Here is a 115,343-nt window from a genome sequence, read left to right as displayed (position 1 = left end):
GCGCGGCTGGCGCAGATCAGCGTCGACAAGGCAGACACGGCTGCCCGACTGGGCGAAAGCCAGGGCCAGATTCACGGCGAAGGCGCTCTTGCCCTCCTCTGCGTCCGCGCTGGTCACCAGGATGGTGCAAGCCGGGCGGTCGACCTGCGTGAACTGAAGCGCTGCCCGCACCAGCCGTACGGCCTCGGCGCGTTCACCGTGTGCGTCGCTGACCATCGCGAGCGGATGTCTCTGGGCCCTGCGGTCATAAGGAACGGTGCCAAGCACCGGTGCGCCTCCGGCTGCCTTCGCGAGTTGCTGAGTGTCGCTGACCGTTGTGTCTGAGCCGTCCCGTACGACGGCGAGCAGAGCTCCGCAGAAGAGCCCAATGGCAAGCGCGCAGAGGGCGTTGAGCAGCGGTCGAGGGGAAGCCGGTTCATCCGGTACCTGCGCGGCGCTGATGACCTCCAACCGCGTCAGCGGATCAGGCTGCGGGCCCTCGAGCGGCGGCTTCTCGCCACGTGCTCGTGCCGCCTCTGCCTGCTTTTCCCGCTCCTCCTCGGTGAGCCGCGAGACGGGGGTCTCCAGCAGTGTCATCTGCCTACGGAACTCAGTGGCGACGGCGTTGGCGATCCGTGCCGCACCAGCGGCGGTGCCGTCCCGCGCCGTGATGTCCAGCAGAACCGATTGCGGGGGAGCCTCGGCGCTGATCCGCTCGGCGAGCTGAACCGGTGTCTCCTTCAATTTGAGTTTCTTCACCACCGGTTCAGTGAACCTGGGACTTGCAACGATCTCTGCATACGACCGCACGCGTTGGGTCGCGAAAGACGAGTATTGTGCGCGTTCGCCCATTGTTTCCGCTCCCTGCGGGGCGGCGAACAAACGATTGGTGGCTTCGTACTCGGGTTCAGCGGCCCATGTCAGTGTCACGCCGACGGTGAGGCCGAGCAACGCAACTGCCGTCACCGTGCACCAGCGGCGGCGCAGGACCTGGAGGAATTCATACAGTTTCACGGAGTTTTGCCCTTCCCTTGCTCGCCGTGCGTGGATTGGCATTACCGGGCTCGGTGTGCCGGGTCTTCCGCTTCCACTGCCAGAGCCCATTCTGAACCTGCTGTCAGAATCGGGAAATTCGGATCAATGCTGCATGCCGGGGCCATAGAGGCCAGCATTCGAAAATTCGGCCGTCTTCACGATTCGCGGCGAACGAGAGGAACCCTGAGACACCGATGCGGTGGCCGCGATCTTGGAAGGCTGACGGCGGCGGGTCTACGGGATGGGCGATCCCGCTTCCCTTCACGTGGTGCCTGTGCATTTTCCGTCCCGTCGCGTCCCGTTCAATGTAAAGTCATGAAGTCAGTTATGCGATGTCTTCCGCATTTAGCGCTGACGGCCTGATCCGAACCCGCGCGGCCCAGAACCCGGCGCTTCGCGATGTAGCTTCGGTGGGTTCGAGACGGAAGGGTTCAGTCATGTCCGTGTGCACAGAGCTCACCAATCCGGTCCGCGCGGGCGATTTTCCGGCCGCGTCCAGATTCTGCCGGGTATGCCAACGACATTGGTGCAGATCAAGTCCGGCCGTTGCGAAGTTTGGCCCCGACTTGGATCCCCAACGCGCGATCCGGCTCCCAGCGTCCAGGGCAATGTGGTGCATAATTCGGCATTTGATCGCACGGATTGCGGAGTCTGTGAATTCCCTGGCGTGCACAGGAGGGACCGTAGAGCAGCGGGGCCGGTGCCTTTTTTTACCACGCCCCGGAAACTTCCGGCTTCACCCCCATGGACGCTGCCCGGCCAGGACCGCAGAACAAGGCCCGATCGGCGAACCACTCGATGGTGCGCGCGATGCCCTCGTCGAGCCGAACGCGCAGACCCATCCCAGCACCTTGTTACTCATGGGGGCGCCGACTTGCAGGGCACCCGGCGCATTGTGTGGCGGCCGGTGCTCCCCTGGGACACACGTCGAAGCCAGCTGCCGGGAGTGGCTCGCGCACCCCGGGCAGTTCGTCCCCGCAGAGATCGGCAGCCGTCCGCTGCCTACCGCCGGCACCGCGGACGGTGAAGCCGAGCCGAGTATCCAGCAGGTCGCAGCCCGCCTCGGCATCCTGCCCGCCGCCATCATCTACCAGATCCGAGCCGGTCGCCTTGCCGCCCGGCACCGCAGCAACGGCCGCGTCGCGATCCCCTGAAACAACATGGTCGGCCGGTGGCTGCGAGAACCCGCCAAGGAGGCCGCGCCGGTACTGCAGCGCGTTCAGTCGCTGGCGGAGCAAAATCGCCAGCTAGGTGAGGGTACGGGGCGGCCAGGTTGGCCAGGCTCCGTTTGATGTTAGCCGGTCACACCCGCTTCGTCGCCGAGTAGGCCCGGGGCGCGGTGTCAGGCGGACCGCTACCCGGACATCGAGGCGCTCGCGCGGTTGGGAGAAGGACATCAGGCCGCACGCCGAGCTGACCGGCCTGCAGTGGGAGCGCGGCACGCTGCTCCTCGGCTTCACCGGCGAGATGCGTCGCAAGCAGCCGATGACCTTCCTCCGCAAAGAGAGGTAGAGCTGCTCGACCTTCCGCTCGGAAAGACGGCTGGGGAGGTCTCGATCCCTGCCCGTGTCCCGGGCAGGGGATCAGGTCGAGCGGCGGATACCTGGGAACGCGGCGCTGAGTGCCACCCGCCAGTCACGCAGCGCCCCCAGCCCCACCTCTCCCCAGCGCCCATGGTGCAGCACGCTGAAGGCTGGGCGGGGTGCCGGGCGGATGTACGCCGTGCTGTCCGTGGGGCGGACGCGCGACTGGGCGGCGCCGGTAAGGCGGAAGACCTCGCGTGCGAGGTCGTACCAGGTGGCCTGTCCTGAGTTGGTGCCGTGGAAGACGCCGGCCGCTTCGGGGTGCGTGCCCAGCCAGACGAGCCGTTCGGCGACATCGCGCGTCCATGTGGGCTGGCCGACCTGGTCGTTGACGACATCGACCGTGTCGCGCTCGCGCTCCAGACGGAGCATCGTGCGGACGAAGCTCGGTCCGTGGGCGCCGTACAGCCAGGCCGTGCGGACCACCGCCGCGCGGTCGGGCAGCACGCTGAGCACGGCCTCCTCGCCCGCCAGCTTGGTGCGGCCGTAGGCGGTGCGCGGGCCAGTCGGGGCATCCTCGGCATACGGAACGGTCGCGTCGCCGGGGAAGACGTAGTCCGTCGAGACGTGAAGGAGGCGGGCGCCGTACGCACGGCACGTCTCGGCAAGCAGCTGCGGGCCGTCGGCGTTGACCCGGAGCGCCTCCGCCTCCCGGGACTCGGCGTCGTCGACCGCCGTCCAGGCCGCGCAGTTGACGACGACGTCCGGGGCGACGGTCTTGATCGCGAGCCGGACCTGAGCGGGGTCTGTGATGTCCAGTTCGCGGCGAGTGCGGGCGCCCACCTTCGCGCCCTGCGCGGCCAGCAGATCGACGACCTCTCGGCCGAGCATGCCGCCGGCGCCCGTGACCAGCCACTTCATCGCTGAGCCCCGACATGTGCGCGCGCCTTGAGGGGCTCCCACCAGGCGCGGTTGTCGCGGTACCAGGCCACCGTCTCGGCCAGACCCTCCGCGAAGGCCTTCCGGGGCCGGTACCCGAGCTCCGTACGGATCTTGGTGCAGTCCACCGAGTAGCGGCGGTCGTGGCCCTTGCGGTCCTCGACGTACTCGACCATGTCCCAGTCGGCGCCGCACGCGTCGAGCAGGCGCTCGGTCAGCTCCCGGTTGGAGAGTTCGGTGCCGCCGCCGATGTTGTAGACCTCTCCGGGCCGGCCGCCGGTACGGACGAGTTCGATGCCCTGGACGTGGTCGTCGATGTGCAGCCAGTCGCGGACGTTGAGACCGTCCCCGTAGAGCGGGACCTTCCGCCCGTCGAGCAGGTTGGTGATGAAGAGCGGGATGACCTTCTCGGGGAACTGGTGGTGCCCGTAGTTGTTCGAGCAGCGGGTCACGCGGACGTCGAGCCTGTGCGTGCGGTGGTAGGCCAGGGCCAGCAGGTCGCTGGACGCCTTGGAGGCGGAGTACGGGGAGTTCGGCGCGAGCGGCTCATACTCCGTCCAGGAACCGGACTCCAGGGATCCGTACACCTCGTCCGTGGAGACGTGCACGAAGAGCCGCGGCGCGTTGTGCAAGGCGGCGTCCAGGAGGGTATGGGTGCCGAGGACGTTCGTACGGACGAATTCGCCGCCACTGAGGATCGACCGGTCGACATGGGATTCGGCGGCGAAATGCACGATCTCGTCGTGCTCGCCGACGAGCTTGCGCACGAGGTCGGTGTCGCAGATGTCCCCGTGCACGAAGGCGAAGCCGGGGTGGGCGCGCACCGGGTCCAGGTTGGCCGGGTTGCCCGCGTAGGTGAGGGCGTCCAGGACCGTGACCTGCACGTCTCCGGGGCCGCCGGGGCCGAGGAGCGCCCGGACGTAGTGTGAGCCGATGAAGCCGGCACCACCCGTCACCAGGATCTTCGTGGTCGTCATGAGCAGATCTGAACCTTGCTGTGATCACCGAGTACGAATCGGTGGGCGGCGGGCACGCGCGGGGCGGGGGTCACGTCCACCTGGCGGCCGATGAGCGACGCCTCGATACGGCGGACGCCGCGCACGGAGGCTCCGGTGAGGACGATGGAGTACTCGATCTCGCTGTCGTCGACGGCGCATTCGGCGGCGATGGAGGTGAAAGGGCCGATGTACGAGTCCGTGACGGTGGCGCCCGCGCCCACCACGGCGGGGCCGACAATGCGGGAGCGCCGCACCCGGGCGCCTTTCTCGATACGCACCCGGCCGATGATCTCACTTTCGGAGTCGACGTCCCCGGCCTGTACCGGCTCGAGGACTTCCAGTACCGAGCGGTTCACCTCGAGCATGTCCGTGACATTGCCCGTGTCTTTCCAGTAACCGGTGATGGTGGTCGAGCGGACGTTTTTCCCGTTCCCGATGAGCCACTGAATGGCATCTGTGATCTCCATCTCGCCGCGGGCCGACGGCTCGATGGAGCGTACGGCCTCGTGGACCAGCGGCGTGAAAAGGTAGACGCCGACGAGAGCGAGGTCGCTCTTGGGATGCTGCGGCTTCTCCTCCAGCGCGATGACGTTCCCGGAGAGATCGAGCTCGGCGACGCCGAAGGCCGACGGGTCGCTGACGGGGGTCAGCATGATGTGGGCATCGGGACGCTCTTCACGGAAGGCGTCGACGACCGATGTGATGCCGCCCACGATGAAATTGTCACCGAGGTACATGACGAAGTCGTCGTCGCCGAGGAAATCCCGGGAGATCAGCACGGCGTGGGCCAGACCGAGCGGACGTACCTGGTGGATGTAGGTCACCCGGATACCGAACCGCGAGCCGTCACCGACCGCCTCGCGAATCTCGCCGGACGTCTCACCGACGACGATGCCGACATCGCGGATACCGGCCTCGGCGAGGGATTCGAGCCCGTAGAACAGCACGGGTTTGTTCGCTACCGGCACCAACTGCTTGGCGGAGGTATGGGTGATCGGGCGAAGCCGGGTTCCCGAACCGCCGGCGAGTACAAGGGCTTTCATGGGGCGCATGACTGGTCAACGACTTCCTGAGGTCTGAGTTGCGTTGGACGTGGCTTTTGAGGGTTTCTCAACCGGTGGTTGTTGCGGGACGACGGGGATGGCCAGCGCGGTGATGGATTCCGCTGCGTGGGCGAGACGTTGGACCGCCCTGTTGAATCGCGTCATCGCATCCGGCTCGTCGGGACCGAGCAGATAGTGCTTCACGTCATCGCGGGTCTCGCGCATCGTGTCGGGTTCCTTTCCGGCAGCGACCAGCAGCGCGTCATGGAGGCCCGCCGCGTCCGGTGTGAGGACGAACGCGCCCAGGGCCGCGGTATAGCGGCGGCGGAATTCCTCCTCGCCCAGCTCGGCGCCATCGACGATGGCGTACGGCTTTCCGCTCGCGACGAAATCGGAGACGACGCTGGAGATGTCGGAGACGAGCAGGTCGCACTCGTTGAAGCAGGAGTACAGATGCGGGCCGTCCGCATCGATCACGATGTGCTGTTCCGGGGCGTGGTCGGCCCAGAACAGCGCGTCCCGGCGCTCCGTGAGACCTTCCAGGACGCCGGCGTCCTCCGCGGTCAGCAGGGAGTCACGGGCGCGCTCGGCCTCGTCCGCACCCGCTCGGCCCGGGGTCTGGGCCGAGCGCCACTGTGCCTCGACGCGCATGCGTTCGGCCGTGAGCAGGGGGTCCGCGGGGGAGGCGGGGCGGGCGGCGTTGGCTGCCTGCAGCAGGGCCACGATGCGCTCGTGCGCCTGCTTCGCTCTCGGGTCCCGTACACCCGTGTAGGGATGCGGCTTGTAGAGGATCCGCACCTCCACCGGGGCGGAGAGCAGCGCCCTGATGATCAGCTCGCCCGAATCGATGAGCGAGGTGACGCCCGGCTCCGGCTCCCAGCTCTCCCAGGTCGGCGCGTACAGAACGGTCAGCGGCGTGCGGGGCTCCTCCACCGCCCGCCGGACCGGGGCGAGTTGCGGCCTGCCCACCTCGACGATGTCCTCGTCCCGTACGCCCACGTCCGCACCCGCCCAGCGGTCGCGCCCGGCCCGGCCTGCCGTCCACACCTCGTCGTAGACCTTGGCGTACGGGTTGACCGACGCCTGCTTGTCGCTGTCGCCGTGGCCGATGAAGACGTGCCTGGCGGTGGGGATGCGGAGCATGTGGATGTTCGGCCCGACGTTGGACGCGTAGAACACCACGCGTGCGGAGCCGAAGTCGAGGCTCATCACATGGTTCGCGTTCGACACGCACATCACCGGCAGCGTTGTGGGGGCCAGATCGGTGAGGATGTGGCGCTCACGCAGGAGAACCACCGCGCGGGCGTCCAGCGCCTCCAGCGTCCTGAGCCACATGTTGATCTGGTAGGCGGAGGACTTCATGCCGCTGAAGTACAGGACCACCGTGGGCCGGTTCTCCCGCAGCCAGCGGTCGGCGAAGGCGAGGACCCGTTTGTCGTCGGGCGTGGTCCGGGCCTCCAGGAAGACCGGCAGCAGCGCCACGTCATAGGCGATGACCAGGGTGACGGTGGCGGCACAGCCCACCGTCCCGGCTGCCGTGCTTCCCGTCGCGACCCACACGAGGAGTCCCGCGACAGCGGGCACGTCGGCGTGCATGACCTTCTCGAATCCCCGGAGCGTGAGCAGCGGCGAAGGGGTGTCCGGGATACGCAGCGGCCCCAGGTCGATGTTCCGGGTCACCACAGGGAGCCTGCGGGCCCGCTTGATGAGCGTCAGGAGCAGGCTCTGCGGCGCCTGGAGCACGTAGAAGAGGACGAAGGTGGTGGCCGCGAGCAGGACGGGGGCGTCCATGCGCGCGAGCAGCACCACGAGGAGCAGCTGGCGGACGACGAAGCGCAGGGTCAGGCCGACACGGGCCGTGCGCACCGCCGAGAAGAGCCAGGTGCCGGCCTCACTCAGGCGCCAGTCGGCGGCGTACGTCACGGCAGCGGCACATCCGAAGAGCCATGGGTCGCCCAGTGCGGCTGCCAGGGCCAGCGTCGGATAGGCGAGCAGGAAGCCGATCGAGGAGAAGGGGCGCTCGGAGAGCAGTTTCGCGATCACCGGGCAGCGCTCCCCACGGACGACTCGAGGCGGACGTCGATGACCTGGCCGGTGCGGCCGGACAGCAGCACGTCGATCGATGTCCGGGCGACCGCATCCGACGTCAGCAGGGAGTCCGCGGGCTCGTCGCCGAAGGCCCGCACCCGCATCGGGGTGCGGGTCCGCTCCGGGTTCACGCAGTTGACGCGGATGCCGTCGGCCGCCCACTCGTCGGCCAGCGCCTGCGTGAGGTTGACCATGGCCGCCTTGGAGGACGAGTACAGGCTGTACTCGGCGCGCCCGCGCGTGTAGCTGCTGGAGGTGTACAGCAGCAGATGGCCGCGGCTGGCGGCGAGGTACCTGTGTGCTGCCTTGGCGATCTGCACAGGAGCCAGGTAGTTGACCTCGAGGGCCTCGCGGATGGCCGCGTCGGAGCACTCGTTGAGGCGGCCGATGCGCAGGACAGCGGCCGTGTTGATGACGTAGTCGATCCGGCCGGCCACCGCATGCGCCTCGGCGAGCGCCTTCTCGATCTGCTCGGCGTTCTCGACGTGCACACCGGTGGTGCTGCGCCCGTGTGCGAAGACCGTGGCCCCGTAACTCCGCGCCAGCTTCGCGACGTCGGCGCCGATGCCGTACGAACCTCCGAAGACGACCAGCGACTTGCCCGCGAGCAGGCGGCGATAGGCGTCCTCGCCGCTCTGGGGCGGCACGGTGTGCGAGGAGAGCTGGAAGAGCTTGTCGGCGATGTGGATGTCGACCGGCTCGGTCACCTTCATGTTGTGCGCCTCGCCCCGGACGACATGGATCGGCACGTCCGGCAGGTAGTTAAGGACGACGGAGCAGTCGTCGGTCGCACGGAAGGCCGGGTCCGAGGAGGCGATCTCGTACGCCCTGCGGATCGTCGACAGGCTGAAGGCCTGAGGCGTCTGGCCCCGGCGCAGCCGGCTGCGGTCCGGGATGTCGGTGATGTACTCGCCGTCCGCGCCGTGCGTGCGCGTGACGATGATGGTGTCCGCGGTCGGAATGGCCACGTCGACGGCGTCGTGGGTGTCGAGGGCGGCGATGCAGTCGGCGACGATCCGCTGCGAGAGCAGAGGGCGTACGGCGTCGTGGAAGAGGACCTTCTGGTCCTGCCCCTCGGGGGTCCGGGCCGTCAGGAAGCCGATGGCGCGCTCGGTGGTCTCGTTGCGTGTGGCCCCGCCCTCCAACACGCGCACGATCTTGGTGAATCCTTTCTTCGCGACGATCTCCTCGGCCCGCCCCACGTATCCGGGCGTCATCATCAGCAGGACCTCGTCCACGCCCGGGGCTTCCTCGAAGATCCCGAGGGTGTGCTCGAGGACGCTCCTCCCCGCGATCTTGACGAACTGTTTGGGGAGGGCGAGGCCCACGCGCTGTCCGGTGCCTCCGGCGAGGACGACAGCAGTGGTACGCATCGATGCCATGGGGAGGTACGTGATCCTTCCGTGCTGAGTGGCGGCTCGGGCTGACGCTCACGGTTCGACGAGCGGGGAGCAACGGGCGGCGGCCGGGGGTTGTTCGGTGGGCAGATCGGAGACGGACGACTCGGCGGCCGGGGCGGCGATCGCGGCGGGGGCTGGGCGGCGGTCCTGCAGCGGCACGAACGATGGGAGGCCTTCGGTCTCGCCGAGGAAGACATGTCGTACGACGCGTTCGGCAGCGCGTCCGTCGTCGTAGGGGCAGAAGCGTTGGCGGAAGGCGGCGCGGTGCTGGGTGGAGCGGGGGCTGCGCCAGGTGCCGGTGGCGAAGACGTCGATGAGTTCGTCCTCGGTCTGTGCGACGGGTCCGGGTGGGAAGGACCTGAGGTCGAAGTAGGTGCCGCGGGCCGCCTCGTAGGCCTGCCAGTCGTCGGCGTAGATGACGATGGGGCGGTCGAGATTGGCGTAGTCGAACATGAGCGAGGAGAAGTCGGTGACCAGCACGTCGCTCGCCAAGCAGAGGGATTCGATGTGCGGGTACTTCGAGACGTCGATCAGCTGTGACGTTTCTGCGCGGCCGTCCATCGGCAGTGACGTTTCTGCACCCGCGACGGGTGTGTCGTAGAAGTAGTGCGCGCGGGTCAGCACCGTGAAGCCGGCGCCGAGGGCGCGGAGCATCCGCTCCAGGTCGAGCGAGTGGCGTGGGGTGCGGCGGTAGTCGCGGTGGGTGGGGGCGTAGAGGATCGCGACGGTGTCGCGGGGGATACCGAAGGACTGACGCAGGCGGGCGACGTCCTCGGCGGTGGCGTGCTGGTAGATGTCGTTGCGGGGGTAGCCGTATTCGAGCGTCTTGTAAGCGGCTGGAAAAACGTTTCTCCAAACGCGCGACGAATGGGGATTGGAAGAAAGCAGGTAATCCCACTTATCGGCATTGGCCATGAGCTGCGCGAAGTCCATGCCTCGTGCTGCGGCAGGCCGCTCCATCAAATCGAGACCCATGTGTTTGAGGGGAGTGCCGTGCTGGGTCTGGAGGAAGATCTGGCCGCGGCGCTTGACGAGTTGGCGGTCGAAGTTGACGTTGTTGACCAGGTACTTGGAGCGGGCGAGGGCGGTCCAGTAGGCGGCTGTGCCGGGGGAGAGGCGTCGCGCGGCCGCGGGAATGGTCGTGTGGTGCCCGGAGTGGGCGATCCAGGCGGTGCGGATGCCGGGCACCATTTCCCGCGCTTTCTCTTCGATGGCCGCTGGGTTGCAACGGTAGCCGCGGCCCCAGTACGCGGAGAACACGGCGTGGTTCTCGCGCAGGGGCAGGCGCAGCTGGATGCGGTAGTGGAGCCGGAGCACCCCGACCCAGAGCGCGTGGCGCAGGGCACGGGCCAGGCGGCGGGCGCCGCTCTGGAGGGCGGTGAGGGCCGTCAGCGCGCGGTAGGTGCGGTGCGCACCCAGGCGTACCAGTGTGTGCCGGATCCTGGAGCGCCACCTGGCAGGAGCCGCACTGAGGACGTGGTGGCGGCAGCAGTGGGTGCGGGCCCGGCGTAGGAACGCGGCGCGGCTGCCGCGGGGGAGCCGGCTGCGGGCCAGGAACACAGTGCTGAAGTGGTCGAGCATGCGCGCGAAGACGACAGGACGCAGGCCCGCGGGCTCTGGATGTGCGTCCAGATAGGCGAAGACCCGGTCGTACTGCTCGAAGATCTCGAAGTGCCGAGAGCTGGAGGTGCGGGTGATGGCTCCGTGCCTGCGCTGCCGGTAGTGCACGCAGACCCGGTCGAGCACCGCGATCGACTCGGCGGTCAGCAGCACGGGATAGGTCCAGGAGACGTCCTCGTAGTAGCCGGGTGCGAAGGTGAAGCCCTCACGCTGGAGGAAGTCACGGCGGTATGCCTTGTTCCAGACCACGTGGAGCAGTTGCAGTAGGCCGGGCCGCTCCGTGAGTTGGAAGACGGCGGGGCCTTCTTGGACGAGCTCGGCCGCGAAACGGTCGCGAGCCGTCCTGCCGTTCCAGTACGCCCTCACGTAGTCGTAGACCAGGAGATCGGGGTGGTCCGTGTCCTTGATCCGGTCAGAGATCGCCTGCAGCGCGTGCGGGGTCAGCGTGTCGTCGCTGTCCAGGAAGATGACGTACTCGCCGATGGCGCGGTCGAGACCGGCGTTCCGGGCCGGGCCGAGCCCGGCGTTCTCCGGCAGATGGATAGCGGTGACGCGCGGGTCGCGGGCCGCGAACTCGTCGACGATGGCACCGCTGCCGTCGGGTGAGCAGTCGTCGACGGCGATCAGCTCGAAGTCCGTGAACGACTGGCCCAGTACGGATTCGAGGCATGCGTGCAGATAGGCCTCCACCTCATACACGGGGACGATCACACTGAACCGAGGCAAGGTGCATCCATAGGTCGTTAACGGCATATAGCGCTGAAACGACCAATAGGGTACGTGAGTTACGCCGGGTTGTGCCGTCCGGGGGAAGCCGGGAGGGAAGCTGCCAGGGGGACCTTGGCGTCGGCCGTGTCACCGCATAGGCACCGAGTCCCTGTACCCGAGACAGAACCTCCGCCCTCTGCCGCTGTCGCACAGGTGGGTTGCGGGTCGTCGCTCACAGCGTCATCGCCAGGCCTTCGGTCCGAACCGCCGTCACGCCCGCACCGGTGCGTACAAGGAGTGATGGTGAATCGTTTCTGTCTAGGCCACCGGAGTGGAACAGGGCCCAATCACCCGAACTCGATCCAGAGATCGGAGGTTGTAGGAAGGCCGACGCTCTCGTTCCCGAATGGAGACTGCCCATGAGCGGGTCCACCTTGTCGATCCCGGCCGCGGATGAAGAACTGCCCGATTGCGTCGAAGTCGCGGTCATCGGGCTCGGTTATGTCGGGCTGCCGCTCGCTCGGGAGGCGGCGTCGGTCGGCCTGAGAGTCGCGGGTCTCGACCGGGACCCGCGTGTTGTCGAGGGCCTCAACGCCGGCCGCTCCCACGTCGACGACGTGTCAGACGACGACGTCCGCCAGATGCGGATGGCGGGATTCACGGCGTACACGGACGACGCCTGTCTTGCCCGGGCGCAGACCGTCGTGATCTGCGTGCCGACCCCGCTCAGTGAGGACGGCGGACCCGATCTGAGCGCGGTGACCTCCGCCGTCCGTGCGGTCGCGGGCAGGCTGCGGCCCGGACAGCTCGTCGTCCTGGAGTCGACCACCTATCCGGGCACCACCGAGGAGGTCGTACGGCCGCTGCTCGAGGAGTCCAGGCTGCGGGTCGGCGAGGACTTCGCGCTGGCCTTCTCGCCGGAGCGCATCGACCCTGGCAACACCACTCATGGGTTGCGCGATACACCCAAGGTGGTCGGCGGCTGCACCCCGTCGTGCGCCGCCCATGCGGTCGCCTTCTACGGCAAGTTCATCGACACGGTCGTCCAGGCGAAGGGCACCCGTGAGGCCGAGATGGCCAAGCTGCTGGAGAACACCTACCGGCATGTGAACATCGCCCTCATCAACGAACTAGCCATCATCAGCCGAGAGTTGCATGTCGACGTGTGGGACGCGATCCGCTGCGCGGGCACCAAACCGTTCGGCTTCCAGGCGTTCCGGCCGGGCGCCGGCGTGGGCGGACACTGCATCCCCATCGACCCGAGCTACCTGTCGTACAAGGTGCGGTCCTCGCTCGGCTACGAGTTCCGCTTCGTCGAGCTCGCCCAGGACATCAACCGGCGGATGCCCGAGTACGTCGTGCGCCGCGCCCAGGACCTCCTCAACACCGCCGGTCGGCCGCTGCGCGGCTCCCGGGTGCTGCTGCTCGGAGTCACCTACAAGCCCGACGTCGCCGACCAGCGCGAGACCCCGGCCGTGCCGGTTTCCCGGCTGCTGCGGAAGCGGGAGGCCGAGGTGTCCTTCCACGACCCGCATGTGCAGCTGTGGACCGTTGATGGGGTGGCCGTCCCGCGCGTCGGCGATCTGATGGCGGCGGTGCGCGATCACGACCTGACGATCCTGCTGCAGGACCACTCGGCCTACGATCTGCCCGCTCTCGCCGACGAGGCACGCCTGCTGTTCGACACCCGGGGGCGGATCTTCCAACCGGGGGTCGAGGTCCTGTAGGCCGCCCGCGAGTCCGCACGTCCCTGGCCTGCCGGGAGTTATGAGGTTCTCTAATGCTTGTACTCGTCGTCACCATCGTGCATCACCCCGAGGATGCGCGGATCCTGCACCGGGAGATCGCCGCTCTGCGGGAGCGCGGTCACCGGATCGTGTACGCCGCGCCGTTCGAGGCGCTCGCGGTGACGCCGCGGCCGGATGTCGAGGGGGTGACCCTGCCCCGGGCCGCCGGCCGCGACCGCCGCGCGGCGCTGCGCGCGGCTCGCACGCTGCTGGCCGAGCGAGGGCCGGAGGCGGACGTGGTGCTGCTGCACGATCCCGAACTGCTGCTGGCTCTGCCCGGCGTGATGCGCCGCTGGCGGCGTGCCGGTCAGCGCCCGGTGACGGTGTGGGACGTACACGAGGACACGGCAGCGGCGCTCGTCATGAAGCGCTGGGTGCCGAGGGTGATGCGGCCACCGCTGCGGCTGGGCGTGCGGGCCGCGGAACGGCTGGCGGAGCGGCATCTGCGGCTCCTGCTCGCCGAGGACGCTTACCAGTCCCGCTTTCGCCACACCCACCCGGTGGTACCGAACTTTGCGACCACCCCGCCCGCGCCGCCCGAGCCGCCCGGCGCCGACCGCGTCGTGTATCTGGGCCACCTGTCGCGGGCGCGCGGCGTACTGGACCTCATCGAGACGGCGCGTCTGCTGGGACCTGCCGTGCGGGTCGAGGTGATCGGCGAGGCGAATCCCGACGTACGAGGTGCGCTCGAGCAGGCCGACGGGGAGGGCGTGCTGCGTTGGCACGGCTTCCTACCCAACGATCTCGCCCTCGCACGGCTTTCGGGGGCCCTGGCGGGCCTCTCCCTCCTGCACGACCAGCCCAACTACCGCCACTCGCGCCCGACCAAGGTCGTCGAGTACATGGCTCACGGCGTGCCGGTCGTCACCACGCCCACCCCGCTCGCGGCCGAGCTGGTCGAGCGACACGGCTGCGGACTGGTTGTCCCGTACGAGGATCCGTCGGCCGCGGCGGAGGCCGTACGACGCCTGAGCGCTGACCCGGAACTGCGGCTGCGGGCGGCTCGACAGGGCCGCGCGGCGGCACTTTCCGCTCTGAACTGGCAGGAGAGGGCGACCGAGTTCGCTCTCCAGCTGGAGGGATGGGTCAAGGAGGCAGAGGTACCCGGGGGACGACGATTCCGGCTCTACGGTCGCACGGGTGACGCGGCTCGTACAGGCTGAACTCGCCGCTGGCCCGACCGCCGGAAGCCGATCGCCCGTCCGCATGGCAGGTGCAGGAGAGGCCTGGTGAACTCGAAGCCCTCAAGGGCGAGTTCGGCGGTCCACGTCGTTCGCACATCAGCATCAGTTCCTGAGAGGCCTGCGGGCGGTCGGCGCACTCCGCGGACGGCACACCGGTGTGCCCAACCACGTGCCCCAAGCCAAGCTGGCGATATCTGCTGGTCCGCCCGCTGCATCTGCCACAGGAACCTTATAAGCACGTCGTGGGCATGGGACCAAACATCGATTGGCGACGCGTTCGCGGACGGGCTTGATGACAGGCCGCATCCGCCCGGGACGACTTCGTTCGCCCGCGTACTACCGTGCACCTCGGGTCGTCCGGCACCCATCCACGCCGCGGGTGGGTTGCTCACGCCCTCGGCGACCCAACTCCCCTGCGTGAGGATGGACGTGCGGCAGGCCAGGGGGCCGGGGCGGTCTGAGCCGGTTAATCGGCGTCGGGTGGTACAACACGCTGCTGATGCCACGCTGCCGCAGGTCTGCCTGCGCCCCATTCCCGACGGCCGTCGGGAATGGGGCCGTGTACTGGTCTTCAGGCGCACCCAAGACTGCGATACGCCTCACGGGTCGTGGCGGCGACGCGTTTCCAGGTGCGTTCACGCACGACCAGGTTGCGGGCGGATGCTCCCCATTCCGTCCGCCGTTTTTGACTGTACAGAAGCATTTCGAGGGCATCTCTCCAGGCGTGGGGTGAATCAGGCGGAATTAGCTGGCCATTGACGTCCGATTCGACCAGTTCTCTCATGGCGGTGAGATCACTACTGGCCACGGGAAGACCGCTCGCCATTGCTTCGACCGGCTTGAGAGGGGTCACCAGGTGGCAGACTCGTTCGTCGGTGCGTGGCACCGCGAATACATCCAATACTGCGTGATAATCCCGCACTTGGGCATGCGGCACCCGGCCTGTGAAGAGGGCTACGCCGTCGCCGAGACCCAATCGGGCGGCCAGCTGTTGCAGTGCCGCGCGTTCCGGGCCGTCGCCCACGATCAGTAGCCGCAGGGGCACGCCCCGACGTCGCAACTCGGCACCCGCATGCAGCAATGTGCCGATTCCCTCGTGTGGCGTCAGGCTACTGACGGTGCCGACGACGAGGTCGTCCGGTGCGATGCCGAGCCGGGCGCGCAGCGGCGCGCCGTCCGGCAGAGGGGCCAGGAACACCTCATCCACCGCGTTCGGGGAGATCAGAACCCGTTCCTCGGGCACCCCGCGTGCCACGATTTCGGCCTTCATCGCTGCGCCGAGTGTCAGAACCAGATCGGCCTCGCGCATGCAGTACGTCTCCAGCTCGCGCCGGGCGAGGTAGGTCCCATCGTCCCGGGACCGACCTGGGGCCTGCGTCAGCCAGGTCTCCTCCAGGAAGCCCCGTACCTCGTAGACCACGGGCAGGCCGTAGGCCTCGCGCAGGGCCAGCGCCACGCGCCCGTTGCCGTGGTCGGTGGCCGCGTGCAGGACGCCGGGCCTCAGTTGCTCCACCAGACGGCCGGCCAACTCGGCGTTGCGGGACAGCGCCGCGCCCTGCCCGTATGGCAACCGGAGGGGCAGCAGCCGGTGTTGCGGCACGCCATTCACTATTTGCAGTGGGCGGGCGTCCAGCACACCCTGCGCCACCGGAAACCCGACGCGCGTCACGACGTGCGGATCGAGTCCGGCAGCCAGCTGCGCCTCGGCGAGCGCCTGGGTGCGCACGGTGTAGCCGGCGTGCTTGAACGGCAGTCCGTTCGTTACCAGATGGAGTACCCGGCCCGGAACGGGCCGGACGGTTCGCCTGGCGGGGGCGGGCACCCGTGCCGCGGACGGTGTCGCGATCGGCCCGGCCGCTTGGGCGTGGGCGGCGAGCCGCCGCTCGAGTTGCCGCAGTCGGCATCGGACGCGCACCGGCGTCAGCCGTACACCCAGCAGCATCGCCCGATAGGGGTCGTGGCGCAGCTCGGCCCAGGCCGCCGATACCGCCAGGATGAGGGCATGAGGGATACGACGAGACATGCCGCAACAGTAGGACGGACAGAGCGGAGAACAACGGAAATGAACGGCCGCGTACTTCATGTCGTCGGCGCCCGGCCGAACTTCGTCAAGGCGGCACCGGTCATCGCCGCCCTGAGCTCTGCTGGCTGCGACCAGGTTCTCGTCCACACGGGGCAGCACTACGACGTACGCCTGTCGGACATCTTCTTCCGCCAACTCGGCCTGCCCGAACCGGACATCGACCTCGGCGTCGGCTCCGGTAGCCAAGCGCGGCAGACCGCCGACCTGCTGGTGGCGCTGGAGGCCGAGCTGACCGCCCGAGTGCCCACCGTCGTCGTGGTGTACGGGGACGTCAACTCCACGCTCGCCGCCGCCCTCGTCGCCGCCAAGCTGTCTATCCCGGTGGCCCATGTCGAGGCAGGCCTGCGCAGCTTCGACATGACGATGCCGGAGGAGGTCAACAGGCGCCTCGTCGACCAACTCTCCGAGTTGCTGTTCGCCACCAGCCCCGAGGCCGTCGCCCATCTCGCCCGTGAAGGGGTCGACCCCGCTCGCGTCCACTTCGTCGGCAACCCCATGATCGACACTCTGCTCGGCCACCTGGACCGCTTCGACACGGCGGCTGCCCGCGCCGCGCACGGACTGCCGGAGCGCTACGGCGTGGTCACGCTGCACCGGCCAGTCAATGTCGACGACCCCGAGGCAGCGCGGGCCGCTGCCCGCGCCTTGACCGAGGCCGCCGCCCACCTCGACCTCGCCGTACCGCTGCATCCGCGCGGCGGAGCGGCGCTGCGTGCGGCGGGCCTCGTGGACGCGCCCGGCATCCATCTCCTCGAACCGCTCGGCTACGTGGAGTTCATGAGTCTGGTCCGGGGCGCCGCAGCCGTGATCACCGACTCGGGAGGAGTCCAGGAGGAGACCACCGTGCTGGGCGTTCCGTGCCTGACCCTGCGCACCACCACCGAACGCCCGGTGACCGTCACCCATGGCACCAATCGCCTGGTGCGACACGAGGAGTTGGCACCCGCGCTGGACAAGGTGCTGGCCGGCGCGGCGACGGCCCCGGCCGAGGGCCCGCCATTGTGGGACGGAAAGGCCGGCCCCCGCATCGCCCGGGTGCTCACCCAGTGGATGGAGAGCCATGGCTGACCCGATCACGACGGACGACCGCACCACGACGAGCGCCCCCACCGCGGCTGACGACCGAACCCGCGCCTACTGGAACACCCGCCACCGCGAGCAGGACGACCTCACCGCAGGCGGGCACATCGGCCTCGACCGTCCCGGCCACGAGATCTTCTACGCGTTGCGGCTCGGTACCCTGCTCACCCTGATCGGCGACCTTTCGAACCCGCCGTCCCCGCTGTTCGTACTCGACGCGGGCTGCGGCGAAGGGCGCTTGGCCCGGGCACTCTCGCGCTGCGGTCACCGCGTAGACGCCATCGACACCAGCTCCGAGGCCATCGCGCACGCCCGCGCCAAAGGCGGCGGCCCCCGCTACGCCGAAGCTTCGCTCACCGGCTGGCGCAGCCCCTGGCTGTACGACGTGGTGCTGTGCGTGGACGTCCTCCTCCACGTTAGGGACGACGCTCAGTGGGCGGCCAGCCTGCGGAATCTCGCGTCCCTCGTGCGGGTCACCGGTCGGCTGATCGTGTCCGACGAGGACGGACACGCGCGAACCGCGCTCGGCGATTCCATCGTGCACCGCACAACGGCTGCCTACCGCAGCGCGCTCCAACCCCTCGGCCTGCACCACACCCTGTCCAAGCCATACGGATTCCGCGAGAACCCGGTCGGCTTCCACGTTTTCACGAGGATCCGCTGATGCGCATCATCGATCTGCTCCACCCTCATCTGGACGGCATCACCACGGTCGTGGACGCCACGGCGCGCCGCGGTCCGCGCCTGGAGCGGTATCTCCATCTGCCGCCGGGCGTCGAGTTGAGCCACCACGAAGAGGACATCGATGCGGGCCAGTTGGTGGTGATGTCCTACGGCCCTAATCCCAATCTGCACGGTGACGAGGCGGCCTGCCTCGCCGTACTGGAACGGATGCGCCCCGGTGGCCGGGGCGTGATTCTCTTCGGCCACCGCGGAACCGAACTCACTTATCACCGGCTGCTCGACCACCTGGTGACGCACCGCTGCCAGGTGCTGCGCGTTTCTGTTCTCGGTTACACGCACCTGCAAGCGGGCGCGGTGTTCGCCTGCACTGAGGAACTCCTGCCGCTCCACGATTGGTTCGGCATCCCCGCACCGTCGGACGGTTTCGCCACGGCGCTGCGGATGGCCGGCGAGTGCGTCTTCTCCGACTTCGTCTCCCGTTCCCTGCGCGCCCGCACGCTCGACCAGGAGTGTACGGCCGAGGAGACCGCCCGCGCCCTTGATGGGGCCCGCTCCGACGGTACGGCCGAGCAACTGGCCGCCATGACGCGCGAGAGGGCGCAACTCGCCTCTAGGTTGCGCGGCGCCCGTGACCGAGTCGCGCTGCTGGAGGCGCGCGTGGCCATGCTGGAGGCCTCGACATCGCTGAAGGTCGGCCGGGCGCTAGTCGCGACGGCTCGGTCTCCCAGGCGTGAGATGGTGCGGCTGCCGGGGGAGTTGTACAGGATGTGGCGCGGCCGCGGTCCCGGAATGACGGACCGCCCGGTGCCACCGGCGCGGGAACCCGATGCAGTCGTTTCCGACAGCCGGCTCTACCTCGCTCATCGCGCCCTCTCCTCGGCGCCGCGCGAGCGACTGGTGATCGGGGGTGTGCTCAGCGACGGCACCGCCGAGGACTTCGCGGCCGAAGCCGTCGTCAACCGGCTGCTGCCGCACGATGGACTGCTGCTCTTGGAGCGCACCAACCCGGACGCGCTCGTCGTCCAGCTGAGCGCCTGTTCGGATGCCACCGGCCCGTGGTCGTTGACGGGTACAGGACTGGTCCCCGACCTCGACAGCAACCTGGCCCAACTCATCACCCAGGCTCGTGCCCTGGGGCGCAAGGCCGTGCTGTGGCGTGACGCCCCGGCGACCGGCGCCCCAGGGCTCGCTCATTTCGATTGGGACGCCGTCGTCGATACGGACACTGGCGTACGGCTGTCCCGGCTGGACCCTGTGGAGGAGGGCAGAACGGGGCTGTGGGAGGCGTTCCAGCACAACAGCATCCGGGTACGGCTGGCGCAGCTTGCCAGGCTGACCGGATCCCCCAATCCCCTGGACGGCCGTCGCATCGCCGTCCTGGCCGCACCCCGGACCGAGACCGACGTCGCCCGCCTCACCGACCAGGTGCTCGGCCAGATGCACCGGCCGGCCGAGGTGGTCGTACCCGACCAGGCGGTACCCGCGCTCGACGAACTCACCGCCGCGGGCGTCGCCGTCCACGCCGGTGAGCCCACCGCCCCGTGGGTCGCCGACTGGACCGACCTGTCCGTGGACCGCCCCGACACCCTGCTGCTCGACCTGATGTGCGCCCAGGAGTACTCGGGCGCGGACGCGGTGGGCCACACGCCCGCGGACGACGACTACGCCTTCGTACCGGAGCTGCGCCCGGCCCTGGTACGTCGGTCCCTGCATCTGGCCGACGCCCCTGCGGACACCTGGTCACGCGAGGGGTACCGGCTATTCGCTGTACGCTGGAAGGAGATGGCATGACCCGCACGCTCAACGCGCTTGTCTACGGGGTCGACCTCAACATCATCGATGGCTCGGCCGTGTGGGCCCAATCGACCGTACGTGCGCTGTCGCTGGCGGGCTGCCGGACCCGGCTGGTCCTCAAGGCACCTGTGCACACTGAACGGTTGATCGAACCGCTGGGCGGGCTGCCGGGCGTCACCGTGGTGCGCCCCTTCGAGGAGGGGCTAGTGCCGGGCAAGGGGCCGAACCGCGCCCTTTCGCCTGAGCAGGCCTCGCAACTGCTCGCCCGGCTGGACGCGGACGAGCCCTGCGACCTGCTGGTGGTGCGCGGCCGGGCAGTGGTCACTCAGGTGGTCGCGGACGGCGCTTTCGACGGTCGGATCTGGGCCTATCTCACCGACATTCCGCAGTCCGGTGCCGAGATGACCGAGTCAGCCCGTAGTGACCTTACCCGCATCGCCACAGCCTGCCGCCGCTTCCTCTGCCAGACCGAGGAGTTGCGCTGCTTCCTGGAGACATGGGTGCCGGAGGCGTGCGGCAAGAGCGTACTCAGCCCGCCCGCCGTGCCCGAGCCAGGCTTCCCCCTGCCGGAACGCGACAGGCCGCACGACCCGCTGCGCCTCGTCTACACCGGAAAGTTCGCGCCACGCTGGAATACCCTGCCTATGACGCGACTGCCGTCCCTGCTTGACGATCGAGGCGTGCGCGCCGAACTCCACACGGTCGGCGATAAGATCCACAACGACCGCGCCCACCCTGAATTCAAGGCGGAGATGGCCCAGGCGCTGCGCGCCGCACCCGGCGTCCACCACCACGGCGGACAGTCCCGCGAGGAGGCCATGCGTATCGCCGCCGACTGCGACCTGGGCCTCGGCTGGCGGGACTCGTCCCTGGACGCGAGCCTCGAACTCTCCACAAAACTATTGGAGTTCGGGGTACTCGGTCTGCCCATTGTCCTCAACCGCACGCCCGCGCACGAGGCGCTGCTCGGCACCGACTACCCGCTGTACGTGCCGGGAGCCGCCACGCTCGCCGACGCCGCCGACGCCATCGCGGTCGCGGCGCGCGATCCCGAGGCCCGGCGGCTGGCGGCCAAACGCTGCGGGGAGGCCGCCGGGCGGTACACCCTGGAGGCTGCGGCGGACCGATGGCGGTCGCACCTCGACCGCGCTTTCCCCCCGGCGCCACCTGCCGTGGCCGCTCGCCAACAGCCGCTGCGGCTCGGTGTCGCGGGCCACGACCTGAAGTTCATGACCCGCCTGATCGACCACTTCCGTGCGCTGCCCGGCCTGGACGTACGTGTCGATGCCTGGTCTTCGATCGCCCGCCACGACCCGGCCGTAAGCCAGGATCTCGCCGACTGGGCCGACGTTGTGTTCGTGGAGTGGTGCGGACCGGCCGCCGTTTGGTACAGCCACCACAAGCGGCGCGGCAGCCGACTCGTCGTACGGCTGCATCGCTTCGAGGTGACCCGGCCTTGGCCGAAGCAGGTCAACATCGAGGCAGTCGACCAGGTGGTGTGCATCTGCCCGCAATATGCCCGCCGCACCCGGGAGTACACCGGCTGGCCCGAGTCTAAGATCACGGTCGTCCCAAACTGGATCGACACCGCCCAACTCGACCGCCCCAAGCTGCCCGGCGCTCGTTTTCGCCTCGGCATGATCGGCATGGTGCCCCGTCTCAAGCGCCTCGACCTCGGCCTCGACGTCCTGGAGAAGCTACGCGCCCGCGACCGGCGCTGGCACCTGTCGGTCAAGTCCAAACCGCCGTGGCAGTTTTCGTGGGTCTGGAGCGAGCCCGAGGAGCGTGCCCACTACGACGCGGTACTGCGCCGCGTGCAGACCTCGCCGCTGCTGGAGGGGGCCGTCGTCTTCGACTCCTTCGGTCCGGACGTGCCCAGTTGGTTGAGGCGCATCGGGCATGTCCTGTCCACCAGCGACCTCGAGGGTTCCCACGTCGCCGTGGCCGAGAGCATGGCTTCCCGCGCCGTGCCGGCGCTGCTGCCCTGGCCGGGCGCAGACGAGGTCTACGGCCGAAAGTGGATCCACGACAGCCCGGAGGCTATGGCGGATGCCATCGCCGATCTGGGGCCGGACGAATGGCGGTCGGCCGGGGAGGCGGCCCGCACTCAGGCAGTTGAGTCCTTCTCGCTGGAACGGGTGGCCGGGGACTTGATGGAGCTTCTCATGCCCGGGTGATGCCCCCAGCATGGCGCCGCGAGAGTACTGACTTTGCCGCACGGGGACGGCCAATCAGCGGCGCACCCGAATCCTCGCCGGAAGAAGCATCGCGGAATCAACAGAAATCGCTCTGACCGTTCATGCAGTAATGACCTGGATGAAACGCCCGTGACAATCAAGAGGGATACCCACCGGATGTTGCCTCGGCCACTGGTGTGGGGTGCCGTCGGTGTCGTCTTGGCCAATCTCGCGATCCGCGGGACATGGGTGGCGCTGGTCCACCCTCCTCCGTACAGCGACTACGCCTGGTACTTCGATGCTGCCACACGCCTTGCAGAGGGCAGCGGTTACGGGTTGTGGGACGGTGCGCCCACCGCGTACTGGCCGGTGGGCTGGCCGTTCATTTTGTCCGTGCTGTTCCGCCTGACTGGACCCTCGGTGATCACCGGCCTGATTCTGCAGGTCCTGTTGTCGACGGCTACGGCGGTCGTCGTCCTGATGCTGGCTCACCGCCTCACGCACAACGTGCGTGTGGCGGTAGCCGGCGGCTTCGGGTACACCCTGCTTCCCTCGGGCTGGGCATGGGACTCCCAACTCGGTTCCGAGCAGGCTTTCACGTTGCTCACGGTCACCATGCTGTTTCTGTTGGCCGGTGCTGACCGCTGGCCACGCTATGCGGGGGCCGGCGCCATCGCGGGCGCGGCGTCACTGGTACGTCCGACGCTCCTGGTCTTTCCGGCGGCACTGCTTGCCATCGAATTGCTGCGCAGTCGTGGCCCACGTCGCGCCGTAGCGCATACTGCGGCTTTCTCTGTGGCGCTGCTGGCTGTCATCGCGCCCTGGACGGCGCGGAACACCGCCGTGCTTGACTCGCCAGTCCCTGTCTCCACCAATGGTGGCGTCAACCTCTACATGGGCACCCGCACCGATACCGGCTACTGGTGGTCCGACAACCCGGCCGACAATCCGCTCATCACGGCCCGCGACGAAGTCACACGCAATCGGCTCGGAACCCGGCTCGCGTTGTCGTACTGGTCGGGTCACCCAGGCAGGCTGGTTGCCCTGGCTCCGAAGCGCCTCAAAGCGCTCTACAGCAGCAATAAGTCCCCCTTCTCGGCCCTGCGTGCGTATGGCGATTGGCCCGCGGACACCGCTCGCCGCTGGCAGCGAGCCGCGGATCTCGTGTACTGGCTGCTCATGACGGCGGCTATCGCCGGGTCCGTCGTCATGTGGCGGTACTTGAGTAAGGAACTGTGGCTTATCGGCGGATTCATCATCTTCCACACGGCGTTGTGGCTGGTGTTCTCGCCGTGGGACCGCTTCCGTTTCCCGCTCACGCCTCTCTTCGCGGTGCTGGCGGGCACAGTCCTGTTCCTGCATGGCCGCCGGAGAATGCCGTACAGCCTGCCGTCTGCACGTCGTTCAGGCCTACGACGGATTTCCGGCGCGCGGAATGCTGTAACACTGATGGCCGCCCACGCGCGCCTGCCTGTCCTGCGCGCCCAGGTGCTGGAGGCTGGCCAAGCAGAGACGGATGCCTTCCACGCATCGCGTCCCCTCCCTGTCAGTCTGCGATGAGACACCCGCTATGGCGGGCTAGAGGTGGCGAGTGGAAGAGACCTTCCAGTCCGAGAACGGCCCGGCCGGACTCGATGAAACACCAGGTCCGACGGTTCACGTCCTGGACCCGCTGGGCCACCCCTGGCAATACTCGCCCATGCCTTCCTCGCCGTCGTCCGGGCCGAGGAACACGCCCGCAACCCCGGCCCCACCGGCCTGGTCCCGCTGACATGCAACGAAATCCAGCGGTTGTTCATCACCCTCGTCGTCCGGCCCGTCCACGATACGGCTCACCGAAACCACTAGTCCGACTGGCGACGCCGCCATCAGACCAGATCTCAAACCGGCCACTACCAGCAACAAGCCGCAACCCAGACATGAAGATCACGATCTGCAGCTGGAGTATTAGGCGACCATGAACCATCGAATTCTCTCGCACGTCGACGACTTGGGAAGAGCCAGAATCGTCGTCGTCGCTGCGGCGACCTTGGCGTTCGCCTCAAAGGTGATCCTCGCGGCGAGTACCTTCGGACCTCCCGATGTGGTGTACTTCGAGGCATTCTCGCAGGCCATCGCCAAAAGTGGGCCCATTCGCATCTACGAGCAGCCACTCGGGCACCTGCCCGTCTACAATCATCCGCCGCTGGCCGGCTGGATGCTTCTCGGGCTCCACGAAATCAGCGGATGGGGGCTCCCGTTCAGCACGCTGATCAGATTTCCGGCCTGCTTCGCTGATTTCGTTACGTGCATTCTCGTATTCGAAATCGTGCAGCACCGTGCCCGGACACGTACGGCCGCATTCTGTGCCCTGGGCGCAGCGCTTTGCCCGGTTCTTGCACTCACTTCCGGATGGCACGGGAACACGGATTCGGTCGCTGTGATGTTCGCGTTCGCCGCAGCATACCTGCTCGTCGACCGTCCGAACCCGGTCCTGGCGGGTTGCGCCGCCGCCATGTCCATCAGCATCAAGCTCCCCCCGATCGTGGCCGTACCGCTGTTTTTCCTGGCAGCGTGGCGTCTGGGCGGACGAACGATGCTGCTCCGGTTCGGTGCCGCATTCGCCACGCTGTTCCTCGCAATCTGGGGGCCGGTCATCGCGACCGCACCGGGTCCGCTCAGGGAGAAGGTCCTGGAGTTCCCGGGAGGCGGCCAGAGGTACTGGGGTCTGACCGCGTTCGCCCAAGCAGCCGGGCTGCCAGAATCCGTGATCACCTTCGTGCGCGGGGACACCCACTTTCTTTTCGTCCTCTTCTGTACCGCCGTCGGACTATGGCTGGTGTGGCGGCGTCCCGCTGCCCTATCCGTCGCGCTCGCCACCACGCTGGGGCTCCTGCTACTACTCAGCACTGCGTCGGGCGCGCAGTACCTGGCCTGGCCCGCCGCCGGACTGTTCGTCATCGGCCTGCGAGAAGGCATCGCCTACGCCCTCGTCGTCGGGTCCTTCGCCGCGGGCATCTACGCAATGTTCGCGGACCTTGTCGGCCCCGACTCCTGGTACTCCAGCGTGGTTGAAGGGGCCAACGTCATCGGATGGCTGGTCCTCGCCTTCGGTGTCGCCTCGGGCATCCGAGCCACGCTCGGGCCTGGACCCGAGCCACCAGCCGATGGTGCCGTGCCCCTGGCCGTGGGCAAGCCACGCGCCGAGGTGCAGTCCTCGTCCTTTGCCAACCGGCCCTGAATCAACTGCCCTGCCAATAGGAGCCGTGGAGGAGTGAGAGGCCGAGTGCAGTTCCCCCTCCTTCTGTGGAGACCTTGGCTGGCAGGGTAGTTGGGGGTCTTGGCATCCAGGAAGCGCATCTACGAGGGGCGTGCATCCGGGCACCCTTGCACAGCTGGGTGTCGCGGGCACGGCGCAACGGATGGCCGTCGTCCGACCGGCCGGTGGCCGAGCCGTCGAGTGGCCGGCTGCGGGAGAGTGAGCGGGCCGAGTCGGAGCGGCTGCGGGCGGAGGCCGCCCGGGAGAAGGACAAGCGCATCCGCGAGCTGGAGATGGAATGTGATGTCTTCAAGCGCTGCATGGCCTTGTGGGTGTAGCTGGGCCGGATCCGGCCCAAGTGGTCAGGGTGATCGGCGATTGCAAGGCCGAGCAGCACGTTCCGCATCGGATCGCCTGCCGGGCACTGAGCGTGTCCGAGTCGTGGTTCTACAAGTGGCGCGACCGGCCGCTGACCACCCGTGAGGTGCGGCGGCAGCACCTGGCTGAGGAGATCGAGGAGATCTTCCGCCGCTCGGGCGGCACCTACGGCTCGCCGAAGGTGTTCATCGAGCTGGTGCGCCTGGGCTGGCGGTTGTCGGTGAATACCGTCGCGAAGCTGATGGCCGAGCTCGGGCTGGCCGGAGGCAAGAGCCGTCGCCGACCGTCGCTGACCCGGCCCGGCAAGCGGGCCGCGGCATCGGACTTCATACCTTGGGACTTCACCGCCGAGAAGCGCGATCTGCACTCGGCTGCGGCAGTCGCTGGCGCCTACGCCCGTGACGGTGCCAACACTTGCGGCGGGCCTCTAACGGCCCGCCGCAAGTGACCTCGCCCCTACTCATCGAGCATTTTTACGATGAGTTACTTCACCGCCCCCGCCATAACCCCCGAAACAAACTGCTTCTGGAACGCGAAGAACACCGCCAGCGGAATCACCATCGAAATGAAGGCGCCGGGCGCCAGCACGTCGATGTTGTTGCCGAACTGCCGTACCTGCGTCTGCAGGGCGACCGTGATCGGCTGGCTGCCGGAGTCGGCGAAGATCAGTGCGACGAGCATGTCGTTCCACACCCACAGGAACTGGAAGATCCCGAGCGAGGCGATCGCGGGGCCGCCGAGCGGCATCACGACGCTTACGAACAGCCGGAGTTCACCCGCGCCGTCCAGACGCGCCGCCTCCAGCAGCTCCCGCGGGATCTCCGCGAAGAAGTTCCGCAGCAGGAACACGGCGAACGGCAAGCCGAATCCCACATGGAAGAGGATCACGCCGATGATCGAGCCGAAGATCCCGATGTCGCCGAAGAGCTTGGCGATCGGCAGCAGCGCGACCTGGACCGGTACCACCAGCAACCCCACCACGAGCAGGAACCACCAGTCCCGCCCCGGGAACTCCATCCAGGCGAAGGCATAGCCCGCGAGCGAGCCGATCACCACGACCAACAGGGTCGCCGGGACCGTGATCCAGATGGTGTTGAGCAGCGAGCCCGTGATCGTGTCGTTCTCCAGCAGCCGCTGATAGCTGTCGAACGTGATCTGCGACGGTTGAGAGAGCACCTTCCACCAGCCGCTGCTGCTCATGTCCGCCGGAGTGCGCAGCGAGGACAGCAGCAGCCCGATCGTCGGCACGAGCCAGAAGAGGCCCACCACGATCAGGAAGACGCGGACGAAGCCGCCGCTCAGGACTTCCGCGATCCGCGAACCGAGCGACCGCCGCGCCTCTGAGGAGGTCGAACTCATCGCCTTACCTCCCGCCGCAACCGCCGGATGTTGAACAGCATCACCGGTACGACGAGCAGCAGCAGGAACACCGCGATGGCGCTCGCGATGCCGGGCTGGTCGTCGCTGAACGCCGAGCGGTACAGCTGGAGCGCAAGCACGTTCGCCTCGTCCTGCGACGAACCCGGCGGGATGATGAACACCAGGTCGAAGATCTTCAGGACGTTGATCATCAGCGTGACGAGAACGACCGCGAGTACCGGCGCGAGCAGCGGCACCGTGATCCTTCTGAACACCTGCCATTCGGTGGCGCCGTCCACCCGTGCCGCCTCCAGGAGTTCGCGCGGCACTCCGGCCAGCCCCGCCGCGATCAGCACCATCGCGAACCCGGCCCACATCCAGATGTACGAACCGATGACCGCCGGGGTGATCAGGCTCGGACCGAGCCAGTCGATCCCGTTGTACGGCTCCCGGAAGTTGGATGCCGGCAGGCGGAGTTGTGAGCCGTCGGCCTTCGACGACAGCGTGAACGTGCCGTCGGCCGCGGCCCGCGTCGAGTCCACCACCCTTCCGTCCTTGACCGCCTCGATCCTCATGCCGGGATAGCCCAGCTCGGAGGCGTCGACGCCGTTGCGCTCGCCCACGCCCTTGCCACGTGTGAAGTCCTGCCAGGTGGTGCCGGTGACCTTGCCCGGCTCGGCGGCCGGGGCCTTCGCCGGCTTCGCGCTGTCGGGCAGCTGGTCGGGCGCCACACCGACCAGCGGCAGCACCACCGGTTCACCGGCCCGTACCGGCTCCTTCGTGATGAACGCGCCGCCGCCCGCCGCCTTCAGCGGCGACTCCGCGCCCGGGTGCGCCTTCGGGAACGCGGACGACTCGGCGAAGGTGTCGTGCACCCCCACCCAGACGGCGTTGGCGAAGCCGCGGTCCGGATCCTGCTCGTACACCAGCCGGAAGATGATGCCTGCCGCGAGCATCGAGATCGCCATCGGCATGAAGATGACCAGCTTGAACGCCGTGCCCCAGCGGACCCGTTCGGTGAGCACCGCGAAGATCAAGCCGAGCGCCGTCGCGACGGCCGGGGCCACCGCAACCCAGATCACGTTGTTCTTGAGGGCGGTGCGGATGCCGTCGGTCGTGAACAGCGCCTTGTAGTTGTCGATCCCGACGAAGCTGCTGCCGGACTGGTCGAAGAAGCTGCGGACCAGCGAGTACCCGATCGGGTAGACCACGAGCGCACCGAGCAGCAGCAGCGCGGGCAGCAGAAAGAGTGCCGCCACCGTCCTGCGCGTGCCCGTCACGCTCTTACGACTCCGGGGTGCGGGAGGCGGCGGCGACTTCGCCGCGCCTCCCGCCGTCGACGACGTCATCGCCGGGTCAGTCCCCGTACGCCTTCGCCGCGTCCGCCTCCAGCGTGGCCTGCGTGCCCGCCACGTCCTTCGGGTTCTTCAGGAAGTCCTGCAGCGCCTTCCACTCGCCCGCGCCCGGAGTGCCGCCGAACGCCTGCGGGGCCTGGTCCGACATGTCGAAGCGGAAGTCGTCACCCGCGTCGATCAGCGCCTTGGCCATGTCCCGCTGCACATCGTTCGGGTACGAGGCCAGGTCGACGCTCTTGTTGGGGGAGAGGTAGCCGCCCTCCTTCGCCCAGATCGTCGCCGCGTCGGGCGAGGCGAGGAAGGTCAGCAGCGCCTGGCCGGCCTTGGAGTCCTTCAGCAGGACGGCCGCGTCGCCGCCGCTGACGACGGGCGCCTCGGTACCGACGGCCGGGAACGGGAACACCTTGGCGTCCTTGCCGATCTCCGCGTTGGCCTGCGTGATGTTGATGCCGACGAAGTCGCCCTCGAAGACCATGCCCGCCTTGGGCTGGTCGCCGCCGGTGAACGTCTGCTCGACGGAGCGGGGGAACTCCGTCTGCAGTGCGCCGTCCGCGCCGCCCGCGATGTAATCCTGCTTGCCGAACAACTCCCCGAGCGTGGTCAGCGCGTCCTTCACGGAGGGGTCGGTCCACTTGATCTCGTGCTGGGCCAACTGGTCGTACTTCTCCGGCCCCGCCTGCGAGAGGTAGATGTTCTCGAACCAGTCGGTGAGCGTCCATCCGTCGGCGCCGCCGACCGACACGGGCGTGACCCCGGAGTCGTAGATCGTCTGTGCGGTGTCCAGGAACTCCTTCCAGGTCTTCGGCTCCGTCGCCCCCGCGTTGTCGAAGACCGTGGTGTTGTACCAGATCAGCGACTTGTTGGCGGCCTTGAAGTACACGCCGTACTGCGTGCCGTCGACCTTGCCGAGGTCCTGCCAGCCCTGTGAGTAGTTCTTCGTGAGCTGCTCCTGGGCGTCCTTGCCCACCGGCTTCGCCCACTTCTTGTCGACGGCCTGCTTGATGGCGCCGACCTGCGGAAGCATCGCGACGTCCGGCGGCTCGCCACCCGCGATCTTCGAACCGAGGAAGTTGATGATCGGGTCCTGCGCGGGCACGAACGTCACCTTCGCGCCCGTGCGCTTCTCGAACTCGGCCAGCACCTTCTTGAAGTTGGCCTGTTCCGGCCCGGTCCATACGGCAGAGACCTCGAGGCTCTCGCCGTCGAGCTTGGGAAGCGTGACGGTGGCGCCCGTCTCCTGGGTGGAGCCGCCCGTGCCCTCCTTGTCCTTGCCGTCGTCACCGCCGCACGCGGTGAGGGTGAGCGCGAGCGCGCCCGCGAGGACGGCTGCGGCGGTCTTTGCGGCCCGGTTTGTCGTATGTGTACGGTGCGTCTTTCGCTGTCGAAGAGTGCTGTGCATCACTGCCCCGTTCTCTTCCCTCGCTCCATCGCGAGTGCTTGCGAGACCTGTCCCGTGCGCTCTGGTCTACGCCTGCCCGCTCAGGCCCGGCAAGAGCGCCTGCGCTGTCCAGCGGATGATCGTGACGGGGTCGTGATGTCCACGCAGACGTGACGGGTGAGGTGACCTCACAGCAGTGAGGGCACCTCGGAGGCCTCGACCGACCGCGCCGCCCGCTCCAGCGCGCTCGCCAGCAACGCCAGATCCGTTGGCCCGTTCCCCAGCTCCCGCACGGGCCGCCGGGCCGGCGGATCGCCCATCCGCTCCCAGTCCAGCGCCACCACGGTGGGCCGCAGCGTCCCGGTCCGGGGGATGCGCCCGGTGACCCGGCCCGCCTGGAACGGCGTCGCCCGTCCTTCGGCAGTCCGCAGGATCCCGCGCCCGGGCGCCGGGTCCTCGGCCCCGCCCGACGGTGCGTCCAGCGCGATCCGCAGCGACGCCGACCGCCCGAGCTCCGTCTCCGCCGGGCGCCCCCCGCCCCCGGTGGCCGCCACGAGATGCACCCCGAGCCGCTCCCCGTATCGCGCGACGGCCTCCAGCGCACGTACGACCGAGCCGGCCGCGGGACGCCCGGGCGACCCGAGGGCCGGGGACAGCAGCGCGTCGACGTCGTCCACGACCACGACGAGCCGGGGCAGCGGCGGCCCAGGATCCGGACGCTCCCGGCCTCCTGCCGGACGCAGGCGCAGTGTCGAGCTCGGCGGGGTGTCGAGATCGCCGGACGCCTGCGAGCCCGCCGGCGTACCGGACGTCTGGGTGCCGGACTGGATACCGGACGTCTGGGTACTGGGCTGCGCACCCGACGCCAGTGCGCCGCCGGAGGTCTCCGACCGCCCCGGCGACCGGACCCCCGTGGCCGACCGCTGCGCGACCATCCGGCCGGACACCTCGCGCGACGTGTGCCACTCGGCGAAGCCGAGCCGCCCCAGCAGCTCGGCCCGCCGCTTCAGCTCGGCCGTCAGCGACTGTGCGAACTCCCGCATACGGACGGGATCGTTGGCCTTCAGATACGTCGTGACATGCGGCAGGTCCGTACAGACCCGCAGCCCGTCGCCGCGCCCGGCGGCCCCCGTACCGCTGCTGCCCGCCGCGGTGGGCCCGCCGCTTCCTCCGCCGGCGTCGCGGCCGTCGATCAGGACGAGGCCGAGGCGGTCGGGCCGCTCCGCTGCGGCCAGCGACGCGGCGACCGAGCGCAGCAGTTCCGTCCTGCCGCTGCCCGGCGGCCCGTCGATCAGCAGGTGCGGGCCCTCGGCCGCGAGGTCCACGCACACCGGCCCGCGCGGCCCGGCGCCCAGCACGGCCCAGGCCCGGCCGCCGAGGTCCTCCGGACTGTCGCCGGCGGCCGCCCAACGTGCCAGGAGCGAAGCGGGGGTGGCCCGCGCGAGACCCAACTCGTCCAGCAGCCGGGCCGCTTGGGGCAGCGGAGCGGACACGCGCGCGTGCCGCCCGCCGGGTGCGCCGTCCATCCGCAACGGCGCCAACGCCCGTGCGAACCGCTCGATCCAGGCCGCCGAGACCGCGTCCACCGCGGCCACCGTGCCGTGCCCGGCGATCTCTCCGCGGACCGTGCGCAGCAGCCGCAGCGCTGTGGCCACGTCGCCGCTCAGCAGGGCGACGGCCCCGCACGCGCGAAAGGCCGGGGACTCGGCACACGCGGCCTCGTACGTGTCCGCCAGCGGTGAGACGGGCGAGGCCGCCGGGGTCTCTGCGAGACACACGACGTGGATCCCCGCGGCTGCACCGTGCTCGGCGAGCCGGGTCACGGCCTCGCGCAAGGCCGCGGAGCCCGGGTCCCCGTCCACCACGACCACGGTGTACGGCCCGGGACGTGCCCCTTCACCGGCAGGCCCGCCTGCCACGCCCTCACTCGCGCTGTGGCCGTGTCCGTCAGCGACGCTGTGGTTGTGTCCGGGCCCGTCGGTGCGCGGTGAGCGCCCGTCCGGGTGGGGGGCGTGCCCGTACGCATGGCGGGCCTGCTCGTTCGCGTCGTGCCCGTACGCCTGGCCGCGTCCGTCGTAGTCATCGGGTCGGTCGTGGGCGGCGTGGCCTTCGTGTCCGGGGCGGGATCCGTCGGGGGCGCCCGGACGGGTGTCGGCAGTGGAGGCGCGTCGGCCGTGGACCTCCGCTGCGGGGTCGTGATCAGGCCTGGGCCGGGCGCCCGCCTCGGGACCCGATGCGTCCGCCGATGAGGCCGATGAGGCCGACGGGCCCTCGTCCGGGCGGTGGCCGCCCGACGAGCCCGAATGGCCTGTCCAGCCCGAATGGCCACCGTCCGCGCGTCCCACGTCGTCCAGTCCGCCTTGCCTGCCGACGGTCCAGGACGGCGTGTCCTTCCGCGAATGCCGTCCGGTACCGAGCGGAGGACCCGCAGTCCTGTGTTCGCGCAGGTGCTCGTCCAGGCGGCGGAGGAGTTCGTCCGTACGGGCAGCGGCCTGTTCGCGGTCGTACGCGAGAAGCAGGCGGCAGTCCTGGCCGTGGCCGGGGCGCAGATGGGGGAGCCAGCCCAGCCAGGACCACTCGGCGGTGCGCTCCTGCACAGGGCGCGCCCGGTCCGTGCTGATCAGCACGATCTCGAGCGCGTCGGGCGAGTGCAACGCGGCCAACTGCGCGATCACGGACCGGGCGAGCCCGGACAGCCGCTCGCGCGGGCCCGCGAGTCCGAGCGCACCGGCCTCCCCCAGCCCGACGGTCACAGGCACCGCGGGCAGCAGGCCCGAGCCCCCCGGAGCCTGGCGGTCGGCGGTGCCCAGGCGCACCACCAGCGCCTCCGGATGGTCCGGCTCGCGCTCCCACAGCCGCGGTCCGGGACCGAGGGCCGTGAGCAGCAGCGCGGCCGGGTCGGGCCAGGGCTCGGGTGTGGAGGAGCCCAGGGGCGTCCGCTGCTGCGGCAATGTCTCGTCAGCGCGGCCCGAGGCCCGGCCGTGGTCGTCCCGGCCGCGCCCCAGCCGCCGGGCCCAGGCCGTGAACCCTCCGCGCCTGCGCGGGCCCCGCGGCAACGTCGTGCCGCGGGTGGGAGTGCCCTTACGCGTGCGCTCGTCGGGCGGCCCGACCTGGCCGGGCACGACGGGCGGCGCCTCTGCGTCCGGATCCGTTTCGCTGTCCGTACGCCCGAAGGCGCTCTCGCGCCGGGCAGCCAGGCCCGCATCGGACTCATAGGGAGCGGCCTGGCTCCGACCGCGGCGGTCGCTCCCGGCCCGGTCCGCCGGGTACGCGCCGTGACTGGCGCCTTCGCCCGGCGAGCCCGAGCCGCCCGGCGAGCCCGAGCCGAGGTCGCTCCCTGTCCCGTCCTGCGAGTACGGAAGCCGAGTGTGGTCGGTCTCCGCCGCACCCCGTTCGTCCGCGCCGGTCCAGGCTCCGGCCGATCCCTCTCCGTACGTGGCTTGCCGGCCGTCGACCGCACCCGTGTCCCGGTCCTGCGTCCCTGTCCCGTACGCATGGTGCGTCGCGCCTGAGGGCTCTGGCTCGCCCCGGCCCCCGGCGGGAACCTGTGTCGGTTGCGGCCCGTCGGCCACGCGCGCGTGCGCGGCGTCGAAGGCGCCTGGCATGCCGGAGTCCCCTGACGCGCCCGCGACCCCTGTCGTGGCCGCACCGGAAGAGGCGCTGGACGTGTCTCGCATGCCCGCCGCGTCGAACGCGCCGTCCAATGCCCCCTGCCCACCGGCCACGCCCGACCCGTGCGCCGTACCAGACGCATGCGCCGTACCCGACGCATTGAATGGGTCCGACTTGAATGGGTCCGACGTACGGCCGCTGCCCCGGGCAGCCGCCCCCCTCAGCCCTTCGCCGCTGCCCGCGCCCGCCGCGCGCAAGCCGTCGCCCCCGTCCCCGCCCGCCGCGGCCCCCGCGGCACGCCGCACCCGCAGGTGGCCCTCGCCGTCCGGCGTCGTCGGCAGTGCGGGCGCCGCGTCGCCCATCGGTGCGAGGCGGAGGGCGGATTCGCCCAGGCGCAGCAGCGCCCCGGGCGCGAGGCGGACCGGGCGGCGGTCTATCCGCGCGCCGTTCACCGTCGTGCCGTTCGTGGAGCCCAGATCCGTGATGGAGACGCCGCCGTCCGCGGCGACCGTCACGGCGCAGTGCAGCCGCGACACGTCCGGGTCGTCCAGCGGGACGTCGGCGTCCGCGGAGCGGCCGATGTCGATCCTGCCGCCGTGCAGCAGATGGACGCCGCCCGCGTCCGGCCCGGCGACGACGTGCAGCTGGGCCTTGGCGCCCTCGACCTCGGGGCCGGGGTCGGCGGGAGAGCCCAGCGCGAGAACGGCACCGTCGATCAAGGGGGGCTCGCCGAGCGTGCAGCGCTGCGCGTCGAGGCGCTCCGCGCCCGCGTACAGCACCGCGGGACCGTCGCCGCCCGCGACCGCCGCCGCCAGGCCCGAGGCCACCTCGGCGAGCGCGGTCCCGGCCGGCGCGGTGACCAGCACGTCGCACGCGGCCGCGCGGCCCGTCGGTTCGGGGCGCGGCGCCAGGACGGTCAGCCGGATCTGCATCGCCGTCAGCAGTCCCTTCTGCGGGCACCCGGCACGGGGCTGCGCTGTGATTCCCCCCACCGCACACGGGCACGTCGGCCAGTACTGGAGGCATCCTCGCACCCGCCACCGACAACACGCCCGGCGACCACCCGTAAGTGATCTTGATTGGTCGGCTCTGCCCGCAAAAGTACCCGCCCTGTACGCAGCCGGTGTCCGCTTGGGATCGCCCAGGAGGTGATCCCGGCAACCGACACCCCCGGCGGCGCGTCTTTCCCCACCACAACCCCACCACAAAGGGAAGCGGCTCGGGGAGGGGTGCAACGAGAACCACAGGAAGTCGACAGGCCGGAGCTCCGGTCGGTCCCACTACAGTGGATCGGAACGCTGGGACCGCCAGGGTCAGTCCCCTTCCGAAGCCGTCAGGGCAGCCGGGCGGGCGAGCACAGACCAGCAGAGCAAGCACAAGAAGCACAAGAAGCACAAGCAAGCTGAAGCAAGCACACCAGTGCGAGCAACAGACCAGCCAGGGCAAGTAGCAAGCAGGGAGCGCATGACGTGCGGCCGGTAGGCAGCAAGTACCTGCTCGAGGAGCCGCTCGGACGCGGCGCCACGGGCACCGTCTGGCGAGCCCGCCAGCGGGAGACCGCGGGCGCAGAAGCGGCCGTGCCGGGTCAGCCCGGCGAGACTGTGGCGATCAAGGTCCTCAAGGAGGAGCTCGCCAACGACGCGGACGTCGTGATGCGCTTCCTGCGCGAGCGCTCCGTGCTCCTGCGGCTCACGCACCCGAACATCGTGCGGGTGCGCGACCTCGTCGTCGAGGGCGATCTGCTCGCCCTCGTCATGGACCTGGTCGACGGCCCGGACCTGCATCGCTATCTCCGTGAGAACGGCCCGTTCAGCCCCGTCGCCGCGGCCCTGCTGACCGCCCAGGTCGCCGACGCGCTGGCCGCGAGCCACGCCGACGGCGTCGTGCACCGCGACCTCAAGCCCGCCAACGTCCTGCTGAAGCAGGAGGGCGGCCAGATGCACCCGATGCTGACCGACTTCGGCATCGCCCGCCTGGCGGACTCGCCGGGCCTGACCCGCACGCACGAGTTCGTCGGCACGCCCGCGTACGTCGCGCCGGAGTCCGCCGAGGGCCGCCCGCAGACCTCCGCCGTCGACGTCTACGGCGCGGGGATCATGCTGTACGAGCTGGTCACCGGCCGTCCGCCATTCGCCGGCAGCTCGGCCCTGGAGGTACTCCACCAGCACCTCAGCGCGGAACCGCGCCGCCCGTCCACGGTCCCCGACCCCCTGTGGACGGTCATAGAGCGCTGCCTGCGCAAGAACCCGGACGAACGCCCCAGCGCCGAGAACCTCGCGCGCGGGCTGCGCGTCGTCGCCGAGGGCGTCGGCGTGCACGCGAACTCCGCGCAGATCGCCGCCGCGGAGGGCGTCGGCGCGCTGCTTGCGCCCGACCCGTTCCCCGCCACGGTCCCGGGCATCCCGGGCGCCGCCGACCCCACGCAGGTGCTGCCCAACAACGCGGCAGCGAACGCAGGGGCGAACGCGGGTGCGTACGACCCGAACGCGGCGACCAGCGTCATGCCGCACACCGCCGGTTCCGGCGCTGCCGATCCGACCGCCGCCCTGCCGAACCGGGGCGCGCCCGATCCGACCGCCGTCATGCCGTCGATGCCGCAGAACCAGCCCGGCGGGCAGCACCCGTCCGGCGGGGCGCCCGAGGACCCGCACCCCTGGCAGAACCAGCTGCGCGCGGCCCGCGACAGGAACGAGCAGACGCAGATCCAGTACCTGGACCCGAACGAGGACCCGCTGCGGCGCCGGCCCCAGCGCCAGGTCGCCCGCCCGCAGCCGAGCCCTCAGCAGCAGCGGCCGCAAGCGCGTCCGCAGGCTCAGCCGCAGCCGTACGCGCCGCAGCGACAGCAGCCGCAGCGGTACGCCCCCGCGCCTGCATCCCAGCCACAGCCCCAGCGGTACGCCGAGCCGCCGCGGCAGGCGCCCCGGCCGGAGCGCGAGCCCCGGCAGCCGAGGCAGCGCAGCGCCAACCCGATGCGGATCCCGGGACTCGGCTGCCTCAAGGGGTGCCTGTTCACGATGGTCATCCTGTTCGTCGCGGGCTGGCTCATCTGGGAGCTGAGCCCCCTCCAGGAGTGGATCGGCACGACCAAGGGCTACTGGCAGCAGCTGTCGGACTGGTTCACCACGGTCTCGGACTGGATCGGCGAACTCGGCGGCGGGTCAGGCTCCGGAACGGGAACCGGGTCCGGTTCCGGGATGGGAACGGGGTCCGGGTTCGAGTCGTGGCTGGGGCAGTAGCGAGCGAGTCTGGGGATTTGTCGACATCTGCAGGGTGATTTCCTCCTCGGAAGTGAAGGTTGGCTCCACGGCCGCGTAGTTTTGTCGGCTGAAGCCCGGGGCCCGCGGTGGCAGCCGCTGATTGCGCCCGGCCCCCGGGAGAGCACAGTGTGGCCAACACGCGTCCGTAGGAGCAGTCTTGGCACGGAAGATCGGCAGCCGGTACACCGCCCACCAGATCCTGGGACGCGGCAGCGCCGGCACGGTGTGGCTGGGTGAGGGCCCGGAGGGGCCCGTCGCCATCAAGCTGCTGCGCGAGGACCTCGCGTCCGACCAGGAGCTGGTCGGACGCTTCGTCCAGGAGCGCACCGCGCTGCTCGGCCTGGACCACCCGCGCGTGGTCGGCGTGCGCGACCTGGTCGTCGACGGCAACGACCTCGCGCTCGTCATGGATCTCGTACGCGGTACGGATCTGCGGACCCGGCTCGAGCGCGAGCGCCGGCTCGCCCCGGAGGCCGCGGTCGCCGTCGTCGCCGACGTGGCCGACGGACTCGCGGCCGCGCACGCCGCCGGCATCGTGCACCGCGACGTGAAGCCGGAGAACGTTCTGCTGGACATGCAGGGGCCGCTCGGTCCCGGCGGTTCGCATCCCGCGCTGCTCACCGACTTCGGTGTGGCCAAGCTCATCGACACGCCACGGCGCACCCGTGCCACGAAGATCATCGGCACTCCCGACTACCTCGCGCCGGAGATCATCGAGGGTCTGCCGCCGACGGCCTCCGTGGACATCTACGCGCTGGCCACCGTGCTGTACGAGCTGCTCGCGGGCTTCACACCCTTCGGTGGCGGGCATCCCGGGGCGGTGCTGCGGCGGCACGTCACGGAGACGGTCGTCCCGCTGCCGGGCATCCCGGACGAGCTGTGGCAGCTGATCGTGCAGTGCCTGGCCAAGGCCCCCGCCTCACGGCTGCGGGCCTCCGAGCTCGGGGCGCTGCTTCGGCAGCAGCTGCCGCTGCTCGTGGGGATGCCGCCGCTGGACGTGGACGAGCCGGACGAGGAGCCGGCGGACGACGCCGACGCGTCGCCCGGGCCGGCCGGACCGGCGTACGACGATCCGGCGCCGTCCCCTGACCGTGGGGCGGCCCGGCGGGGCGCTGTGCCGCTGGTGCGGGGGGCTGCGCCCGACTCGAACCGGGACACGCATACGAGCATGCGGGTCCCGGCGCCCGACGAGCTCGCCGGGGGCGCTCGCGGTACGGCGCGGGCTCCGCGGGCCGCGGGGGCACCGCGGCCGGGGTCCGCGCGGCATCGGGCCGCGGCTCGGCGGCGGCGGATCACCCTGGGGGTGGCCGGGGCGGTGCTGGCGGCCGTGGTGGGCGTCGGGACGTGGCTGGCCACGTCGGGGAGTGACGCGGACGCGACGCCCCAGGACGCGGAGACCTCGGCGCCGGCCGTTCCCTGACACCGTCTGGGCCGCCTCCGGCGGGGTGCGCCTCTGGCCGGTGGGTGGGTGCCCGCGTGCGACGTCCGGCCGGTGGTGGGCTGGTGCGCCGCCTGCCGGTGGGTGGGTCGGGGCCGCGCCGGGATGTACTCCCCCAGTGCCTTAAGGGCCTGGGATGTGCCCCCAGGTCTGGCGCCGAGCCGTTGTTTTCGGACGGCGCCGGACGATTGCGCCAGCCTCCCCCAGTGCCTTAAGGGCCTGGGAGGTACCTCCAGCGGGCGCACATCCCGCCACGTCCCCTTCGGCCTGTACGCGGCTGCTGGCCGGTGGCCGGTGGCCGGTTCGGCCTGGCGGCGGGCGGGGTGCAGCGAGCCGCTGACCGTTGTGGGCAATCGTTCCTCCCCCAGCTAACGCTGGGAGGTGCCCCCAGGCGATGGGGGCACCTCCCATGCCCTTAAGGCAATGGGGGAGGGTGGGCACAACCCACGACCTCGGGCCACCGCGTGCATGTTGTGCAGCGCGACGAGGGTGGCCGCCACCCAGGCGGCGGCTACCGACCGTATTGCACGCACCACGCAGTGGTGGGGCCCCCGACCAGAGGGGGAAGCGAACGTTGCGCCAGCCGTTAGGCTGGAGGGCGTGGCAGTCGTCGATGTATCCGAAGAGCTCAAGTCCCTCTCCTCGACCATGGAGTCGATCGAGGCCGTCCTGGACCTCGACAAGCTGAGGGCAGACATCGCCGTGCTCGAGGAGCAGGCGGCCGCGCCGTCCCTGTGGGACGACCCGGACGAGGCGCAGAAGATCACCAGCAGGCTCTCCCACCTGCAGGCCGAGGTCCGCAAGGCGGAGGCCCTGCGTGGGCGGATCGACGACCTCGGCGTCCTTTTCGAGCTCGCCGAGGCGGAGGACGATCCCGAGACCCGCGCGGAGGCCGAGCAGGAGCTCGCCGACGTCCGGAAGGCGCTGGACGAGATGGAAGTCAGGACGCTGCTCTCGGGTGAGTACGACGCCCGTGAGGCGCTCGTGAACATCCGCGCGGAGGCCGGCGGGGTCGACGCCGCCGACTTCGCCGAGAAGCTGCAGCGCATGTATCTGCGCTGGGCCGAGCAGAAGGGCTACAAGACCGAGGTCTACGAGACGTCGTACGCGGAAGAGGCCGGCATCAAGTCGACCACCTTCGCCGTCCAGGCGCCCTACGCCTACGGAACGCTCTCCGTCGAGCAGGGCACCCACCGCCTCGTCCGGATCTCGCCCTTCGACAACCAGGGCCGCCGCCAGACCTCCTTCGCCGGTGTCGAGGTGCTCCCGGTCGTCGAGCAGACCGACCACATCGAGATCGACGAGTCCGAGCTGCGCGTCGACGTCTACCGTTCCTCGGGCCCCGGCGGCCAGGGAGTGAACACGACGGACTCCGCGGTCCGCCTCACCCACATCCCCACCGGCATCGTCGTCTCCTGCCAGAACGAGCGCTCGCAGATCCAGAACAAGGCCACGGCCATGAATGTTCTGCAGGCGAAGCTGCTCGAGCGGCGCCGCCAGGAGGAGCAGGCCAAGATGGACGCCCTCAAGGGCGACGGCGGCAATTCCTGGGGCAACCAGATGCGTTCGTACGTCCTCCACCCGTACCAGATGGTCAAGGACCTCCGTACCGAGCACGAAGTCGGCAACCCCGAGGCCGTGTTCAACGGCGAGATCGAGGGATTCCTGGAGGCCGGAATTCGCTGGCGCAAGCAGCAGGAGAAATAGCCTGCCGCTTTGTCGACAAGGCAACTGTCGCTCTCGGAGCGGCAGTTGCCTTTTGTGTTCCTGATTGTCTGCCTTTTACATCACACTCACATGTCTTTACGGCGGTCAAGTAACCGCATATCCGGCATCGCGTACGCAACGACCTTGACGTTGCTGTGAAAACTGGGAAGGCTAACGCGCGGCATGCGTATCACTGGGGCGCGTGTGAACAGGGGGCCGGCTCACCGGAGTTGCCCCGCCGCTGCCCCGGGCGCTGCTCCATTGACGATCAGCTACTGGGGGTAGCAGGCAGATGACCAAGAAGACGCGGATCCGTGTGGCGCGTATAGCAGCCGGTGCGGTGATCGCCGCCGGCGCTTCGCTGACCGCCGCCGGTGCCGCTTCGGCCCTGGATGTCGGTGTCGACCTGGGTGTCGTCGGCGTCGGCGCGCACGCTGGCGAGGACGGCATCGGCGTCGACGTGAACGTACCGGCCGCCGACGAGCCGGAGGAGCCGGCCCCGTCCGACACCGGTATCCCGGGGGACCCCGCCGACCCGGCGGACCCGGCAGACCCGGCTGACCCGGGTGACCCGGGGGACGGGGACCCGGCCGACCCGGCTGACCCCGCCGACCCGGCGGATCCGGCTGACCCCGCCGACCCGGCGGACCCGGCGGACCCGGCCGACCCCGTCGAGCCCACCGACGAGCCCACGGAGCCGACCGAGGACCCGACGGAGGGCGGTGGCATCGGCGGTGGCAACGACAACACCGACCCCGACGGCGGCTCCCAGCCCGTCGAACAGGGCGAGGGCAAGGAAGCGCTCACCGACACCGGCTCCGAGTCGGCGGCGGACGAGGGCGAGCTCGCCGAGACGGGTGCCGCCGAGACCACCTTCCTGCTGATCGGTGCCGCCACCATGATCGCCGGTGGCATCGGCTTCCGTATGCTGCCGCGCCTCATGGGCGGCCGCGCCGCCGTCTGATCAGCGGCGACGTCGTACGCGTACGACGCATCCGCTGTGATGCATGAGCAAGGGCCCGGAGCGCTTCTCGCTCCGGGCCCTTGTCGTCGACTCCGGCAGTTCGTGAGGTGCCCTCCATCGTCCCGCTGTGCGTGTCGTCACGTTGCGTGAGGGGCCGACTTCAGCGCTGGGGGGACATCCGGGCCCGTGGGCGTCAGGGGTGACGGTGGGTGACTAGGGCGTGTGTCGAAAGTCCCGCCTGCCCCGCGACGCCTGGCACGCACGCTCGCAGCGTTGCCGAAACGCCCGAATAGCTCCGCTATTAGGGCGTTCCGGCGCCTTGCGATCGCACGCACCAGACGCCGCGGGGCCCGCCCTTCGGGCGGACGACGGGACTTTCGACACACGCCCTAGTGCGTACCTACGCCGTCTGGTGTGCCAGCAGCGCGACGGCCGCGATCAGCACCACGAGCAGCGCTATCAGCGCCATAGGGTTGAGGCCCCCGAAGGGGCCTTCCTGCTGCAGCCGCTCCCGGTTCGCACGGCATACGGGGCAGCGGCCTTCAGTCACGGGCGCAGCGCAGTTCGCGCACACCAGTCGGTCGTAGGTCATGCGCTTGCCCTCCTTGCGCCCGAACCGGCGCCGCTCCCGCGGAGCTGGTCGTCTGCCGCCGGGGTCTGCTCAGTCGATGGTTGCGATGTCTTCACCTGAACAACGGTCCGCGGCGGGCCGCTGTTCCCCCTACCACTGTGCCAGCTTCTGCCGATTTCGGCGCGACTCCTCGGATCCTGCCCCGTCCCGCCGGATTCAGCCCGTTCCGTTCCGTGACAAATCGCGCAACCGGAGAGCAAGTGAGGACGCCGACTGCGCCCCGGCGCCAGGTTCGCGTATGGTCACGGTCACCTACCCCCGGCGACCCGTGGTGCATCCGTGATCCGATTCGACAACGTCTCCAAGGTCTACCCCAAGCAGACCCGCCCCGCTCTGAGGGAAGTGTCCCTCGAGGTCGAGCGTGGCGAGTTCGTGTTCCTGGTCGGGTCCTCCGGCTCCGGGAAGTCCACCTTCCTGCGGCTGGTCCTCCGCGAGGAGCGCGCCAGCCACGGACAGGTGCATGTCCTGGGCAAGGACCTGGCGCGGCTGTCCAACTGGAAGGTGCCCCAGATGCGCCGCCAGCTGGGGACCGTCTTCCAGGACTTCCGGCTGCTGCCGAACAAGACGGTCGCTGAGAACGTCGCGTTCGCGCAGGAGGTCATCGGCAAGTCACGGGGCGAGATCCGCAAGTCCGTGCCGCAGGTGCTCGACCTCGTCGGGCTCGGCGGCAAGGAGGACCGGATGCCCGGTGAGCTCTCCGGCGGTGAGCAGCAGCGTGTCGCGATCGCGCGGGCCTTCGTCAACCGGCCCAAGCTGCTGATCGCCGACGAGCCCACCGGCAACCTCGACCCGCAGACCTCCGTCGGGATCATGAAGCTCCTCGACCGCATCAACCGGACCGGCACCACCGTCGTGATGGCGACCCACGACCAGAACATCGTGGACCAGATGCGCAAGCGCGTCATCGAGCTGGAGAAGGGCCGCCTCGTCCGCGACCAGGCGCGCGGCGTCTACGGCTACCAGCACTGACCGCCCGAGCATGAAGCACCTGTCCATGGAAAGGCCTGAGTAGACGCCATGCGCGCCCAGTTCGTCCTGTCGGAGATCGGCGTCGGTCTCCGCCGCAATCTCACGATGACCTTCGCGGTCGTCGTCTCCGTCGCCCTCTCACTGGCCCTGTTCGGCGGTTCGCTGCTGCTGCGCGACCAGGTCAGCACGATGAAGGGCTACTGGTACGACAAGGTCAACGTCTCGGTCTTCCTCTGCAACAAGAGCGACGCCGAGTCGGACCCCAACTGCGCCAAGGGCGCCGTCACGACGGAGCAGAAGAAGCAGATCGAGAGCGACCTGGACAAGATGTCGGTCGTCGAGAGCGTCACGCACGAGTCGGCCGACGAGGCGTACAAGCACTACAAGGAGCAGTTCGGCGACTCGCCGCTGGCCAGCTCGCTCACTCCGGACCAGATGCAGGAGTCGTACCGCATCAAGCTGAAGGACCCGGAGAAGTACCAGGTCATCGCGACCGCCTTCGACGGTCGTGACGGTGTCCAGTCCGTGCAGGACCAGAAGGGCATCCTGGACAACCTCTTCGGGCTGCTCAACGGCATGAACTGGGCGGCGCTCGCGGTGATGGCGCTGATGCTGATCGTCGCGCTGATGCTGATCGTCAACACCGTGCGTGTGTCGGCGTTCAGCCGGCGGCGCGAGACCGGGATCATGCGGCTCGTCGGCGCGTCCAGCTTCTACATCCAGATGCCGTTCATCATGGAGGCCGCGGTCGCCGGTGCCATCGGTGGTGTGGTCGCCTGCGTGATGCTGCTCGTGGGCCGGTACTTCATCATCGACCACGGCCTCGCGCTCTCCGAGAAGCTCAATCTGATCAACTTCATCGGCTGGGACGCCGTACTGGCCAAGCTGCCGCTCGTCCTCGCGATCGGGCTGCTGATGCCGGCAATGGCGGCGTTCTTCGCGTTGCGCAAGTACCTGAAGGTGTGACGCATGACCAGAGCGCCGCGCGGTCCAACGCACCGTGCGGCGCTCTGCGTTGTCCTAGACTCACCGTCATGTCAGGTCTTGACCTGTTCTCCAAGCCCCGCCGCGTGCGCCGCGGGGCGACCCTGACATTGGTCTTCGCGGGCGTGCTGGCCACCGGCGTGGCCACCGGTTCTTGGAACACCGATCCCGGTCAGTCCCGTAAATCCCCCTCCGACCCCCTCGGTTCGGTCTCCGCCGCCCACGAGAAGGACGTGACCGAGGCCGCGGCCCAGGCGATGGCCGACGGCAAGTCCGTTACGGAGGCGGCCGAACGTGTCGTCAGCCGCAGCGGGGACCGCTGGGGCGCGGTGTACTCGCCCGACGAGTACGAGAAGTTCGAGCAGGCCCTCGAAGGCGAGTACACCGGTGTCGGGCTGTGGGCAGGGCGAGCCGAGGACGGGCGGATCCAGGTGGCCCGCGTCCAGTCCGGCGGGCCCGCCGAGCGGGCAGGCATCCGCGCGGGAGACTGGCTGCGCACCGTCGACGGCGAGCGCATAGCGGGCCGGCCCACCACCGAGGTCGTGGCCCTGCTGCGCGGCGACGAGAAGAGCGCGGACGCCGGCAGCCCCGTCACCCTCGGTATGGAGCGCGGCACGCGCGCGTGGAGCGTGACGCTGCACCGGGCCCTGCTCTCGACGGACTCCGTCACCGTCCGGCACCTCCGGGGCGGCACCGTGCTGATCAAGATCGCGGCCTTCACGAAGGGCTCCGGCGACCGCGTGCGGTCCGCCGTGCGGGACGCACCCGCCGGCGCCGGCGTCCTGCTGGACCTGCGCGGCAACTCCGGCGGCCTGGTCAGCGAGGCCGCGACGGCGGCCTCCGCCTTCCTGGACGGCGGCCTCGTGGCGACGTACGACGTGCGGGGCGACGAGCGTGCCCTGCACGCCGACCCGGGCGGCGACACCGAGAGACCCGTGGTCGCGCTCGTCGACGGCGGCACGATGAGCGCGGCGGAGCTCCTCGCGGGCGCCCTGCAGGACCGCGGCCGTGCGGTCGTCGTGGGCTCCAGGACCTTCGGCAAAGGCTCCGTGCAGATGCCGAGCCGGCTGCCGGGCGGCTCCGTCGCCGAGCTCACCGTCGGCCACTACCGCACCCCGTCGGGGCGCGCCGTCGACGGCAGGGGCATCACTCCCGATCTCGAGGCCCGCCAAGGTGCCCAGAAGCAGGCCGAGACGGTATTGAGTGGCCTCGGGGACCCCTCGTAGTGCGAAAATGGCCGCACTATGGCAAAGGAAAAAGGGCGCAAGCTGATCGCGCAGAACAAGAAGGCGCGGCACGACTACCTCATCATCGACACCTATGAGGCCGGTCTGGTCCTCACCGGTACCGAGGTGAAGTCGCTGCGTCAGGGGCGAGCCTCGCTGGTGGACGGCTTCGTGCAGCTCGACGGCGGCGAGGCGTGGCTGCACAACGTGCACGTGCCTGAGTACAGCCAGGGGACCTGGACCAACCACAGCGCCCGCCGCAAGCGGAAGCTGCTGCTGCACCGCGCGGAGATCGAGAAGCTGGACTCGAAGTCCCAGGAGACCGGTCACACGATCGTGCCCCTTGCGCTGTACTTCAAGGACGGCCGCGCCAAGATCGAGATCGCGCTGGCCAAGGGCAAGAAGGAGTACGACAAGCGGCAGACGCTGCGCGAGAAGCAGGACCGGCGTGAGGCGGAGCGAGCGATGTCGGCGGTCCGGCGGAAGCAGCGGGCCTGAGTGCCGCGGCGCGGCCGGGGGAACCCGGGCGGGCGGGCGGAATAGGCTGGCACCCTCGAGCGTTGGTCACGTACGATGGCACCTGCCCCTCACAGAGGGGGCGCCGTTTTGAAAAATCAACATGGGGATGATCGGTTTCGACAGCGGCTGTCGAAGCAGGGGAAGCGTGTCGAGGAAGCGGCCATGATCTCGTAAACCACAGGCCGAAAAAAATAATCGCCGAAACCAAGCGCGATTCCTTCGCCCTCGCTGCCTAAGTAGCGACTCGCGAAGTGTCAGCCCGGGGCTGTTCCCGACCCGGATCCTGGCATCAGCTAGGGGACTAAACCTTGATCCCGGTCACGGGGTGAAGAGGGAAACCAAACAGTGACTGAGCCCGTCGGAGACTTGTCCGCGTGATCTCCGGGGCCGAGAAAAGCGAAGCGGACTGCACACGGAGAAGCCCTGGTTCCGCACCGTTGGACGCGGGTTCGATTCCCGCCATCTCCACCACCCCATGTGGCCCCTGACCTGCGATTACGTCGACAGGTCAGGGGCTTTCTGCATGTCTTGGGAGCGCGGCGGGGGCACGAGTGTCCCCGCACCCGTGACAAAGCACTTGCCCCTGGCGTTTGCCAGCCAGGAGGGCATGACGATGAGCGCGGGAAACGGCGGTCTTCTTCGGCCGGACGTCGTCGAGGTGTCCTCGGCGCGCTGGTCGAGTGCGGCGAGCACGGAACCGGCGGCGGCGGGAGCGCAGCGCGGAGGGTGGGCTAATGGCTGTCGGCCGCGATGACCTCGATGGTGCAGCGGGCTTGGTTGCCCATGCCTTTCTTGATGCGGGCATCGGCAGTGACCAGCGGCACGCCCAGGGCCTCGGCGAGAGCGACGTACTGGGCGTCGCAGGCCGAGAGGTTGGCGTGCAGCTTCTGCACCCGGCTCCAGAACGGCAGCGTCTCTCGCTTGATGATGGGGAGGAGCCCGTAGGCGTCGATCGCCTTCTCGGTCTCCTTCTCGGTGATCTTGCCACCGCGTCGCATTCCAAGGAGCGCGGACATGACCTCGTAGTCCAGCAGGGTGGGGGAGTAGACCTCGTTGGCCCGGGCGATGCGGGTGCGAGCCTTGTCGCCCTCGGGAGTGTGCGCTGTGAGGGCGGTGATGAGGGCGGAGCAGTCGATGACGATCAACGTCCGGCCCTGCCCTCGTCGATGGCGGCGAGGATGTCGGCGTTGCTGATCTCTGCGGTGGTCTCCCGATTCAGGCGCTCCATCATCTGCGCCATGGTGGGCTTGGAGGTCTCGCGTGCGATGAGGTCGAGCAGGAACACCTGGAGGGACTGCCCGGCCTCAGCGGCCCGGATCTTGAGCGTCTGGACCTGTTCTTCCGGGACATCACGGATGGTGAGCGCAGTCATATCTGCACTCTATCAGCGATGCATGCATTTTGCAGATTCAACTCGCTGGCAGACCCAGACCGTCTGGGCGGCGCCGGAGCGATCTGGGCCGCGCCGGAGTGAAGGGAGAAGGGGGCCGGGACCCGCTCGGTGGCCCGCGGGGCGGGTCGGGTGGGGGAACTGCCGTAAAGCAGTGGAGCTCCGTCCGCCGAGCTGGTCCCGGCTCAGGTCAGCGCAACGAGAAGGTGGCCAGTCGCAGGCCCTCGCTGAGCACCAGGTACACGTCCTGGCGGCCCTTCGCGGCGGCCGAGAGGTTCCCGGTCACCGTTTCGTATGTGTACGTCGAGCCCGTGTCGGGAGTCTTCGCCGTACCCACGAGTGTGCCGGCCGGGGAGCCCAGGCGGATCTCGACCGTCCCGGGGACCGTCCCCGCCACGCGTGCCGTGAACTCAGCCGCGCCCGCACCCAGCTGCGCATCGGCGAACTTCAGCCATGCGCCGGGGCCCGTGGCGCCCACCGAGGTGCCCCGTGCCTTCGACTCGTCGACGAGCCGGATGCCCTCGTAGTCGTCGAAGTTCTCCGCGCGCGTCGTCTTCGTGAGGTCGCGGGCCGGGATCGTCTCGCCCTTCACCTTCACTGACGTACGGGTGCGGATGTCCTCGGCCGAGGCTCCGACCAGCACGTCGTACGTGCCGGTCTCCACGACCCACTTGGAGCGCGTCACGTCCCAGTGTGCGAGGTCCAACGCCCCGACCTTCAGCTTCACCGTCTTCGTCTCGCCCGGCTTCAGCGACACCCGCTGGAACGCCTTCAGCTGCTTCAGCGGCTGCTTGTCGCGGGAGACCCGCTGGTGGGTGTAGAGCTGCACGACCTCGTCGCCCGCCCGCTTGCCGGTGTTCGTGACGGCCACCTCGTAGCCGCCACTGACCGGCCTCACCTGGCCGTACGCGAAGGTCGTGTACGACAGCCCGTACCCGAAGGCGTACAGCGGATCGCCCTTGAAGTACTGGTAGGTGCGGTCGTACTTGATGTTGTCGTACTCGAGGATCGACGGGAGGTCCGTCTCGGACCTGTACCAGGTCTGGGTGAGGCGGCCGGCCGGGTTCACGTCGCCGAACAGGACGTCGGCGAGGGCGTTGCCCGTCTCCTGGCCCGCGTGGGTGGTCCACAGGAGGGCCGGGATCTCCTTCTGGAGGTCGCCGAGCGTGGTCGGGTAGCTGTTCTCGACGACCACGACCGTGTTCGGGTTGGCCGCCTTCACCGCCTTGACCAGGGCTTCCTGCGAGTCCGCCAGGCCCATGTCGGTGCGGTCGCGGGTCTCGCGGCCGTTGATCGCGGGCATCGATCCGACGACCACGACCGCCGTGTCCTTGCCCTTCACCGCCGCCACCGCCTCGTCGACGCCGCTGCGGACCACGTCCTTCGTGTAGTGCGCGGCGTTCTCCTTGGCGACGAGGCCGAGCGTGCCGTCCTCGCCCGTCGGGCCGAGGTAGGTGGGGTTCGACCACCAGGACTCCTCGGTCTCGTAGCCGGCGTAGCGCAGCAGATACGTCCCGTCGTCCTGCTTCTCCAGCTTGAACTGCTGCTGCACGAACCAGCCACCCGGCTGTGCCTGGTCGTTGACGAAGTTCGACCAGTTGTAGCCGATGTACTTGCCGTTGGCGGCCGAGCGCAGCGTCAGCACGCCCTGGCCCCAGTCAAACGCGTCGAACTGCGTGTCCACCGAGGCGGTCGTCGCGCTCTCCTTCAGCGGCTCCCCGTCGGCGTCCGAGCCCGCCGTGACGTACTTGCCGGTCTCCGTGTTCTTCAGCGCGATGCGGTCGACGGCCTCGCTGCTCGTGACGTCACCGGAGGAGCCGAGCTTGTTCGCGATGCCGTCCTTGGGCGTCACCTCGTACGGCAGGGTGCCCGAGTACCAGTCGGTGTAGAGGGTGTCGGCGAGCGGGCCGACGACCGCGACCTTCTTCGTGTCCGACGCCTTCAGCGGCAGGGCCTTGCCTGCGCGGTTGTCGTTCTTGAGCAGCACCATCGCGTCGGCCGCGGCCTCGCGGGCGAGCTTCTGGTGGGCCGGGCTGTTGACGACCGACTTGTCGATCTTGCCGTAGGGGCCGCCGTCCGGATCGAACTCGCCCAGCCGGACCCGGATGTTCAGGATGTGCCCGGCGGCCTCGTCGACGTCCGACTCCTCAAGCAGGCCGGTCGACAGGGCGTCCTTGACCGCGGTGGTCGTGGGCGCGGAGTTGGCGTCGTCCCCGGTGAAGCTGTCGATGCCCGCCTTCAGCGCGGCCGCGTCGGCCTCCGCCTGTGTGTCGTAGTACTTCTGGCTGTTCACGAGGTTGCCCGGTGCCCAGGCGTCCGTGACGTTCAGCAGCTCCTGGTCGGTCCAGCCACGCACGGTGTCGTCGAGCAGCGGGGTCACCGTCGCCGGGCGGCCGTTGACCAGGTTGTACGACGTCATCACGCCGGTCACCGCGTCGGCCTCGATCGCGGGCTTGAACGCCTGCTCCTCGTACTCCTTGAGGACCCGCGGGCGCAGGTCGGAGGAGGTGCGGTCGCGGCGGATCTCGTTGTTGTTGGCGAGGAAGTGCTTGATGGTGGGGGCTGTCTTGAGGTGGTCGGGGTCGCCGCCGGTCAGGCCCGTGCCGTAAGCCGTGGCCATGCTGCCCGTCAGATACGGGTCCTCGGAGTAGCCCTCCTCGTTGCGGCCCCAGCGCGGGTCGCGCAGCGGATTGGCCACCGGTGCCCACACGTTGAGACCCCAGCCGGCCGGGCGCTCCTGCTGGAAGCCGCGGGTCTCGTCGCCTACCGCCGAGCCGACCTTCTTGATCAGCGCGGGGTCCCAGGTGGAGGCGAGGCCGACGGCCTGCGGGAAGACGGTGGTCTTGCCGAGCCAGGCGACGCCGTGCAGGGCCTCGGTGCCGGTGCGGAACGACTGGATGCCGAGGCGCGGGATCGCGGACTGGTACTGGTGGAGAAGCGAGATCTTCTCGTCGAGAGTGAGGCGGGAGAGCAGGTCGTCGACCCGCTGGTCGACGGAGAGCCGCGGATCGCGGAAGGGGTAGGCCGGGTCGTCGGCAGCGGCGGGGGTGGTGGCGGTCGCCCCGAGTCCGGCCATCAGGGTCAGGGCCAGGACCGGTATGGCTCTGCGTCGTGCTCTTGCTCCCGCTCTGCGCGGTCTCGTACCTCTCACGTTCACGGCTCCTTCGGTGTGCGTCGTTGCAACTGACGAAGTGATGCGACTACGTGGGGGAGTGGGCGGCCGTTTCGACGTGGGGGCGCCTCCGCGGTCGTACAGACCGGTTCAGTGGGCGGGTCGCGGCGCCGAGCTCGCGCGCGCCGTCAGCCGCGGCGCGAGCAGCGTGGCCTCCGGTACGGGAACGCGGTCCAGCTTCTTCATCAGCAGCTCCACGGCCCGCGACCCCACCTCCGCGGACGGGATGGCGATCGAGGTGACGGGGATACGGAACTGCTCCGCGAGCTCGTCGGGGCAGATGGCGGTGATGGACAGATCGCGGGGCACGCGCAGCCCCAGCTGTTCGAACGCCTCGATGAGCGGCTCCACGACGGGCTCGTTGTGCACGACGACGCCGGTGAGCGCCGGCTGCTCGCGCAGCAGCTGCTCCGCGACCCGCCGGGCGGCGGCCGGGGTCGCCTCGCACGGGTGGAAGGACGAGGCCAGACCGTGCCGGTCGGCCGTGGCGGTGAAGCCCCGGACGACACGCTGGGCGAAGCCCGTCTCCCGTGCGTACACCTCGGGAGGCGACCCCACGAGCCCCACACAGCGGTGCCCGAGCAGCGCCAGATGCTCCACACAGGCCCGGCCCGCCGCCTCGAAGTCCAGGTCGATGCAGGTCAGCCCGGCGGGCTCGGCCGGGAAACCGATGAGTACCGAGGGACGGTCGAGCGTACGCAGCAACGGCAGCCGCGGATCGTGCAGTTGGACGTCCATGACGATGAGCGCGTCCACGAGCGCCGAGTCCGCGACCCGCCGCAGCCCGTCGTCGCCCTCCTCCTGGGTGAGTAGCAGCACGTCGTGGTCGTGCTGCCGCGCGCTCGTCACCACGGAGACCGCGAACTGCATGACGACCGGCACATGGATGCCCGTACGCAGCGGGATCACCAGCGCCAGCACGTTGGACCGGCTGCTGGCGAGCGCCCGCGCCCCGGCGTGCGGCCGGTAGCCCAGCTCGCGGATGGAGGCCTCGATACGCCGGCGGGTCTCCTCGGATATGGGGCGCTTGCCGCTCAGTGCGTAGCTGACCGTGCTGGCGGACACCCCGGCGTGCCGCGCCACGTCTGTGATCTTGACCAAGACTTCCCCCTCAGCGGTCGAGTACCTGTCAGTTGGCGCCGAGCGTCTCAGGGTTGCCGTGCGTACCGAATGTCCTGTTTGTACCGACTGTGCCGGAGGGGCCCTGGCCCAGCTCCAGGGTGAGGAATCCGGTGCCGGCCTCCGCCCGCACCGTTCGCCCCTCGGCCGCCAGCTGCCAGGGCGCCACCGGGTCGCTCGCCGAGGCGCGCAGCGTGTCGCCCTCGCGTACGACGGTGAAGGTGACGTCGCCGACGGGCACCGTCACCTGGGCGCCGGGCTCCAGGCCGTAGGCCTGCAGCGTCACCCCGTGCGCGTACGCGTAGTCGGGCCGGTCGTCCACCGCGCCCACCGGGATCACCGCACCCGGCCGCACCAGCACGGGCGTGCTCAGGAAGCCGTGCCGCTCGCGGACCCAGCGTGGACCGGTGACCGTCTCGCCGGTGAGGAAGTGCGTCCAGGTGCCCTCGGGCACGTAGTACGACACGTCGCCCTCGTCGGAGAAGACGGGCGCGACCAGCAGGTCAGGGCCGAGCATGTACTGCCGCTCCAGATGCGCGCACCCCGGATCGTCCGGGAACTCCAGCACCATCGCCCGCATCATCGGAACGCCCTCGGCGTGCGCGGTGCGAGCGGCCTCGTAGAGATACGGCATGAGCCGCAGCTTGAGCTTGGTGAACAGCCGCAGGACGTCCACGGCCTCCTCGTCGAAGAGCCACGGCACGCGGTACGACGAGGAGCCGTGCAGCCTGCTGTGCGAGGACAGCAGCCCGAAGGCGATCCACCGCTTGAACAGCGCGGGTGACGGAGTGCCCTCGAAGCCGCCGATGTCGTGGCTCCAGTAGCCGAAGCCCGACAGGCCGAGCGAGAGACCGCCGCGCAGCGACTCGGCCATCGACTCGTACGTCGCCTCGCAGTCGCCGCCCCAGTGCACCGGGAACTGCTGGCTGCCCGCGGTCGCCGAGCGCGCGAAGACGACGGCCTCGCCCTCGCCCCTGTGTTTGCGGAGCACATCGAAGACGGTGCGGTTGTAGAGGTACGTGTAGTAGTTGTGCATCCGCTCGGGGTCCGAGCCGTCCGCGTAGGCGACGTCGACGGGGATGCGCTCGCCGAAGTCGGTCTTGAAGCAGTCGACGCCCTGCGCGAGCAGCGCCTCCAGCTTCGCCGCGTACCAGTCACGGGCGGCAGGGCTGGTGAAGTCGACCAGCGCCATGCCCGGCTGCCACAGATCCCACTGCCACACGCTGCCGTCGGGCTTCCTCAGCAGATGCCCGAGCGCCTTGCCCTCCGCGAACAGCGGCGACCGCTGCGCGATGTAAGGGTTGATCCAGACGCAGATGTGCAGGCCCCGGTCCTTCAGCCGGGACACCATGCCCTCAGGGTCCGGGAAGACGCGCGGATCCCATTCGAAATCACACCAGTTGAACTCGCGCATCCAGAAGCAGTCGAAGTGGAACACCGACAGCGGCAGGTCCCGCTCGCGCATGCCGTCGATGAACGACGACACCGTCTGCTCGTCGTAGGAGGTGGTGAAGGACGTCGACAGCCACAGCCCGAACGACCAGGCGGGCGGCAGCGCGGGCCGACCGGTGAGCGCCGTGTACTTGCGCAGGATCTCCTTCGGGGTCGGCCCGTAGATCACGTAGTACGTCAGCGCTTGCGTCTCGGCGCTGAACTGGACGCGGGACACCACCTCCGAGCCGACCTCGAAGGACACCTTTCCGGGGTGGTCGACGAAGACGCCGTAGCCCGCGTCTGTGAGGTAGAACGGCACGTTCTTGTAGGCCTGTTCGGTGGCCGTGCCGCCGTCCGCGTTCCACATGTCGACGACCTGGCCGTTCTTGACCAGCGGCCCGAAGCGCTCGCCGAGCCCGAACACCGAGGTGCCGACGCCGAGGTTGAGCTGCTCGCGCAGGTAGTGCCCGCCGTCCGCGTCCCGCATGATGCCCATGGCCTTGGTGCCGCTGGTGGTCAGCGTCCGGCCGCCCGCCAGGAAGTCGACGTGCCAGGGTCCGGTGCGGGCCACGCGTACGGACAGCGCTCCCGCCGTCAGCAGGGCGTGCTCCTCGTCGTACGAGACGTGCGAGCCGAAATCCTCGGTGTTCACCGTGAAGCGGGGGCCGCGCTCCTCCTCGCCCTCGAAGTGGGTGAGGGTGACGCCGATGACGTCGGGCATCGGGGCGTGCGCACTGATGGTCACGACCGGTCCCTTCAGCAGGTCACCGCGGTGGCGGATGGGCTGGGTCGGGGCGTGGATCTGCAGGGTGCCCGGGTCGTCGGAGGTGACGTCGAGGACCTGGACCGGGTAGGCGGCGGTGACCCCTTCGCGCAGCAGCCAGTAGCCGTCGGTGAACTTCATGGGCTTCGTACACCCCTTACTTGACCGCGCCCACGGCGATGCCGCGGGTGAGCGTCCGCTGGAAGACGAGGAAGAAGACGATGGCGGGCAGTACGCCGAGCAGAGCGGCCGCGTTCGTCATCGTGGCGTCCATCAGGCGCTGGCCCTGGAGGACGCCGAGCGCCACCGACACCGTCTGGTTGTCGTTGGAGATCAGCATGACCAGTGGCAGCAGGAACTCGTTCCAGGTCCAGATGAAGAACAGGACCATCAGCACCCCCATCGTGGGGCGGCTGACCGGGACGACGATCCGCCACAGGACCTGCCACTTGTTCGCGCCGTCGATCTGGGCCGCCTCGATAATTTCGCGCGGGAACTGGCCGAGGATGGACGACAGCAGATACGTCCCGAAGGCGGACTGGATGACGACGAACACGATGATGACGCTCAGCCGGGTGTCGTAGAGGCCGACTTCCTTGGACAGGTAGTAAACGGGGTAGACCAGGGCCTCCTGCGGCAGCATGTTCGCCAGGACGAAGAAGGCGAGCACCCAGGGACGGCCCTTGATGCGGCCGACGCCGATCGCGTACGCGTTGAGGACCGACAGGACGACCGCGCCGACCGCCACAGAGCCGCTGATCAGCAGGGAGTTGACGAGCTTCTGCCCGAAGTCGACGCGCTCCCAGAAGTCCTTCAGGCCGTCGAGATAGAGGCCGTCGGGCAGGCTGAGGGGGCCGTTCGCGGAGTACTCGGCGGGTGATTTGACCGCGTTGATCGTGACGATCAGGAACGGCAGGATCATGAAGACGGCCGCGATGACGAGAGCGGCAAGGACGGGATATCTGCGGACGGCGGCCATCGGGCTCCTGGAGCCCCTGGTCGTAGCGCGCCCGCTCAGCGTGGCCCCGCTCATCGGGCTCCCTCCTCGGCGTCCTCAGCGCGGGTCTGCAGACGCAGGGCCACCAGGGCCAGCGCCAGGATGATCACGGTCAGCACGGTGGCGACCGCCGAGCCGTAGCCGACCTGCGTCTTCTCGAAGAAGTTCTGGAACGAGAAGTACGAGGGGACATTGGTCGCCCCGCCGGGACCGCCCTTGGTGAGCACGTACACCGCGCCGAACACCTTGAGTGCCGCGATCGTGCACCACAGCATGACGACATAGATCTCCGGGCGGATCTGCGGCAGCGTGACGTGCCAGAACCGCTGCCACCAGCCGGCGCCGTCCAGCTCGGCGGCCTCGTACAGCTGGGGGTCGACGCGCTGCAGCCCCGCCATGAAGACCACCAGCGGGAAGCCGATCTGCACCCAGACCATCACGCCCATGACGCTGTAGAGCGCGATGTCGGGATCGCCGAGCCAGTCCTGCTGGAGCGAGCCGAGCCCGACCGTCTTCAGCAGCTCGTTCAGCGAGCCGTTCTCGGGCGCGAGGATCCAGCTCCACACGATGCCGGCGACCGCGATCGGCAGCACCTGCGGCAGATAGAAGCAGGCCCGCAGGACGGCCGCCGTCTTCGAGCCGAAGTGCTTGGCGACGAAGTCGAAGAGGGCCGCTGCGACGACCAGGCCGATGGCGGTCGGCACGACCGCCATCGCCACGACCATCGCGAGGCTGTGCCGGAACGACTCCCAGAACGCTTCGTCCTCGAGGAGCCTGCGGTAGTTGTCGAGCCCCGTCCACTTCGGCGACCCCACGCCCTGCCAGTCCGTGAAGCTCACACCGGTGTTCATCAGGAACGGCAGGACGACGATCGCCAGGAACGCGAGAGCTCCGGGGAGCAGGAAGAGCGCGTACGAGTTGCGGCGGGGGCGGTGCGGGGGCCGCCCGGCAGTCCGGGACTTACCGGTCACCCGGCCCCCGCCGCTCCGTTCGGCGAGCACGGTCATTACTGCGGCACACCGTCGTCGTAGGCCTTCTGCAGCGCGTCGAGATACGCGTCCGGCGTGGCCTTGCCCGTGATGAGCTTCTGCGTCTCGGAGACGAGGACGTCGTAGAAACCGGGGACGGGCCAGTCCGGATAGAAGGCCAGGCCGTCATTCGCGGACAGCGTGTTGAAGTTCTCGATGAGGGCCTTGGACTGCTCGTCGGTGATGGCGGACGCGTCGGCCGCGACCGGGACACCGCCCTTGTTGCCGAGCAGGTTCTGGTACTTCTTCTTCATCGTGATGTCGATGAAGTCGTAGGCGAGATCCTTGTTCTTGGCGCCCTTCGGCACCACCCACAGATTTCCGCCGGAACCGAGCGTCATCTTCGAATCGGGCCACAGGAAGGTGCCCCAGTCGTACTTGATCTCGGCCTTGAACCGGCCGAACCACCAACTGCCGGAGAACAGAATGGGATTCTTGCCAGCAATGAATGCGACGCCCGCGTCCTCGGCCTTGGTGCCGCTCGAACTCTTCGCTATGTAGCCCTTCTTCACCCAGTCCGCGAAGGTCTCGGCACCATGGGTCCAGGCGGCGTCGTGGAAGTCCGTCTTGCCCTTGTAGAGCTCGTACGAATCCACCCAGGAGCGGTCCGCCTTGGAGAGCGCGAGCTGGTAAAGGTACTGCTGAGCCATGTACTCGGCACCGGCATTCGCGAGCGGCGTGACGCCGTTCTTCACGAAGGTGTCCATGGCGTCGGTGAGTTCGTCGAGAGTCTTCGGCTCGGCGATGTCGTACTTCTTGAAGAGGTCCTTGTTGTAGTACACCATCGTGTACTCGGCGTAGTTCGGGATGCCGTACCAGTTGCCGGACCCCATCACGCCCTTGGCGTCGTACTGGCTGGTGGTGCGGACGCTCGGCGCGATCAGCTTGTCCCACCCGCGCTTCTCGACCTCGGCCGTCATATCGGTGAGCAGTCCCTGCTTGGAAAGCAGACCGGCCGTCGCGTTGCCCTTGTTGTACTCCATGAGATCGGGCGCGTCGTCCGAGTTCAGCACCATCGGGGCGGTCTTCTGGATCTGCTCGAAGCCTTTCTCCTCGAACTTCACCTTCACACCGGGGTGCGTCTTTTCGAATTCCTTGATCGCCTCGTTCCAGGCCTGGGCCATCGCGCTGTCCGGGCCCTCGTAATGCCAGAGCTTGAGGGTCTTCGCATCGGACGAGCCGCTGTCTGAGTCGCCGCAGGAGGCCAGGAGCAGGGTTCCCGAAAGAACCGCCGCCACTGCCGCCGCACGCCTTCGTGCCGTCAACATCCAGTGCCTCCGAAGGGAGTGGAGAGATCACTTGCGGGTGGATCGCGTGACGCCGTGCTGTCGAATGCAGTCGAATCCCGTCGAATCGTTTCGACGATCACCGTCGAAGCGCTTCGATGGGGGAACTTATGTGCGCGCTGCGGGTGCGTCAATGGGCTGGACGGGAATTTCTGGCGGATGCGCGAGCGGCGGAACATGAGATCAGGAGCGCGATTGCGGCCGCGGCGACCGGCACGCCGTATCCCGCCGCGGCCGACACGTGCTCGGCTGCCCACCCGCCCAGGGCCGAGCCGCAGGCGACGCCTCCGGGCAGGGCTGCGGTGGCTCGTCGTCCGCCAAGGCCCGCGGTGGCTCGTCGTCCGTCCGTGCCCGCGCCGACTCGTCGTCAGCCAAGGCCCGCGGTGGCTCGTCGTCCGCGAGGGCCCGGGGCGCGCGGCACCGCGGCCGCTATCAGGGAATCTCCGGTGACGGTCAGGAACAGTGAGGATGGTTGTTGCGGCATGCATCGAACGGTGCCCGCGGCCGTCCTGAGTGGTCCAACACCTTCTCGACCGATTAAGTGGTGCTCACAAAATGGGCGCCCGGCTCGAGGCGCCTGGCACACACTCCCCCAGCTAACGCTGGGAGGTGCCCCCACGCCGCGTTGCCGAAACACCCTAGTAGCTCCTCCCCATTGCCTTAAGGGCATGGGAGGTGCCCCCATCGAGGGTCTTCCGGCGCCTTGCGATCGCACGCACCAGGCGCCTCGAGCTGATCGGACTCCCATTTTGTGAGCACCTCTAACGCACCTGCGTTGTAAGTTCGCCCAGTGCCCGCCGCCCTGGACCCCCGCCTCCTCCGCGCCTTCCTCGTCGTCGCCGAGGAGCTGCACTTCACCCGCGCCGCCGCCCGGCTGTACGTCGCGCAGCAGGCCCTGAGCCGCGACATCCGTCGTCTGGAGCGGGAGTTGGACGCCGAACTCTTCGTACGGACGACGCGCCAGGTGGCCCTGACCGCCCATGGCGAGCGGCTCGTTCCGTACGCACGGCGCGTGCAGGAGGCGCAGGACGCCCTGCTGACCGCCTTCGGCCGCGGGGTGGCAGACCCGGCGCGGCCGCTGCTCGTGGACGTCAACAGCCCGGGACTGGTCTTCGACAGGATCCTCGACCGCGCCCGTGAACTCGCCCCCGAGTCCGAGCTGATGGCCCGCTTCGAGAGCGGCCTCACCGGCGCCGCGGCCGAGATGCTCGCCGGGCGCCTCGACGCGTCCTTCGGGCGGTACGCCGGTCTCGACCCCGCACTACGCGACCGCCTCGCGCAACAGCCGGTCAGATACGAACCGATGGCGGTCATCCTGCCGCAGGACCACCGGCTGGCGGAGCGCGAGGCGGTACCGCTCGACGAACTCGCGGGCGAGACCGTGTACGCAGGCGCCGGCAACCCCCGCACACCCGAGTGGACCGACCTGGCGCACCGGCTCTTCGAGGGCCGCGGTATCGAGGTCGCGCCGCCCGCCCCGCTGGCGGTGGGCACCGAGGAGTTCCGGCGGATCATGGCGAAGTACCGGAACCCGGTGCTGGCCGTGGTGGATTTTCCGCCTGTGCCCGGCAGTGTCCTCCGGCCCCTCGTGGACCCCGTCCCTCTGTCACCCGTGTCACTGGTGTGGCCAAAGCGACTGGCGCATCCGGGACTTGACGCGCTGCGTGAGGCCGCGGCAACGCTGGCGAGCGAGTACGGATGGCTCCGGCGGCCCACGAACGGATGGATTCCAGCCGCGGACGCCCACGTCATGCTGTGCCGGGAGTGACGCGGCGGTACGACTGTCAGTCCGGTGCGCTACATTCATGGTCCGGGCGCAGTGTGATAGGGGGGCGCTCGGATCGGGTGGGGGCCCGATCCGACGGCAGGTGCCCGGAGTCGTACGCGCACCCGGTTCGGTCCCAGGGGGGAAGTGCGTGCGCGTGGAAAAGTGGCGGGAAGACACCCAAGTGTCGGAGGACACCGGAGAATCGGACGAGCCGGAACGGCCGGATGAGCCGAAGAGGCCGGAACGGCCGGACGACGAGGGCTCGGCGGACGGTGCCGACGGTGCCGCACCGTCGCGCGACAGCGACGGGTCGGACGATGCCGAGCCGGCGCCCGAAAGCTGGTTTCGACGCGGCCGGGAACAACAGGACGGCAGTGGCCTCCTGGGCGCCGTGCCCGCGCAGCCGGACCGCGGCCATGAAGACGACCTCGGCTTCGACCACGCCCATGACCCGAACGAGGTCACGGTCCAGCTCGATGCCGTCGGGTACGAAGAGGGCCGGCTGACCGTTCAGGAGAAGAAAAAGCAGGGCGGTCACGAAGTCCCGGTGTTCGTGGACGACTCGGGCCGCCGCAGCCGCACACTGCGCCGTATCGGCATGGCCGTCGGCATGGTCTGCGCGGTCTACGCGATGATCATCGTGGCCACCCTGCTCTCGGGCAACTCGAGCGCACCCTGGCTGCCGATCACCGGCCAGAACGACGACGACAAACCGGCGGGCAAGGTGGAGACGTCACCGCGGCCCGCCGACCCCGCGAGCCCTTCCGCCTCGGTGGGCACCACACCCGGCGTGAGCCCTTCGGGCACCGACGGCATCACGGCCTCCCCGGGGGCCGGCGCCTCGCCCGATCCCAGCGCCAGCGCGAGCGAGCCCGGCGAGTCCGCCGACCCCGACCCCACGACGAGCAGCAAGCCGGACCCCGAGGACAGCAGCTCCGCGGACCCCGGTCCCGACCCCGACCCCGACCCGACCGGAGAAGAACCCTCGACGCCGGTCGACCCCGAGCCGACGGACACCGGTGAGCCGTCCCCCGAGCCGACTCCGTCCACCGGTGAGGGCGGCGACGGCACCGACACCGTGGCGGAGAGCCCGATCGCGGAGGTCCCCGTCGAGATGGACCCCGGCAGCCCGTCCGAACCGACCGCTCCGTCGTCCCCGTCCTCGGAAAGCACCCTGTAAATGACCTCCCGCCCACGTAGTCCGCAGCGCCGCAGGCTGCCCATGCGCTACCTGCTGCCCTCGCTGCTCCTGGTCGCCCTGCTCGCGATGCTGATGCTCCGCGGCTACGTGCACAGCGAGATCCTCGCCGACCACCGCGTCCGCCCGCCGGTGGCTGCCGACAAGGTGCCGGACGAGATCCTCAAGGGCGGCCCGGTCATCGACACCCGCAGCGGCCGGGAGACCACGCTGACCATGCCGGACCGCCGCCTCGTGCTCACCTTCGACGACGGCCCCGACCCGGAGTGGACCCCCAAGGTCCTCGACGTGCTGGCCGAACACGACGCGCACGCCGTCTTCTTCATCACCGGCACCATGGCCTCCCGCTACCCGGAGCTCGTGCGGCGCATGGTGGCGGAGGGCCACGAGATCGGGCTGCACACGTTCAACCACCCCGACCTGTCGTACCAGTCCAAGCGCCGCATCGACTGGGAGCTGTCGCAGAACCAGCTCGCGCTCGCGGGCGCCGCGGGTATCCGCACGTCGCTCTTCCGCCCGCCGTACTCGTCGTTCTCCGCCGCCATGGACAACGCGTCGTGGCCCGTCACCGAGTACATCGGCGGCCGCGGCTACATCACCGTCGTCAACAACACCGACAGTGAGGACTGGCGGAGGCCGGGTGTCGACGAGATCATCCGCCGGGCCACGCCGAAGGGCGACCGGGGCGCCATCGTGCTGATGCACGACTCCGGCGGCGACCGCTCGCAGACCGTGGCCGCGCTCGACCGCTTCCTGCCCGAACTGAAGGCGAAGGGGTACGAGTTCGACAACCTCACCGAAGCCCTGGACGCATCGAGCGCCCACACGCCCGTGACCGGCCTCGACCTGTGGAAGGGCAAGGCGTGGGTGTATCTGGTCAAGGCCTCCGAGAACGTGAGCGGCGTCCTCGTCGTCGGCCTCGCGGTGATCGGCGTCCTGGTCTTCGCACGCTTCGGACTCATGCTCGTCCTGTCCGCCGTGCACGCGCGGCGCGTAAGGCGGCGCGGCTTCAGCTGGGGCCCGCCGGTCACGGAACCGGTGTCGGTGCTGGTCCCCGCGTACAACGAGGCCAAGTGCATCACCCACACGGTGAACTCGCTGGCGCAGAGCGACCACCCCATCGAAGTGATCGTCATCGACGACGGCTCCAGCGACGGCACGGCCCGCATCGTCGAGGACATGCGCATGCCGAATGTCCGCGTGGTGCGCCAGCTCAACGCCGGCAAGCCCGCGGCGCTCAACCGCGGCCTCGCCAACGCCCGTCACGACATCGTCGTGATGATGGACGGCGACACGGTCTTCGAGCCGTCCACCGTCCGTGAGCTGGTGCAGCCCTTCGGCGACCCGCGCGTCGGCGCCGTCGCGGGCAACGCCAAGGTGGGCAACAAGGACTCGCTCATCGGCGCCTGGCAGCACATCGAGTACGTGATGGGCTTCAACCTCGACCGCCGGATGTACGACATGCTGCGCTGCATGCCGACGATCCCCGGAGCGGTGGGCGCCTTCCGCCGCACGGCCCTTGAGCGGGTCGGAGGCATGAGCGACGACACGCTCGCCGAGGACACCGACATCACCATGGCGATGCACCGCGACGGCTGGCGCGTCGTCTATGCGGAGAACGCCCGCGCCTGGACAGAGGCCCCCGAGACCGTCCAGCAGCTGTGGTCCCAGCGCTACCGCTGGTCGTACGGCACGATGCAGGCGATCTGGAAGCACCGCAGGGCGATCATCGAGCGGGGTCCGTCCGGCCGCTTCGGGCGGATCGGACTGCCACTGGTGTCCCTGTTCATGGTGGTCGCCCCGCTGCTGGCCCCGCTGATCGACGTGTTCCTGCTGTACGGGCTGGTCTTCGGCCCCACGCAGAAGACCGTCGGCGCCTGGCTCGGCGTCCTCGCGATCCAGGCCGTCTGCGCGGCCTACGCCTTCCGGCTCGACCGCGAGCGCATGACCCATCTGATATCCCTGCCGCTTCAGCAGCTGCTGTACCGGCAGCTCATGTACGTGGTGCTGCTCCAGTCCTGGATCACCGCCCTCACCGGAGGCCGGCTGCGCTGGCAGAAACTCCGGCGCACGGGAGTGGTGGGGGCGGCGCCCGGCGCCGTGTCCGTGCCTCAGCAGAGGACGGGCGGCACCGGTGATCGGAGGCCGGTGGCATGACGTATCCGTACGGGACCGGGGGCGCGTCTCCCTACGGGACGGGGGCCACCCCCGGGGCAACGCCGCCGGAGGCCACGACGTCGTTCGGGTTTCCGCAGCAGCGCGGGGGCGGGGCGCTCTACCCATCGGCGGGTGCATCGTACGGGCCGGCCGGCCTGGACGACGCGACGCGTCCGTTCAGCACCCCTGAAGGGTTGTCGCCACCCACTGAACAGGAGCCTCCCGCCCAGGCGGCGCCCAAGAAGCCGGGCCGCGACCGCTATCTGGACCTGCTGCGCTCCATCGCGCTGGTCCGCGTCGTCGTGTACCACCTCTTCGGCTGGGCCTGGCTGACGGTGCTGTTCCCCTCCATGGGCGTGATGTTCGCGCTGGCGGGCTCGCTCATGGCTCGCTCGCTGAACCGCCCGGCGCTGGGCGTGATCCGGGGCCGCGTCCGCCGACTGCTGCCACCCATGTGGGCGTTCAGCGCGGCGGTGCTCGTGCTGCTGTTCGCGGGCGGCTGGAACCCGGGCTCTGATCCGGACAACGGAGGCACCTGGGGCTGGGTGAGCCTGTTCAACTACCTGGTCCCGATCGGCGCTCCGCCCTTCCCGTGGCACCTCGGCGACAAGGCGGGCCTCCTCGAGGACACCTGGCCGGCCCAGGCGGCGGGCCCTCTCTGGTACCTGCGCGCGTACCTGTGGTTCGTCATCGCGTCGCCGCTGCTGCTGTGGGCGTTCCGCCGCGTGCCGTGGGCGACGCTGCTCGCCCCGCTGGCGCTGACGGCGGTGGTCGGGACCGGCCTGGTGAAGATCCCGGGCGAGACGGGCAACGCGGTCACGGACTTCGCGGTGTACGGCAGCTGCTGGGTCCTCGGTTTCGCCCACCACGAGGGTCACCTGCAGAAGATCCCCCGCTACATGGCGGTCTCCTGCTCCGCGCTCGTCATGGCGTTCGGCCTGTGGTGGGCGTCCGGCCACCTCGGCCCGGACGGCTGGGACCTGAACGACATCCCGCTCGCCCAGGCCACCTGGTCGTTCGGGTTCGTGGTCATCCTGCTTGTCTACTCACCGTCGTGGCAGCAGCTGCCGGGCCGCTTCGCGCGCTGGGACAAGCTGGTGACCGTGTCGAACAACCGCGCAGTGACGATCTACCTCTGGCACAACATGCTGATCATGGCCACGGTCCCGCTCATCGACCTGGCCTACGACCTCCCGTTCATGAACGAGCGCCTCTCCTCCGCCCTCGACACGACCTACTCCCTGTGGATGTTCGCGCTCGTCTGGCCCCTGATAGGCGCAGCGATCCTCGCGGTGGGCTGGCTCGAGGACCTGGCGGCGAAGCGGAGCCCGAGGCTGTGGCCGAACGGGAGCCGGCGCCGGGCAGCCGTCCGGTGACGCGCTGCCGAGGATCCGCGCGTCAGGGGTGAGCCGCCTCGGCGAGCCTCCTGATGTCGCGCAAGGTGGCATGTCGGCGTACGCCCGAACTGCGTACGCCGACGGAAGGGGTCTCAGCGGCGGGTGAGCCACCGGCCCACGCCGACCACCACGGTGAGCAGGAGGACCAGGACGGCCGCGATCGCGATCTTCGTACCCGTATCCATGGTGCTGAACATTTGGGTCTCCTTTTCAGGGGCAATGTGTCGAATTAGTCGTGCGGGTCAGGACTTCTGAGGGTTTCCGGAGGACGATCCGGGGCGGTAGCTGAGCAGGTCGCCCGGTTGGCACTGCAGGACTTCGCAGATCCGGGTCAGGGTGGTGAACCGGATCGCCTTGGCGCGTCCGTTCTTGAGCACGGACAGGTTGACGTTGGTCACGCCGACGCGGTTGGCGAGTTCGGTGAGGGTCATGCCGCGCTCGTTGAGGAGCTTGTCGAGATGCACCTCGATGTCATGGCCCTCGTGGTCGTCGGCGGCCATCAGACGACTCCTTCGAGGTCCTCGCGCATGGACGTGCCTGCGCGGGTGATCCGTGCGAAGGTCAGCAGGCCGAGACCGGTCAGTACGGCCAGGTAGGGAGCTGTCCACATGCTCAGCCAGGTCCCGGCCGAGAAGTCCGCGGTTTCGGCCAGTTCAGCGAGCAGAGCCGCTCTGGCGTTCGCCTCGATGATCTCGACGACCAGGCTGCCGACGAGCAGCCACCAGCCGAGCAGGCGAAGCCTGGATGCCGTCTGCACGGTGTAGACACCGTCCCGCGCCGCTCCCTGAAGGAGTCGGTGCAGCAGGAAGAGTCCGCTGATCAGCAGCAACGTCGATGGAAGTTCGCCGAGTTCGTTGAGCAGACGCAGGTGGGCGTCGGGGCTCTCGGCGCAGTAGCGGGGAATCGAGTCGACCTGCGCCCCGTTCTCGGGGACGAAGTCGTCGGCGGTGACGGAGCTGGTGGTCGAATCGTCGGCGATGCAGACGAAGACGTCCCCCCAACTGCCATGGATGGTCGAGTGGACGAGTCCTGCCGCCAGCAAGGCCAACAGGGTGCGCAGGACGATGGACACGACCGTGGCCATGGGTTCCAGCATCTTCCGGTCTTCGGTCACGACCCCGCCTTGCTTATCGTTTATCGATGTTATCGAGAAACGATAAGTGGCGGGGCGGCGTGAGGCAACCCCTGCAGGCGGCGGAGTCAGTCAGGTGCGCCAAGATCCCGTAAAGCAAGGGGACTTCATCGCCGAGCAGTTCGGGTACCAGTACGCGGACGTCCGGCAGGGGGTGGGCGGAACGGCTCGCTGAAGGTGGTCGCCCTCCCCGACCCCAGCCCGGCGGCGCAGCAGCGCGCCGCGCAGAACTGGGCGCAGTATCCCCAGGCGGGCAGCGGCGGGCCGCTGCCGCCCCTGTTTCCGTCGAGGGAGCTGCGCAACATATGCCGGGTGTAGCATATGGTCATGACGATGAAGCGGACGATGGTCTATGCCGACGCAGATGACATGGCCGTGATCAAGCAGGCCGCTGCCCGGCAAGGGATAAGCGAGGCGGAGATCATCCGTGAGGCACTGCATCTCGCGGCTCTGCGCTACCGCCGACGCGAGAGGCCGCTGGGTCTGCGCCGCTTCAACAGGGGCGATCCCACACTCGCGGACCGGGCCGATGCGATCGTGCGCGAATCGATGGGGTCGGCGAGGACCGAGGATTGATCGTCATCGCCGACACGTCCGGAACGCTCGCTGCGTTCGACACGGCGCATCCGAGCAGCGATCTGGCGTACCGAGTGCTGGAAGAGGCCGGACTCACCGTGTTCTCGCCGCTTGTACTGGCCGAGCTGGATCATGTGGGGCGGCGTGAGCTCGGCGAGGCGCGGGCTCGGGACATGCTCGAGGACATCGTCAATGCTGCGGAGCGGGGTGACTTCGCCATCGCGGAGACCGGCCCCTCGATTCTGCTTCGTGCGCAACAGGTGCAGGCGCGGTACGCCTCGTTGTCGCTGGACCTCGCAGACGCTGTGAATGTGGCGCTCGCAGAGGAGTACGAGACCGATGCGATCCTCACCCTCGACCGGAGGGACTTCCGTGCGGTCCTACCGCTGACCGAGCACAAGGCGTTCCGGGTGTTGCCAGACGATCTGTAAGCATTGCTGAGACGGCGCAGGGCGCCTGAGAAGCGACCTCCGAGAGCACCCATCGCCTCGCCCGGCTCTGTTTCAGGGGCATGGCCCCACGGCCAACCCGTCATGATCCACGGCAAAACCCTCACTGCCGCACCCTGCCCGGGGTGAGAGCAAAGTTCCCCGGAGGTCACCCGCAGCCACAGCGCGGAAACGCGCCCTCCCTACCTTCGGCTCATCAGCCGAGATACGTGGAGGCGTGAGATGACAGCCCCGAGCACCACCACCGCATCGCGTAAGGGGGGCCGCTGGATCGAGCAGTGGGACCCGGAGAACGAGGAGTTCTGGAAGGAGACCGGTGAGCGCGTCGCACGGCGCAACCTCATCTTCTCCGTCCTGTCCGAGCACATCGGATTCTCGATCTGGACCCTGTGGTCCGTCATGGTCCTCTTCATGGGGCCCGAGTACGGGATCGACCCGGCCGGAAAGTTCTTCCTCGTGGCCATGGCCACCCTCGTCGGGGCGTTCGTCCGCGTGCCGTACACCTTCGCCGTCGCCCGATTCGGCGGCCGGAACTGGACGATCATCGCGGCGTCGATGCTGCTCCTGCCGACGATCGCCGCGTTCGTGGTGATGGAGCCCGGCACCTCGTACACCACCTTCATGCTGTGCGCGGTACTCACCGGCGTCGGCGGCGGTAACTTCGCCTCCTCCATGACCAACATCAACTCCTTCTTCCCGCTGCGCAAGAAGGGGTGGGCGCTCGGTCTGAACGCCGGCGGCGGCAACATCGGCGTGCCGGTCGTGCAGCTCGTGGCCCTCGGCGTCATCGGTGCGTCAGGCGGTCCGCGGGTGCTGCTCGGGATCTACATCCCGTTCATCCTGGTCTCCGCGGTGTGCGCCGCGCTCTTCATGGACAACATCGCGTCGGTCAAGAACGACACCGGTGCGGCGAAGGAAGCCGTCCGCGACGCGCACACCTGGATCATGTCGTTCCTCTACATCGGGACCTTCGGCTCGTTCATCGGCTACAGCTTCGCCTTCGGTCTCGTGCTGCAGACCCAGTTCGGCCGTACGCCGCTGCAGGCCGCGTCGGTCACCTTCATCGGCCCGCTGCTCGGTTCGCTGATCCGGCCCTTCGGCGGCTGGCTCGCCGACAAGTACGGCGGCGCCCGCATCACGCTGTGGAACTTCGCCGCCATGGCCGTGGCCACCAGCGTCATCGTGATGGCCTCGATGGAGAAGTCGCTGCCGCTGTTCACCACCGCCTTCATCGCGCTCTTCGTCCTGACGGGCCTGGGCAACGGCTCCACGTACAAGATGATCCCGGGCATCTTCGCCGCCAAGGCCGTGCAGAAGGGGCTCACCGGGGAGGAGGCCGCGGCCTACGGGCGCCGGCTGTCCGGTGCCTCGATGGGCCTGATCGGCGCGGTCGGCGCGCTCGGCGGCCTCGGCATCAACCTCGCCTTCCGGCAGTCCTTCATGACGGCGGGCACCGGCACCGGCGCCTTCGTAGCGTTCCTCGCCTTCTACGCGGTGTGCATCGCGGTGACCTGGGCCGTATACCTTCGCCGTCCGGCCGCCGCCGCCTCGTCGGCCGAGGCGACGTCCGAGGCGAAGCCCCAACTCAGCTACGCGGAGGTGTGACGCACCGCACCGCGGCATCCTGAGACTTCCACATCGGCGGCTGACGCCGCGGGCACCAGGCCCGGCCGCACCGCGGCCGGGCCGGGAGCCTGCCGCCGGTCTGTACGGGATGCGCGGTGACGTAACACGGACGACATCGCAATGATCCGAGCCTGTCACGGGCTGTTGGCAGGCTCGGTGAATCCGGAGGACTACCTGACAGCCGGCCGGAGAACCACTAGAGCTCGGGACGAGAGCCAATGTTCGACCACAAGGAAGGACCCCTCGCGGGGTTCACCGTCGCGGTGACGGCCGCACGCCGTGCCGATGAGCTCGGCGCCCTGCTGCAGCGGCGAGGAGCCTCCGTCGTGCACGCGCCCGCGCTGCGTATCGTGCCCCTCGCCGACGACAGCGAACTGCTCGCCGCGACCAAGGACGTGATCGACCAGCGGCCCGACGTGGTGGTGGCTACCACCGCCATCGGTTTCCGCGGCTGGGTCGAGGCCGCCGACGGGTGGGGCCTCGGCGAGGCGCTGCTCGACCGGCTGCGCGGCGTCGAGCTGCTCGCCCGCGGCCCCAAGGTCAAGGGCGCCATCCGGGCCGCCGGGCTCACCGAGGAGTGGTCGCCTTCGTCCGAGTCGATGGCCGAGGTGCTGGACCGGCTGCTGGGCGAGGGAGTCGACGGACGCCGGATCGCGGTGCAGCTGCACGGCGAACCGCTGCCCGGCTTCGTCGAGGCGCTGCGGGAAGGGGGCGCGGAGGTCGTCGGCGTACCGGTCTACCGGTGGATGCCGCCGGAGGACATCGCGCCCGTCGACCGGCTCCTCGACCTCGCCGTCTCGCGGGGCGTGGACGCGCTCACCTTCACCAGCGCCCCGGCCGCCGCATCCCTGCTCTCCCGCGCCGAGACCCGCGGCCGGCTTCCCGAACTGCTCGCGGCCCTGCACCACGACGTGCTTCCCGCCTGCGTCGGCCCCGTCACGGCGCTGCCGCTGCAGGCCCACGGCATCGACACCGTCCAGCCGGAACGCTTCCGGCTCGGCCCCCTCGTACAGCTGCTCTGCCAGGAACTGCCCGCCCGCGCCCGTACGTTGCCCATTGCGGGGCACCGGGTGGAGATCCGCGGCCACGCGGTCATGGTGGACGGCTGTCTGCGCCCCGTGCCGCCCGCCGGGATGTCGCTCCTGCGTGCCCTCTCGCGCCGCCCGGGCTGGGTGGTGCCCCGCGCCGACCTGCTGCGCGCACTGCCCGGCGCGGGCCGCGACGAACACGCGGTGGAAACGGCGATGGCCCGCCTCCGTACGGCCCTCGGCACACCGAAGCTGATCCAGACGGTGGTGAAGCGGGGGTACCGGCTGGCGCTGGATCCGGCGGCGGACTCGAAGTACGCGGACGTGTAACGGTCCCGGCCGCCGATCCCGACGCCTTATGAAGTCGGACCGGGGGCCTCGTCGGCTCGGCAGCCGCCCACGCCATCCGTGCGGTTCTCGAAGGCGCGGAGCACGGCGATGTTGCTGTTGCTCGCCCGCGTGGCTTCTTCCGCGAGGAGCCCTAGGGCGTGTGTCGGAAGTGGCGCCGTACGCCCGGAGGGCGGGCCCCGCGGCGTCTGGTGCGTGCGATCGCAAGGCGCCGGAGCGCCCTAATAGCGGAGCTATTCGGGCGTTTCGGCAACGCTGCGAGCGTGCGTGCCAGGCGTCGCCCGGCAGGCGCCACTTCCGACACAGGCCCTAGGAGAAACTCCTGTAGCGACTGCCCACGCTCTCGGGCTCGGGCGGCCAGGACGTCGCGTACTTCCTCCGCAACGTCAGCGATCTCCAGCGTCACCATGCGCGCATTATGGCGGTGATCGGCCCGCACGTGAGCAGAGCAGCAACACAACGAGGGCCGTCGTACCGTACGGGGATGATCAGCGACGGAATACGGATACGCCGCGCCACCGCCGAAGACGCCCAGGCGCTCGCCGACGCGTGTGTGCGCAACCGAGAGCATCTGCGGCCCACGGAGCCGTATCGCAGCGAGGAGTTCTACACCGCCGAAGGGCAGGCCGCGCGGCTCGCCGAGGCGGGGAGTGCACGGTGGATCGTCACCGACGGGCCGCTTGTCGTCGGGCGGGCGGATCTGACCGGCATCGCGCTCGGGCCGTTCCGCAGCGCCAACCTCGGCTACTGGATCGACGCGCGGTACGTCGGCCGGGGTCTGGCCTCCCGGGCCGTTGAGGAGGTGTGCCGGGCGGCCCGCGACGTGCTGGGTCTGCACCGCATCCAGGCCGGCACGCTGACCGACAACACCGCCTCGCAGCGCGTCCTCGCGAAGTGCGGTTTCGAACGCATCGGTACTGCTCCCAACTACCTTCACATCAAGGGCGCCTGGCGCGACCACCACCTGTTCCAGCGCATCCTGCACGACGAGCACCCTCCCCCACTCTCGGCTTCGCTCGAGCGGGGGGACCCCCATGGGATCCCGGGCCACTCGGACCGGTAGCAGGGGTTCCGGCGGCGCGCCCGGGCAGGCACTGTAGGGACACGGCACTCACCGGTATCCCCGAGGCGGTGACAGGCTCATGGCATCAGGCGCGACCAGCGCGGCCGCAGCCACCCGTACGTCCCCGGCAGTCACTCATACGTCCCCGGCGCAGGCCGCGGCTCCGTCCCCGCACGAGCCGCGGTTCGACGCCGGGCGGATCTGTCTGGACCTGCTGGCGACGGCGCATCCCGAGGAGCGGCTCGGCTCGATTGAACGGTTGCGCGCCTGGTGCGCGGCTGCGGGGCTCGTCCCCCCTGATACGCCTCTGAGCGCCGCAGAGCCCTCCTGGCTGGCGGCGTTCCGCGAACTCCGCCTGCGCGTCGACGAGTTGGTGCGCGGCGAACTCGACGGACGGTACGCGGGCGGCGCCCTGGAACGCGTCAACGCACTCGCCCGCTGGGCCCCGCCCGCCCCCAGGGCCGTCCGCGCCGAGGACGGCACTCTCGTGCGGGCCCTGCACGACGACCCCGGCTGCACCGCGCTCCTCGCCGCCGTAGCACGCGACGCCGTCGAGCTGCTGACGGACCCGGTCGCCCGAGCACGGCTGCGCCGGTGCGAGGGCGACAACTGCCCCCTCATCTACCTCGATACATCCCGCGGCCGGCGCAGGCGCTGGTGCTCGAGCGAGGCGTGCGGCAACCGGGAACGTGTGGCCCGGCACCGCCGACGGGCGGCGCTCGCGCGGGCCTGAACTCCCAGGCCCTGGAATTCCTTTGACGGAGCCTTGAACACAACGCCGTCCGGCTACGTAACCCGATGGTGAGCGACCGGCTGGGAAGCACCGGCTGGGCAGCCCCAGTCGAATCGGGGACACCGGAGGTAGGCGTGCGCAAGGATTCCGCCGTGGCCGATGAACGTCCGCCCAGGGCACGACATCGCATGTCCCAGCCCGCGGAACCCGACGAGGAGCTGATGCGCGCCCTCTACCGGGAGCACGCCGGTCCGCTGCTCGCGTACGTGCTCCGGCTGGTCGCGGGGGACCGGCAGCGCGCCGAGGACGTCGTGCAGGAAACGCTCATCCGTGCCTGGAAGAACGCCGGTCAGCTCAATCGTGCGACCGGTTCGGTACGCCCCTGGCTGGTGACGGTTGCCCGCCGCATCGTCATCGACGGTCATCGCAGCCGGCAGGCCCGGCCGCAGGAGGTCGACCCGTCGCCGCTGGAGGTCATCCCCGCGGAGGACGAGATCGACAAGGCGCTGTGGCTGATGACACTCTCGGACGCGCTCGAGGACCTGACCCCGGCGCACCGAGAGGTGCTCGTCGAGACGTATTTCAAAGGGCGTACGGTCAATGAGGCGGCCGCGACGCTCGGCATACCCAGCGGCACGGTGCGCTCGCGGGTGTTCTACGCGCTGCGCTCGATGAAGCTGGCACTGGAGGAGCGGGGGGTGACGGCATGAGCACGTACGACGCGTACGGATCCGGGTACGGATTCCCCGGGTCTCCTACGTCCGGGCAGCAGGGCCCTCAGGGCCCCGATGACGTGCACGAGACGGTCGGCGCCTACGCCCTCGGCATCCTGGACGATGCCGAGGCGACCGCGTTCGAAGCCCATCTGGCGGGCTGCGACTGGTGCGCGCAGCAGCTCGAAGAGCTCGCCGGCATGGAGCCGATGCTCGCGGCGCTCGCCGATCTTCCGGGCACCCAGGGCGATCCCGTCAGGGAGCAGTTCGGCGCACAGCTCGTGGTCAAGCCGAGCCCGAGGCTCACGGAGCGGCTCGTCGACGAGGTCGCGGCCCGGCGCGCGGCCAAGCGCAGGCGCGGCCTGTATCTGGTGGCGGCCGCGGCCGCGCTGATCATCGGCGGCCCGCTGACGGTCATGGCGGTGGACGGCGACGACACGAAAACGCTGGCCGATCCGCATCCGACCAGCCCGGCCGAGCATGCGTTCTTCAACGACATGGCGGAGAAGGTGCAGGCCACGGACGCGTCGACCAAGGTCACCGCCACCATCGGCATGGAGAAGAAGGCCTGGGGCACGCACACCGTCCTGGAGCTGCAGAACGTCAAGGGCCCCGAGAAGTGCTCCCTCATCGCGGTCGGCAAGAACGGCGAGCGCGAGACGGTGACCACCTGGTCGGTCCCGAAGTGGGGATACGGCATTCCGGGCAGCACGCACGAGACCGCCAAACACCCCCTGTATGTGCACGGGGGCGCCGCGCTCGCCCGCAACGACATCGACCACTTCGAGGTCGAGACGTTCGACGGCAAGCGTCTGGTGGAGGTGGACGTGTAGGAGGGGTGCGCGCCGCGTTCACATGACGCGTGCGCGCCGCGTCCGCGTCACGCGCGCGCAGCGCATCCGGCCCGTCACGCCCCGCACAGGACCGGATGCGCCGGACGGCCGCATCGGCGGTCTACGCAGGGCGTTTGTGCGGGAATGTGCGCACGCAGGTGCACATGGAGGCCCCCTTTCGCGTACGGTGGACGGCTGCCCAGCACGTCAGAAGGGGGCCTCCGGTGGCCGCGCAGGAAGCCGTCGATTCGGCTGCAGATACCGCTGTCGATTCCGTACGCGACAGCGAGATCAGCGTCGAACAGGAACATCTGGACCGCGTGTACCAGCGTCTCGAAGAGAAGATCCACGAGGCCGAGTTCCTGATGCACGACGCCGCCAAGCGCGGTCACGTCGGCACGCCCGGCGCGCTCGCCGAGCGGGACGCGCAGGTCTTCCGTGCCGGAATCCACCTCAACCGGCTCAACAACGAGTTCGAGGACTTCCTCTTCGGCCGTATCGATCTGCTGACCGGCAAGGACGGCAAGAAGGGTCCCGACGGCGCGTACACAGCGGTCGAGCCGGCCGAGGGCTCCGTGCGGACCGACAACACGGCAGACATCGCCGAGACGCTGCACATCGGCCGCATCGGTGTGCTCGACGCCGACTACTCGCCGCTGGTCATCGACTGGCGCGCCCCGGCCGCCGCGCCCTTCTACCGCTCCACGCCCGTCGACCCCGGCCGGGTGGTCCGCCGACGTGTCATCCGTTCCAAGGGCCGCAAGGTCCTCGGCGTCGAGGACGACCTCATGCGCCCCGAGCTCACGGCCTACCTGGACGGCCGGCAACTGCCGGTGGTCGGCGACGGCGCGCTGATGGCCGCGCTCGGCCAGGCCCGCACCCACACGATGCGGGACATCGTGGCCTCCATCCAGGCCGAGCAGGACCTGGTGATCCGGGCGCCCGCCGCCTCCGTGACGTACGTCGAGGGCGGTCCGGGCACCGGCAAGACGGCGGTGGCCCTGCACCGCGCCGCCTATCTGCTCTACCAGGACCGGCGCCGGTACGCGGGCGGCATCCTGATCGTCTCGCCGACGCCGCTGCTCGTGGCGTACACGGAAGGCGTCCTGCCGTCCCTCGGCGAGGAGGGCCAGGTGGCGATCCGCGCGGTCGGCTCGCTGGTCGACGGCGCCGAGGCCACGGTCTACGACTCCCCGTCGGTGGCCCGCGTGAAGGGCTCCTCGCGCATGCTGCGGGTGCTGCGGAAGGCGGCGCGGGGCGCACTGGAGCTCGGTCCGGCCGGCCACACCCCGGGCCGTCCTGCGGCGCCCGTCGGCCCGCCCAACCGGCTGCGGGTCGTCGCCTTCGGACGCAGGCTCGAGCTGGAGGGCGAGGCGCTCCAGCGGATCCGCCGGACGGCTCTCGGCGGCACGGCGCCCGTCAACCTGCTCCGCCCCCGCGCCCGCAAGCTGCTGCTCGACGCCCTGTGGGAGCAGTCGGGGGCCGGATCCCGGCACACCGACCCGGAGCTCGCCGCCGAGCTGCGCTCCTCCTTCGACGAGGACATCACCTCCGAGGACGACTTCATCGCGTTCCTGGACGCCTGGTGGCCCGAGCTCACCCCGCGCGGTGTCCTCTCGGCGATGGGCGACGAGAAGCTCCTCGGCCGGTGGGCGCGCCGCGAGCTGAACCCGGGCGATGTGCGCAGGGTCGCCCGGTCACTGCGGCGCGACGCGCTCTCCGTCCACGACGTGGCCCTGCTCGACGAGCTCCAGGCGATCCTCGGGACCCCCTATCGGCCTCGCAAGAAGCGCGAACTCGACCCGCTCGAGCAGCTCACGGGCCTGGAGGAGCTCATGCCGGTCCGCGAGGAGTCCTCGCGCGAGCGCGCGGAGCGGCTGGCCCAGGAACGCACCGAGTACGCCCACGTCATCGTCGACGAAGCCCAGGACCTCACCCCCATGCAGTGGCGCATGATCGGCCGCCGCGGACGGCACGCCACCTGGACGATCGTCGGCGACCCCGCCCAGTCCTCCTGGTCCGACCCGGACGAGGCCGCCGAGGCCCGCGACGAGGCCCTCGGCACGCGGCCCCGCCGCCGCTTCACGCTCACCGTGAACTACCGCAACCCGTCCGAGATCGCCGAGCTGGCGGCCCGCGTACTGGCCCTCGCCATGCCGGGTTCCCCATCGCCGTCCGCGGTCCGCTCGACGGGCGTACGGCCCCGCTTCGCCGTCGTACACGGCGAGGGGATGGCGGAGACGGTGCGGGAGGAGGCCCGCCGCCTGCTGGAACAGGTCGACGGCACCGTCGGCGTCGTCGTCGCGATGAACCGCCGCGAGGAGGCCGCCCGCTGGCTCGCCGGGCTCGGCGAGCGCGTGGTGGCGCTCGGCAGCCTGGAGGCGAAGGGACTGGAGTACGACGCGACGGTGGTCGTCTCACCTGCGGAGATCGCCGACGAGTCGCCCGCCGGACTGCGTGTGCTGTACGTCGCTCTGACCCGCGCGACGCAGCAGCTCACCATCGTCTCGGCGGAACGGGACGAGCCGGACGCGGCCGGGACGCCGGACCTGCTCAGGGACTGATCGGCACCTGCTCGGGGACTGATCGGCACCTGCTCGGGGACTGATCGGCACCTGCTCAGGGACTGATCGGCACCTGCTCAGGGACTGATCCGGACATGCTGTCGGGACTGATAGGCGGTACGGGAATTGCCTTAGGGGGATCGTTTGTTACCGTTGACGTGGCACCGGCTCGATCCAAGCCCCCGGGCCCAACCTTCGTCGCTTCGAGCGACCACTTGCCGCGAGGCGAGCATGGCGGGTCGGTGTCACTGAACGTTCGAGAGGTCCGCGCCATCAGGAGGCGCGGACCTCTTTGTCTGGCTTTGCCCTTTTTCATTGCGCCGTCGGAACGAGCGGTGCGAGAACAAAACGTTCGCAATCCGGGGCGGCTACCGCGTACTCGGCGGTAGGTGACACCATCGGATGACGCTGGCCGTGGACTCGCGGCGGGCGCACGCGACACACGCGACACAAAGGGAAAGCAGAGGAAGTCGGCCATGGCAACGGCGCCCAGCGTCTCCTACTCGATGACGGTCCGGCTGGAGGTGCCCGCGAGCGGAACCGCGGTGTCCCAGCTCACCACGGCCGTGGAGTCCTCCGGAGGCTCGGTCACCGGCCTCGACGTCACCGCTTCCGGGCACGAGAAGCTCCGTATCGACGTCACCATCGCCGCGACCTCCACCGCGCACGCCGACGAGATCGTCGGCAAGCTGCGCACCATCGAGGGTGTCGTCCTGGGCAAGGTCTCCGACCGTACGTTCCTGATGCACCTCGGCGGCAAGATCGAGATGGCGTCCAAGCACCCCATCCGCAACCGTGACGACCTCTCCATGGTCTACACGCCCGGCGTGGCCCGTGTGTGCATGGCGATCGCCGAGAACCCCGAGGACGCCCGCCGCCTCACTATCAAGCGAAACTCCGTTGCGGTCGTGACGGACGGCTCGGCCGTGCTGGGCCTCGGCAACATCGGACCCAAGGCCGCGCTGCCCGTGATGGAGGGCAAGGCGGCCCTCTTCAAGCGCTTCGCCGGCATCGACGCCTGGCCGCTCTGCCTCGACACCCAGGACACCGACGCCATCGTCGAGATCGTCAAGGCCATCGCCCCCGGCTTCGCCGGCATCAACCTCGAGGACATCTCCGCACCCCGCTGCTTCGAGATCGAGGCGCGCCTGCGCGAGGCCCTCGACATCCCCGTCTTCCACGACGACCAGCACGGCACCGCGATCGTCGTACTCGCCGCGCTGACCAACGCGCTTCGCGTGGTCGGCAAGGCGATCGAGGACGTGCGCGTGGTCATGTCCGGCGCCGGCGCGGCCGGTACGGCCATCCTCAAGCTGCTGATCGCCGCGGGCGTCAAGCACGCCGTCGTGGCCGACATCCACGGCGTGGTGCACGCCGGGCGACCGGACCTCGTCGACGCGGCCGCGGACTCGCCGCTGCGCTGGATCGCGGACAACACCAACCCCGAGGGCGTCACCGGCACGCTGAAGGAAGCGGTGCGCGAGGCCGACGTGTTCATCGGTGTCTCGGCGCCGAACGTGCTCGACGGCGACGACGTGGCCGCCATGGCCGACGACGCCATCGTGTTCGCGCTCGCGAACCCGGACCCGGAGGTCGAGCCCGCGATCGCCCGTCAGACGGCGGCAGTTGTGGCCACCGGCCGCTCGGACTTCCCGAACCAGATCAACAACGTGCTGGTGTTCCCGGGTGTCTTCCGCGGTCTGCTCGATGCGCAGTCGCGTACGGTCAACACGGAGATGATGCTGGCCGCCGCCACCGCACTCGCGAACGTCGTCACCGAGGACGAGCTCAACCCGAACTACATCATCCCGAGCGTCTTCAACGACAAGGTCGCGGGCGCGGTCGCCGGAGCGGTGCGGGACGCCGCGAAGGCCGCCGGGGTCGCTGTGACGGGTAACACCACCGCCTGACGGGCCGGTGGCCGGGCGTTGTCAGTCCGGGGTATTAGAGTCGGCGCGTCGTGGAACGCGGGGCTTGAGGCCTCCCTCTAGGGTGGCGGGCAGCCAGCCTGAGCCCTGCGGTCCGCTGTCGGGAGTGGACGGAGCGTCATCAATTCGAGGCAGTGGCGCTTTTCGTGTGACTCCCAGGGGTGCCGGATTGGCTTTCCCGCCGCAGGTGGGGGCAGGATGCGTCTCTGGGCGCGAGGGTCTGGCTACGGACCCGGGTCCGGGGACCGACCGAGGACCCTGGCAGCATCGGCTTCGCCGCATCACACATGCGGCTCCGCCGCGTGGCACGCCTCAACGGCAAGAAGAACACGGGAGTACAAAAATGAACCGCAGTGAGCTGGTGGCCGCGCTGGCCGACCGCGCCGAGGTGACTCGCAAGGACGCCGACGCGGTGCTGGCCGCGTTCGCCGAGACGGTCGGCGAGGTTGTTGCCAAGGGCGACGAGAAGGTCACCATCCCCGGCTTCCTCACCTTCGAGCGCACGCACCGTGCCGCTCGCACCGCGCGCAACCCGCAGACCGGCGAGCCGATCAACATCCCGGCCGGCTACAGCGTGAAGGTGTCCGCGGGCTCCAAGCTCAAGGAAGCCGCCAAGGGCCAGTGAGCCCATGCGAAAGGGCGGCTACCCCCTCGGGGTAGCCGCCCTTTCGCTTGCGCTCCTGCGGGGTGCGGGCGGTTGCGGCTGCCGCGCGCCGCACAAGCCGGGTGGCCCGCCGCGCGGGGCGCCGCTGTGCCCACCCTCCCCGAAGCTCTCGGCTTCCCCCTCCAGCTAACGCTGGGAGGTGCCCCCAGAGCAGGGGGACCCCCATCGCCCTGGGGGTACCTCCCAGGCCCATGAGTCACTGGGGGAGGCACGACTGCCCACAGCGGCGCGGGGCGCCGACCCGTGCCGCCCACAGCGGCGCGGGGCGCCGACCCACAGCGGCGCGGGGCGCCGACCCACAGCGGCGCGGCGCCGGTTCTAGAGCGTGCTGCCCGGCAGCTCCACCTTCGCGCCCAGTTCCACCAGCTTCTCCATGAAGTTCTCGTAGCCGCGGTTGATCAGGCCGATGCCGTGGACGCGGGACGTGCCCTGGGCCGCCAGGGCGGCGATCAGGTACGAGAAGCCGCCGCGCAGGTCGGGGATGACCAGGTCGGCGCCCTGCAGCTTCGTGGGGCCCGAAACGACCGCGGAGTGAAGGAAGTTGCGCTGGCCGAACCGGCAGTCGGAGCCGCCGAGGCACTCGCGGTAGAGCTGGATGTGCGCGCCCATCTGGTTCAGCGCGGACGTGAAGCCGAGGCGGGACTCGTACACCGTCTCGTGGATGATCGACAGGCCGGTGGCCTGCGTGAGCGCGACGACCAGCGGCTGCTGCCAGTCGGTCTGGAAGCCGGGGTGCACGTCCGTCTCCAGCGCGATGGCGTTCAGCGTGCCGCCCGGGTGCCAGAAGCGGATGCCCTCGTCGTCGATCTCGAAGGCGCCGCCCACCTTCCGGTAGGTGTTCAGGAACGTCATCATCGAGCGCTGCTGGGCGCCGTGGACGTAGATGTTGCCCTCGGTCGCGAGCGCGGCGGACGCCCAGGAGGCGGCCTCCAGGCGGTCGGGGAGCGCGCGGTGCGTGTAGCCGCCGAGCTTGTCGACGCCGGTGATACGGATCGTCCGGTCGGTGTCCATCGCGATGATCGCGCCCATTTTCTGCAGGACGCAGATCAGGTCCTCGATCTCCGGCTCCACCGCGGCGTTGGACAGCTCGGTGACGCCCTCGGCGAGGACGGCGGTCAGCAGCACCTGCTCGGTCGCGCCCACGGACGGGTACGGCAGCCGGATCTTGGTGCCGCGCAGCCGCTGCGGCGCCTCCAGGTACTGCCCGTCCGCACGCTTCTCGATCCGGGCGCCGAACTGCCGCAGCACCTCGAAGTGGAAGTCGATCGGCCGGCCGCCGATGTCGCAGCCGCCCAGGCCCGGGATGAACGCATGCCCGAGGCGGTGCAGCAGCGGACCGCAGAACAGGATCGGGATGCGCGAGGAGCCCGCGTGCGCGTCGATGTCCGCGACGTTCGCGCTCTCGACGTGCGACGGGTCCATCACCAGTTCGCCCGGTTCCTCGCCGGGGCGGACGGTCACACCGTGCAGCTGCAGCAGACCGCGTACGACACGGACGTCGCGGATGTCGGGGACATTGCGCAGCCGGCTCGGAGCGCTGCCGAGCAGTGCGGCGACCATGGCCTTCGGCACGAGGTTCTTCGCGCCGCGGACGCGGATCTCGCCCTCCAGCGGGGTTCCGCCGTGAACAAGCAGGACATCGTCAGTGACCGTCATGAATCTCGCGTTCCGAGTGAAGGGGGCAGGGCCGAGGAGCAAGCGTAATGGCCGCCTACCCCCCTTCCGTAAGCCCAAGGGGGCCACAGAGAGGTCATGAGTTCGCCACAACACGAAACGTGCCCGATCGTGGACACCTGGTCACCGCCTCACACGTGTGCTCTCACGCTCCTTCGGTCTGCCCGTCCGTCTCCCGCCGCCGCCCTCGATGGGGCCCCACCAGGGCACACCTTCCCTTCGTTGCCGTATTCACTCGGGTAAGGGCATTGGGTGTCCCCATGCGGGGAAGATGCGGGATCATGTCTGCCATGACCGAGGTGTCCTCGCTCACAGGGCGGCTGCTCGTGGCCACCCCCGCCCTGGCGGACCCGAACTTCGACCGCGCGGTGGTGCTCCTCCTCGACCACGACGAGGAGGGCTCGCTCGGCGTCGTCCTCAACCGGCCGACCCCGGTGGACGTCGGCGACATCCTCGAGGGCTGGGGCGATCTCGCGGGGGAGCCGGGCGTCGTGTTCCAGGGCGGGCCGGTCTCGCTCGACTCGGCGCTCGGCATCGCGGTGATCCCCGGCGGCGCGACGGGGGATCGGGCGCCGCTGGGCTGGCGCAGGGTGCACGGTGCGATCGGACTGGTGGACCTGGAGGCACCGCCGGAGCTGCTCGCGTCCGTGCTCGGCTCGCTCCGTATCTTCGCGGGCTATGCAGGATGGGGCCCCGGTCAGCTGGAGGCCGAACTGGCGGAGGGCGCGTGGTACGTGGTCGAGTCGGAGCCCGGCGACGTGTCGTCCCCGGCGCCGGAGCGGCTCTGGCGCGAGGTGCTGCGGCGCCAGCGCAGCGAGCTCGCCATGGTGGCCACCTATCCGGACGACCCGTCGCTCAACTGATCCCGGCGCGCTTCAGTACCCTGGGGGCTTATGAGCACTCTTGAGCCCGAGCGCGAGCGCGGAACAGGTACGGGGACCCTCGTAGAGCCGACGCCACAGACGTCGCACGGTGACGGCGACCACGAGCGCTTCGCCCATTACGTCCAGAAGGACAAGATCATGGCGAGCGCCCTCGACGGCACGCCCGTCGTCGCGCTCTGCGGCAAGGTGTGGGTGCCAGGGCGTGACCCGAAGAAGTACCCCGTGTGCCCCATGTGCAAGGAGATCTACGAATCCATGGGCGCCGGCGGCGGGGACAAGGACAAGGGCAAGGGCGGCGACAAGTAACGTCCCTGTAGTCCGCGTGACGCGCGAGCCGTCTCCACTGCGGTACGGCGCGTCGACCGAGCATGGCCGTGGCTCCCCGGTGCGGGGCGCCACGGCTTTGTCGTACACGGGGGTGTAGCCGACGCCCGACCCCCCGCCGCTGTGCCGGTCCGGCCGCAGGCCCCGGATGCGCGACTCTCCGCGCCTCCGGGGCCTCTGTGCTGCCCGCGCGTTGCACGGAGTGCTTCCGGTGGTCACAGAGTGGTTGAGACCACTTGTGGTCATGTTCATGGACTCTCTAGCCTCCGTTGTGTTGTACATAGCGAAACCGCTATTGCATATGCTGCAACACCTTCGGAGGATGTCCGATGAAGCTCCCTGCCTCTGCCCGAATGACCGCCTCCGTGGCGGCACTTGTCCTCGCCGGGCTCACCGCCACCGCGTGCGCCCCGGGGACCTCCGACGCCAGCTCGACCAAGGACGAGAAGAGCGGCACGCTGCGCGTCTGGCTCTTCCAGGAAGTCAACAACGCGCCGAAGCAGAAGGTCGTCGACGCCGCCGTCGACGCTTTCGAAAAGGCCCACGAGGGCACGAAGGTCACCGTCGAGTACATCCCCGTCGAGACCCGCGCGCAGAAGATGAAGGCCGCCTTCAACGACCCGAAGAGCGCCCCCGATGTCGTCGAGTACGGCAACACGGACACCGCCGGCTACGTCCACGACGGCGGACTCGCCGATATCACCAAGGAGTTCGGCGCCTGGGCCGAGGCGAAGGACACCGACCCGACCGCCAAGCAGTCCGTGACGGTCGACGGCAAGGTCTATGGAGCGCCGTTCTTCGTCGGCGTCCGGGCCCTCTACTACCGGACCGACGTCTTCAAGGAGATGGGGCTCGAAGTCCCGAAGACCCAGGAGGAGTTGGCGGCCACCGCCAAGAAGATCCACAAGGCGAAGCCGGACCTGTACGGGATGGCGGTGGGCGGCACGTCCACGTACGCCGCGATGCCCTTCGTATGGGCCAATGGCGGTGAGCTGGCCGTGGAGAAGGGCGGCACCTATGAGGCCGCCATCGACAGCGCCGAGGCCCAGAAGGGCATCAAGGCCTACGCCTCGCTCTTCGGCGACGACAACTGTCCTGCTGCCAAGTGTGCGGCCATGACCGGTAACGACGTCGTGACCGCTTTCGCCTCCGGGAAGGCCGCCATGGCCATCGGCGGCGACTTCAACCACGAGGCGGTCGAGGCCGGCAAGGTCAAGGGCAAGTACGCGGTCGTGCCGCTGCCGGGCGTCAGGGCGGGTGAGACCGCGCCGGCCTTCGCGGGCGGCAACAACCTCGGTGTCCTGAAGAGCACGTCGCATCGCACGCTCGCGGTCGATCTGATGGAGCAGCTGGCGAGCAAGGAGACCCAGGAGAAGCTCTTCGACGCGATGGGCTTCCTGCCGACCTACACCGACGTGCGCGACGCCGTTGCACAGAAGGAACCTTTCGTCGCGCCCTTCATCAAGACGCTCGGCGCAGGTACCAAGTTCGTCCCCGCCTCGCCCGCCTGGGCGGGGATCGACGCGTCCCTGGTGCTGCCGAACATGTTCCAGGAGGTCATCACCGGCCGTAAGGACGTCGCGACGGCCTCGGGCGACGCGGCGAAGAAGATGGACGACGCGTTCGCGTCCGTGGGCTGAGCCGATGACGCAGAACGCCACTGCCGAGCCGGCCGTCGTGGTCTCCGTGACCACGGCGGTCGGTCCGGCCGCACCCCGCAAGTCCGCCCGCCGGGGCGGCCGCTGGACCCCCTGGCTCTATCTCGCCCCTGCCCTCGTCGTCCTCGCCGCACTGCTTGTCTACCCCGTCTACCAGCTCGGCCTGATCTCCTTCCTGGAGTACACGCAGGCCCAGGTCAGCGGCGGTGAGCCGACGACCTTCCAGGGCTTCGGCAACTACGCGACGCTGTTCGCGGACGACCAGTTCTGGCAGGTGCTCCTCGCCACGGTGCTGTTCGCCGCCGCCTGCGTCGTCTCGACGCTGGCCGTCGGCTGCGCCCTCGCCGTGCTGCTCACGCGGGTACGGGCCGTGCCGCGGCTCGCCCTGATGCTGGCCGCGCTGGGCGCCTGGGCGACTCCTGCGATCACCGGTTCGACGGTGTGGATGTTCCTCTTCGACCCGGACTTCGGCCCGGTCAACAAGGTGTTCGGGCTCGGCGACTTCTCGTGGACGTACGGCCGCTACAGCGCCTTCGCCCTCGTCCTGCTCGAAGTGGTGTGGTGCTCCTTCCCGTTCGTGATGGTGACTGTCTACGCCGGCATCAAGGCCGTACCGGAGGAGGTCCTCGAGGCTGCCGCGCTGGACGGCGCATCGCAGTGGCGCATCTGGCGCTCCGTGCTCGCGCCCATGCTGCGGCCGATCCTCACGGTCGTCACCATTCAGTCGGTCATCTGGGACTTCAAGGTCTTCACGCAGATCTACGTGATGACGAACGGCGGCGGAATCGCCGGCCAGAACCTGGTCCTGAACGTGTACGCGTACCAGAAGGCGTTCGCGTCGTCGCAGTACAGCCTCGGCTCGGCGATCGGCGTCGTGATGCTGCTGATCCTGCTGGCGATCACGCTGGTCTATCTGCGGCTGCTGCGGCGTCAGGGGGAGGAACTGTGAGCATGACCGGTTTCGTACGGGGCGCGGTGCGGCGGCCCTGGCGGCTTGCGGCCGAGGCGTCGGCGCTGCTCATCGCCGTGGTCGTGGCCTTTCCGCTGTACTGGATGGTGCTCAGCGCCTTCAAACCGGCTGGTGAGATCGAGTCGACCCGGCCCCGGCCGTGGACGCTGGACCCGTCCCTGGATTCCTTCCGGCGCGTCTTCGGGCAGCAGGAATTCGGCCGGTACTTCCTCAACAGCGTGGTCGTCGCGGTGACCGTGGTCATCGTCTCCGCGCTGATCGCCTTTCTCGCGGCCACGGCGGTCACGCGATTCCGCTTCCGTTTCCGCACCACACTGCTGATCATGTTTCTGATCGCCCAGATGGTGCCCGTCGAGGCGCTGACGATCCCTCTGTTCTTCCTCATGCGGGACTTCGGGCAGCTCAACACGCTGGGCTCGCTGATCCTGCCGCACATCGCCTTCTCGCTGCCGTTCGCGATCTGGATGCTGCGCGGTTTTGTGAAGGCCGTTCCGGAAGCGCTCGAGGAAGCCGCGTACATCGACGGAGCGAGCCGCACCCGGTTCCTCTGGCAGATCCTTTTCCCGCTTGTCTTCCCCGGGCTCGTCGCGACCAGCGTCTTCTCGTTCATCTCGACCTGGAACGACTTCCTCTTCGCCAAGTCCTTCATCATCAGCGACACTTCGCAGTCGACGCTGCCCATGGCCCTGCTCGTCTTCTTCAAGCCCGACGAGAACGACTGGGGCGGGATCATGGCGGCGTCCACGGTGATGACCATTCCGGTACTCGTCTTCTTCGTACTCGTACAGCGGCGGCTCGTGTCGGGCCTCGGCGGAGCGGTGAAGGACTGATGACATCCCACAGGAGTATCCGCATGGATTCAGGAGCATCCGCAATGGATCTGATTCCCGCGCCCAGCCATGTGTCCGGCCACGGCGACGACTTCTTCGTGCTCGGCCCCGAAACCCGGCTGGCTGCGGGCGAGGGGACGGAACTCACCGAGCGGTGGCTGCGCTCCACGCTCGGGGCCGCCACCGGATTTCCGCTGGCACCGGGCTCGGTCGACAACGCCATCTGGCTTTCCGTCGACCCGGCGGTCACCGAGGAACTGGGCGAGGAGGGCTACCGCCTGACGATCCTGCGCGAAACCGTGGACCTGGTGGGCGGCGGTCCCGCCGGGCTCTTCTGGGGTGCCCAGACGCTCAGGCAGCTGCTCGGACCCGACGCGTACCGCCGTGCCCCGCTTCCCGGACGCGAGTGGCGGCTGCCGGTGACCCGCATCGAGGACAGCCCGCGCTTCGCCTGGCGCGGTCTCATGCTCGATGTCGCGCGGCACTTCATGCCCAAGGACGGCGTCCTGCGCTATCTCGACCTGCTCGCCGCGCACAAGCTGAACGTCTTCCACTTCCACCTCACCGACGACCAGGGCTGGCGCATCGAGATCAAGCGTCACCCGAGGCTGACCGAGATCGGATCGTGGCGCGCGCGCACGAAGATCGGTCACCGCGCCTCACCGCTGTGGGAGGAGAAGCCGCACGGCGGCTACTACACGCAGGACGACATCCGGGAGATCGTCGCGTACGCCGCCGAGCGGCATATCACCGTCGTCCCCGAAATCGACATCCCGGGCCACTCGCAGGCCGCCATCGCCGCGTATCCAGAACTCGGCAACTCCGACGTCATCGACACCGCCTCCCTCTCCGTCTGGGACACCTGGGGCATCTCCGCCAACGTACTGGCCCCCACTGACACCACCCTCCGCTTCTACGAGGGGGTCTTCGAGGAGGTCCTGGACCTCTTCCCGTCGACGTTCGTCCACGTCGGCGGCGACGAGTGCCTCAAGGGCCAGTGGAAGCGGTCGCCGGTCGCGCAGGCCCGCATCAAGGAGCTGGGGCTCGCCGACGAGGAGGACCTGCAGTCGTGGTTCATCCGGCACTTCGACAACTGGCTCGCCGCGCGCGGGAGGCGCCTCATCGGCTGGGACGAGATTCTGGAGGGCGGCCTGGCGCCGGGAGCGGCGGTGTCGTCGTGGCGCGGCTACCAGGGCGGCATCACGGCCGCGCGCGCGGGCCACGACGTCGTCATGTGCCCCGAGCAGCAGGTCTACCTGGACCACCGCCAGCACGGCGGCGACGACGAACCGATGCCCATCGGATACGTACGCACCCTGGAGGACGTCTACCGCTTCGACCCCGTACCGCCGCAGCTCGGACCCGACGAGGCACGGCACGTCCTCGGCGCCCAGGCCAACGTCTGGACCGAGGTGATGGAGAACCACGCGCGCGTGGACTACCAGACCTTCCCGCGCCTGGCCGCCTTCGCCGAGGCCGTGTGGTCCCGCCTGCCCGCCCCGGCCGAGCGTGACTTCGCGGACTTCGAGCGGCGGATGACCGACCACTACCGGCGACTTGACGCCCTCGGCGTCGGCTACCGCCCGGCCACCGGCCCCCTCCCGTGGCAGCGGCGCCCGGTCCCCGAGGGAATGGCCCCGGGCAGTCTCGGACGCCCGATCGAGGGGGCGCCCCCGAACGTGTGAGGTGGCCTGGGCGGCGTGACGTCAGGCGGCCGCGGCTGGGATCGCGGGTCCTCGGTGAGAAAGCCGCACAAGAAGCGTCGAAAAGTGGCAATTCGAGCCGACCGGCGAGGTCGTACGAAACCGGGACCATCGCCCTGCGCGTGCAGGAATGCCTCCTAGCGGACCCCCGCGTCGGGCCTGCGGAAAGATGTGCCAGAGTTGCCACGTCCGGCCTGTGAGCACGTACCGTACGGCAACACAGGTGGACCAGGTGGACAGCGGGAAGGGGCAGCCGGTTTGACCACGCACGCACCGCAGGCGGCGCAGTCCGTGACGCTGCCGGGCTCGCTGGACGAAGCCGTGGCGGCCCTGACCGCCATGCCCGCCGCGGTGCCCGTGGCGGGCGGCACCGACCTCATGGCCGCGGTCAACTCCGGTCTTCTGCGGCCCGCCGCGCTCGTCGGACTCGGCCGGATCAGCGAGATCCGCGGCTGGCAGTACCAGGACGGACACGCGCTGCTCGGCGCGGGCCTCACGCACGCGCGCATGGGCCGCCCCGACTTCGCGGCCCTCATCCCCGCCCTTGCCGCCGCCGCCCGCGCCGCGGGCCCGCCCCAGATCCGCAACGCCGGCACGCTCGGCGGCAACATCGCGACCGCAGCCCCGACCGGCGACGCGCTGCCCGTACTCGCCGCCCTGGAAGCCACGCTGATCATCGCGGGCCCGGACGGCGCCCGCCGCGAGCTGCCCGTCTCGCATCTGCTCGCCGGGATGGAGATGCTGCGCGCGGGCGAACTCATCGGGTACGTGCGCGTGCCGCTGCTGCACGCCCCGCAGGTCTTCCTGAAGGCGACCGGACGGACCGGACCCGGGCGCGCGACCGCGTCCGTGGCCCTGGTCCTCGACCCGGCCAGGCGCGGCGTACGGTGCGCCGTGGGTGCCGTCGCGCCGATGCCGCTGCGGCCGCTCGAGGCCGAGCAGTGGGTCGCCTCGCTCATCGACTGGGACGGCGAGCGGGCGGTCGTGCCCGAGGCGTTGACCGCGTTCGGCGAGTACGTCGCCGCGGCGTGCATCCCCGATCCGGGACCGGCCGAGGACGGCTCACCGCAGCAGCTGCCGCCCGCCGTACTGCACCTGCGGCGTACCGTTGCCGTGCTGGCCCGACGAGCACTGGGGAGGGCGCTGTCGTGACCGACCACCACGACGACCACGGAAACGGCGGCCCGACAGGCACGCCGGGTGCCTGGGAGCCGCTTCCCCAGGGCGAGTACGACTCGGACGCCACGGCGTTCGTGACGCTCCCCGAAGGGGGCATCGATGGTTACACCGGCACCCCTCTCGCGGCGCCCGGACACGGCTATGTGCCGCCGCCGATAACGGTCGCTCCGGCCGCGGGCGGGGCGACCGATCCGGCGGCCACGGGCACATGGGTCATGCCGGGCGCGCTGCACGGCGGTGCCGGGCACGCGCAGACGGGCGTCGGCACCGGGCATGTGCAGACGGTGCAGTGGCCGGACCCGGACGCCGGGGCCGGTGTGGGCACGGGTGCCGGCGCGGCTGCGGACCACGCGCCGCAGACGGCGCGGGACCCGTACGGCGGACAGGACCCGTACGGCGGACAGGACCCGTACGGCGGACAGGACCCGTACGGCGGACAGGAACTGAACCCCGTACAGGAGCCGTTCTCGTACGACCAGGGCAGGACCGGGCAGTGGTCCTTCGGCGGTCCGGAGGAGACGCACAAGAGCTCGTCCGATGTGACCGGACAGTGGTCGATTCCTGTCGCCGAAGGCGATCTTCCGGAGGAATCGGGCGAGTTCACCACCTCTGCGCTCGCTTCTCAGTGGGGCGCCACGCCCCCTTCGACCCTGCCGGGCGGTGCGTCCGCGCCATGGGCGACGGGGGCCGGCGCGGGGCAGTCGTGGAGTGACCGGCCGGAGGCCGAGGCCCGGCCCGAGCAGGGACACGGGCACGGGAACGGACACGGGAACGGGCACGGGTTTGGGCCGGAGGCCGGGCAGCACACCCAGGCGGGCCTGCACATGGGGCACTCCGTCGAGGGGCACTCCGCCGAGCCCGAACAGGGCTTCCGAGGCGGCGACTTCGGTGACGCCGGTGCCGGTCACCCGGAGCCAGGGATGCCCGCCGCGGCGGCGGAGCCGACCGGCGACGAGCCACCGGTCGTCTCCCAGGAGGAGACCCCTCAGGCATCAGCATCGGCAGACTCCTCGTCCCGGGAACCCTTCGCCTCAGAGGCAGCTCTTTCGCAGCATGCTCCTGCGGCCGAGCACACGTCTTCGGTTGAGCACACGGCGTCGGCCGAGCACACGGCGTCGGCCGAGCACACGGCGTCGGCCGAGAACGCGATGTCGGCCGAGAACGCGATGTCGGCCGAGCACGCTCTCTCGGCCGAGGACGCGGCCTCCGCCCGGCCCGCCGCCTCTGCCGAGCGCACCACGTTCGACGGGCACGCCGACGGCCAGCCGGGCGGCGACTCCGTGACTCCCGGCGACTCCGTGGCTCGTGGCGACTCCGTGACTCCCGGCGACTCGCCGGAGTCCGCGGACGCCCCGCCGGAGCACGAGCCCGCCGCCGAACCCTTGGAGGCGGACACCACCGAGGACGCCCAGCAGTCCGGCCCTGCCTCCCACGACGACGCTGCCGACGGCCCCGCCTTCCACGACGAGCACCCCCTCGCCTCCTACGTCCTGCGTGTGAACGGGACGGACCGCCCGGTCGCCGACGCCTGGATCGGTGAGTCGCTGCTCTACGTGCTGCGCGAGCGCCTCGGTCTCGCCGGTGCAAAGGACGGCTGCGCACAGGGCGAGTGCGGTGCCTGCAACGTCAAGCTGGACGGCCGGCTCGTCGCCTCCTGCCTGGTGCCCGCGGCCACCGCCGCCGGAAGCGAGGTGCGCACCGTGGAGGGTCTGGCCGCCGACGGGCAGCCCTCCGACGTCCAGCGGGCGCTGGCCCGCTGCGGCGCCGTGCAGTGCGGGTTCTGCGTACCGGGCATGGCGATGACCATCCACGACCTGCTCGAAGGCAACCACGCACCGTCCGAGCGCGAGACCCGGCAGGCGCTCTGCGGCAACCTGTGCCGCTGCTCCGGCTACCGGGGTGTCCTGGACGCCGTGCGCGAGGTCGTCGCCGAGCGCGAGGCGTCCGCCAAGGCCGCGGAGACGGAGGCGGAGGCCAAGGCAGAAGCGGACGCGGCAGCAGACGCGGAAGCCGCGGCCGGCTCCGCGGAGGTGCGTATCCCGCATCAGGCGGGCCCCGGCGCCGGCGGCGTCAACCCGGCGGCTCACGAGGCGCAGGGGCCGTACGGCGACCAGGCGCAAGGCCGGTACGAAGACCAGGTGCAAGGGGCGCCCGACGACCAGGACGGAGGCACGTCATGAGCAACGACGCCGCAGCCGCCACCGCGACCACCCCCACGTCCACGACCGCGAAGCCCGCCGCGAGCCCCGAGGCGTCGCCGCACGGCCTCGGTGCCTCGCTCGCCTCCACGCACGCCCCCGCCAAGACGGAGGGCACCTTCCCGTACGCGGCGGACCTGTGGGCCGAGGGCCTGCTCTGGGCCGGCATCCTGCGCTCTCCGCACCCCCACGCCCGTATCGTCTCGATCGACACCACCCACGCGCGCGAGATGCCCGGTGTCCGCGCCGTCGTCACGCATGAGGACGTGCCGGGCGCCGCAGTGCACGGCCGTGGCAGCGCGGACCGTCCCGTCTTCGCCTCCGAGGTCGTACGGCACCACGGCGAGCCCATCGCCGCAGTCGCCGCCGACCACCCGGACACGGCCCGGATGGCTGCGGCCGCCGTCATCGTCGAGTACGAAGTACTCGACCCGGTGACCGACCCGGAGAAGGCCTTCGAGGCCGAACCCCTGCACCCCGACGGCAACCTGATCCGGCACATCCCGCTGCGCCACGGCGACCCGGAGGCGACGGGCGAGATCGTCGTCGACGGCCTGTACCGCATCGGCCGCCAGGACCCGGCGCCCATCGGCGCGGAGGCCGGACTCGCCGTGCCCCGCCCGGACGGCGGCGTCGAGCTGTACGTGGCGTCCACCGACCCGCACGCCGACCGCGACACGGCGGCCGCGGTCTACGGCCTGGAACCGGACCGCGTGAAGGTCGTCGTCACCGGCGTGCCCGGCGCGACCGCCGACCGCGAGGACCCCGGCTTTCAACTCCCGCTGGGCCTGCTTGCGTTGAAGACCGGCTGCCCGGTGAAGCTCACCGCCACGCGCGAGGAGTCCTTCCTCGGCCACGCCCATCGCCACCCCACTCTGCTGCGCTACCGCCACCACGCGGACGCCGAGGGCCGCCTCGTCAAGGTCGAGGCGCAGATCCTCCTGGACGCGGGCGCGTACGCGGACACCTCGTCGCAGGCGCTCGCCGCCGCGGTCTCCTTCGCCTGCGGGCCGTACGCCGTCCCGAACGCGTTCATCGAGGGCTGGGCCGTCCGTACGAACAACCCGCCGTCCGGCCATGTGCGCGGCGAGGGCGCGATGCAGGTGTGCGCCGCCTACGAGGCGCAGATGGACAAGCTCGCCAAGAAGCTCGGCATCGACCCTGCGGAGCTGAGGCTGCGCAACGTCATGGGCACCGGCGATGTCCTGCCCACCGGCCAGACGGTCACCTGCCCGGCGCCCGTGGCCGAACTCCTCACCGCCGTACGGGACTCTCCGCTGCCGCCGCTCCCCAAGGACAGCCCCGAGGACGACTGGGTCCTGCCGGGCGGCCCGGAGGGCGCGGGCGAACCGGGCGCGGTACGCCGCGGGGTGGGCTACGGCGTGGGCATGATGCACATGCTGGGAGCCGAGGGCGCCGACGAGGTCTCCACGGCCACCGTGCGGGTCCAGGACGGGGTTGCGACGGTCCTGTGCGCCGCCGTCGAGACCGGCCAGGGCTTCTCGACGCTCGCCCGGCAGATCGTCCAGGAGACGCTCGGCATCGACGAGGTGCACGTGGCGTCCGTCGACACCGACCAGCCGCCGGCCGGGCCCGGCTGCCGCGGCCGCCACACCTGGGTGTCGGGCGGCGCCGTGGAGCGCGCCGCCAAGATGGTCCGTACGCAGCTGCTGCAGCCCCTCGCGCACAAGTTCGGGATGTCGGCGGAGCTCCTCCAGATCACCGACGGCAAGATCACCTCGTACGACGGTGTGCTCTCCACGACCGTCACCGAGGCCATGGACGGCAAGGAGCTGTGGGCCACCGCCCAGTGCCGCCCGCATCCGACCGAGCCGCTCGACGACACGGGCCAGGGCGACGCGTTCGTCGGCCTCGCGTTCTGCGCGATCCGCGCGGTGGTGGACGTGGACATCGAACTGGGCTCGGTACGTGTCGTCGAACTCGCCGTCGCTCAGGACGTGGGCCGCGTCCTCAACCCGGCCCAGCTGAGGACCCGGATCGAGGCGGGCGTCACCCAGGGCGTGGGCGCGGCGCTCACGGAGAACCTGCGCACCCCGCGCGGCCTGGTCCGCCACCCGGACCTCACGGGCTATGCGCTGCCGACGGCGCTCGACGCGCCGGACATCCGCATCGTGAAGCTGGTCGAGGAGCGCGACGTGGTGGCGCCCTTCGGCGCCAAGTCGGTCAGCGCGGTACCGGTGGTGACGTCCCCGGCGGCCGTCGCCTCCGCGGTCCGCGCGGCGACGGGCCGCCCGGTGAACCGGCTTCCGATCCGGCCGCAGGCGGCTGTGGTGACTTCTTGATGCCGAAAGGCGTCACGCCGGGGGTCGTCCTTATCACGGGCATCATGGCGGCCGGTAAGTCGACGGTCGCTACGGCGCGTGGACCGTGGCCGACCTGGACCGGGGCCTGCGGGCCGAGACCCCGCCCATCGGGCTGTGGCTGGACACCTCCGACCTGACGGTGTCGGAGACGGTGGACGCGATCCTGTCGGGACTGGACGAGGCCCGGGTCGCGTGACGTCGCAGGGCCGTTGTCAGTGGCGGCCCGTAGGGTCTTGAGCAGTGGGGATCGGCCGTGCGGTGGCGCCGTGGCCGCGGCCCGGGATTCGTTTGCACGGGGGCATGGGGGAGTCATGAGCAAGACCGTTACGACCGACGTGAGCAGAGGGAGCAGAGGGGCCGGGGGAGAGCTGCGTCAGCTCCGCGGCGTCTTCGGGGCAGGCGAGGGCGACGGGATTCCACTGCTGTGGAAGATCGGGCCGCTCGTCCGCCCGCCGGTCAGGATCGGGGGTCCGGGCGCGGACCTCGCGCTGGACCTGCCGGCGCGGCTGCTGGACGAGGAGTTCGGTCATGGCGCGGTGATGCGCTTCGAGGACTTCGACTTTCCGCGGGCCCTCACGCATGAGCCGACCCGCCGCTTCCTGAGGGACGTCGGACTGCCCGAGGACGGGTTCGTGCTCCAGCTGGACACGGACGTACCGTTGCCGACGCTCGCCGAGTACTACGCGGACGACGGGCTCGGCGCCCCCGTACGCCCCAGGGCCTGGCGTCACACTCCCGCCTGCCCCGCGGAGGATGCCCTGCCGGAGCGGGCGTCGGAGCTGATCCGTCTCGGGGGCCTCATCGACGACGCGGACCTCGTCGTGGACGGAGCGACCGGTGAGATCCTCATATGGAGCGCCCCGGAGGCCACTCTTCGCGCGGTCGACGCCGACATATCCACGCTCGCCTTCGCCCTGTGGCTGATACACCGCGAGAGGGCCGCCGACGTGGCTCCTGCCCAGCGGTTCCCTGCGGACGTGGCTCCTGCCTAGCGGGTTCCCTGCGGACGTGGCTCCTGCCTAGCGGTTCCCTGCAGACGTGGCTCCTGCCTAGCGGGTTCCCTGCGGAGGCCGAAGGCTCCGGGATCCGCCCGATGCCGGCGGCCCCCGGGCGTCGCGGCGACCAGCTCATGACAGCACCCGAGCTCCGGCCAAGGATTTCCCTCGAAGCCGCCAACGCTGGTTCAACACTTGACCATGGTCCACCAACACTCGTCCATCATTCAGCAACGTGAACAAACGGGCGCCGAGTCGGACGTACGTTCCTCTTCGTGAACTCTGACCAAGTACCTCACAGAGCCGTCCGCGCGACGCCCCGCGCCCGGCGCTCCCTCCTCCGCGCCGCGCTCACCGGGACCGCGGTCCTCGGCGGCGGCCTCGCCGTCGGCGCCTTCCCCGCGGCCGCCGCGCCCCGCACCGCCGCTCCGCGCAAGCGGCCCACCACTGCCGAGGAGGCCCTGCGGGAGCTGGCGGCGGGCAACCGCCGCTGGCGCGCCTTCTGCGAGCAGCATCCCGACGAGACGCCCGCCGTCCGGCAGTCGCTGACGACCGGTCAGCACCCCTTCGCCCTCGTGCTCGGCTGCATCGACTCCCGGGTGCCTCCAGAGCTGGTCTTCGACCAGGGCCTCGGCGACCTGATGACCGTACGCAGCGCGGGCCAGGTCCTCGACGAGGCCGTGCTCGGCAGCCTCGCGTACGGCGTGCTCGAACTGGGGATCCCGCTGCTCATGGTGCTCGGACACCAGTCGTGCGGGGCTGTGAAGGCCACGGTCCAGGCGGACGAGTCGGGCGAGGAACTGCCCGCCCACATCCAGTACCTGGCCGACCGGATCAGTCCGGCCATCGACCGCGGCAAGGAGGGCGACGCGCGCATCGACGCGACGATCGACGCCAACATACGGCTCATCCGGTCGCAGCTCTCCGCGGAGCCCGACCTCGCCGCCAAGGTGGACTCGGGCGCGCTGGCCATCGTCGGCGCCCGCTATGAGCTGACCACCCAGCGGGTGCACCGCATCAGCTGAACCTCGTGCACGCCGGATGGCGACGAGAGCCGCCGGGACGCTCGTACCGGCCGACTGAGACGGGAACTGAGACGGACGAACAAAGGGGCGGCACCCCCCGAGAGGGTGCCGCCCCTTTGTTCTGCCTGTTCAATGCGGTAGAAGCCGTGATCGGAATCGAACCGACGTAACTCGCTTTGCAGGCGAGCCCCTAATCCACTCGGGCACACGGCCTTGCCGAACTTCCAGAAACTGGAACTTCAGGTCTCGGGTCCGACGTCTCGAACTCGATGTCTCGACGGTAGGCGGCGGGTTCCGAGGGGCTCAAGAGATGCGCGCGGGCTGCAATGGAGCTGCCATACGCCGTTCATGGAGGGACACATTGGCGCCCGGAGGGCTCGGTGGACGAGGCCGCGCGGGAGGTCGTAGGACCAACGGACCAGCCGGTCACGGCCTCCCGACAGGGGCCATCGGGAGCCATGGCCCTTACTGTTGCGAGCATGACCGCCCGGGAACCGCGCGACACCGATGTCGCCGACGCTGCCATAGCCGCTGCCGAGGTCGACCCTGCCGTTGGTGACAGCGGGGGTGGCCGGAAAGAGGGAGACGGCGAGGGCGGGGGCCGCGGAACCCGCAGCAGCGGCCGCGGTGGTGCGGGCCAGCGTGAGGGTGTCCTCGGCCGCCCCTACCGCGCCCTCAGCATCGGCATCGTCTCGGTCGTCCTGCTGATCGCCTTCGAGGCGACCGCGGTCGGCACCGCGATGCCCGTGGCCGCAGGTGACCTGGACGGCGTCTCGCTCTACGCGTTCGCGTTCTCGGGGTACTTCACGACGAGCCTGTTCGGGATGGTGCTGGCCGGCCAGTGGGCGGACCGGCGCGGGCCGCTGGCGCCGCTGGCGGCCGGTATAGCGGGTTTCGCCGCCGGGTTGCTGCTGTCCGGCACGGCCGGTGCGATGTGGCTGTTCATCCTCGGCAGGGCGGTGCAGGGGCTCGGCGGCGGGCTGGTGATCGTCGCGCTGTATGTGGTCGTGAGCCGTGCCTATCCGGAGCGGCTGCGGCCGGCGATCATGGCGGCGGTCGCGGCGAGCTGGGTGATCCCGTCCGTGGTCGGCCCGCTGGCGGCGGGGGCGGTGACCGAGCACCTCGGCTGGCGGTGGGTGTTCATCGGTATCCCCGTACTCGTCGTGTTGCCGCTGGCCCTCGCCCTGCCGCAGATACGGCTCAGGGCCTCCGGACCCGCCGACGGTGCGGTCCCGGCGCCCTTCGACGGACGGCGCATACGGCTGGCACTCGGTATCTCCCTCGGCGCGGGCCTGCTCCAGTACGCGGCCCAGGACCTGAGGTGGCTCTCGCTCGCCCCTGCCGTGGCAGGCACGGCACTGCTGGTCCCGGCCGTCCTCGGCCTCCTGCCGCGTGGCACCTGCCGGGCGGCGCGCGGCCTGCCGTCCGTGGTGCTGCTGCGCGGTATCGCGGCCGGGTCCTTCATCGCGGCGGAGTCCTTCGTACCGCTGATGCTGGTGACCCAGCGCGGCCTGTCGCCGACGATGGCCGGAATGTCCCTCGCGGCGGGCGGCGGTACGTGGGCGCTGGGCAGCTGGGTCCAGGCCCGGCCGCGCGTGGAGCCCTACCGGGAGCGGCTGACGGTGTTCGGCATGGTGCTGGTCGCGGCCGGGATCGCGGTGGCCCCGAGCGTGCTGATACCCGCGGTGCCGGCCTGGACCGTCGCCGTCGCCTGGGCCTTCGGCTGCTTCGGCATGGGGCTGGTGATCTCCTCCACCAGCGTGCTCCTGCTGACGCTGTCGCCGCCGGAGGAGGCGGGCGCGAACTCGGCCGCGCTGCAGATCTCGGACGGCCTGTCCAATGTCCTCCTGCTCGCGGCGGGCGGCGCGGCCTTCGCCGCGCTGGGCGGCGGCGCGGTGGGCGCCGCGGCGTCGCTCGCGCATGGGGCAGCGGCAGCGGCGCAGGGATCGCATCCCGCGGCGTTCGCGGCGGTGTTCCTGCCGATGGCGGTGGTGGCGCTGGCGGGGGCGTGGGTGGCGACTCGGCTGAACACCACACGCACTTGAGTGGTACCACTCTGACCCCACGACGTGGTACCGTTTTGGTATGGCTATGAACCTGCGTCTCCGCGACGACCAAACGGAAGCACTGAAGCTCCGCGCCGAGGAGGAGGGAACCAGCATGCACGCCATACTGCTGAGGGCTGTGGACGACTACCTGGCCAGGACGGCTCACCAGGCACTGGTCCGCAAGGCCGCCCAGGAGCAGACCGCCAAGTGGGCTGAGCTCCTGGAGCGGCTCAAGTGACGTACGTCTACCTGTCAGCCGAGGACGTCCTGGCCATCGCCGAGCATGCGGTCGATGACCAGGACGTCGTCGTACGTGATGCAGGGCTGCTGGAGTCTGCCGTGCACCGCCCCTCGGCCTCCATGTTCGGGCAGGAGGCGTACAGCGACCTGTTCGACAAGGCGGCAGCGCTCCTGCAGTCGTTGGCGATCAACCACCCTTTCGTCGACGGGAACAAGCGCACGGCGTGGGTGTCCTGTGTCGTCTTCCTGGCGATGAACGAGGTGCAGTTGCGTCCGGACATCGACGCCGCCGAGCGCCTGGTCATCGCGGTGGCCACGGGCAGCCTGGACGAGGTCAAGGCCATCTCCGAGGTGCTGCGGGGCCTGGCCGAGTAGGCACTGTGAGGTGAATCCCATCGGCGGGCGACGCGGTGTCGTCTGCGCGTTGGCACAACCGGGTCGCCGATAGGGTGGCCCGGTTGTCATACGTAGCCGAACCCCAACAGAGCCGAGCCGCCCGACCCCCGAACCGGAGACCGTGACTACCACCGCCGCCACCAGCTCCTCCTCCCACCACCTCTCTCCCGCCTTCCCCGGCCGTGCTCCCTGGGGCACGGCCAACAAGCTGCGCGCCTGGCAGCAGGGTGCGATGGAGAAGTACATCCAGGAGCAGCCGCGCGACTTCCTCGCCGTTGCCACGCCCGGCGCAGGCAAGACGACGTTCGCGCTCACCCTGGCGTCATGGCTGCTGCACCACCATGTCGTTCAGCAGGTCACGGTGGTCGCGCCGACCGAGCATCTGAAGAAGCAGTGGGCCGAGGCGGCCGCCCGGATCGGGATCAGGCTCGACCCGGAGTACAGCGCGGGCCCGCTCGGCCGTGAGTACCACGGTGTCGCGGTCACGTACGCGGGCGTCGGCGTGCGCCCCATGCTGCACCGCAACCGCGTCGAGCAGCGCAAGACCCTCGTCATCCTCGACGAGATCCACCACGCGGGCGACTCCAAATCCTGGGGCGAGGCGTGCCTCGAGGCCTTCGAGCCGGCGACCCGGCGCCTCGCGCTCACCGGTACGCCGTTCCGGTCCGACACCAACCCGATCCCCTTCGTGGCGTACGAGGAGGGGAACGACGGCATCCGGCGGTCGGCCGCCGACTACACGTATGGATACGGGAGTGCCCTCGGCGACGGCGTCGTCCGGCCCGTCATCTTCCTCTCCTACAGCGGCAACATGCGCTGGCGCACCAAGGCCGGTGACGAGATCGCCGCGCGGCTCGGCGAGCCGATGACCAAGGACGCGGTCTCCCAGGCCTGGCGGACGGCCCTCGACCCCCGCGGTGAGTGGATGCCCAGCGTGCTGCGCGCCGCCGACCAGCGCCTCACCGAGGTCCGCAAGGGCATACCGGACGCGGGCGGGCTCGTCATCGCATCCGACCAGGACTCGGCCCGCGCGTACGCCAAGCTGATCCGCGAGATCACCGGCACCAAGGCCACGCTGGTCCTCTCCGACGACGCGGGCGCCTCAGACCGGATCGACGAGTTCAGCAACAACCAGGACCGCTGGATGGTCGCCGTCCGCATGGTGTCGGAGGGCGTCGACGTGCCGCGGCTGGCGGTCGGGGTCTACGCCACGACCATCTCCACACCGCTCTTCTTCGCCCAGGCCGTCGGACGCTTCGTGCGGTCCCGCCGCCGCGGCGAGACCGCGTCCGTCTTCCTGCCCACCATCCCGGACCTCCTCGGCTTCGCCAACGAGATGGAGGTCGAGCGCGACCACGTCCTCGACAAGCCGAAGAAGGAGGGCGAGGAGGACCCGTACGCCGAGTCCGAGAAGGAGATGGACGAGGCGAACAAGCAGCAGGACGAGGACACGGGGGAGCAGGACATGCTCCCGTTCGAGGCGCTCGAGTCCGACGCCGTGTTCGACCGCGTGCTGTACGACGGTGCCGAGTTCGGTATGCAGGCCCACCCCGGGAGTGAGGAGGAGCAGGACTACCTCGGGATTCCGGGGCTCCTCGAGCCCGACCAGGTCCAGCTGCTGCTCCAGAAGCGGCAGTCGCGGCAGATCGCGCACAGCCGCAAGAAGCCCGCCGAAGAGGCCGACCTCATCGAACTGCCCGCCGAGCGACGGCCCGTGGTCACGCACAAGGAACTGCTGGAGCTGCGCAAGCAGCTCAACACGATGGTCGGGGCGTATGTCCATCAGAGCGGCAAGCCGCACGGGGTGATCCACACGGAGCTGCGCCGGGTGTGCGGGGGGCCGCCCAGTGCGGAGGCCACGGCGGGGCAGCTGCGGCAGCGGATCGCGAAGGTTCAGGAGTGGGCTACGCGTATGCGGTGACGCTGCCGCTGGGCTCCGCAGTAGTGCAGTAGTCAGGGCACCCCGACGTTTCGAGGGCGCCCGCCGTCGTGGTGGGCCCACAACGGGCGCCGGACGCCGGCCAGTCGAACATTTCGGGCAAATCTGGCCCTGATGTGCAGTTACTGACCGGATTCTGGACGGAGTCTTCCGCTGACCGGACTGGGTCGCTACATTCCCGGCAACGCACACGCTTCGTGGCAGCGCCGCCGCGCAGCGCAGCCGGTGCCCAGCCCGGGGGGAGCTCCCGTGGCGCTTGCAGACCGGCGGCCTCTGACTGCATTGCCGAGGGACCGGTGATGCATCTGCCGCGCAGGGGCCGTCGACACTCACCACTAAGGAGTGGGCGTCGTGACCGCGGAAACCTCTCAGACGCTCGACCGGGGACTACGTGTCCTCAAACTGCTCGCCGACACCGATCACGGCCTTACCGTCACCGAGCTCTCCAGCAAGCTCGGCGTGAACCGCACGGTCGTGTACCGGCTGCTCGCCACGCTCGAACAGCATGCCCTCGTACGCCGTGACCTGGGCGGACGGGCCCGCGTCGGCCTCGGCGTGCTGGGCCTGGGGCGCCAGGTCCACCCGCTGGTGCGCGAGGCGGCGCTGCCCGCGTTGCGCTCGCTCGCCGAGGACATAGGCGCGACCGCGCATCTGACGCTGGTGGACGGAGCCGAGGCGCTCGCCGTCGCGGTCGTCGAGCCGACGTGGACCGACTACCACGTGGCGTATCGCGCCGGGATCCGGCACCCGCTGGACCGGGGCGCGGCGGGCCGGGCGATCCTCGCCGCGCGTCAGGGCGCGTTGAACGGGCCCGGATACACGCTTGCCCATGGGGAGCTGGAGGCCGGGGCGAGCGGAGCGGCTGCGCCGCTGAGCGGGGTCACCGGGATCGAGGGCAGCGTGGGGGTGGTCATGCTGTCCGACTGTGTGCCGGAGCGGGTCGGGCCGCGTGTCGTCGACGCGGCCCGGGAGGTCGCGGACGCCCTTCGGTGACGCCCGCGCCCCTGGAGCGGGGTCTGGCTTCACTGCCCGGGGGCCGTGCATCGCGCCCCCCTGTGCGGGGGCGCCCACCGAACGGACTGCCGGGCCTCGCGCAGGACGCCGTGGCCTCGCTTCCTGCTCCGACGCCACCTGATGCTCCGACGCCACCTACTGCTCCGACGCCCTGAGCCCGCCCAGCGTCCGCAACTGCAGCCACAGCACCAGCCGTTCGTCCGGGTCGTCCAGGTCGATCCCCAGGTGCTGCTGGGCCTGCCTGAGCCGGTAGCGGCAGGTGTTGGGGTGCACGGCGAGGAGCCGGGCCGCGCCCGCCGTGTCGCACCCGGCGTCGAGCCAGCAGATCAGGGTGCGCGCGTAGTCGGTGCCGTGCGCGGCGTCGTACGCGGTCACGCCTCGCCACGCGCCCGCGGCCAGCTCCCCCCGCTCGCCCATGACATCGGCCAGCCGCAGCAGGGTGACGCGGGGCCGCACCTCGTCGACGGTGGCCACGGGGAGCCCGTGGCCGAGGACCCGTAGCACCAGGTCCGCGTCGTCCCGTGACGCCGCGACCTCCGCGAGGCCCGGCACCACCTCGCCGAGCCCGGCCCGCACCGGCACCCGCAGCGCCTGCCCGGCCTGCCGCACGATGTCCTCGACGAGCCGCTTGTGCCGTCCTCCGGCCCGGCCTCCGCCTTGGCCTTCTCCGCGCTCTCCGGACCGGACCCCACCCGTTCCGTCCGGTCCGCCCGGCTTCGCTCCCCGCTCCCCGCCCGCCGGCAGCAGCGCGTACACGACACCGTCGACGAGCACGCACGCGCGCCGCCCGTAGCGCGCCTCGCACTGGAGGCGTACGAGATCCAGCAGCCGCAGCGCCGTCTGCTCGCTGTCGGGCACGGTGGCGGCACCCTCGAGGACGAACGCGGCCACGCGCACCGGGCTGTCCGGGTCCGGGCCGAGACCCAGCCGGTGGGCCGCGGTGGCGGGGTCGGCGGTGCCGTCGAGCAGGCGGCGCAGCAGCTCGCCGTGCTGGTGGCGGGCGAGTTCCTGCGCGACCCGTGCGCGCAGCAGGAGCAGGGCCGCTGTGGACGCGCCCCGGACCAGGGCCTCCTCGGCATCGGGCGCGAGCGTGCCGTCGTCGACGACCCACAGCGAGCCGAGGGTCTCGCCGCCCGCGCGCACGGCGACGGCGAGCCGGGGCAGGCTGTCGGCGTTGAGCGCGGGCAGGTGTACGGGCCCGTCGGCGGCGAAGAGGGTGCGGTACTGCCCGGTGTTCTCCGGGCTGCCCGGCACCTGCAGGCCCAGGATGCCCTGGCGGCGGTCCTCGTCGACGGTCTGCCCGGACACCGTCGAGTAGGCGAGGATGCGCTGACGCGGGTCCTCGATGGCGGTGGCGCCGCCCACGGCCGCGGCCACCGCGTCGGCGAGCGAGAAGAGATCACCGGCCGGGGCCCCGCTGCCGGCGGGCGACGGCCGGGCGCCGGCCACGGCGGCGAGCAGCAGATGGGCCTGGTGCCAGGCCATGTCATCGGCCACGGACAACAGTGCGACGCCATGGGCCTCCGCTTCCGCGACCGGGCCGTCGTCGCCGCGTACGACGACTCCCGTCATGCCCGCGTCGGCAGCCGCACCCGCCAGCGGTCCGGCCTCGGGAGCGCGCACCCCGACGGCCAGGAGCAGCGCACCCGGCGCGCGGCGGGGCAGCGGCGTGTGGGCGTCGTACAGCAGCACCTCGGTGACCGGAACGGTCAGCCCGCCCGCGGGCGCGGTCAGCAGCCGCACGGTGGACCCGCCGAGCGCGTCCAGCAGATCCCCGAGCGTGCAGACGTCCACGGCGATTGATCCCTACGGCGGTGTTTTGGCTGCTTGCAACAAGACCTTACGTAGATCTTGTGCGGGCGGACAACGCTCGCCTCCCTGGAGCCTTCCAGACTCGGAGGCATGACAGGAGTGACGACCTCCGCCTCCCCCGAGGCGGTCATGCCGGCGGTACGCGAGCTGGCGGCCACCGCCGCACGCACGGCCGGAGTCACCGTGCGCACCCTCGACGACGTGACCGGCATCGCCGCCGTGGCCGACTTCTTCTGCGACGTATGGAAGACGCCCCGCAGCACCCAGCCCTACCCGGCCGAGGTGCTGCACAGCCTGGTCCACGCCGGGGGCGCGGTGCACGCCGCGTACGACGGGGAGCGGCTGGCCGGGGCGTCGGTCGCCGTCTTCGGGCCGCCCGACGCGCAGGACGTGTACTCGTTCGTGGCCGCTGCCGCCGCCTCCGACCGCGGGGTCGGCCACGCGGTGAAGCAGGCGCAGCGGGTGTGGGCGCTGGAGCGCGGTGCCCGCACGATGCGCTGGACGTTCGACCCGCTGGTGGCCCGCAACGCCCGCTTCAACCTGGTCAAACTGGGCGCCACCGGCACCGAGTACCTCGTCGACTTCTACGGGCCCATGGCCGACGGCGTGAACGACGGCGACGAGAGCGACCGGCTCACCGTGACGTGGGACCTGGTCTCGCCCGGCCATGCCCCGACCGGTCAGGACACAGACGAACCCGAGCCCGAGGTCACCCACAGCGCCCCGGACGGCGGCCCCCTCGCAACCCGCGCCGCGGACGGCCACCGGATCCGCTGCCGGGTGCCGCACGACATCGTGGCCCTGCGCGCCGCCGACCCCGCACTGGCGCTGCGCTGGCGCCACGCCGTGCGCGGGGTCTTCACGGAGGCCTTCACCGAGGGCTTCACGGCGACGGGGATGTCCCGCGACGGCTGGTACACGCTCACCCGTCCCGCCGAGGGTCCCGAGGGCCCTCACCGCACCACCCCGGAGGCCACCTCGGAGGCCACCTCGGAGGTGGCCTGGGAGGCCGGTCAGGCATGAAGCTGGAACGCGTCGAACTGCTCCATGTGGCGATCCCGCTCGTCACCCCCTTCCGTACCTCATTCGGGACCATGACCAGCAAGGACACGTTCCTCCTGCATGTCGTCACGGACGAGGCCGAGGGCTGGTCCGAGTTCGCGGCCGACCCCGAGCCGCTGTACTGCTCGGAGTTCGTGGCGGGCGCCGAGATCGTCATACGCGACTTCCTGCTGCCGCGGATCGCCGCGCTCCCCGAGCTCACCGCCGCCGCGCTCGGGCCCGCCATGGCCAAGATCAAGGGGCACGAGCTGGCCAAGGCGGCCGTCGAGACCGCGGTCCTGGACGCCGAGCTGCGGGCCCACGGCATGCCGCTCGCCACCTTCCTCGGCGCCGTCCACGACCGGGTGCCCGCAGGCGTCTCGGTCGGTATCAAGAACTCGGTGCCAGAGCTGCTGGACGACGTGGAGCGCTACCTCGCCGAGGGCTACGTACGGATCAAGCTCAAGATCGAACCGGGCTGGGACCTGGAGCCGGTGCGGGCGGTGCGCGAACGCTTCGGCGACGGGCTGCCGCTGCAGGTCGACGCCAACACGGCGTACACCCTGGCCGACGCCGAGCATCTGCGCAGGCTCGACGAGTACGGACTGCTGCTCATCGAGGAGCCGCTGGAGGAGAACAACCTCCACGGGCACGCCCAGTTGCAGCGGCGGGTCGCCACGCCCGTCTGTCTCGACGAGTCGCTGCACTCGGCCCGCGACACCGCGTCGGCGATCGCCATGGACGCGTGCCGCGTCGTGAACGTCAAGCCCGCGAGGGTCGGCGGCTATCTCGAGGCGCGGCGCATCCACGACGTCGCGGCGGCGCACGGTGTTCCCGTGTGGTGCGGCGGCATGCTGGAGACCGGCATCGGGCGGGCGCCCAATCTGGCACTCGCCGCACTGCCCGGCTTCACTCTGCCGGGCGATACGTCCGCCTCCAGCCGGTACTTCGCCGAGGACATCACCGAGCCGTTCGTACTGGAGGACGGCCATCTGCCGGTGCCGCGTACGCCCGGCATCGGCATCGACCCGCTCCCGGACGCCCTGCGCCGCTTCACGACGGCGCGGCGGGAGCTGTACCGGACGGTGCGCTGAGGGCGTGCCGCCGCCCTGTGGTGTGCACACGACCGGGAGACGACCTGAGAGGGCCGCGTCGCCGCAGGTTAGATTGGCTCTGTGCTCTCTCGCCTCTCACGCCCCAAGGCCGTCGCCGTCTGTGCCGCCCCGGTCGTGGCCCTGCTCGCGACCGCGGTCCTCGCGCCGCTGCCGTTCGCCGTGGCGCAGCCCGGGATGACGGCCGACGTACTCGGCGAGAACAAGGGCCGGCCGGTGATCACCATCACGGGCGCGCCCACGCGCGACACCACCGGGCAGCTGCGTATGACGACGATCGCGGCGACCGGCCCGGACGCGGACGTGAGGCTGGGCAACGTGCTCGACGGCTGGTTCCGTACGGACCAGGCCGTGATGCCGGTCGACGCGGTCTATCCGAGCGGGGAGAGCACCGAGGAGATCGAGCAGTACAACGCGGAGCAGATGCGGAAGTCCCAGGACGCGGCGACCGACGCCGCCCTGTCGTATCTCGATGAGGATCCGGACAGGGTGCGGGTGACGATGGAGCTCGCCGACGTCGGCGGCCCCAGCGCGGGGCTGCTCTTCTCGCTGGGCATCATCGACAAGCTGGACGGCGACGGCAGCGGAGGCGACCTGACGGGTGGCCGCACCATCGCGGGTACCGGCACGATCAACGCCCAGGGCGCGGTCGGCCCGGTCGGCGGTGTCGCCCTCAAGACCCAGGCGGCCAAGCGCGACGGCGCCACGGTCTTCCTGGTGCCGAAGGCCGAGTGCGCGGACGCGCAGGCCGAACTGCCGAAGGGCCTGCGGCTGATCCCGGTGACGACCCTGGAGAGCACCGTCGAGTCGCTGCGCGCCCTGGAGAAGGGCGGCTCGGTCCCGAGCTGCTGACCCCGGTCCCGAGCTGCTGACAGACGAGCTGCTGACACGGACCGCGCCTCACCCCTCCTTCACGAACCCCTCCTGCACCATCCACTCCAACGCGACGAGATGCGGGTCCTGCCCCTCGACGTCCACCTTCGCGTTGAGCTCCTGCGCCACCGTGTTGTTGAGCCTCTTGGTGATCGGGTCGAGGATCCCGGCGATCGCCGGGTACTTCTCCAGCGTCCTCGTGTTGATCGACGGTGCCGCGTTGTAGTTGGGGAAGAAGTGCTTGTCGTCCTCCATCACCGTCAGGTTCATCGCCTTGATGCGGCCGTCGGTGGTGAAGACCTCGCCGAAGGTGCACGTTCCCTTGGCGATCTGGGTGTAGATGATCCCGGTGTCCATCTTGGTGATGTTGGACGAGGGGATGTTCATCCCGTACGCCTTCTGCATGCCCGGAAGGCCGTCCTCGCGGGAGGCGAACTCGCCCTCCACGCACAACGTGACCGCGTCCGGGTCCTTCTTCGACAGCTCCGCCACGTCCGAGAGCGTCCTCGTGCCGTACTTCTTCAGGTTGGCCGGGTTGGTCGCCAGCGCATAGGTGTTGTTGAGTTCGGCAGGCGGCAGCCAGGTCAGGCCGTTCTTGAGGTCGGCGTCCCGTACGGCCTGCCACTGCTTCTGGGGGTCGGGGATCGGCTCTGCATTGCCCTGGTGCGTGATCCAGGCCGTTCCCGTGTACTCATACATCGCGTCCGCGTCGCCGTTCCTGACGGCCTCGCGGGCGCCGATCGAGCCCTGGATGCCGGTACGGTCCAGGACGTTCGCGCCGGCCGCCTGGAAGGCGATGCCCGTGATGGCGCCGAGGATCAGCTGCTCCGTGAACTCCTTGGAGGTCACGGTCAGATCCGCGCCCTTGAGCGGCTTGCCCTGCCCGATCGAGCCGGGCTCCACGTCGTCGGTCATGGGGGAGCCGCTCGCCAGGCCGCACCCCGCCAGCAGAGCACCGGCCACCAGGACGGCTGCCACCCCGCGCATCCGCCCACGCATACCCACACGCAACCGTCGCCGCCTCACCGCCGCACCTCCAGACCCCGCGGTCGCAGTCCCAGTTCGGCCAGCGACGCCAGCCAGTCGACGAGCAGCGCCAGCGCGACCGTCAGGACCGAGCCGAGCATCAGCACCGGCATCCGCTGGCTGGTGATGCCGGTGCTGATCAGGTCGCCGAGCCCCCCGCCCCCGCCGAACGTGGCGAGCGTCGCCGTGCCCACGTTCAGCACCAGCGCTGTGCGTACACCCGCGAGGATCAGCGGGACGGCCAGCGGCAGTTCGACCTTCCCAAGCACGCCGAGCGGCGACATGCCGATGCCGCGCGCCGCCTCGATGAGCGTGGGGTCGTTGGCCTTCAGGCCCGCGATGGTGTTGGACAGCACCGGCAGCACGGCGTAGATGATGATGCCGATCAGCGCCGCCTTCTGGCCGATTCCCAGCCAGATCACCAGCAGCGCCAGCAGGCCGATCGCCGGGGTCGCCTGGCCGATGTTGGCCAGCGCGACGGCGAAGGGCGCCGCTTTGCGCATCCGTCCGCGGGTCAGCAGGATGCCCAGCGGGATCGCGATGATCAGTACGAAGAAGGTGGAGATCACCGTCAGCGCCACGTGCTGGCGCAGGCGCAGCCACACGACGCCCTCCGCCAGCGCGTTCCTGGAGATCGGGTCCAGGTCGGCGGTGGCGAACCAGATCCAGGTGGCGAGCAGCACGGCCGCGACCACCGCGGGCAGGTAGGTGAGCTTCTGCCATGTCACCCGGGCCGGTTCGCGGGCGCGTACCGCCGCAGCGCCCAGCGTCTGCTGCTCGGCCGCGCGCTCCTCCCGCGCCAGGAGTTCCTCATAGTCCCGCTCGCCGTCGGGAAGCCCGGTGCCCGGCAGCTCGTCCTGGGGCAGCTTCGTGTCGCGGTCCTTCGGAAGCCGCGTCCCGCGCTCCTTGGGGGGCCTCTTGTCACGGTCGCCGGGAACGCGCCTCACGCCCTCGCCCCTCCGCCGTCGCCCTCCTGGTCCGCATGCGTCTGGTGGGCGCGTACCTCCTCCAGGTGGTGCTGGTGCTCGATGGCGTCGAGCCGGTCGGCCTCGAGGAGTTCGTGGACGGAGTTCATCAACGTCTCCATGTCGACGACGCCCTCGTACTCGCCGCGCCGCCCGGTGACGGCGACCCGCCCGGTGTTGTCCGTGAGGACGGCCTCCAGGGCGTCCCGCAGCGTCGCGTCCCGCGTCACCGTGTCGGCCACGAGCGTCCCCGCACGGGCCAGCGACCCCTTGGCCCGCATCAGGTCGCCGCGGCGCAGCCACTTGTACGGGCGGCCGCGCCTGTCGAGGAGCAGGATCTCGTTCGTACTCCCCGAACGGAGCTTGTCGAAGACGTCCTGGAGCGGGTCGTCGATCTTCACCGTCGGATACTCGGTGATCTCCACATCCCGTACGCGCGTCAGGTTGAGCCGCTTCAACGCCGCACCGGCGCCCACGAAACCGGACACGAAGTCGTCCGCCGGATTGGTCAGGATCGCCTCAGGGGTGTCGAACTGCGCGATCCGCGAGCGCTCGCGCAGCACCGCGATCCGGTCGCCGAGCTTGATGGCCTCGTCGAAGTCGTGGGTGACGAAGACGATCGTCTTGTGCAGCTCGCGCTGGAGCCGGATCAGCTCGTCCTGGAGGTGGTCACGGGTGATCGGGTCGACAGCGCCGAACGGCTCGTCCATCAGCAGCACGGGCGGATCGGCGGCCAGCGCCCGGGCCACGCCCACGCGCTGCTGCTGCCCGCCCGAGAGCTGGCGCGGATAGCGGCCGTGGAACTCGCCGGGGTCGAGGCCGACGAGGTCCAGCATCTCCTCGACCCGCGCGGCGATCTTCGACTTCGGCCAGCCGACCATCTTCGGTACGAGCGCGATGTTCCGCGCGACCGTCATGTGCGGGAAGAGCCCGGAGGCCTGGATGGCATAGCCGATCTTGCGGCGCAGCTTGACCGGGTCCATGTCGGTGACGTCCTCGCCGGCGATCCTGATGCGCCCGCCCGTCGGCTCGATCAGCCGGTTGATCATCTTGAGCGTGGTGGACTTCCCGCAGCCCGAGGGGCCGACGAAGATGACGATCTCGCCCGCCTTGATCTCCATGTTGACGCTGTCCACGGCCGGGGCGGCGCTGCCGGGGTACTGCTTGGTCAGGTTCTCCAGCTCGATGGTGGCGCCCGTCTTGCCGTGGGCGGCGGAGGCGTCGGCCCCTCCGCTGTCCGTCGCCGCACCGGAGCGGCCCGGTCCGCCGGCCGCCGCCTCGGATCCCTGCGCGGTTCTCGGAGTCCCAGAGATGTCGGGAGTCTCAGGCACGGATCCCCCTCGGGATGGTCAGCCGTCCGATGAGGACGTATGCGGCGTCGAACAGCAACGCGAGGACGATGATCCCGAGCGTGCCCGCGAGCACCTGGTTGAGCGCGTTCGCACTGCCCAGGGACGCGATGCCGCGGAAGATCTCGTTGCCGAGACCCGGCCCGGAGGCGTACGCGGCGATGGCGGCGATGCCCATCAGCATCTGCGTGGAGACCCGGATGCCCGTCAGGATCGGCGGCCACGCCAGCGGCAGCTCGATCCGCAGCAGCCTCGCCGCCCGCGACATCCCGATGCCCTTCGCCGCGTCGACCAGCGTCGGATCGACGCCGCGCAGCCCGACGATGGAGTTGCGCACGACCGGCAGCAGCCCGTACAGCGTCAACGCGATCACCGTCGGCGGCACGCCCAGGCCCACGACCGGGATCAGCAGACCGATCATGGCGAGGGACGGGATGGTCAGAATCGTGGAGGTCGTGAGCGTGGCCAGATTGCCCGCCCACTCGCTGCGGTACGTGGCGACGCCGATCAGCACTCCCAGGACGGTCGCGACGACCATGCACTGGAAGACCGCGGAAGCGTGCTGGTAAGCGTCCGTGAGCAGCTGCTGATGGGTGCTGCTCACGAATTCCCAGAAGTTCACCCAGTCTCACCTTGCCCTGGCACCGGAGGGTGCCCGCGTCAGGAGTCTCCCGACGCCTGCTCCACAAGCGGGATGATCCGCAACGGAACGGGGTTTTCCATGACGATCGCCGTGGAAGCCCGGACGATGCCATCAAAACCCACAACCCGGTCGATCACACGTTGGAGGTCGGCGTTCGACCGGGCGACCAGCCGGCACAGCATGTCCCCACCGCCGGTCGTCGTGTGCAGCTCGAGGACCTCCGGGACGGTCGCCAGATGCGCCCGGACCTCGGCACCTTGCCCCTGGCGGATCTGCAGGGTCGCGAACGCCGTGACCGGATAGCCGAGCGCCGCCGGGTCCACCTGGGGACCGAATCCGTGGATGACGCCATTCGCCTGAAGGCGGTCCAAACGGGCCTGTACCGTGCCGCGCGCCACCCCGAGCCGCCGCGAGGCCTCCAGAACCCCGATCCGGGGTTCCCGGGCGAGGAGCACGATGAGCCTGCCGTCCAGATGATCGATCGCCATGCCGGCCTCCGAGGATGGTCATCCTGTACAGAACGCCCGACCATCCTGGCGTCGCGGTGGGCAGATTGACCAGCAGAACTGCGAACTATTGCGCACCTTGTGGAGCGGGTGGAGCCTGCTGCCATGGCAGCCACTTCTGCACCCCTCCACTCCACCCCGACCACCGCACGCGAGGCCGACCCCTTCCCGGTGAAGGGAATGGACGCGGTCGTCTTCGCCGTCGGCAACGCCAAGCAGGCGGCCCACTACTACTCCACGGCCTTCGGCATGAGGCTCGTGGCGTACTCAGGACCGGAGAACGGCAGCCGCGAAACGGCGAGCTACGTCCTGGAGAACGGCTCCGCCCGGTTCGTCCTCACCTCGGTCATCAAGGCCACGACCGACTGGGGCCGCTTCCTCGCCGGGCATGTCGCCGAGCACGGCGACGGCGTGATCGACCTCGCCCTCGAGGTGCCGGACGCGCGCGCCGCCTACGCGTACGCGATCGAGCACGGCGCCCGCGGCATCGTCGAGCCGCACGATGTCAAGGACGAGTACGGCACGGTCGTACTCGCCGCCATCGCCACCTACGGCAACACCCGCCACACCCTCGTGGACCGCTCCGGCTACGACGGCCCGTACCTGCCGGGCTTCGTCGCCGCCGAACCCCTCGTCGGGCCCCCGTCCCGCCGCACCTTCCAGGCCATCGACCACTGCGTCGGCAACGTCGAACTCGGCCGGATGAACGAGTGGGTGGCCTTCTACAACAAGGTCATGGGCTTCACGAACATGAAGGAGTTCGTGGGCGACGACATCGCCACCGAGTACTCGGCGCTGATGTCGAAGGTCGTCGCCGACGGCACGCTGAAGGTCAAGTTCCCGATCAACGAACCGGCCGTCGGCAAGAAGAAGTCGCAGATCGACGAGTACCTGGAGTTCTACGGCGGCCCCGGCGTCCAGCACATCGCGCTCGCCACGAACGACATCGTCGAGACGGTACGCACGATGCGGGCCGCGGGTGTCCAGTTCCTGGACACCCCCGACTCGTACTACGACACGCTCGGCGAGTGGGTCGGCGACACCCGCGTGCCCGTCGAGACCCTGCGGGAACTGAAGATCCTCGCCGACCGCGACGAGGACGGCTACCTGCTGCAGATCTTCACCAAGCCGGTCCAGGACCGCCCGACGGTCTTCTTCGAACTCATCGAACGCCACGGCTCGATGGGCTTCGGCAAGGGCAACTTCAAGGCCCTGTTCGAGGCGATCGAGAGGGAACAGGCACGGAGGGGCAACCTGTAGCTCGGGTCTCATTTCGGGGGAGCCGTCAACGCCGGCTCCCCCAGTTCCGCCAACGCCGCCTCGGCCCGAGGCGCCAGCAGCGGCGAGAAGTACGGATTGATCCGCAACGCCTGCTGCAGATGCCGCCGCGCCGCCCCATACCGCCCCAGAGCCCGCTCGATCTCCCCCCGGTGATAGGCGAACAACGCACTGATCTGCCCCTGGTCCATCGCCTTGACCGCGTGTTTCAGGGCCTCCTCGTCGTCACCGGCCCGGTGCAGCGCCCACCCCAGCGCATCCTCGGCCTGCGCGCTCCCGTGCCGCTTCCACTCCGCCTGCAGCCGCCGGACCGCCTCCGCCGGATCCCCGTGGTCGGCCTCGAAGAGGCCGAGGGTCAGCTCGTCGTTGACGCCGCCCTCGCCGTCGTGCCGCACACGGGCGCCCAGCGCCTCGTACTGCGCCCGGGCGGACTTCTCGTCGTTCAGCGACTGGTACAACTCGCCCAGTTCCAGGGCGTATTCGGGCGCGGGCTGCTTCGCGATCGCGCTCCTGTACGCGCTCAGTGCCGCCGATGTCCGGCCCAGTGCCGCCAGCGCGCGGCCCTTCCCGGCGAGGGACGCATGGTGCCCGGGGTCGGCGCGCAGCGCGGCTTCGTAGTAGCGCAGCGCCTGGGCCGGATATCCGCGCTCCCACGCGAGCTCCCCGGACCGGTACAGGCTCACGGCCTCCTGGGCCGGTGTCCTGGCGAGCACCGTCGCGTCCGCCAGCGCCGCAGCCGCGTCCTCGCGCCACCCCCGGTCCCGGTACACCTGCCCGGCAGCGATCTTCACCGCCGCCCCGGACGACCCTGAGGTGGTCAGTCCGCTCATGGTCTCCAGCGCCTTGCCCGCGGCCTCGATGTCGCCGAGCCGCCTGTACGCGTCGATCAGCACGGGATACGTCGTCCACCGCTTGGGAGCCAGCTCGACCGCCTGCTCGCCCCACTGCCTCGCCGCACGGAAGTCGTGGCGCGCGTAGGCGAGGGTCGCCAGCCCGGCCAGTGCCTGGACGTTCTTCTCCGGCTTCGTCTTCAGCGACGTGTACAGCGCCTTCTCGGCCCTCGGGAAGTACGCCGCGTCGGCGGTCTGCCGCCCTCGCTCGACGTACGCGGCGCCGAGCACCGCCCAGGACTCCTCGTCCTTCGGGTTCCTGCGCAGATGCGTCACGCGGTCGTCGATGAGGGCGGTCAGATCGGCCGTGGAGGCGGGCACCCCCGCGCCCAGGGCGGTCGCCGCCCGCGCGACGGGGCCGGGTCCCGGCGCGGGCAGCGGAGCCTCGTCCCGCTGCCCCGGGAGCCACGGGACCAGCATCACCACACCGCCGCTCACCACGCCGGCGACGACCGCGACGGCCAGCGCGCGTTTCACGATGCGGGAGAGGCGCCGGCGCCGCGACGGCTTCGCCGGGCCCTCAGGCATGATCTTGGGCGCTGACCCCGGTGCGGTCTCAGCCGCCGCCGGAACCTGCTGTCGCCCGGCCCCGGACGGCGGAACCTGCTGTCCGTTTTCGATCTCCATGGCGCAACTGTGCGCCAATATGAAGATCACATCCCCGCCACACGAACGGCCTCGCCGACGGGTTCACACCGATGGCTGCGAGTGTCACGCTGTGATCATGAGCCGTACTCTCGTCGAACACCTCAGCGCAGGTCTGCCGGCCGAGGCGATCCTCACCGATCCCGACATCACGGCCTCCTACGCCCATGACATGGCCAGCTTCTGCGAGGCGGGCGAGCCCGCCGTCGTGGTGCTGCCGCGCACCGTCGAGGAAGTGCAGCACATCATGCGCACCGCGACCGAGCTGCGCGTCCCCGTAGTGCCTCAGGGCGCCCGCACCGGCCTGTCCGGCGGTGCCAACGCCACCGACGGCTGCATCGTGCTGTCCCTGGTCAAGATGGACCGCATCCTGGAGATCAGCCCGGTCGACCGGATCGCGGTCGTCGAGCCGGGCGTCGTCAACGCAGCCCTCTCCCGCGCCGTCGGGGAGCACGGGCTGTACTACCCGCCGGACCCCTCCAGCTGGGAGATGTGCACCATCGGCGGCAACATCGGCACCGCGTCGGGCGGCCTGTGCTGCGTGAAGTACGGGGTGACCGCCGAGTACGTCCTCGGGCTCGACGTCGTCCTCGCCGACGGCCGGCTCATGCACACCGGCCGCCGCACCGCCAAGGGCGTCGCCGGATACGACCTGACCCGGCTGTTCGTCGGCTCCGAGGGCAGCCTCGGCATCGTCGTACGAGCCGTCCTGGGCCTGAGGCCGAAGCCGCCCCAGCAGCTCGTGCTGGCCGCCGAGTTCGCCTCCGCGGCCGCCGCCTGCGACGCGGTGTGCAAGATCATGGAGGGCGGCCATGTCCCGTCCCTGCTCGAGCTGATGGACCGTACGACCATCCAGGCCGTCAACGCCTTCGCGAACATGGGCCTGCCCGACACCACCGAGGCCCTGCTGCTCGCCGCGTTCGACACCCCCGACCCGGCCGCCGACCTGGCCGCGCTCGGCTTGCTGTGCGAGGCCGCGGGCGCCACCCAGGTCGTACCGGCCGAGGACCACGCCGAGTCCGAACTGCTGCTCCAGGCCCGCCGGTTGTCGCTCACCGCCCTGGAGGCCGTCAAGGGCACGACGATGATCGACGACGTCTGTGTGCCGCGCTCCCGGCTCGGCGAGATGCTCGAAGGCGTCGAGCGCATCGCGGAGAAGTACGGCCTGACGATCGGTGTCTGCGCCCACGCGGGGGACGGCAACACCCATCCCACGGTCTGTTTCGACTCCGCCGACGCCGACGAGTCCCGGCGCGCCCGCGAGTCCTTCGACGAGATCATGGCGCTCGGCCTGGAGCTGGGCGGCACCATCACCGGTGAGCACGGCGTCGGGATCCTCAAGAAGGAGTGGCTGGCGCGCGAGATCGGGCCCGTGGGGGTGGAGATGCAGCGCGCGATCAAGCAGACCTTCGATCCGCTCGGCATCCTCAACCCGGGAAAGCTCTTCTGAGGCCTCTCCCGGCGCCCGCGGTGTGCCCGAAAGGGGTGCTTCCCGCGGGACCCGCCCAGGGGCGTGCGCCGGTCTGATAGATGTGGACCCCAACTCCAGCCCTCGAGCAGATACGGGACGACGGCATGAGCGCCCCAACTCCGGCCCCCGGCGACGACAGGCCCCGCGAAGGCTACTACCCGGACCCGTCCATCCCCGGCTATGTCCGGTACTGGAACGGCGCTGCCTGGGTGCCCGGTACGAGCCGTCCGGCGCCCAGCGACGGCGAGCCGCTGCCCCCGCCCCCGGGGGTGACCCGGGCCCCCGCGCCTGCTCAGATCCCGGCGCCCGCCCCCTCCCCGGTGCTGCCGAGCGCGGAGGAGACCGGTCCGTTCTTCCTCGACGAGGAGCCGGGCGCCCCGAGGGCGACGCCGGGAGACGCACAGCACGGCACCAAGCCGGAGCCGGCCTCGGCATGGGGCGCCGACACGTCCCAGCAGACCGGCTTCGGCGGTGACCAGGACCGCCGCATCTCCTGGGGCTCCCAGCAACCGGCAGGCCCCCACACGCCGCGCCCCTCTCAGGAGCAGGAGAGCGCGGAGGGCGTGGGAGGCACCCCCGGCACGATGCGGATGCGCGCCCTGAAGCCCGGCCCGGCGGCGGGCTCCGCCGCGGCCGCAGGCGGTGACGCGGGGCCGGGCGGCACACCCGAGCCGCCGACGGACGGCACCGTGAAGTTCCGCCGCCCCGCCGTTCCGGGAAGGCCCGTCGGCGCCGGAGCAGGGAGTGCCGCCAAGCCCGCGGACAGCGCGTCCGGTGCGGGATCCGGCCAGAACGCGGGGGCCGCCGCACCGGGCACCGACGGGACCATGGCCATCCGGGCGCTCACCGGTCCGGCCGGAGAACGGGGCGCGGGCCAGGCGGCCTCCACCCCTGCCCCCGCCTCCCCGCAGCCATCCGCTCCCCAGCCGTCCGCTCCTCGGCCGGCCACTCCCCAGCTGTCCGCCTCCCCGCAGGCGTCCGCCCCGGCCACGCAGCACTCCGTTCCGCGGCAGGGCGCTGCGACCGGTACCCCCGCCGTGCAGCAGCAGCCGGGCCCGCCCGGGCCCTCCCCGGTGACTTCCGGGCCCGGCGGCGGACAGCCGTCCTGGGCCCAGCAGGTGCACCGGCTGGCGCAGCCCGAGTCCGGCCCGGCGGCGTCCGCGGCCGGGGGCGAGCAGCCGGTCGCGCCGTGGAAGCCGCCGGTCGAGGATCCGTTCCTCGCCGCGGCGCAGGCCCAGGCTTCTGCGCGTCCCGCGGGCCTCGGCAAGCGGTTCGCGGCACGGCTGATCGACACCTTCGTCACGGGAGCCGTGACCGCCGCGGTCGCCGTGCCGCTCCTCGGCAAGGCGATCGACCACATCGACGCCAAGATCGATGCCGCGAAGCTCTCCGGTGAGACGGTCACGGTCTGGCTGATCGACGGCACCACCGCGGGCTACCTCGGCATCGTCCTGGGTGTCCTCCTTCTCTTCGGCGTCGCCTACGAAGCGCTGCCGACCGCCAAGTGGGGCCGCACGCTCGGCAAGAAGCTGTGCGGACTGGAGGTGCGGGACATCGAGGCGCACGAGCCGCCCTCGTTCGGCGCCGCGCTGCGCCGCTGGCTGGTGTACTGCGTCCCGGGCGTGCTGGTGATCGGTGTCGTGGGCGTCCTGTGGTGCCTGTTCGACCGGCCGTGGCGCCAGTGCTGGCACGACAAGGCGGCGCGTACGTTCGTGGCCGGCTAAGCGGCCCCGGGGAAGTTCAGGCACGCCCCCGGCACCGCTTAGAAGTCCGCTGACAGGGCGGGCCGCCGTCCGGATACTCCGGACGGCGGCCCGCCCATTGCGGACCCGATGGGTTCGCGGTCGACTCGGGCCATGAGTACCGAACCGCCGCCCTCCGGTTCCGGCCAGCCGCCGGAAGACGACCCGTTCAGGAAGAAGCAGCCGCCTTCGGGGGACGAAACCCCGCAAGGCGGTTCCCCGTACGACGCTCCGCAGGGTGGCTCTCCGTATGACACCCCGCAGGGGGGCGGCGGCCCCTACGGCGCTCCGCCGCCGCCCGGCGGCGGCTCCCCGTACGGCGGTGGGCAGCAGCCACCGCCGCCCTATGGAGGCGGCGGCCCCTATGGCGGAGGCCCCTACGGCGCCGAGGATCCGCTGGCGGGCATGCCCCCGCTGGCCGACAGCGCCAGGCGCACGCTGGCCCGCATCATCGACATGATCATCGTCGGCATCGTGGTGGGGCTGCTCTCGTGGGCGTTCGGGCTGAAGGAGGTCTATGTGACCGAGAACGAGGTCGACGCCGGGCCGCTGTACGGCCGGGCGGTGCTGGCAGCCGTGCTCTACATCGCGTACGACACGTTCATGATCGCCAGGTCGGGTCAGACCCTCGGCAAGCAGTTGATGAAGATGCGCGTGGCGAATCTCAGCGACGGCTCGACGCCCAGTGTCCAGACGTCGCTCGTCCGGGCGGCCGTGCTGTGGCTGCCGTTCGCCTTCTGCTGCTACTGCATCTGGACGGTGATCTGCGGCGGCTGGAGCTATTTCGACAAGCCGTACAAGCAGGGTCTGCACGACAAGGCGGCCAAGACGGTGGTGGTCAGCACCACCCCTTGAGAGTCGCCGGCACCCGGCCGGCCGGAGCGGCAGTCAGCGCTGGTGTACGCGCTCAGCGCTCGCGTGCGCGGCGGCGTGCCGCACGGGCACCCGCTCCACGGGCGCGGATCGGGCGGGAGCGGTGGCAGGGGAGGAAGCAGAGGCCGAAGCGGGCGCGCGGGCCGGAGCCCCGCCCGACTTCGCGTTCACGGCGGAACGCACCGTCTTCGGCTGGGACACGGTCATGGCGACCAGAAGGCCGAGGCCGAGCGCGGCAAGGGCGATGACCGTCACTCCCACACCCGAACTCGTCTGCGACAACAGCAGCATGGCCAGGGTGCAGAGGACAACGGTTGCGGAACCGTAGGCGAGCTGTGCGGCGGTCGGACGAGGCATGACGTATCCGTCCTCGGGATGGGGTTCCCCCATGCCCTCGTGCCATGGGGGAGGATGCGAAAATCAACGAGGGTGCGTAACTATGTCGACTTGTCTGTAACGCGCCGTCAAATGACTCTAATCGGCTGCATGCCCGAGTGGAACGCCGGTAAGCGTGACCTTACCCACGGTGCCGGTGCACAGGGGGCGCACGGAGTCACCGAGTCCACCAAGTGGACGGGCCGACGCGCCCGTTGAAGGTTGCGCCAATCCTCGCCGGTCGTCCGGTTACCGAACTCCGTCTGCTGCATAGTGCAGTTGGCGTGCGCACTGGCCAAGAAGGCTTCGCGGCCGACTCGATCACGGTCACCGCGGACGGCTCGGCTGTCTTCTCCGACGACGCGGAGAGCGCGGACGTCGCCTGGACCGCGACCGGCTTCTCGTGGATCGGCGCCTCCTTCACCAAGGACTACGCGCAGTACTACATCGCGGAGAACCGCCGGTACGTGTCCTACGACAAGACGCTGAAGGCTGGCCCGTACAACTTCGGCTTCGCGGCCATGCGTCCCTCCTGGGTGGAGCACTTCCCCTACCAGAACGGCCTTCTGATCTGGACGTGGGACACCTCCCAGATGGACAACAACACGAGCGAGTACCCGGGCACCGGGCTGGTCCTGCCGGTCGACGCCCACCCGAAGGCGCTGCGGTGGTCCGACGGCACGCTGATGCGCAACCGCATCCAGAGGTACGACGCGCCGTTCACCGAGTACCGGATGGACGGGTTCACGCTGCAACACAGGGCGGACGTCCCCACGGTGATCCCGTTGCTGGCGGGCAACCGGATCTTCAACGACCAACACGTACTACGACGAGAGCA

90 protein-coding genes, 1 tRNA gene, 1 other RNA gene and 2 pseudogenes (1 of these 94 running past the window's edge) are annotated in these 115,343 nt (G+C 70.0%); 61 read left to right on the top strand and 33 right to left on the bottom strand.

Annotated features, from left to right (window positions below):
* Positions 1-1,035, bottom strand: partial view of a tyrosine-protein kinase domain-containing protein gene (locus H1D24_RS27805; protein ID WP_258564364.1) — the 5' portion only. 492 nt of this gene lie to the left of the window's left edge; 1,035 of the gene's 1,527 nt are visible here — the first part of the coding sequence; it begins with the start codon at positions 1,033-1,035; the stop codon falls past the left edge of the window.
* A gap of 839 nt (positions 1,036-1,874) precedes the next feature.
* Here H1D24_RS27805 and H1D24_RS27800 point away from each other — a divergent pair.
* Positions 1,875-2,168, top strand: coding sequence for a hypothetical protein (locus tag H1D24_RS27800; protein ID WP_181660454.1), 294 nt, complete (start codon positions 1,875-1,877; stop codon positions 2,166-2,168).
* Positions 2,169-2,597: 429 nt separating this feature from the next.
* On the opposite strand, the gene rfbD is transcribed toward H1D24_RS27800, so the two are convergent.
* The 6 genes from rfbD to H1D24_RS27770 are packed head-to-tail and all read right to left on the bottom strand — an operon-like array spanning position 2,598 to position 11,351.
* Positions 2,598-3,458, bottom strand: a complete 861-nt coding sequence (gene rfbD / locus H1D24_RS27795) for a dTDP-4-dehydrorhamnose reductase (RefSeq protein WP_181660453.1) — start codon at positions 3,456-3,458, stop codon at positions 2,598-2,600.
* Positions 3,455-4,453, bottom strand: a complete 999-nt coding sequence (rfbB, locus tag H1D24_RS27790) for a dTDP-glucose 4,6-dehydratase (RefSeq protein ID WP_181660452.1) — start codon at positions 4,451-4,453, stop codon at positions 3,455-3,457. The genes rfbD and rfbB overlap by 4 nt, the downstream gene beginning before the upstream one ends.
* Positions 4,450-5,517 (bottom strand): glucose-1-phosphate thymidylyltransferase, encoded by a 1,068-nt coding sequence (locus tag H1D24_RS27785; protein ID WP_181660451.1) that lies wholly within the window; start codon positions 5,515-5,517, stop codon positions 4,450-4,452. Before H1D24_RS27785 ends, rfbB begins: the two co-directional genes overlap by 4 nt.
* Positions 5,518-5,532: 15 nt before the next feature.
* Complete coding sequence (locus tag H1D24_RS27780; RefSeq protein WP_181660450.1) at positions 5,533-7,560, bottom strand: CDP-glycerol glycerophosphotransferase family protein; 2,028 nt, start codon at positions 7,558-7,560, stop codon at positions 5,533-5,535.
* Positions 7,557-8,987 (bottom strand): bifunctional cytidylyltransferase/SDR family oxidoreductase, encoded by a 1,431-nt coding sequence (locus tag H1D24_RS27775; protein WP_181660449.1) that lies wholly within the window; start codon positions 8,985-8,987, stop codon positions 7,557-7,559. Before H1D24_RS27775 ends, H1D24_RS27780 begins: the two co-directional genes overlap by 4 nt.
* 48 nt (positions 8,988-9,035) lie before the next feature.
* Positions 9,036-11,351 (bottom strand): bifunctional glycosyltransferase/CDP-glycerol:glycerophosphate glycerophosphotransferase, encoded by a 2,316-nt coding sequence (locus H1D24_RS27770; protein WP_181660448.1) that lies wholly within the window; start codon positions 11,349-11,351, stop codon positions 9,036-9,038.
* A gap of 401 nt (positions 11,352-11,752) precedes the next feature.
* On the opposite strand from H1D24_RS27770, the gene H1D24_RS27765 reads away from it, so the two are divergent.
* Together H1D24_RS27765 and H1D24_RS27760 are read left to right on the top strand one after the other, a co-directional pair.
* Positions 11,753-13,060: a nucleotide sugar dehydrogenase gene (locus H1D24_RS27765; RefSeq protein WP_181660447.1), complete on the top strand. Its 1,308-nt coding sequence runs from the start codon at positions 11,753-11,755 to the stop codon at positions 13,058-13,060.
* A gap of 53 nt (positions 13,061-13,113) precedes the next feature.
* A complete protein-coding gene (locus tag H1D24_RS27760; protein ID WP_181660446.1) occupies positions 13,114-14,283 on the top strand; it encodes a glycosyltransferase in 1,170 nt (389 codons plus the stop codon).
* 592 nt (positions 14,284-14,875) lie between these two features.
* Here the strand turns inward: H1D24_RS27760 and H1D24_RS27755 are convergent.
* Complete coding sequence (locus H1D24_RS27755) at positions 14,876-16,327, bottom strand: glycosyltransferase (protein ID WP_220137308.1); 1,452 nt, start codon at positions 16,325-16,327, stop codon at positions 14,876-14,878.
* Between the two features lie 39 nt (positions 16,328-16,366).
* Between H1D24_RS27755 and wecB the strand changes: the two genes are divergently transcribed.
* The 9 genes and pseudogenes from wecB (at position 16,367) to H1D24_RS27715 (ending at position 26,186) form a co-directional block, all read left to right on the top strand.
* Positions 16,367-17,455 (top strand): non-hydrolyzing UDP-N-acetylglucosamine 2-epimerase, encoded by a 1,089-nt coding sequence (wecB, locus tag H1D24_RS27750; protein ID WP_181660444.1) that lies wholly within the window; start codon positions 16,367-16,369, stop codon positions 17,453-17,455.
* Positions 17,448-18,131, top strand: a complete 684-nt coding sequence (locus H1D24_RS27745; protein ID WP_181660443.1) for a class I SAM-dependent methyltransferase — start codon at positions 17,448-17,450, stop codon at positions 18,129-18,131. Before wecB ends, H1D24_RS27745 begins: the two co-directional genes overlap by 8 nt.
* On the top strand, positions 18,131-19,942 hold the full coding sequence (locus H1D24_RS27740) for a hypothetical protein (protein WP_181660442.1): 1,812 nt from the start codon (positions 18,131-18,133) through the stop codon (positions 19,940-19,942). Before H1D24_RS27745 ends, H1D24_RS27740 begins: the two co-directional genes overlap by 1 nt.
* Positions 19,939-22,122 carry a glycosyltransferase gene (locus H1D24_RS27735; protein ID WP_181660441.1) on the top strand — a complete coding sequence of 728 codons (2,184 nt, stop codon included), beginning with the start codon at positions 19,939-19,941 and terminating at the stop codon, positions 22,120-22,122. Before H1D24_RS27740 ends, H1D24_RS27735 begins: the two co-directional genes overlap by 4 nt.
* A 150-nt stretch (positions 22,123-22,272) precedes the next feature.
* Positions 22,273-23,682 carry a glycosyltransferase family 39 protein gene (locus H1D24_RS27730; RefSeq protein WP_181660440.1) on the top strand — a complete coding sequence of 470 codons (1,410 nt, stop codon included), beginning with the start codon at positions 22,273-22,275 and terminating at the stop codon, positions 23,680-23,682.
* Between the two features lie 22 nt (positions 23,683-23,704).
* Positions 23,705-24,045: pseudogene (locus H1D24_RS42675) on the top strand (IS701 family transposase); the annotation flags it as partial.
* 34 nt (positions 24,046-24,079) lie between these two features.
* Positions 24,080-25,342: a glycosyltransferase family 39 protein gene (locus H1D24_RS27725; RefSeq protein WP_181660439.1), complete on the top strand. Its 1,263-nt coding sequence runs from the start codon at positions 24,080-24,082 to the stop codon at positions 25,340-25,342.
* A 203-nt stretch (positions 25,343-25,545) separates the two neighbouring features.
* On the top strand, positions 25,546-25,698 hold the full coding sequence (locus H1D24_RS42670; RefSeq protein ID WP_258564355.1) for a hypothetical protein: 153 nt from the start codon (positions 25,546-25,548) through the stop codon (positions 25,696-25,698).
* 29 nt (positions 25,699-25,727) lie between these two features.
* Positions 25,728-26,186: an IS3 family transposase gene (locus H1D24_RS27715; RefSeq protein ID WP_181660438.1), complete on the top strand. Its 459-nt coding sequence runs from the start codon at positions 25,728-25,730 to the stop codon at positions 26,184-26,186.
* 35 nt (positions 26,187-26,221) lie between these two features.
* On the opposite strand, the gene H1D24_RS27710 is transcribed toward H1D24_RS27715, so the two are convergent.
* The 4 genes from H1D24_RS27710 to H1D24_RS27695 form a co-directional block, all read right to left on the bottom strand.
* On the bottom strand, positions 26,222-27,097 hold the full coding sequence (locus tag H1D24_RS27710) for a carbohydrate ABC transporter permease (RefSeq protein WP_181660437.1): 876 nt from the start codon (positions 27,095-27,097) through the stop codon (positions 26,222-26,224).
* Positions 27,094-28,446, bottom strand: a complete 1,353-nt coding sequence (locus H1D24_RS27705; RefSeq protein WP_181660436.1) for a carbohydrate ABC transporter permease — start codon at positions 28,444-28,446, stop codon at positions 27,094-27,096. Before H1D24_RS27705 ends, H1D24_RS27710 begins: the two co-directional genes overlap by 4 nt.
* 7 nt (positions 28,447-28,453) lie before the next feature.
* Positions 28,454-29,851, bottom strand: coding sequence for an ABC transporter substrate-binding protein (locus tag H1D24_RS27700; RefSeq protein ID WP_181660435.1), 1,398 nt, complete (start codon positions 29,849-29,851; stop codon positions 28,454-28,456).
* 167 nt (positions 29,852-30,018) lie between these two features.
* Positions 30,019-34,374, bottom strand: a complete 4,356-nt coding sequence (locus H1D24_RS27695) for an FHA domain-containing protein (RefSeq protein WP_181660434.1) — start codon at positions 34,372-34,374, stop codon at positions 30,019-30,021.
* A 537-nt stretch (positions 34,375-34,911) separates the two neighbouring features.
* Between H1D24_RS27695 and H1D24_RS27690 the strand changes: the two genes are divergently transcribed.
* From H1D24_RS27690 to H1D24_RS41790, 4 genes are all read left to right on the top strand, one after another.
* Complete coding sequence (locus H1D24_RS27690) at positions 34,912-36,678, top strand: serine/threonine-protein kinase (RefSeq protein ID WP_181660433.1); 1,767 nt, start codon at positions 34,912-34,914, stop codon at positions 36,676-36,678.
* Positions 36,679-36,856: 178 nt separating this feature from the next.
* Positions 36,857-38,119, top strand: a complete 1,263-nt coding sequence (locus H1D24_RS27685) for a serine/threonine-protein kinase (protein WP_181660432.1) — start codon at positions 36,857-36,859, stop codon at positions 38,117-38,119.
* A 618-nt stretch (positions 38,120-38,737) separates the two neighbouring features.
* Positions 38,738-39,844, top strand: a complete 1,107-nt coding sequence (prfB, locus tag H1D24_RS27680; RefSeq protein ID WP_181660431.1) for a peptide chain release factor 2 — start codon at positions 38,738-38,740, stop codon at positions 39,842-39,844.
* Between the two features lie 292 nt (positions 39,845-40,136).
* Positions 40,137-40,808, top strand: a complete 672-nt coding sequence (locus H1D24_RS41790; RefSeq protein ID WP_220137307.1) for a hypothetical protein — start codon at positions 40,137-40,139, stop codon at positions 40,806-40,808.
* Between the two features lie 400 nt (positions 40,809-41,208).
* Here the strand turns inward: H1D24_RS41790 and H1D24_RS27670 are convergent, their stop codons facing one another.
* Positions 41,209-41,400: a hypothetical protein gene (locus tag H1D24_RS27670; RefSeq protein ID WP_181660430.1), complete on the bottom strand. Its 192-nt coding sequence runs from the start codon at positions 41,398-41,400 to the stop codon at positions 41,209-41,211.
* Between the two features lie 318 nt (positions 41,401-41,718).
* Between H1D24_RS27670 and ftsE the strand changes: the two genes are divergently transcribed.
* The 5 genes from ftsE (at position 41,719) to ssrA (ending at position 45,608) form a co-directional block, all read left to right on the top strand.
* On the top strand, positions 41,719-42,408 hold the full coding sequence (ftsE, locus tag H1D24_RS27665) for a cell division ATP-binding protein FtsE (protein ID WP_181660429.1): 690 nt from the start codon (positions 41,719-41,721) through the stop codon (positions 42,406-42,408).
* A gap of 48 nt (positions 42,409-42,456) precedes the next feature.
* Positions 42,457-43,374, top strand: a complete 918-nt coding sequence (gene ftsX / locus H1D24_RS27660; protein WP_181660428.1) for a permease-like cell division protein FtsX — start codon at positions 42,457-42,459, stop codon at positions 43,372-43,374.
* A 68-nt stretch (positions 43,375-43,442) separates the two neighbouring features.
* Positions 43,443-44,618, top strand: a complete 1,176-nt coding sequence (locus H1D24_RS27655) for a S41 family peptidase (protein WP_181660427.1) — start codon at positions 43,443-43,445, stop codon at positions 44,616-44,618.
* A gap of 18 nt (positions 44,619-44,636) precedes the next feature.
* Entirely contained in the window at positions 44,637-45,116 is a 480-nt protein-coding gene (gene smpB, locus H1D24_RS27650; protein ID WP_181660426.1) for an SsrA-binding protein SmpB, read from the top strand.
* Between the two features lie 123 nt (positions 45,117-45,239).
* Positions 45,240-45,608, top strand: a transfer-messenger RNA (tmRNA) gene (ssrA, locus tag H1D24_RS27645).
* A gap of 260 nt (positions 45,609-45,868) precedes the next feature.
* Here ssrA and H1D24_RS27640 read toward each other — a convergent pair.
* The 8 genes from H1D24_RS27640 to H1D24_RS27605 all read right to left on the bottom strand — a co-directional run bounded on the left by H1D24_RS27640 (position 45,869) and on the right by H1D24_RS27605 (position 56,308).
* Positions 45,869-46,282, bottom strand: a complete 414-nt coding sequence (locus tag H1D24_RS27640; protein WP_181660425.1) for a type II toxin-antitoxin system VapC family toxin — start codon at positions 46,280-46,282, stop codon at positions 45,869-45,871.
* Positions 46,279-46,509: a FitA-like ribbon-helix-helix domain-containing protein gene (locus H1D24_RS27635; protein WP_181660424.1), complete on the bottom strand. Its 231-nt coding sequence runs from the start codon at positions 46,507-46,509 to the stop codon at positions 46,279-46,281. The genes H1D24_RS27640 and H1D24_RS27635 overlap by 4 nt, the downstream gene beginning before the upstream one ends.
* Positions 46,510-46,717: 208 nt before the next feature.
* Positions 46,718-49,603 (bottom strand): glycoside hydrolase family 3 protein, encoded by a 2,886-nt coding sequence (locus tag H1D24_RS27630; RefSeq protein ID WP_181660496.1) that lies wholly within the window; start codon positions 49,601-49,603, stop codon positions 46,718-46,720.
* Between the two features lie 186 nt (positions 49,604-49,789).
* Complete coding sequence (locus H1D24_RS27625) at positions 49,790-50,800, bottom strand: LacI family DNA-binding transcriptional regulator (RefSeq protein WP_181660423.1); 1,011 nt, start codon at positions 50,798-50,800, stop codon at positions 49,790-49,792.
* 28 nt (positions 50,801-50,828) lie between these two features.
* Positions 50,829-53,156 carry an alpha-xylosidase gene (gene yicI / locus H1D24_RS27620; RefSeq protein ID WP_181660422.1) on the bottom strand — a complete coding sequence of 776 codons (2,328 nt, stop codon included), beginning with the start codon at positions 53,154-53,156 and terminating at the stop codon, positions 50,829-50,831.
* A 16-nt stretch (positions 53,157-53,172) separates the two neighbouring features.
* Complete coding sequence (locus H1D24_RS27615; protein WP_181660495.1) at positions 53,173-53,994, bottom strand: carbohydrate ABC transporter permease; 822 nt, start codon at positions 53,992-53,994, stop codon at positions 53,173-53,175.
* Between the two features lie 50 nt (positions 53,995-54,044).
* Positions 54,045-55,019 carry a carbohydrate ABC transporter permease gene (locus H1D24_RS27610; RefSeq protein ID WP_181660421.1) on the bottom strand — a complete coding sequence of 325 codons (975 nt, stop codon included), beginning with the start codon at positions 55,017-55,019 and terminating at the stop codon, positions 54,045-54,047.
* Positions 55,019-56,308 (bottom strand): ABC transporter substrate-binding protein, encoded by a 1,290-nt coding sequence (locus H1D24_RS27605; protein WP_181660420.1) that lies wholly within the window; start codon positions 56,306-56,308, stop codon positions 55,019-55,021. The genes H1D24_RS27610 and H1D24_RS27605 overlap by 1 nt, the downstream gene beginning before the upstream one ends.
* Positions 56,309-57,116: 808 nt before the next feature.
* Here H1D24_RS27605 and H1D24_RS27600 point away from each other — a divergent pair.
* The 4 genes from H1D24_RS27600 (at position 57,117) to H1D24_RS27585 (ending at position 62,825) form a co-directional block, all read left to right on the top strand.
* On the top strand, positions 57,117-58,094 hold the full coding sequence (locus H1D24_RS27600; RefSeq protein ID WP_181660419.1) for a LysR family transcriptional regulator: 978 nt from the start codon (positions 57,117-57,119) through the stop codon (positions 58,092-58,094).
* Between the two features lie 181 nt (positions 58,095-58,275).
* Positions 58,276-59,274 carry a hypothetical protein gene (locus tag H1D24_RS27595; RefSeq protein WP_181660418.1) on the top strand — a complete coding sequence of 333 codons (999 nt, stop codon included), beginning with the start codon at positions 58,276-58,278 and terminating at the stop codon, positions 59,272-59,274.
* Positions 59,275-61,449: a bifunctional polysaccharide deacetylase/glycosyltransferase family 2 protein gene (locus H1D24_RS27590; RefSeq protein WP_181660417.1), complete on the top strand. Its 2,175-nt coding sequence runs from the start codon at positions 59,275-59,277 to the stop codon at positions 61,447-61,449.
* A complete protein-coding gene (locus H1D24_RS27585; protein WP_258564354.1) occupies positions 61,446-62,825 on the top strand; it encodes an acyltransferase family protein in 1,380 nt (459 codons plus the stop codon). Before H1D24_RS27590 ends, H1D24_RS27585 begins: the two co-directional genes overlap by 4 nt.
* Positions 62,826-63,088: 263 nt before the next feature.
* Here the strand turns inward: H1D24_RS27585 and H1D24_RS27580 are convergent, their stop codons facing one another.
* A complete protein-coding gene (locus H1D24_RS27580) occupies positions 63,089-63,346 on the bottom strand; it encodes a helix-turn-helix domain-containing protein (RefSeq protein ID WP_181660416.1) in 258 nt (85 codons plus the stop codon).
* Complete coding sequence (locus tag H1D24_RS27575) at positions 63,346-63,960, bottom strand: DUF2975 domain-containing protein (protein ID WP_181660415.1); 615 nt, start codon at positions 63,958-63,960, stop codon at positions 63,346-63,348. The genes H1D24_RS27580 and H1D24_RS27575 overlap by 1 nt, the downstream gene beginning before the upstream one ends.
* A gap of 345 nt (positions 63,961-64,305) precedes the next feature.
* Between H1D24_RS27575 and H1D24_RS27570 the strand changes: the two genes are divergently transcribed.
* The 11 genes from H1D24_RS27570 to H1D24_RS27520 all read left to right on the top strand — a co-directional run bounded on the left by H1D24_RS27570 (position 64,306) and on the right by H1D24_RS27520 (position 76,464).
* The gene (locus tag H1D24_RS27570; protein WP_181660414.1) at positions 64,306-64,554 is read left to right on the top strand and encodes a ribbon-helix-helix protein, CopG family; all 249 of its coding nucleotides are present in this window, start codon (positions 64,306-64,308) and stop codon (positions 64,552-64,554) included.
* Complete coding sequence (locus H1D24_RS27565) at positions 64,551-64,985, top strand: PIN domain-containing protein (RefSeq protein WP_181660413.1); 435 nt, start codon at positions 64,551-64,553, stop codon at positions 64,983-64,985. Before H1D24_RS27570 ends, H1D24_RS27565 begins: the two co-directional genes overlap by 4 nt.
* Before the next feature lie 240 nt (positions 64,986-65,225).
* Positions 65,226-66,608: a nitrate/nitrite transporter gene (locus H1D24_RS27560; protein ID WP_181660412.1), complete on the top strand. Its 1,383-nt coding sequence runs from the start codon at positions 65,226-65,228 to the stop codon at positions 66,606-66,608.
* Between the two features lie 239 nt (positions 66,609-66,847).
* Positions 66,848-67,987: a uroporphyrinogen-III synthase gene (locus H1D24_RS27555; protein WP_181660411.1), complete on the top strand. Its 1,140-nt coding sequence runs from the start codon at positions 66,848-66,850 to the stop codon at positions 67,985-67,987.
* 502 nt (positions 67,988-68,489) lie between these two features.
* Complete coding sequence (locus H1D24_RS27550; protein WP_181660410.1) at positions 68,490-69,068, top strand: GNAT family N-acetyltransferase; 579 nt, start codon at positions 68,490-68,492, stop codon at positions 69,066-69,068.
* 79 nt (positions 69,069-69,147) lie between these two features.
* Complete coding sequence (locus H1D24_RS27545) at positions 69,148-69,801, top strand: CGNR zinc finger domain-containing protein (RefSeq protein ID WP_181660409.1); 654 nt, start codon at positions 69,148-69,150, stop codon at positions 69,799-69,801.
* 188 nt (positions 69,802-69,989) lie between these two features.
* Entirely contained in the window at positions 69,990-70,511 is a 522-nt protein-coding gene (locus H1D24_RS27540) for a sigma-70 family RNA polymerase sigma factor (protein ID WP_067273687.1), read from the top strand.
* Positions 70,508-71,347: an anti-sigma factor family protein gene (locus H1D24_RS27535; RefSeq protein ID WP_181660408.1), complete on the top strand. Its 840-nt coding sequence runs from the start codon at positions 70,508-70,510 to the stop codon at positions 71,345-71,347. The genes H1D24_RS27540 and H1D24_RS27535 overlap by 4 nt, the downstream gene beginning before the upstream one ends.
* Before the next feature lie 224 nt (positions 71,348-71,571).
* On the top strand, positions 71,572-73,911 hold the full coding sequence (locus tag H1D24_RS27530; RefSeq protein WP_309484460.1) for a HelD family protein: 2,340 nt from the start codon (positions 71,572-71,574) through the stop codon (positions 73,909-73,911).
* Positions 73,912-74,387: 476 nt separating this feature from the next.
* Complete coding sequence (locus H1D24_RS27525) at positions 74,388-75,821, top strand: NAD-dependent malic enzyme (protein ID WP_181660406.1); 1,434 nt, start codon at positions 74,388-74,390, stop codon at positions 75,819-75,821.
* 361 nt (positions 75,822-76,182) lie between these two features.
* On the top strand, positions 76,183-76,464 hold the full coding sequence (locus H1D24_RS27520) for an HU family DNA-binding protein (protein WP_067273695.1): 282 nt from the start codon (positions 76,183-76,185) through the stop codon (positions 76,462-76,464).
* Between the two features lie 357 nt (positions 76,465-76,821).
* Here the strand turns inward: H1D24_RS27520 and murA are convergent, their stop codons facing one another.
* Positions 76,822-78,159, bottom strand: coding sequence for a UDP-N-acetylglucosamine 1-carboxyvinyltransferase (gene murA, locus H1D24_RS27515; RefSeq protein WP_181660405.1), 1,338 nt, complete (start codon positions 78,157-78,159; stop codon positions 76,822-76,824).
* Between the two features lie 308 nt (positions 78,160-78,467).
* Here murA and H1D24_RS27510 point away from each other — a divergent pair, with 308 nt between their 5' ends.
* The 12 genes from H1D24_RS27510 (at position 78,468) to H1D24_RS27455 (ending at position 92,267) form a co-directional block, all read left to right on the top strand.
* Positions 78,468-79,040: a YqgE/AlgH family protein gene (locus H1D24_RS27510; protein WP_181660493.1), complete on the top strand. Its 573-nt coding sequence runs from the start codon at positions 78,468-78,470 to the stop codon at positions 79,038-79,040.
* Between the two features lie 30 nt (positions 79,041-79,070).
* Complete coding sequence (locus H1D24_RS27505) at positions 79,071-79,367, top strand: DUF3039 domain-containing protein (protein WP_181660404.1); 297 nt, start codon at positions 79,071-79,073, stop codon at positions 79,365-79,367.
* A gap of 347 nt (positions 79,368-79,714) precedes the next feature.
* Positions 79,715-81,025 (top strand): extracellular solute-binding protein, encoded by a 1,311-nt coding sequence (locus H1D24_RS27500; RefSeq protein WP_181660403.1) that lies wholly within the window; start codon positions 79,715-79,717, stop codon positions 81,023-81,025.
* 4 nt (positions 81,026-81,029) lie between these two features.
* A complete protein-coding gene (locus H1D24_RS27495) occupies positions 81,030-81,992 on the top strand; it encodes a carbohydrate ABC transporter permease (RefSeq protein ID WP_181660402.1) in 963 nt (320 codons plus the stop codon).
* A 2-nt stretch (positions 81,993-81,994) separates the two neighbouring features.
* A complete protein-coding gene (locus tag H1D24_RS27490) occupies positions 81,995-82,843 on the top strand; it encodes a carbohydrate ABC transporter permease (RefSeq protein WP_181660401.1) in 849 nt (282 codons plus the stop codon).
* Between the two features lie 44 nt (positions 82,844-82,887).
* Complete coding sequence (locus H1D24_RS27485) at positions 82,888-84,528, top strand: beta-N-acetylhexosaminidase (protein ID WP_181660400.1); 1,641 nt, start codon at positions 82,888-82,890, stop codon at positions 84,526-84,528.
* A 276-nt stretch (positions 84,529-84,804) separates the two neighbouring features.
* Positions 84,805-85,698, top strand: coding sequence for an FAD binding domain-containing protein (locus H1D24_RS27480; protein WP_181660399.1), 894 nt, complete (start codon positions 84,805-84,807; stop codon positions 85,696-85,698).
* Positions 85,695-87,905: a (2Fe-2S)-binding protein gene (locus H1D24_RS27475; protein ID WP_309484459.1), complete on the top strand. Its 2,211-nt coding sequence runs from the start codon at positions 85,695-85,697 to the stop codon at positions 87,903-87,905. The genes H1D24_RS27480 and H1D24_RS27475 overlap by 4 nt, the downstream gene beginning before the upstream one ends.
* Complete coding sequence (locus H1D24_RS27470; RefSeq protein ID WP_181660398.1) at positions 87,902-90,226, top strand: xanthine dehydrogenase family protein molybdopterin-binding subunit; 2,325 nt, start codon at positions 87,902-87,904, stop codon at positions 90,224-90,226. The genes H1D24_RS27475 and H1D24_RS27470 overlap by 4 nt, the downstream gene beginning before the upstream one ends.
* 85 nt (positions 90,227-90,311) lie before the next feature.
* Entirely contained in the window at positions 90,312-90,443 is a 132-nt protein-coding gene (locus H1D24_RS27465; RefSeq protein ID WP_309484458.1) for a hypothetical protein, read from the top strand.
* Between the two features lie 115 nt (positions 90,444-90,558).
* Complete coding sequence (locus tag H1D24_RS27460; protein ID WP_181660397.1) at positions 90,559-91,239, top strand: SUKH-4 family immunity protein; 681 nt, start codon at positions 90,559-90,561, stop codon at positions 91,237-91,239.
* Between the two features lie 278 nt (positions 91,240-91,517).
* Positions 91,518-92,267, top strand: coding sequence for a carbonic anhydrase (locus H1D24_RS27455; RefSeq protein WP_181660396.1), 750 nt, complete (start codon positions 91,518-91,520; stop codon positions 92,265-92,267).
* Positions 92,268-92,408: 141 nt separating this feature from the next.
* Here H1D24_RS27455 and H1D24_RS27450 read toward each other — a convergent pair.
* Positions 92,409-92,480 (bottom strand) — tRNA-Cys (locus H1D24_RS27450).
* 266 nt (positions 92,481-92,746) lie between these two features.
* Here H1D24_RS27450 and H1D24_RS27445 point away from each other — a divergent pair.
* From H1D24_RS27445 to H1D24_RS27425, 5 genes are all read left to right on the top strand, one after another.
* Positions 92,747-94,312, top strand: a complete 1,566-nt coding sequence (locus H1D24_RS27445; protein ID WP_181660395.1) for an MFS transporter — start codon at positions 92,747-92,749, stop codon at positions 94,310-94,312.
* 40 nt (positions 94,313-94,352) lie between these two features.
* A complete protein-coding gene (locus tag H1D24_RS27440; RefSeq protein WP_181660394.1) occupies positions 94,353-94,553 on the top strand; it encodes a ribbon-helix-helix protein, CopG family in 201 nt (66 codons plus the stop codon).
* On the top strand, positions 94,550-94,930 hold the full coding sequence (locus H1D24_RS27435) for a type II toxin-antitoxin system death-on-curing family toxin (RefSeq protein WP_181660393.1): 381 nt from the start codon (positions 94,550-94,552) through the stop codon (positions 94,928-94,930). Before H1D24_RS27440 ends, H1D24_RS27435 begins: the two co-directional genes overlap by 4 nt.
* Before the next feature lie 142 nt (positions 94,931-95,072).
* Positions 95,073-96,872 (top strand): DEAD/DEAH box helicase, encoded by a 1,800-nt coding sequence (locus tag H1D24_RS27430; RefSeq protein WP_181660392.1) that lies wholly within the window; start codon positions 95,073-95,075, stop codon positions 96,870-96,872.
* 369 nt (positions 96,873-97,241) lie between these two features.
* Positions 97,242-97,883, top strand: coding sequence for an IclR family transcriptional regulator (locus H1D24_RS27425; protein ID WP_181660391.1), 642 nt, complete (start codon positions 97,242-97,244; stop codon positions 97,881-97,883).
* 156 nt (positions 97,884-98,039) lie between these two features.
* On the opposite strand, the gene H1D24_RS27420 is transcribed toward H1D24_RS27425, so the two are convergent.
* Positions 98,040-99,698: a PucR family transcriptional regulator gene (locus H1D24_RS27420; protein ID WP_181660390.1), complete on the bottom strand. Its 1,659-nt coding sequence runs from the start codon at positions 99,696-99,698 to the stop codon at positions 98,040-98,042.
* A gap of 108 nt (positions 99,699-99,806) precedes the next feature.
* On the opposite strand from H1D24_RS27420, the gene H1D24_RS27415 reads away from it, so the two are divergent.
* The 3 genes from H1D24_RS27415 to H1D24_RS27405 all read left to right on the top strand — a co-directional run bounded on the left by H1D24_RS27415 (position 99,807) and on the right by H1D24_RS27405 (position 102,721).
* Complete coding sequence (locus tag H1D24_RS27415) at positions 99,807-100,739, top strand: chorismate synthase (RefSeq protein WP_258564353.1); 933 nt, start codon at positions 99,807-99,809, stop codon at positions 100,737-100,739.
* A complete protein-coding gene (gene menC / locus H1D24_RS27410; RefSeq protein WP_181660389.1) occupies positions 100,736-101,851 on the top strand; it encodes an o-succinylbenzoate synthase in 1,116 nt (371 codons plus the stop codon). The genes H1D24_RS27415 and menC overlap by 4 nt, the downstream gene beginning before the upstream one ends.
* Positions 101,852-101,932: 81 nt before the next feature.
* A complete protein-coding gene (locus tag H1D24_RS27405; RefSeq protein ID WP_181660388.1) occupies positions 101,933-102,721 on the top strand; it encodes a S16 family serine protease in 789 nt (262 codons plus the stop codon).
* A 48-nt stretch (positions 102,722-102,769) separates the two neighbouring features.
* Here the strand turns inward: H1D24_RS27405 and H1D24_RS27400 are convergent, their stop codons facing one another.
* From H1D24_RS27400 to H1D24_RS27380, 5 genes are all read right to left on the bottom strand, one after another.
* A complete protein-coding gene (locus H1D24_RS27400) occupies positions 102,770-103,729 on the bottom strand; it encodes a glycine betaine ABC transporter substrate-binding protein (protein WP_258564352.1) in 960 nt (319 codons plus the stop codon).
* Between the two features lie 35 nt (positions 103,730-103,764).
* Positions 103,765-104,535, bottom strand: a complete 771-nt coding sequence (locus H1D24_RS27395) for an ABC transporter permease (protein WP_374064401.1) — start codon at positions 104,533-104,535, stop codon at positions 103,765-103,767.
* A gap of 176 nt (positions 104,536-104,711) precedes the next feature.
* The gene (locus H1D24_RS27390) at positions 104,712-106,064 is read right to left on the bottom strand and encodes a betaine/proline/choline family ABC transporter ATP-binding protein (RefSeq protein ID WP_374064384.1); all 1,353 of its coding nucleotides are present in this window, start codon (positions 106,062-106,064) and stop codon (positions 104,712-104,714) included.
* Complete coding sequence (locus H1D24_RS27385; RefSeq protein WP_181660386.1) at positions 106,057-106,704, bottom strand: ABC transporter permease; 648 nt, start codon at positions 106,702-106,704, stop codon at positions 106,057-106,059. The genes H1D24_RS27390 and H1D24_RS27385 overlap by 8 nt, the downstream gene beginning before the upstream one ends.
* A 38-nt stretch (positions 106,705-106,742) precedes the next feature.
* A complete protein-coding gene (locus H1D24_RS27380) occupies positions 106,743-107,213 on the bottom strand; it encodes an Lrp/AsnC family transcriptional regulator (RefSeq protein ID WP_181660385.1) in 471 nt (156 codons plus the stop codon).
* Positions 107,214-107,336: 123 nt separating this feature from the next.
* Between H1D24_RS27380 and hppD the strand changes: the two genes are divergently transcribed.
* Positions 107,337-108,491 carry a 4-hydroxyphenylpyruvate dioxygenase gene (hppD, locus tag H1D24_RS27375; RefSeq protein ID WP_181660384.1) on the top strand — a complete coding sequence of 385 codons (1,155 nt, stop codon included), beginning with the start codon at positions 107,337-107,339 and terminating at the stop codon, positions 108,489-108,491.
* Between the two features lie 8 nt (positions 108,492-108,499).
* On the opposite strand, the gene H1D24_RS27370 is transcribed toward hppD, so the two are convergent.
* Positions 108,500-110,026 carry a tetratricopeptide repeat protein gene (locus H1D24_RS27370; protein WP_258564351.1) on the bottom strand — a complete coding sequence of 509 codons (1,527 nt, stop codon included), beginning with the start codon at positions 110,024-110,026 and terminating at the stop codon, positions 108,500-108,502.
* 97 nt (positions 110,027-110,123) lie between these two features.
* Here H1D24_RS27370 and H1D24_RS27365 point away from each other — a divergent pair, with 97 nt between their 5' ends.
* From H1D24_RS27365 to H1D24_RS27355, 3 genes are all read left to right on the top strand, one after another.
* A complete protein-coding gene (locus tag H1D24_RS27365; protein ID WP_181660383.1) occupies positions 110,124-111,494 on the top strand; it encodes an FAD-binding oxidoreductase in 1,371 nt (456 codons plus the stop codon).
* 125 nt (positions 111,495-111,619) lie between these two features.
* On the top strand, positions 111,620-113,239 hold the full coding sequence (locus H1D24_RS27360) for an RDD family protein (RefSeq protein ID WP_181660382.1): 1,620 nt from the start codon (positions 111,620-111,622) through the stop codon (positions 113,237-113,239).
* A gap of 132 nt (positions 113,240-113,371) precedes the next feature.
* Positions 113,372-114,112: an RDD family protein gene (locus H1D24_RS27355; RefSeq protein ID WP_181660381.1), complete on the top strand. Its 741-nt coding sequence runs from the start codon at positions 113,372-113,374 to the stop codon at positions 114,110-114,112.
* A 33-nt stretch (positions 114,113-114,145) separates the two neighbouring features.
* Here H1D24_RS27355 and H1D24_RS27350 read toward each other — a convergent pair whose 3' ends face one another.
* Positions 114,146-114,487, bottom strand: a complete 342-nt coding sequence (locus H1D24_RS27350; RefSeq protein ID WP_181660380.1) for a hypothetical protein — start codon at positions 114,485-114,487, stop codon at positions 114,146-114,148.
* Positions 114,488-114,741: 254 nt separating this feature from the next.
* On the opposite strand from H1D24_RS27350, the pseudogene H1D24_RS27345 reads away from it, so the two are divergent.
* Positions 114,742-115,343 (top strand): annotated as a pseudogene (locus H1D24_RS27345) (immune inhibitor A domain-containing protein); the annotation flags it as partial.

The sequence above is a fragment of the Streptomyces himalayensis subsp. himalayensis genome, from assembly GCF_013778455.1.
In the GTDB taxonomy this organism is placed as follows: domain Bacteria; phylum Actinomycetota; class Actinomycetes; order Streptomycetales; family Streptomycetaceae; genus Streptomyces; species Streptomyces himalayensis.
The sequence above is the reverse complement of the archived record's forward strand: the minus strand, read 5'-3'. Positions and strand labels throughout refer to the sequence as shown.

Bases quoted from the DNA above. Each gene is read 5' to 3' on its own strand.
- H1D24_RS27740 (WP_181660442.1), top strand. From the start codon at position 18,131: ATGCGCATCATCGATCTGCTCCACCCTCATCTGGACGGCATCACCACG.
- H1D24_RS27350 (WP_181660380.1), bottom strand. From the start codon at position 114,487: ATGCCTCGTCCGACCGCCGCACAGCTCGCCTACGGTTCCGCAACCGTT.
- ftsX (WP_181660428.1), top strand. From the start codon at position 42,457: ATGCGCGCCCAGTTCGTCCTGTCGGAGATCGGCGTCGGTCTCCGCCGC.
- H1D24_RS27550 (WP_181660410.1), top strand. From the start codon at position 68,490: ATGATCAGCGACGGAATACGGATACGCCGCGCCACCGCCGAAGACGCC.
- H1D24_RS27365 (WP_181660383.1), top strand. From the start codon at position 110,124: ATGAGCCGTACTCTCGTCGAACACCTCAGCGCAGGTCTGCCGGCCGAG.
- H1D24_RS27520 (WP_067273695.1), top strand. From the start codon at position 76,183: ATGAACCGCAGTGAGCTGGTGGCCGCGCTGGCCGACCGCGCCGAGGTG.
- H1D24_RS27380 (WP_181660385.1), bottom strand. From the start codon at position 107,213: ATGGCGATCGATCATCTGGACGGCAGGCTCATCGTGCTCCTCGCCCGG.
- H1D24_RS27725 (WP_181660439.1), top strand. From the start codon at position 24,080: ATGAACCATCGAATTCTCTCGCACGTCGACGACTTGGGAAGAGCCAGA.
- H1D24_RS27765 (WP_181660447.1), top strand. From the start codon at position 11,753: ATGAGCGGGTCCACCTTGTCGATCCCGGCCGCGGATGAAGAACTGCCC.
- rfbD (WP_181660453.1), bottom strand. From the start codon at position 3,458: ATGAAGTGGCTGGTCACGGGCGCCGGCGGCATGCTCGGCCGAGAGGTC.
- H1D24_RS27445 (WP_181660395.1), top strand. From the start codon at position 92,747: ATGACCGCCCGGGAACCGCGCGACACCGATGTCGCCGACGCTGCCATA.
- H1D24_RS27615 (WP_181660495.1), bottom strand. From the start codon at position 53,994: ATGGCCGCCGTCCGCAGATATCCCGTCCTTGCCGCTCTCGTCATCGCG.
- H1D24_RS27630 (WP_181660496.1), bottom strand. From the start codon at position 49,603: ATGGCCGGACTCGGGGCGACCGCCACCACCCCCGCCGCTGCCGACGAC.
- H1D24_RS27560 (WP_181660412.1), top strand. From the start codon at position 65,226: ATGACAGCCCCGAGCACCACCACCGCATCGCGTAAGGGGGGCCGCTGG.
- hppD (WP_181660384.1), top strand. From the start codon at position 107,337: ATGGCAGCCACTTCTGCACCCCTCCACTCCACCCCGACCACCGCACGC.
- H1D24_RS27700 (WP_181660435.1), bottom strand. From the start codon at position 29,851: ATGCACAGCACTCTTCGACAGCGAAAGACGCACCGTACACATACGACA.
- H1D24_RS41790 (WP_220137307.1), top strand. From the start codon at position 40,137: ATGACCAAGAAGACGCGGATCCGTGTGGCGCGTATAGCAGCCGGTGCG.
- H1D24_RS27655 (WP_181660427.1), top strand. From the start codon at position 43,443: ATGTCAGGTCTTGACCTGTTCTCCAAGCCCCGCCGCGTGCGCCGCGGG.
- H1D24_RS27670 (WP_181660430.1), bottom strand. From the start codon at position 41,400: ATGACCTACGACCGACTGGTGTGCGCGAACTGCGCTGCGCCCGTGACT.
- H1D24_RS27370 (WP_258564351.1), bottom strand. From the start codon at position 110,026: ATGGAGATCGAAAACGGACAGCAGGTTCCGCCGTCCGGGGCCGGGCGA.
- H1D24_RS27735 (WP_181660441.1), top strand. From the start codon at position 19,939: ATGACCCGCACGCTCAACGCGCTTGTCTACGGGGTCGACCTCAACATC.
- H1D24_RS27355 (WP_181660381.1), top strand. From the start codon at position 113,372: ATGAGTACCGAACCGCCGCCCTCCGGTTCCGGCCAGCCGCCGGAAGAC.
- H1D24_RS27590 (WP_181660417.1), top strand. From the start codon at position 59,275: ATGACCTCCCGCCCACGTAGTCCGCAGCGCCGCAGGCTGCCCATGCGC.
- H1D24_RS27555 (WP_181660411.1), top strand. From the start codon at position 66,848: ATGTTCGACCACAAGGAAGGACCCCTCGCGGGGTTCACCGTCGCGGTG.
- H1D24_RS27760 (WP_181660446.1), top strand. From the start codon at position 13,114: ATGCTTGTACTCGTCGTCACCATCGTGCATCACCCCGAGGATGCGCGG.
- H1D24_RS27360 (WP_181660382.1), top strand. From the start codon at position 111,620: ATGAGCGCCCCAACTCCGGCCCCCGGCGACGACAGGCCCCGCGAAGGC.
- H1D24_RS27580 (WP_181660416.1), bottom strand. From the start codon at position 63,346: ATGGCCGCCGACGACCACGAGGGCCATGACATCGAGGTGCATCTCGAC.
- H1D24_RS27785 (WP_181660451.1), bottom strand. From the start codon at position 5,517: ATGAAAGCCCTTGTACTCGCCGGCGGTTCGGGAACCCGGCTTCGCCCG.
- H1D24_RS27545 (WP_181660409.1), top strand. From the start codon at position 69,148: ATGGCATCAGGCGCGACCAGCGCGGCCGCAGCCACCCGTACGTCCCCG.
- H1D24_RS27535 (WP_181660408.1), top strand. From the start codon at position 70,508: ATGAGCACGTACGACGCGTACGGATCCGGGTACGGATTCCCCGGGTCT.
- menC (WP_181660389.1), top strand. From the start codon at position 100,736: ATGAAGCTGGAACGCGTCGAACTGCTCCATGTGGCGATCCCGCTCGTC.
- H1D24_RS27800 (WP_181660454.1), top strand. From the start codon at position 1,875: ATGGGGGCGCCGACTTGCAGGGCACCCGGCGCATTGTGTGGCGGCCGG.
- H1D24_RS27415 (WP_258564353.1), top strand. From the start codon at position 99,807: ATGACAGGAGTGACGACCTCCGCCTCCCCCGAGGCGGTCATGCCGGCG.
- H1D24_RS27400 (WP_258564352.1), bottom strand. From the start codon at position 103,729: ATGCGCGGGGTGGCAGCCGTCCTGGTGGCCGGTGCTCTGCTGGCGGGG.
- H1D24_RS27540 (WP_067273687.1), top strand. From the start codon at position 69,990: ATGTCCCAGCCCGCGGAACCCGACGAGGAGCTGATGCGCGCCCTCTAC.
- H1D24_RS27635 (WP_181660424.1), bottom strand. From the start codon at position 46,509: ATGACTGCGCTCACCATCCGTGATGTCCCGGAAGAACAGGTCCAGACG.
- H1D24_RS27525 (WP_181660406.1), top strand. From the start codon at position 74,388: ATGGCAACGGCGCCCAGCGTCTCCTACTCGATGACGGTCCGGCTGGAG.
- H1D24_RS27605 (WP_181660420.1), bottom strand. From the start codon at position 56,308: ATGTTGACGGCACGAAGGCGTGCGGCGGCAGTGGCGGCGGTTCTTTCG.
- H1D24_RS27485 (WP_181660400.1), top strand. From the start codon at position 82,888: ATGGATCTGATTCCCGCGCCCAGCCATGTGTCCGGCCACGGCGACGAC.
- H1D24_RS27570 (WP_181660414.1), top strand. From the start codon at position 64,306: ATGACGATGAAGCGGACGATGGTCTATGCCGACGCAGATGACATGGCC.
- H1D24_RS27505 (WP_181660404.1), top strand. From the start codon at position 79,071: ATGAGCACTCTTGAGCCCGAGCGCGAGCGCGGAACAGGTACGGGGACC.
- H1D24_RS27695 (WP_181660434.1), bottom strand. From the start codon at position 34,374: ATGCAGATCCGGCTGACCGTCCTGGCGCCGCGCCCCGAACCGACGGGC.
- murA (WP_181660405.1), bottom strand. From the start codon at position 78,159: ATGACGGTCACTGACGATGTCCTGCTTGTTCACGGCGGAACCCCGCTG.
- H1D24_RS27510 (WP_181660493.1), top strand. From the start codon at position 78,468: ATGACCGAGGTGTCCTCGCTCACAGGGCGGCTGCTCGTGGCCACCCCC.
- H1D24_RS27775 (WP_181660449.1), bottom strand. From the start codon at position 8,987: ATGGCATCGATGCGTACCACTGCTGTCGTCCTCGCCGGAGGCACCGGA.
- H1D24_RS27490 (WP_181660401.1), top strand. From the start codon at position 81,995: ATGACCGGTTTCGTACGGGGCGCGGTGCGGCGGCCCTGGCGGCTTGCG.
- H1D24_RS27585 (WP_258564354.1), top strand. From the start codon at position 61,446: ATGACGTATCCGTACGGGACCGGGGGCGCGTCTCCCTACGGGACGGGG.
- H1D24_RS27705 (WP_181660436.1), bottom strand. From the start codon at position 28,446: ATGACGTCGTCGACGGCGGGAGGCGCGGCGAAGTCGCCGCCGCCTCCC.
- wecB (WP_181660444.1), top strand. From the start codon at position 16,367: ATGAACGGCCGCGTACTTCATGTCGTCGGCGCCCGGCCGAACTTCGTC.
- H1D24_RS27745 (WP_181660443.1), top strand. From the start codon at position 17,448: ATGGCTGACCCGATCACGACGGACGACCGCACCACGACGAGCGCCCCC.
- H1D24_RS27710 (WP_181660437.1), bottom strand. From the start codon at position 27,097: ATGAGTTCGACCTCCTCAGAGGCGCGGCGGTCGCTCGGTTCGCGGATC.
- smpB (WP_181660426.1), top strand. From the start codon at position 44,637: ATGGCAAAGGAAAAAGGGCGCAAGCTGATCGCGCAGAACAAGAAGGCG.
- rfbB (WP_181660452.1), bottom strand. From the start codon at position 4,453: ATGACGACCACGAAGATCCTGGTGACGGGTGGTGCCGGCTTCATCGGC.
- H1D24_RS27470 (WP_181660398.1), top strand. From the start codon at position 87,902: ATGAGCAACGACGCCGCAGCCGCCACCGCGACCACCCCCACGTCCACG.
- yicI (WP_181660422.1), bottom strand. From the start codon at position 53,156: ATGAAGTTCACCGACGGCTACTGGCTGCTGCGCGAAGGGGTCACCGCC.
- H1D24_RS27460 (WP_181660397.1), top strand. From the start codon at position 90,559: ATGAGCAAGACCGTTACGACCGACGTGAGCAGAGGGAGCAGAGGGGCC.
- H1D24_RS27440 (WP_181660394.1), top strand. From the start codon at position 94,353: ATGGCTATGAACCTGCGTCTCCGCGACGACCAAACGGAAGCACTGAAG.
- H1D24_RS27610 (WP_181660421.1), bottom strand. From the start codon at position 55,019: ATGACCGTGCTCGCCGAACGGAGCGGCGGGGGCCGGGTGACCGGTAAG.
- H1D24_RS27755 (WP_220137308.1), bottom strand. From the start codon at position 16,327: ATGTCTCGTCGTATCCCTCATGCCCTCATCCTGGCGGTATCGGCGGCC.
- H1D24_RS27495 (WP_181660402.1), top strand. From the start codon at position 81,030: ATGACGCAGAACGCCACTGCCGAGCCGGCCGTCGTGGTCTCCGTGACC.
- H1D24_RS27500 (WP_181660403.1), top strand. From the start codon at position 79,715: ATGAAGCTCCCTGCCTCTGCCCGAATGACCGCCTCCGTGGCGGCACTT.